100 protein-coding genes, 2 tRNA genes and 1 pseudogene (2 of these 103 running past the window's edge) are annotated in these 115,343 nt (G+C 49.6%); 63 read left to right on the top strand and 40 right to left on the bottom strand.

The annotated features are described in order from the left end of the window. The 3 genes from P6574_RS16915 to P6574_RS16905 all read left to right on the top strand — a co-directional run. On the top strand, positions 1–284 hold the final stretch of the coding sequence (locus P6574_RS16915) for an efflux RND transporter permease subunit (protein WP_310621429.1). It extends 2,785 nt beyond the left edge of the window; only the last 284 of its 3,069 coding nucleotides appear in the window; the start codon falls outside the window, past its left edge; the stop codon is at positions 282–284. 214 nt (positions 285–498) lie between these two features. Then, positions 499–573, top strand: a tRNA-Gln gene (locus P6574_RS16910). Positions 574–962: 389 nt separating this feature from the next. Next, positions 963–4,847 (top strand): autotransporter domain-containing protein, encoded by a 3,885-nt coding sequence (locus P6574_RS16905; RefSeq protein ID WP_310621428.1) that lies wholly within the window; start codon positions 963–965, stop codon positions 4,845–4,847. Positions 4,848–4,929: 82 nt separating this feature from the next. On the opposite strand, the gene P6574_RS16900 is transcribed toward P6574_RS16905, so the two are convergent. Beyond that, positions 4,930–5,667 carry a hypothetical protein gene (locus P6574_RS16900; RefSeq protein ID WP_310621427.1) on the bottom strand — a complete coding sequence of 246 codons (738 nt, stop codon included), beginning with the start codon at positions 5,665–5,667 and terminating at the stop codon, positions 4,930–4,932. 405 nt (positions 5,668–6,072) lie between these two features. On the opposite strand from P6574_RS16900, the gene P6574_RS16895 reads away from it, so the two are divergent. The 3 genes from P6574_RS16895 (at position 6,073) to P6574_RS16885 (ending at position 7,489) form a co-directional block, all read left to right on the top strand. Beyond that, positions 6,073–6,360 carry a putative quinol monooxygenase gene (locus P6574_RS16895; RefSeq protein WP_310621426.1) on the top strand — a complete coding sequence of 96 codons (288 nt, stop codon included), beginning with the start codon at positions 6,073–6,075 and terminating at the stop codon, positions 6,358–6,360. Positions 6,361–6,577: 217 nt separating this feature from the next. Continuing rightward, on the top strand, positions 6,578–6,976 hold the full coding sequence (locus tag P6574_RS16890; protein WP_310621425.1) for a DUF805 domain-containing protein: 399 nt from the start codon (positions 6,578–6,580) through the stop codon (positions 6,974–6,976). Between the two features lie 90 nt (positions 6,977–7,066). Continuing rightward, positions 7,067–7,489 carry a GNAT family N-acetyltransferase gene (locus P6574_RS16885; protein WP_310621424.1) on the top strand — a complete coding sequence of 141 codons (423 nt, stop codon included), beginning with the start codon at positions 7,067–7,069 and terminating at the stop codon, positions 7,487–7,489. Positions 7,490–7,503: 14 nt separating this feature from the next. On the opposite strand, the gene P6574_RS16880 is transcribed toward P6574_RS16885, so the two are convergent. Beyond that, on the bottom strand, positions 7,504–7,896 hold the full coding sequence (locus tag P6574_RS16880; protein ID WP_310621423.1) for a hypothetical protein: 393 nt from the start codon (positions 7,894–7,896) through the stop codon (positions 7,504–7,506). A gap of 85 nt (positions 7,897–7,981) precedes the next feature. Next, complete coding sequence (locus tag P6574_RS16875) at positions 7,982–8,749, bottom strand: response regulator (protein ID WP_310621422.1); 768 nt, start codon at positions 8,747–8,749, stop codon at positions 7,982–7,984. Positions 8,750–8,982: 233 nt separating this feature from the next. Between P6574_RS16875 and P6574_RS16870 the strand changes: the two genes are divergently transcribed. Further along, complete coding sequence (locus P6574_RS16870; RefSeq protein WP_310621421.1) at positions 8,983–11,184, top strand: hybrid sensor histidine kinase/response regulator; 2,202 nt, start codon at positions 8,983–8,985, stop codon at positions 11,182–11,184. Between the two features lie 51 nt (positions 11,185–11,235). On the opposite strand, the gene P6574_RS16865 is transcribed toward P6574_RS16870, so the two are convergent. After that, positions 11,236–11,838: an NAD(P)H-dependent oxidoreductase gene (locus tag P6574_RS16865; protein ID WP_310621420.1), complete on the bottom strand. Its 603-nt coding sequence runs from the start codon at positions 11,836–11,838 to the stop codon at positions 11,236–11,238. 105 nt (positions 11,839–11,943) lie between these two features. Here P6574_RS16865 and P6574_RS16860 point away from each other — a divergent pair, with 105 nt between their 5' ends. Further along, on the top strand, positions 11,944–12,537 hold the full coding sequence (locus P6574_RS16860; protein ID WP_310621419.1) for a TetR/AcrR family transcriptional regulator: 594 nt from the start codon (positions 11,944–11,946) through the stop codon (positions 12,535–12,537). Between the two features lie 82 nt (positions 12,538–12,619). On the opposite strand, the gene P6574_RS16855 is transcribed toward P6574_RS16860, so the two are convergent. The 3 genes from P6574_RS16855 to P6574_RS16845 all read right to left on the bottom strand — a co-directional run bounded on the left by P6574_RS16855 (position 12,620) and on the right by P6574_RS16845 (position 14,525). After that, positions 12,620–12,979 carry a hypothetical protein gene (locus P6574_RS16855; protein ID WP_310621418.1) on the bottom strand — a complete coding sequence of 120 codons (360 nt, stop codon included), beginning with the start codon at positions 12,977–12,979 and terminating at the stop codon, positions 12,620–12,622. 212 nt (positions 12,980–13,191) lie between these two features. Then, complete coding sequence (locus tag P6574_RS16850) at positions 13,192–13,731, bottom strand: cytochrome b (protein ID WP_310621417.1); 540 nt, start codon at positions 13,729–13,731, stop codon at positions 13,192–13,194. A 257-nt stretch (positions 13,732–13,988) separates the two neighbouring features. Further along, positions 13,989–14,525: a hypothetical protein gene (locus P6574_RS16845; RefSeq protein ID WP_310621416.1), complete on the bottom strand. Its 537-nt coding sequence runs from the start codon at positions 14,523–14,525 to the stop codon at positions 13,989–13,991. A gap of 439 nt (positions 14,526–14,964) precedes the next feature. Between P6574_RS16845 and P6574_RS16840 the strand changes: the two genes are divergently transcribed. The 10 genes from P6574_RS16840 to P6574_RS16795 all read left to right on the top strand — a co-directional run bounded on the left by P6574_RS16840 (position 14,965) and on the right by P6574_RS16795 (position 27,069). Continuing rightward, positions 14,965–15,339 carry a P-loop NTPase fold protein gene (locus P6574_RS16840; RefSeq protein ID WP_310621415.1) on the top strand — a complete coding sequence of 125 codons (375 nt, stop codon included), beginning with the start codon at positions 14,965–14,967 and terminating at the stop codon, positions 15,337–15,339. Continuing rightward, the gene (locus P6574_RS16835; protein WP_310619544.1) at positions 15,336–16,364 is read left to right on the top strand and encodes an IS110 family RNA-guided transposase; all 1,029 of its coding nucleotides are present in this window, start codon (positions 15,336–15,338) and stop codon (positions 16,362–16,364) included. The genes P6574_RS16840 and P6574_RS16835 overlap by 4 nt, the downstream gene beginning before the upstream one ends. 262 nt (positions 16,365–16,626) lie before the next feature. After that, complete coding sequence (locus P6574_RS16830; RefSeq protein ID WP_310621414.1) at positions 16,627–17,853, top strand: KAP family P-loop NTPase fold protein; 1,227 nt, start codon at positions 16,627–16,629, stop codon at positions 17,851–17,853. Positions 17,854–18,002: 149 nt separating this feature from the next. Continuing rightward, positions 18,003–19,118 (top strand): cytochrome-c peroxidase, encoded by a 1,116-nt coding sequence (locus tag P6574_RS16825; protein ID WP_310621413.1) that lies wholly within the window; start codon positions 18,003–18,005, stop codon positions 19,116–19,118. An 11-nt stretch (positions 19,119–19,129) separates the two neighbouring features. Next, positions 19,130–20,341 carry a cytochrome-c peroxidase gene (locus tag P6574_RS16820; RefSeq protein WP_310621412.1) on the top strand — a complete coding sequence of 404 codons (1,212 nt, stop codon included), beginning with the start codon at positions 19,130–19,132 and terminating at the stop codon, positions 20,339–20,341. A 9-nt stretch (positions 20,342–20,350) separates the two neighbouring features. Further along, positions 20,351–20,920, top strand: coding sequence for an arsenate reductase (azurin) small subunit (locus P6574_RS16815; protein ID WP_310621411.1), 570 nt, complete (start codon positions 20,351–20,353; stop codon positions 20,918–20,920). Positions 20,921–20,934: 14 nt separating this feature from the next. Next, positions 20,935–23,616: an arsenate reductase (azurin) large subunit gene (locus P6574_RS16810; protein ID WP_310621410.1), complete on the top strand. Its 2,682-nt coding sequence runs from the start codon at positions 20,935–20,937 to the stop codon at positions 23,614–23,616. A 141-nt stretch (positions 23,617–23,757) separates the two neighbouring features. Continuing rightward, on the top strand, positions 23,758–26,004 hold the full coding sequence (locus tag P6574_RS16805; RefSeq protein WP_310621409.1) for a HEAT repeat domain-containing protein: 2,247 nt from the start codon (positions 23,758–23,760) through the stop codon (positions 26,002–26,004). Beyond that, positions 25,997–26,596, top strand: coding sequence for a nitroreductase family protein (locus tag P6574_RS16800; protein ID WP_310621408.1), 600 nt, complete (start codon positions 25,997–25,999; stop codon positions 26,594–26,596). The genes P6574_RS16805 and P6574_RS16800 overlap by 8 nt, the downstream gene beginning before the upstream one ends. Continuing rightward, positions 26,593–27,069: a plastocyanin/azurin family copper-binding protein gene (locus tag P6574_RS16795; RefSeq protein WP_310621407.1), complete on the top strand. Its 477-nt coding sequence runs from the start codon at positions 26,593–26,595 to the stop codon at positions 27,067–27,069. Before P6574_RS16800 ends, P6574_RS16795 begins: the two co-directional genes overlap by 4 nt. A 231-nt stretch (positions 27,070–27,300) precedes the next feature. On the opposite strand, the gene putA is transcribed toward P6574_RS16795, so the two are convergent. Continuing rightward, positions 27,301–30,960, bottom strand: coding sequence for a bifunctional proline dehydrogenase/L-glutamate gamma-semialdehyde dehydrogenase PutA (putA, locus tag P6574_RS16790; protein WP_310621406.1), 3,660 nt, complete (start codon positions 30,958–30,960; stop codon positions 27,301–27,303). A gap of 128 nt (positions 30,961–31,088) precedes the next feature. Here putA and P6574_RS16785 point away from each other — a divergent pair, with 128 nt between their 5' ends. Next, positions 31,089–31,559 carry an Lrp/AsnC family transcriptional regulator gene (locus P6574_RS16785; protein WP_310621405.1) on the top strand — a complete coding sequence of 157 codons (471 nt, stop codon included), beginning with the start codon at positions 31,089–31,091 and terminating at the stop codon, positions 31,557–31,559. Positions 31,560–31,644: 85 nt separating this feature from the next. On the opposite strand, the gene arcC is transcribed toward P6574_RS16785, so the two are convergent. The 5 genes from arcC to P6574_RS16760 all read right to left on the bottom strand — a co-directional run bounded on the left by arcC (position 31,645) and on the right by P6574_RS16760 (position 37,690). Beyond that, positions 31,645–32,592, bottom strand: a complete 948-nt coding sequence (gene arcC, locus P6574_RS16780) for a carbamate kinase (protein WP_310621404.1) — start codon at positions 32,590–32,592, stop codon at positions 31,645–31,647. A gap of 3 nt (positions 32,593–32,595) precedes the next feature. Next, positions 32,596–33,597, bottom strand: coding sequence for an ornithine carbamoyltransferase (gene argF / locus P6574_RS16775; RefSeq protein WP_310621403.1), 1,002 nt, complete (start codon positions 33,595–33,597; stop codon positions 32,596–32,598). 35 nt (positions 33,598–33,632) lie between these two features. Beyond that, the gene (locus P6574_RS16770; protein ID WP_310621402.1) at positions 33,633–34,859 is read right to left on the bottom strand and encodes an arginine deiminase; all 1,227 of its coding nucleotides are present in this window, start codon (positions 34,857–34,859) and stop codon (positions 33,633–33,635) included. An 82-nt stretch (positions 34,860–34,941) separates the two neighbouring features. After that, on the bottom strand, positions 34,942–36,342 hold the full coding sequence (locus tag P6574_RS16765) for a YfcC family protein (RefSeq protein ID WP_310621401.1): 1,401 nt from the start codon (positions 36,340–36,342) through the stop codon (positions 34,942–34,944). A 163-nt stretch (positions 36,343–36,505) separates the two neighbouring features. Then, positions 36,506–37,690 (bottom strand): GAK system CofD-like protein, encoded by a 1,185-nt coding sequence (locus P6574_RS16760; protein WP_310621400.1) that lies wholly within the window; start codon positions 37,688–37,690, stop codon positions 36,506–36,508. Between the two features lie 559 nt (positions 37,691–38,249). Here P6574_RS16760 and P6574_RS16755 point away from each other — a divergent pair. The 4 genes from P6574_RS16755 (at position 38,250) to P6574_RS16740 (ending at position 42,212) form a co-directional block, all read left to right on the top strand. Then, positions 38,250–40,073, top strand: coding sequence for an AMP-dependent synthetase/ligase (locus P6574_RS16755; protein WP_310621399.1), 1,824 nt, complete (start codon positions 38,250–38,252; stop codon positions 40,071–40,073). A gap of 151 nt (positions 40,074–40,224) precedes the next feature. Continuing rightward, complete coding sequence (locus P6574_RS16750) at positions 40,225–40,995, top strand: metal ABC transporter ATP-binding protein (RefSeq protein WP_310621398.1); 771 nt, start codon at positions 40,225–40,227, stop codon at positions 40,993–40,995. A gap of 1 nt (position 40,996) precedes the next feature. Beyond that, on the top strand, positions 40,997–41,797 hold the full coding sequence (locus P6574_RS16745; RefSeq protein WP_310621397.1) for a metal ABC transporter permease: 801 nt from the start codon (positions 40,997–40,999) through the stop codon (positions 41,795–41,797). Between the two features lie 13 nt (positions 41,798–41,810). Next, positions 41,811–42,212: a Fur family transcriptional regulator gene (locus tag P6574_RS16740; RefSeq protein ID WP_310621396.1), complete on the top strand. Its 402-nt coding sequence runs from the start codon at positions 41,811–41,813 to the stop codon at positions 42,210–42,212. Between the two features lie 216 nt (positions 42,213–42,428). On the opposite strand, the gene P6574_RS16735 is transcribed toward P6574_RS16740, so the two are convergent. Continuing rightward, complete coding sequence (locus P6574_RS16735) at positions 42,429–43,085, bottom strand: hypothetical protein (RefSeq protein WP_310621395.1); 657 nt, start codon at positions 43,083–43,085, stop codon at positions 42,429–42,431. 219 nt (positions 43,086–43,304) lie between these two features. Next, a complete protein-coding gene (locus P6574_RS16730; RefSeq protein WP_310621394.1) occupies positions 43,305–44,090 on the bottom strand; it encodes a response regulator transcription factor in 786 nt (261 codons plus the stop codon). Between the two features lie 102 nt (positions 44,091–44,192). Here P6574_RS16730 and P6574_RS16725 point away from each other — a divergent pair, with 102 nt between their 5' ends. Next, a complete protein-coding gene (locus tag P6574_RS16725; RefSeq protein WP_310621393.1) occupies positions 44,193–44,840 on the top strand; it encodes a TetR/AcrR family transcriptional regulator in 648 nt (215 codons plus the stop codon). A 91-nt stretch (positions 44,841–44,931) separates the two neighbouring features. Here the strand turns inward: P6574_RS16725 and P6574_RS16720 are convergent, their stop codons facing one another. Beyond that, positions 44,932–45,213 carry an SCP2 sterol-binding domain-containing protein gene (locus P6574_RS16720; RefSeq protein ID WP_310621392.1) on the bottom strand — a complete coding sequence of 94 codons (282 nt, stop codon included), beginning with the start codon at positions 45,211–45,213 and terminating at the stop codon, positions 44,932–44,934. Positions 45,214–45,489: 276 nt separating this feature from the next. Between P6574_RS16720 and P6574_RS16715 the strand changes: the two genes are divergently transcribed. Both P6574_RS16715 and adhE read left to right on the top strand, forming a co-directional pair. Next, entirely contained in the window at positions 45,490–46,158 is a 669-nt protein-coding gene (locus P6574_RS16715) for a pseudouridine synthase (RefSeq protein ID WP_310621391.1), read from the top strand. Between the two features lie 313 nt (positions 46,159–46,471). Next, on the top strand, positions 46,472–49,147 hold the full coding sequence (adhE, locus tag P6574_RS16710) for a bifunctional acetaldehyde-CoA/alcohol dehydrogenase (RefSeq protein ID WP_310621390.1): 2,676 nt from the start codon (positions 46,472–46,474) through the stop codon (positions 49,145–49,147). A gap of 129 nt (positions 49,148–49,276) precedes the next feature. Here adhE and P6574_RS16705 read toward each other — a convergent pair whose 3' ends face one another. The 6 genes from P6574_RS16705 to P6574_RS16680 all read right to left on the bottom strand — a co-directional run bounded on the left by P6574_RS16705 (position 49,277) and on the right by P6574_RS16680 (position 55,336). After that, on the bottom strand, positions 49,277–50,290 hold the full coding sequence (locus P6574_RS16705) for a glycosyltransferase family 4 protein (protein WP_310621389.1): 1,014 nt from the start codon (positions 50,288–50,290) through the stop codon (positions 49,277–49,279). A gap of 60 nt (positions 50,291–50,350) precedes the next feature. Next, positions 50,351–51,496, bottom strand: a complete 1,146-nt coding sequence (locus P6574_RS16700; RefSeq protein ID WP_310621388.1) for an NAD-dependent epimerase/dehydratase family protein — start codon at positions 51,494–51,496, stop codon at positions 50,351–50,353. Between the two features lie 402 nt (positions 51,497–51,898). Beyond that, on the bottom strand, positions 51,899–52,189 hold the full coding sequence (locus P6574_RS16695) for a YciI family protein (RefSeq protein WP_310621387.1): 291 nt from the start codon (positions 52,187–52,189) through the stop codon (positions 51,899–51,901). A 12-nt stretch (positions 52,190–52,201) separates the two neighbouring features. Further along, the gene (locus P6574_RS16690) at positions 52,202–52,789 is read right to left on the bottom strand and encodes a TetR/AcrR family transcriptional regulator (protein WP_310621386.1); all 588 of its coding nucleotides are present in this window, start codon (positions 52,787–52,789) and stop codon (positions 52,202–52,204) included. A gap of 41 nt (positions 52,790–52,830) precedes the next feature. Continuing rightward, complete coding sequence (locus P6574_RS16685; RefSeq protein ID WP_310621385.1) at positions 52,831–53,913, bottom strand: alkene reductase; 1,083 nt, start codon at positions 53,911–53,913, stop codon at positions 52,831–52,833. 313 nt (positions 53,914–54,226) lie between these two features. After that, complete coding sequence (locus P6574_RS16680) at positions 54,227–55,336, bottom strand: NADH:flavin oxidoreductase (protein ID WP_310621384.1); 1,110 nt, start codon at positions 55,334–55,336, stop codon at positions 54,227–54,229. A 99-nt stretch (positions 55,337–55,435) separates the two neighbouring features. Between P6574_RS16680 and P6574_RS16675 the strand changes: the two genes are divergently transcribed. Continuing rightward, complete coding sequence (locus tag P6574_RS16675; RefSeq protein ID WP_310621383.1) at positions 55,436–56,350, top strand: LysR family transcriptional regulator; 915 nt, start codon at positions 55,436–55,438, stop codon at positions 56,348–56,350. Positions 56,351–56,896: 546 nt separating this feature from the next. Here P6574_RS16675 and sugE read toward each other — a convergent pair. Beyond that, complete coding sequence (gene sugE / locus P6574_RS16670) at positions 56,897–57,217, bottom strand: quaternary ammonium compound efflux SMR transporter SugE (protein ID WP_310621382.1); 321 nt, start codon at positions 57,215–57,217, stop codon at positions 56,897–56,899. Positions 57,218–57,429: 212 nt separating this feature from the next. Here sugE and P6574_RS16665 point away from each other — a divergent pair, with 212 nt between their 5' ends. Then, a complete protein-coding gene (locus P6574_RS16665) occupies positions 57,430–58,488 on the top strand; it encodes an extracellular solute-binding protein (RefSeq protein WP_310621381.1) in 1,059 nt (352 codons plus the stop codon). Between the two features lie 55 nt (positions 58,489–58,543). On the opposite strand, the gene P6574_RS16660 is transcribed toward P6574_RS16665, so the two are convergent. After that, positions 58,544–58,939, bottom strand: coding sequence for a DUF427 domain-containing protein (locus tag P6574_RS16660; protein ID WP_310621380.1), 396 nt, complete (start codon positions 58,937–58,939; stop codon positions 58,544–58,546). A gap of 372 nt (positions 58,940–59,311) precedes the next feature. Between P6574_RS16660 and P6574_RS16655 the strand changes: the two genes are divergently transcribed. Next, positions 59,312–60,217, top strand: coding sequence for a LysR family transcriptional regulator (locus P6574_RS16655; protein ID WP_310621379.1), 906 nt, complete (start codon positions 59,312–59,314; stop codon positions 60,215–60,217). A gap of 48 nt (positions 60,218–60,265) precedes the next feature. On the opposite strand, the gene panB is transcribed toward P6574_RS16655, so the two are convergent. Then, positions 60,266–61,084: a 3-methyl-2-oxobutanoate hydroxymethyltransferase gene (panB, locus tag P6574_RS16650; protein WP_310621378.1), complete on the bottom strand. Its 819-nt coding sequence runs from the start codon at positions 61,082–61,084 to the stop codon at positions 60,266–60,268. A gap of 528 nt (positions 61,085–61,612) precedes the next feature. Here panB and egtB point away from each other — a divergent pair. Together egtB and egtD are read left to right on the top strand one after the other, a co-directional pair. After that, positions 61,613–62,902 carry an ergothioneine biosynthesis protein EgtB gene (egtB, locus tag P6574_RS16645; protein ID WP_310621377.1) on the top strand — a complete coding sequence of 430 codons (1,290 nt, stop codon included), beginning with the start codon at positions 61,613–61,615 and terminating at the stop codon, positions 62,900–62,902. Continuing rightward, complete coding sequence (gene egtD, locus P6574_RS16640) at positions 62,902–63,897, top strand: L-histidine N(alpha)-methyltransferase (RefSeq protein ID WP_310621376.1); 996 nt, start codon at positions 62,902–62,904, stop codon at positions 63,895–63,897. Before egtB ends, egtD begins: the two co-directional genes overlap by 1 nt. Positions 63,898–63,929: 32 nt before the next feature. Here egtD and P6574_RS16635 read toward each other — a convergent pair whose 3' ends face one another. After that, on the bottom strand, positions 63,930–64,643 hold the full coding sequence (locus P6574_RS16635) for a Rossmann-fold NAD(P)-binding domain-containing protein (RefSeq protein ID WP_310621375.1): 714 nt from the start codon (positions 64,641–64,643) through the stop codon (positions 63,930–63,932). Positions 64,644–64,983: 340 nt separating this feature from the next. Here P6574_RS16635 and P6574_RS16630 point away from each other — a divergent pair, with 340 nt between their 5' ends. From P6574_RS16630 to P6574_RS16600, 7 genes are all read left to right on the top strand, one after another. Then, positions 64,984–66,252, top strand: a complete 1,269-nt coding sequence (locus P6574_RS16630) for an imelysin family protein (RefSeq protein WP_405048109.1) — start codon at positions 64,984–64,986, stop codon at positions 66,250–66,252. 84 nt (positions 66,253–66,336) lie between these two features. Further along, positions 66,337–67,881, top strand: a complete 1,545-nt coding sequence (locus tag P6574_RS16625; RefSeq protein ID WP_310621374.1) for a di-heme oxidoreductase family protein — start codon at positions 66,337–66,339, stop codon at positions 67,879–67,881. After that, positions 67,882–68,979, top strand: coding sequence for an imelysin family protein (locus P6574_RS16620; RefSeq protein WP_310621373.1), 1,098 nt, complete (start codon positions 67,882–67,884; stop codon positions 68,977–68,979). Positions 68,980–68,981: 2 nt separating this feature from the next. Beyond that, complete coding sequence (locus tag P6574_RS16615) at positions 68,982–70,148, top strand: DUF1513 domain-containing protein (RefSeq protein ID WP_310621372.1); 1,167 nt, start codon at positions 68,982–68,984, stop codon at positions 70,146–70,148. Between the two features lie 218 nt (positions 70,149–70,366). Next, the gene (locus P6574_RS16610) at positions 70,367–71,101 is read left to right on the top strand and encodes a TSUP family transporter (protein WP_310621371.1); all 735 of its coding nucleotides are present in this window, start codon (positions 70,367–70,369) and stop codon (positions 71,099–71,101) included. A gap of 284 nt (positions 71,102–71,385) precedes the next feature. After that, positions 71,386–71,820, top strand: a complete 435-nt coding sequence (locus P6574_RS16605) for a glyoxalase superfamily protein (protein WP_310621370.1) — start codon at positions 71,386–71,388, stop codon at positions 71,818–71,820. Between the two features lie 96 nt (positions 71,821–71,916). Continuing rightward, the gene (locus tag P6574_RS16600) at positions 71,917–73,299 is read left to right on the top strand and encodes an MATE family efflux transporter (RefSeq protein WP_310621369.1); all 1,383 of its coding nucleotides are present in this window, start codon (positions 71,917–71,919) and stop codon (positions 73,297–73,299) included. A 46-nt stretch (positions 73,300–73,345) separates the two neighbouring features. Here P6574_RS16600 and P6574_RS16595 read toward each other — a convergent pair whose 3' ends face one another. Continuing rightward, a complete protein-coding gene (locus tag P6574_RS16595; RefSeq protein ID WP_310621368.1) occupies positions 73,346–74,671 on the bottom strand; it encodes an amidase in 1,326 nt (441 codons plus the stop codon). A gap of 413 nt (positions 74,672–75,084) precedes the next feature. On the opposite strand from P6574_RS16595, the gene speA reads away from it, so the two are divergent. From speA to speB, 4 genes are all read left to right on the top strand, one after another. Next, a complete protein-coding gene (gene speA / locus P6574_RS16590; RefSeq protein WP_310621367.1) occupies positions 75,085–76,974 on the top strand; it encodes a biosynthetic arginine decarboxylase in 1,890 nt (629 codons plus the stop codon). Between the two features lie 21 nt (positions 76,975–76,995). Beyond that, on the top strand, positions 76,996–78,207 hold the full coding sequence (locus tag P6574_RS16585; protein ID WP_310621366.1) for a saccharopine dehydrogenase family protein: 1,212 nt from the start codon (positions 76,996–76,998) through the stop codon (positions 78,205–78,207). 4 nt (positions 78,208–78,211) lie between these two features. Beyond that, positions 78,212–79,387 (top strand): carboxynorspermidine decarboxylase, encoded by a 1,176-nt coding sequence (gene nspC / locus P6574_RS16580; protein WP_310621365.1) that lies wholly within the window; start codon positions 78,212–78,214, stop codon positions 79,385–79,387. Between the two features lie 197 nt (positions 79,388–79,584). Then, complete coding sequence (gene speB / locus P6574_RS16575) at positions 79,585–80,439, top strand: agmatinase (RefSeq protein WP_310621364.1); 855 nt, start codon at positions 79,585–79,587, stop codon at positions 80,437–80,439. 55 nt (positions 80,440–80,494) lie between these two features. Here speB and P6574_RS16570 read toward each other — a convergent pair whose 3' ends face one another. The 3 genes from P6574_RS16570 to soxR all read right to left on the bottom strand — a co-directional run bounded on the left by P6574_RS16570 (position 80,495) and on the right by soxR (position 82,835). After that, entirely contained in the window at positions 80,495–81,373 is an 879-nt protein-coding gene (locus P6574_RS16570; RefSeq protein WP_310621363.1) for a hypothetical protein, read from the bottom strand. A gap of 327 nt (positions 81,374–81,700) precedes the next feature. Then, a complete protein-coding gene (locus P6574_RS16565) occupies positions 81,701–81,991 on the bottom strand; it encodes a hypothetical protein (protein WP_310621362.1) in 291 nt (96 codons plus the stop codon). Positions 81,992–82,358: 367 nt separating this feature from the next. Further along, complete coding sequence (gene soxR, locus P6574_RS16560) at positions 82,359–82,835, bottom strand: redox-sensitive transcriptional activator SoxR (protein ID WP_310621361.1); 477 nt, start codon at positions 82,833–82,835, stop codon at positions 82,359–82,361. A 93-nt stretch (positions 82,836–82,928) separates the two neighbouring features. Here soxR and P6574_RS16555 point away from each other — a divergent pair, with 93 nt between their 5' ends. Continuing rightward, positions 82,929–83,309 (top strand): VOC family protein, encoded by a 381-nt coding sequence (locus P6574_RS16555; RefSeq protein WP_310621360.1) that lies wholly within the window; start codon positions 82,929–82,931, stop codon positions 83,307–83,309. 63 nt (positions 83,310–83,372) lie between these two features. Here P6574_RS16555 and P6574_RS16550 read toward each other — a convergent pair whose 3' ends face one another. Beyond that, on the bottom strand, positions 83,373–84,605 hold the full coding sequence (locus tag P6574_RS16550; protein ID WP_310621359.1) for a DUF1501 domain-containing protein: 1,233 nt from the start codon (positions 84,603–84,605) through the stop codon (positions 83,373–83,375). A 7-nt stretch (positions 84,606–84,612) separates the two neighbouring features. After that, positions 84,613–85,992: a DUF1800 domain-containing protein gene (locus P6574_RS16545; RefSeq protein WP_310621358.1), complete on the bottom strand. Its 1,380-nt coding sequence runs from the start codon at positions 85,990–85,992 to the stop codon at positions 84,613–84,615. Between the two features lie 342 nt (positions 85,993–86,334). Here P6574_RS16545 and P6574_RS16540 point away from each other — a divergent pair, with 342 nt between their 5' ends. The 5 genes from P6574_RS16540 (at position 86,335) to P6574_RS16520 (ending at position 93,698) form a co-directional block, all read left to right on the top strand. Further along, complete coding sequence (locus tag P6574_RS16540; protein ID WP_310621357.1) at positions 86,335–87,585, top strand: carbohydrate porin; 1,251 nt, start codon at positions 86,335–86,337, stop codon at positions 87,583–87,585. 137 nt (positions 87,586–87,722) lie between these two features. Continuing rightward, a complete protein-coding gene (locus tag P6574_RS16535) occupies positions 87,723–89,738 on the top strand; it encodes a carbamoyltransferase C-terminal domain-containing protein (protein ID WP_310621356.1) in 2,016 nt (671 codons plus the stop codon). Then, complete coding sequence (locus tag P6574_RS16530; protein WP_310621355.1) at positions 89,731–91,230, top strand: LpxL/LpxP family acyltransferase; 1,500 nt, start codon at positions 89,731–89,733, stop codon at positions 91,228–91,230. Before P6574_RS16535 ends, P6574_RS16530 begins: the two co-directional genes overlap by 8 nt. Before the next feature lie 18 nt (positions 91,231–91,248). After that, the gene (locus tag P6574_RS16525) at positions 91,249–92,427 is read left to right on the top strand and encodes a hypothetical protein (protein WP_310621354.1); all 1,179 of its coding nucleotides are present in this window, start codon (positions 91,249–91,251) and stop codon (positions 92,425–92,427) included. A 5-nt stretch (positions 92,428–92,432) separates the two neighbouring features. Beyond that, positions 92,433–93,698, top strand: a complete 1,266-nt coding sequence (locus P6574_RS16520; protein WP_310622182.1) for a cytochrome P450 — start codon at positions 92,433–92,435, stop codon at positions 93,696–93,698. A gap of 104 nt (positions 93,699–93,802) precedes the next feature. Here P6574_RS16520 and P6574_RS16515 read toward each other — a convergent pair. Then, a pseudogene (locus P6574_RS16515) lies at positions 93,803–94,539 on the bottom strand (IS5 family transposase). 406 nt (positions 94,540–94,945) lie between these two features. Here P6574_RS16515 and P6574_RS16510 point away from each other — a divergent pair. The 5 genes from P6574_RS16510 (at position 94,946) to P6574_RS16490 (ending at position 97,710) form a co-directional block, all read left to right on the top strand. Then, positions 94,946–95,494 (top strand): phage tail protein, encoded by a 549-nt coding sequence (locus P6574_RS16510; protein WP_310621353.1) that lies wholly within the window; start codon positions 94,946–94,948, stop codon positions 95,492–95,494. A gap of 47 nt (positions 95,495–95,541) precedes the next feature. After that, positions 95,542–96,102 (top strand): phage tail protein, encoded by a 561-nt coding sequence (locus tag P6574_RS16505; protein WP_310621352.1) that lies wholly within the window; start codon positions 95,542–95,544, stop codon positions 96,100–96,102. Between the two features lie 74 nt (positions 96,103–96,176). Then, positions 96,177–96,719 (top strand): phage tail protein, encoded by a 543-nt coding sequence (locus P6574_RS16500; RefSeq protein ID WP_310621351.1) that lies wholly within the window; start codon positions 96,177–96,179, stop codon positions 96,717–96,719. Positions 96,720–96,754: 35 nt separating this feature from the next. Further along, positions 96,755–97,324: a GNAT family N-acetyltransferase gene (locus P6574_RS16495; protein ID WP_310621350.1), complete on the top strand. Its 570-nt coding sequence runs from the start codon at positions 96,755–96,757 to the stop codon at positions 97,322–97,324. A 101-nt stretch (positions 97,325–97,425) separates the two neighbouring features. Continuing rightward, positions 97,426–97,710 carry a DUF6916 family protein gene (locus tag P6574_RS16490; protein ID WP_310621349.1) on the top strand — a complete coding sequence of 95 codons (285 nt, stop codon included), beginning with the start codon at positions 97,426–97,428 and terminating at the stop codon, positions 97,708–97,710. 372 nt (positions 97,711–98,082) lie between these two features. Here P6574_RS16490 and P6574_RS16485 read toward each other — a convergent pair. Together P6574_RS16485 and mnmA are read right to left on the bottom strand one after the other, a co-directional pair. Next, positions 98,083–98,159: transfer RNA gene (locus P6574_RS16485), tRNA-Met, on the bottom strand. Positions 98,160–98,408: 249 nt separating this feature from the next. Then, complete coding sequence (gene mnmA / locus P6574_RS16480; protein ID WP_310621348.1) at positions 98,409–99,602, bottom strand: tRNA 2-thiouridine(34) synthase MnmA; 1,194 nt, start codon at positions 99,600–99,602, stop codon at positions 98,409–98,411. A gap of 809 nt (positions 99,603–100,411) precedes the next feature. Here mnmA and sciP point away from each other — a divergent pair. Both sciP and P6574_RS16470 read left to right on the top strand, forming a co-directional pair. Beyond that, positions 100,412–100,687 (top strand): CtrA inhibitor SciP, encoded by a 276-nt coding sequence (gene sciP, locus P6574_RS16475; RefSeq protein WP_310621347.1) that lies wholly within the window; start codon positions 100,412–100,414, stop codon positions 100,685–100,687. A 393-nt stretch (positions 100,688–101,080) separates the two neighbouring features. Continuing rightward, positions 101,081–101,698 carry a hypothetical protein gene (locus P6574_RS16470; RefSeq protein ID WP_310621346.1) on the top strand — a complete coding sequence of 206 codons (618 nt, stop codon included), beginning with the start codon at positions 101,081–101,083 and terminating at the stop codon, positions 101,696–101,698. Between the two features lie 182 nt (positions 101,699–101,880). Here the strand turns inward: P6574_RS16470 and P6574_RS16465 are convergent, their stop codons facing one another. Then, positions 101,881–102,810 carry a metallophosphoesterase family protein gene (locus P6574_RS16465; protein ID WP_310621345.1) on the bottom strand — a complete coding sequence of 310 codons (930 nt, stop codon included), beginning with the start codon at positions 102,808–102,810 and terminating at the stop codon, positions 101,881–101,883. A gap of 489 nt (positions 102,811–103,299) precedes the next feature. Between P6574_RS16465 and P6574_RS16460 the strand changes: the two genes are divergently transcribed. Beyond that, complete coding sequence (locus P6574_RS16460; RefSeq protein ID WP_310621344.1) at positions 103,300–103,704, top strand: NUDIX domain-containing protein; 405 nt, start codon at positions 103,300–103,302, stop codon at positions 103,702–103,704. A 325-nt stretch (positions 103,705–104,029) separates the two neighbouring features. Further along, the gene (locus P6574_RS16455; RefSeq protein WP_310621343.1) at positions 104,030–104,518 is read left to right on the top strand and encodes a GNAT family N-acetyltransferase; all 489 of its coding nucleotides are present in this window, start codon (positions 104,030–104,032) and stop codon (positions 104,516–104,518) included. Between the two features lie 18 nt (positions 104,519–104,536). Here P6574_RS16455 and P6574_RS16450 read toward each other — a convergent pair whose 3' ends face one another. Genes P6574_RS16450 through P6574_RS16435 form a run of 4 tightly spaced genes read right to left on the bottom strand, consistent with a single transcriptional unit; the run spans position 104,537 to position 111,419 of the window. Continuing rightward, the gene (locus P6574_RS16450; RefSeq protein WP_310621342.1) at positions 104,537–106,618 is read right to left on the bottom strand and encodes a hypothetical protein; all 2,082 of its coding nucleotides are present in this window, start codon (positions 106,616–106,618) and stop codon (positions 104,537–104,539) included. A 13-nt stretch (positions 106,619–106,631) separates the two neighbouring features. After that, entirely contained in the window at positions 106,632–109,451 is a 2,820-nt protein-coding gene (locus P6574_RS16445; protein WP_310621341.1) for a DUF4159 domain-containing protein, read from the bottom strand. Next, complete coding sequence (locus tag P6574_RS16440; RefSeq protein WP_310621340.1) at positions 109,448–110,377, bottom strand: DUF58 domain-containing protein; 930 nt, start codon at positions 110,375–110,377, stop codon at positions 109,448–109,450. Before P6574_RS16440 ends, P6574_RS16445 begins: the two co-directional genes overlap by 4 nt. A 28-nt stretch (positions 110,378–110,405) precedes the next feature. Then, positions 110,406–111,419 carry an AAA family ATPase gene (locus P6574_RS16435; protein WP_310621339.1) on the bottom strand — a complete coding sequence of 338 codons (1,014 nt, stop codon included), beginning with the start codon at positions 111,417–111,419 and terminating at the stop codon, positions 110,406–110,408. A 346-nt stretch (positions 111,420–111,765) separates the two neighbouring features. On the opposite strand from P6574_RS16435, the gene P6574_RS16430 reads away from it, so the two are divergent. The 6 genes from P6574_RS16430 to P6574_RS16405 all read left to right on the top strand — a co-directional run. Further along, a complete protein-coding gene (locus tag P6574_RS16430) occupies positions 111,766–112,332 on the top strand; it encodes a DUF1285 domain-containing protein (RefSeq protein ID WP_405048157.1) in 567 nt (188 codons plus the stop codon). A gap of 5 nt (positions 112,333–112,337) precedes the next feature. Next, positions 112,338–113,003 carry a CoA pyrophosphatase gene (locus tag P6574_RS16425; protein ID WP_310621337.1) on the top strand — a complete coding sequence of 222 codons (666 nt, stop codon included), beginning with the start codon at positions 112,338–112,340 and terminating at the stop codon, positions 113,001–113,003. Continuing rightward, positions 113,000–113,263 (top strand): DUF6111 family protein, encoded by a 264-nt coding sequence (locus P6574_RS16420; protein ID WP_310621336.1) that lies wholly within the window; start codon positions 113,000–113,002, stop codon positions 113,261–113,263. Before P6574_RS16425 ends, P6574_RS16420 begins: the two co-directional genes overlap by 4 nt. Before the next feature lie 6 nt (positions 113,264–113,269). Beyond that, positions 113,270–114,505, top strand: a complete 1,236-nt coding sequence (locus tag P6574_RS16415; protein ID WP_310621335.1) for a CCA tRNA nucleotidyltransferase — start codon at positions 113,270–113,272, stop codon at positions 114,503–114,505. Next, complete coding sequence (locus P6574_RS16410) at positions 114,502–114,933, top strand: DUF1284 domain-containing protein (RefSeq protein WP_310621334.1); 432 nt, start codon at positions 114,502–114,504, stop codon at positions 114,931–114,933. Before P6574_RS16415 ends, P6574_RS16410 begins: the two co-directional genes overlap by 4 nt. 113 nt (positions 114,934–115,046) lie before the next feature. Beyond that, a protein-coding gene (locus tag P6574_RS16405; protein ID WP_310621333.1) for a Tim44 domain-containing protein crosses the window boundary here: on the top strand, positions 115,047–115,343 show its 5' end (the start). It continues 747 nt past the right edge of the window; only the first 297 of its 1,044 coding nucleotides appear in the window; it begins with the start codon at positions 115,047–115,049; the stop codon falls past the right edge of the window.

The raw sequence follows: 115,343 nt of genomic DNA, 5'->3' as shown, positions 1-115,343 counted from the left end.
AGCTGCAAGAGCAGGGGCATGACAAACGGTCCGCAGTGATTGGATCACTGAAAATCCGCGTCCGCCCCATCTTGATGACAACAGCTGCGATGGTACTGGGTGTTGTTCCATTGGTAACAGCTTCCGGGGCAGGTGCAGCGTCGCGCTATAATATGGGGTTGGTTATTTCGACAGGCCTGTCTATCGGCACACTTTTCACCATGTTTGTTGTTCCTTGCGTCTATATGCTTCTGGCAACAGAGCGGACGGAGAAGGAGGCAGAAGGAAAAACAGAAGCCGTTTAGATACTTTTTTGCGGTAAGTACTCGCCTGCATTAGGGAAAATCATAGAGATTAGGGGATGCGTCAGTGCCGAACGCTCGTAGAACGCGTGCTTATTTGGCGGAAAAAGCGAATTTTTCAGGGATCTGTGGAACAATACCACTTTTCTCACAGGGAAATGAAAAGAGGCGCTTGCCATCCCAAATCTAGATAGCTATATAAGCGCCACCAAGACGTTGGGGTGTGGCCAAGTGGTAAGGCATCGGTTTTTGGTATCGTGTATCGTAGGTTCGAATCCTACCACCCCAGCCATTTTTCCAGTAAAATTTAATTTTTGATTATAAGATGAGCACCTTGGGTGAGTTGCAGCTCGCCTCTAAAGAGATTGTGTCGAACTTATTGCTAAGTATTGTCCTCACTCTCTCCCCGTAGACAATAAATCTGACTGATTACTATCTCTTGAAACGTAGTTTGTCTGGGTGATGTACCTAATGCCACTCGTGTTTTTATAAAAGTACCTCGCTACTTTAACTTATTGTTGCTGCATATCAATATCGGAAGAAATGGCATCTGCTTTTCGTTGAAGCGCTCTAATACTAATTGACTGTGATTTTTTTATTAAAAAAATAACTAATGGTTGAAACTGCAAAGTGGTCTGGTAACCATTACGTAAACTGATTTACAGGATATGTGGTAATTTGATGCGTAATAATTTCCAAGCAAAATTATATTCCAAGCCTTTCAACAGTTCTCGGCTTTTATCTGTGACTGCCTTAGCAGGAAGTCTGGTTACTTTTTCAGTGATATCCGTCCCCTATGCAAAAGCAGATGACGGATATCAAGTGATTGAAGTGAGCGAAGATGCTTCTGTTAATGGAGCAACAGGTGGAACACTTGGAGCGTCGTTAAATGTAGATGAAATCTACATCTGGTCGGAAAACGGAGCGACTCTAAGTCTTGAAGAGGAAGGACACGTAGAGACCTACTGGGCGCAAATTGGTGCGACTGCAGATACGGTTGGTGTACTCTCTGTCTCAGGGATGTGGTCCCATTTCCATACTGAAAATCTAGTCGTCGGTGGTGAAGGGGATGGAGAAGTCTCGATTGAAGATCGTGGCTATGTGCGGACCGGCGCTCTTACGGTAGGTGAATCCCTAGGTTCAGCAGGGTCTATCTCGGTTTCTGGTGAATCTGCAATGTTTGTAGACAGTATGGCAAAAGTCGGACTTGCCGGCAGTGCCTCTCTTAAAGTTGAAGCAGGCGGTCTTGCCGTTTTTGAGCATCTATCGCTAGGGAGTTCTGAAGAGAATGGCGGGCGTGTCGAAGTACTTGTGCAAGGGGAAGAAACATCTCTTGATGCAAATACACTTGAGGTAAATGGGCCAGAAACTACGATCATTGTTAGTGATAGAGCGCATCTTTATACTTCAAATGCCCATCTTTTCAGTGGATCTATTAGTCTAGAGGGTGCTGGAACGGAACTTCAAGCGGGTCAAATGCTTGTTGGGGAGCAGCAGGGGGCAGCAGGAGTTGTAAGAATATCTGAAGGGACTGCTCTCATTGGTAAACTGGCCATTGGTGGAGAGGTTGATACTGGTTCTGGTTTGACTGGTGGTACGGGTACGGTTTCGATCGAAAATGGAGGGGAAGTATACTCAGTTGCTGCAGTTATTGGTGAAGGAAATGGTGCAATTGGTACGGCCACGATCACTGGAGAGAACAGCAGCTGGGAGTTAGCAGATGTTTCGAAAATCGAAGACAGCGTTGACTACCTTGTAGAGGATCTTTCAGAACTGGATCTGGATCGCTCTTTAGAAGGGGGGCTTTATGTGGGACTCTCTGAAGGTGCTACGGGAACTGTCAACGTAGTAGGAGGATCACTTTCTACGCATTTTGGTTATATAGGAGGTCAGACCGACTGGAACCAGTATGATGTTGGCGGTACTGGCACAGTTAACATTACCGGTGAGACTGGTAGCTGGAAAAATTCACAGGATCTTATCGTCGGATCAACGGGGTCTGGTACCCTCAATATTGTGGATGGTGGCACCGTTGAAACCAACACCTTAAATATTGGCTTTGGCGAATATGCTACAGGTAATGTTCTCGTAGATGGTGCTGGGTCATCTTTAAGCAGCTTAGAGGGCATCACTTTAGGGGCCTACGGCGATGCGCAGCTAGATATCAGAAATGGTGGTGCAGTTGCCACTTCGCGCCTCACATTATGGGCTGGTGACAGCAATACAAGCACTATTCATATTAAAGGTGCAGGAAGCACCCTAAATGTAATAAGCAATAATGGGTATTTGAGTTACTTTGGGGTAGGTAGTGCCGGCAATGCGTCAGTTGTTCTAAGCGAAGGTGCTTCTGTTAGTGCGGAATATCTTCAGCTTATTTCAAAAAGGGGCGGGAGTCCGCTTGTTTCCATCAACAGTGGCAGTCAATTTTCTACCAAGTATACTGTTATTGGAGATGAGGTATGGCGTGAAAATGATCTGAAAGGCACTGGTAAAGTTGAAGTTACAGGTGCAGGCTCTATTTTGTCAGCCAACTTGAAAATGGGCATTGGCGTCCAGGGAAAGGGGGCTTTAACAATCACGGACGGCGGATCTGTTACCGCAGGTAGTGTTCATATCGGGGTTGAGTCTAATGCATATGGCGATGTCGTTGTATCAGGTGTAGAATCTACTCTTACAGTCGGGAGCAACGATAAGGGAGAAACCAGCTCTTCCAATAGTTCGGGCACTCTAACAATTGGAAGAAGTGGCGAAGGGACCCTGATAATTAGCGATGGTGCTACGGTGTCAGTTGCAGAAGGTCAAGGTAGTGTCATCCTTGCGGAAGAGGAGGGCTCCAAAGGCACAATCAATATTGGTGCAGCCAAGGGGGAAGAGGCTGTTGCCGCTGGTAACTTGAATGCTGGCGAGGTGGTGTTTGGAGCAGGTGAGGGCTTGCTTGTATTCAACCACACCAACACCGATTACCAGTTTAATGCTGATTTGGTTGGGGAAAATGTTGCGGTTGAATTTCTCTCAGGTGAGACCGCTTTGAGTGGTGATAACAGCGATGTAAGCGCCACTATTGAATCTGGGTCGACTTTGTCTGTAAATGGAAAACTGGGCGAGATCGAAGTTCTTGCTGAGGGCGTGCTTGGTGGTTCTGGACTTGTAGAGTCTCTTACAGTGCAAAGCGGTGGCCGGGTTGCCCCGGGTAACTCCATTGGCACACTTCGGGTTACCGGGAATACTTCATTTGGTGATGGTACTTACTTTGATGTCGAGATCGATGAAGCGGGTAACAGCGATCTTCTCGATGCGACAGGGGCCGTCACAATCGGCAGCAATGTTACAGTGAGTGTGACGCCTGAAGATGGAAATACAGCGGGTATTGGTTATACTGATGGACAGCGATATACGCTTATCGAAGCAGATGGTGGTATAACAGGTACTTTTGATAGTCTTATAAGTGACTTGTACTTCTTTGATGCGTCTTTGGCATATGATACCAATAAGGTTTATATGGATCTTGCGCGTAACGGCTTGATCTTCGCAAGTTCGGCTCAAACGGTAAACCAGCGTGCGGTTGCTGTGAACCTTGATGAAATTGGGTTAGGAACACTCCATACAACTATTTTGGGCCTTTCCGAAGAAGCGACTAGAGATGCTTATGATGCTCTTTCCGGGGATATCTACGCCTCAGTCAACAACGTTCTTTTGGAAGACAGCCGCTTCCTGCGCTCTGCTATTCTTGAAAATAGTAATTCTGGTGCAAGACAGGTGTGGGCTGAGGCTTATGGTGCTTGGGGAGATTGGGACAGTGACGGGAATGCAGGCGGTGTAAGCCGCAACACTGGTGGCTTTATCGCAGGTATTGATGCGCCGTTTGCAGAAAATTTCAGTGCTGGTTTGGCAGCTGGTTATGGCCATGCCTCCATTGATGGGGATGACGCGTCTTCTGCTTCCGTTGATGCTTACCATATTGGTGCATATGGCGGAGCACGTTTTGGTGCTACGAACCTGAAAGCGGGTCTGGCTTATACTCATAACGAGATCGACAGTGATCGGGATGTGCGCTTTGGAACATTTTCTGATGATCTTTCTGCGGACTATGATGCGGGTGTATTCCAGATCTTCTCCGAAGCCGGTTATGAGTTTGAAACTGGCTTTGTAACGCTAACACCGTTTGCTGGTCTGGCTTATGTGAATGTGCACAGCGATGGCTTTACCGAGCGCGGCGGTGAAGCTGCTTTGAGAGTGAAGTCAGAATCCGAGGGTTCTGCTGTTACGAATATTGGTCTTCGTATCAACAAAGCTTTTGAGATGTCTTTTGCAAAAGTTGCGGTTAATGGTTCTGTCGCTTGGCAGCACGTTTACGAAGATGATGGCTTCTCATCACACAACGCTTTCGCTGGTGGCAGTAGCTTCACGGTGAGCGGCGTTCCTGCTGGTCAAGACAGCGCTGTTTTGGATGCGGGCATCTCCGTAATGTTCTCCGAAAACGTGAGCCTTGGCTTGTCCTATGATGGACTGCTTTCCAACGATGTTCAGGACCACAGCCTGCAAGCCTCTTTGAAAGCGAAGTTCTGATAGGCTGGTATAAGGTTTAGTGACTATTGAAAATATAGCCGCCGGTGTAAGTTTGCACCGGCGGTTTTTATGATTTAAAGAGTTAAAGTGCCCACTTAATGACGCTTTGGGCGCATTGGTCGGCGAGGTTGTTGAGCATTCTGTTCGCGTATTTTACGCCGCCTTCTTCAAAACGTTTAATGTTTGAATCTGGTCTCTTGGTGCCCTGTATGCATGTTTTTGAGGCAAGGATATCACCGGTCTTTGCGTCAATTAGGCTAACTCTTGCTTCATACGATTGTTTGATTTGAAGACCGCCGATGGCTAGGTTGCTACCTACCATTAAGCCTTGGTTGTCGACTGTTAAAACATCGAGAATGAGGCCATTATAGCCAGCGGTTTTGGCGTTGTTGGTGAGTGCCTTAGCTCGTTTTTTTGTGTCGATGTTGTTTAAGGAAGCGCCTTTGATCGGCCTTGCGCGCCGCATCTTGTAGTTGGAGACAAGGTGCCCGCTGACGTACTTAGCGGTTGTCTTACTTGGGTCAATGGTGGGCTCTGGAGCGTTCAGGACCCGATCATAAGCGCCTGATGCTTTTTTAACACCGTGATCAATGGCCGCAACCACGAGTGTTGCCGCAAGGCCAGCAATTGGGTTCGGCGAGGTGACGACTGTTGGTGTACTATTTTTAACCAGCCGATAATTTTTTTGCGTGTTGGACGCTATCGCCAGCTGGCGGCCATAAAGAAGGCTTTCTGTTTCAGGTTGGAGCTTAATCGTTCTGGCGCAGCCTGCCAGCAACAGCATCGCGGTGACCGCGATAATCGCTTTTTTAAAATTCAACTGTGTGTCCCCCAAGGAATAAACTGCCTCCAAGTTTCATTGGCCAGACAGGTACTCCTTTTGAATTTTCAAAAAGGCTCAGTGTGGCTGATGAAACGCAAAATCCAGTGGTATGGCTGGGAGGCGTAATCGAAGGGGGTTCTATAAAGATTATTAATAAAATTTAACATAGCGAAATGACGTAGGAGAGATGTATTCCACCTTTAATGAATCTTAGGTTGAAGTGGTTCTATAAGACATTTTTTAATAAGTATTTTGTTGGAAATATTTACGCTTTATCTGTTGAATGCTGCGTTTTGTTGATAAAATGAGCGCGCGGAACTGGTTTGGTAGGCTTCAAAGATGGGTCCCTGCCTCTAATCTAAAACGCGTCCTGTTTTTCCTAGCAAAATTTCAGAGTTTATCATGGATCATAGTTTCGTTCTCTTTGTAACTCTTCCGGTTAAACCGGAATGCTTCGAGGAGGCCAAAGCGGCAATATTGGGTGTTTTGGAGCAAACGCGGGCGGAGGTGGGATGCCTGCGTTTTATGGTCCATGAGGAAGATGGAAAGCTATTTTGCTACGAACATTGGAAGGACAAAGCTGCCCATGAGCGGCACCGGTGCCAACCCTATATGGCTCCGGTTCTAGATGGATTCCAGAAGTGGTTGGAAAGACGTTTGGATGTAACTGTCATGAGGTTTGTGGCTTGAAGCAGTGTGCGGTTTATAGAAAGACTTCACTGCTTTAACTCTTTGTCTACGAGTATCTTTATCTAAAACTCGGTATCTACTTTTCGAAGGTACGCTGTAAAGCTGTAACGTGATTTTCAACACCGAGATATTTAAATATTTTAAAATTTGATTGAAACCTTGGAAATAGCTGTTAGTCAGTCACGCTGAATTTATGAATAGCAATTTCAGGGGAATTATGGGCAAACCAATTTTTGAAGATATGTTTTCGTTTTCTGGCCGCAGAAACAGGATGAGTTATTTCCTGTACTCTCTTGCTATTCTGATTGTGCCCCTTTTTGTCGTGTTTGTAGGGGGAATGTTGTTGGGCGGCTTGGGGGTGATGTTTGAAAGTCTGGTTGATACTGGAGGCATCTTTTTTGTTGTAGTATTTCTTCCCCTATTTGTGATTTTATTTGCTATAGCTGTGTCTAGCATTGCCGTTCAAACTCAAAGGGTTCGTGATTTTGGCTGGAGCGGCTGGACTGTTTTAATAACGCTTATTCCTTATGTCGGATGGCTTTTTAGCCTTGCAATTCTGCTCGTTCCTGGAACTGAGGGAGAAAACAGATACGGTCCGAGCCCGAAAGAGCTGTAGATCTATCCTTTTTCTTTTGAGCATGATAGCTCATGAGCCGCTTTTCATTCTGTGGAAGGCGGCTTTTTTATCTGAAAACGGATTACCATTATGCTGCAGGAAATAGATGAATATCGCCTTCTAGCTCAAGTGCCAAATGTTGAAGATTATTTGCGTATTCGCCAAAACGCTGGCTTGAGTGCGTTTGGGGAAAAAGCTGCTGAACTTGGATTGAAGGGAACGCTGTTTGCTGTATCGGTTTTCCATCGTGATCAGGTCATTGGCATGGGGCGTATTGTGGGAGATGGTGGCTGCTTTTTTCAGGTGGTTGATATCGCTGTGGAACCTGAACATCAGGGAAAGGGTCTCGGCAAGCAAATCATGGATGCTTTGATGGAATATTTGAGTGAAATCCCTCATCGGCCTGCCTATGTGAGCTTGATGGCCGATGTGCCCGCCAACACGTTTTATGAGCGTTACGGGTTTAAGGAAACGGCGCCCAAGAGCGTTGGAATGGCTCAGTTTCTCCGCTGAAGCAATACTAGCGGTTATACGTCCTCGTCGGGGTAGGGTAGGTTCTCCAGATTTACATTGATATAGTCTGGCTCTGGTGTGTGAGGGAACCGGATGGCAAGGATGGTGCTTCTTTGTTGTGTGAGAGCCTTCACAGCCCTGTGCATGCCATCCATCAGCCGTCCGTTCTGACATAGGATGATCGGGTGCTTGAGATCCGTCTGCGCAACAAGAGCTATGTGAGCAGCAATAGCGCGCGGTGTTGGCAAAGACTTTCCATCGTCATACCACCAGTTTTCATCAAGTTCGGTGATTTCGCTCAAGGGCAGATGGAAAGCCCTGAGATTTTTTGATTTGCGGACCAGTTGATGAACATCCCATACGTAGAGGTCCGCTCCAATTTTTCGGGAGTGATACTGTTTTCTCATAGCTCTTTGTACCCGAAACCGTGCAGAATGAATGGGCGGAAAGATAGTTTTTGCCTCGCGTACTCTGGCAATTTTTACTGTTCACTCAAGCTGCGTTGATCGCAGCCTGTTCGCCCGTCGGGGTTTGTAAGGTTCTCGTTACATTGGCGGTGAAGCAATAGCCGATGCCGTGGATGGTTTTGATGTAGATAGGGTTGGACGGGTCCGGCTCGATTTTTTTGCGCAGGCGCATCACATGCACATCAATGGTCCGATCGCCGGGGTAAGCCTCGCGTCCGCGGGCATTGTCCAGTAACTGGTTGCGGTTGAGAACTGTGTGCGGATGTTTGACCATAGTGTAAAGCAGGTCGAACTCGGTTGTGGTGATGGGCATGTCATGGGAGGTATCTTGCTCGCGCAAGGTCCTGTCCCGCGTATTCAGAAGCCAATTGCCAAATTGAAGTAAGGGAACGGTTTCGGTGGTTTCTTTCTCCACCAGAGGCTCCACCTTGCACCGGCGCAGCACCGATTTGATGCGGGCAAGCAGTTCTCGCGCTTCAAAGGGCTTGGCCATGTAATCATCTGCGCCAAATTCCAGCCCCACAACGCGGTCAAACGGGTCGTCCCGTCCGCTGAGCACTACAATAGGCAGATTGGATTTTGCGCGAATATCCCTTGTGACTTCAAACCCGTCTTTATCCGGCAGGCCGATGTCGAGAATGCACAGGTCCACCTTGTTCTTTTGCAGGATACGATCCATTTCCGAAGCACTGGCAGCGCAGGAAACTATATAGTTCTGCTTGACCAGATAGCGCTCCAGATATGAGGTGATTTGCGGGTCATCATCCACAATTAGAATATGATCCTGCCCCATGCGCCTGCTGCCTTCCAATGAACCAATTTAAACGAGAAAAATGGCGTGCCGCCAAAATGTGGTTGGGTGCGTTTAGCACAAACACCCTAGGGTTAAAATACTATCAAACCTTGATTTGGATCAAATCCACCTGATAGCAGGTGGGTCATGAAGGGCGGATGCTGGTCAAGCTGACTTGCTGCGGATGTAGCCCTGCGCAGAGAGGGTGTTACTTGAAACAGAAAGAACGGGTAATGAACTGGAGCTTGAAGGCTCGCGGGATTGGCATTTCCAGTGCACTTCTTCTTGTGGCCATTGTTGTTGCCGCGCTGTATTTGGGGCATGAAACCACCAAGAAATTCAGCGAGATGAAGGAAAGCTGGCTTGCCTACACGGTGGAGACTGAGCACAAGGGCGTTTTGATCAGCGAGCTTTATGGCCACTTTGGCTATGGCGGCATGATCCATAACTTCAAAAACTACGTGCTGCGGCAGGACGGTGTGTACCGGAAGGGTTTTGAGAGCAGTTACAAAGGTGTCATGCGCACGCTGAATTACTACGGCGCTGACCAGACGAATGCGCTTGAAAAGGAAGCTATTGCCCAGATCAAATTGGTAGCGCAGGCCTATGCGCTGAAAATTCCCGTGATTGAACATAGTATTCGCGAAGGTTTGAGTGCTGAGGAAACTGATCGGCTGGTGCGTGTGGATGACAGTGCGGCCTTTTCTGCTTTAACCGCTCTTGAACATAACTGGCGGGAGAGGCGCAACAGCAATCTACAGGGCATTGTTTCCGCCATTAGTGAAGGGGAGTCTCTGGTTCGCACTGTTTCCTTTATCTTAGTGGTGTTGGTGGTCGCCGCATTTGTGCTGATGGTGCTGATGCATACGCTTGTTTCCAGCGCGCTTGCTGCAACAGAACGGCTCAAGCGTGAGTTGGGAGAACGCAAAAGGGCCCAGGATGCGGAAAAGCGGCTAGCGCGGGCCGTTGAACAAAGCCCGACAACAATTTTCATCACCGATGTAAAAGGCTGCATTGCATATGTGAACCGCAAGTTCGTTGAGCTGACCGGTTATAGTAAGGAAGAGGCCTGTGGGAATACTCCGCGGCTGTTGAAATCCGGCCATACTCCAGACGACACTTATGCCGAAATTTGGCGGAGCCTGCGTGATGGCAAGGACTGGAGTGGCGTTTTCCAAAACAAGAAGAAAAACGGTGATCTTTACTGGGTCGCAACCTCCATTCTTCCGCTTCTGGATGAAGAAGGGCAGGTGATCAACTACATCGGTATTGGTGAGGATGTCACCGAAAAAAAACTGGCCCGTGAACAAATTGCCCGCGCTCAGAAAATGGAAGCGGTTGCTTTATTAGCTGGCGGTGTGGCCCATGATTTCAACAATGTTTTGATGACGATTATGGGAAATATCCAGCTGGCCCGCATGGGATTGGAAGACGGAGACCCTCAAGAGGAAATTGACGAGTCCCTTGGTCATGTGGAGATTGCCTCCAAACGGGCACAGGGGCTTATTCGTCAGTTGCTCACCTTTGCCAGAAAACAACCAACGCGCACGCGCAGCCTGAACCTGAATGATGAAGTGGAAGGCATTTTGGCCTTGTTGCGTGCCTCCATTCCGTCCAATGTTCGCCTCACTATGACCAGCGACTGTAAGGACGGGCTTATTGATGCAGACCCGACTGTGCTGCACCAGATTGTTTTGAATCTGGCTCGCAACGCGGCAGAGGCGTTCAGTGGTGAAGCGGGCAAAATTACCATTCATCTGGCGCGTGTGTCTTCCAATGAGCACAAAGGTAAGTCCGACCTGCGTTTGCAGGTGTGTGACGATGGGCCGGGCATGTCCGAGCATGTTGCGTCCAAGGTTTTTGATCCGTTTTTCTCCACCAAACCGGTGGGCAAAGGAACGGGGCTGGGCCTTGCTGTGGTGCGCAACTCGGTGGAAGACCTGAATGGCACAGTGACGCTGAACACAGCACCGGGAGCTGGAACCGTATTTGAGCTAGAGTTTCCCGAGCTGCAAAATGCCAGTGTGGAACGCCCGGCGGAGAAAGCCATTGCCACCGGACGCGAAAGCATTTTGCTGGTGGATGATGAAGAGGATGTGCTCTCGGTGATCCGGCGGATTTTGCAACGCCTCGGCTATCAGGTGGAGGCCTATAGTGATCCATTGCTGGCAAAGGCCGCTTTCAAAGCCGCACCCGACAAATACGCGGGATTATTTGTAGATTTTATGATGCCGGAAATGAGCGGACCGGAGTTGATTGAAGCCCTGCGCAAAGTTCGCCCCTCTCTACCCGTTGTGCTGTGCAGTGCATATCGGGCAGAGGCAGAAGCGCGCGGGGATCTGGAAAACGTATTCCACCTTGATAAGCCGGTGGAAGTAGCAGAACTATCCCGCGTTCTACGGCTCTCACTGGATGCGCGCAAAACGGCGGCATAAGTGTACAGCCAGCAGGTATTGCAGCCGCTTACAATACCTGCTGGCCGAGCTTCAATCTGCGTGAGCAATTTGTTTCGTATCAAGTACGCCAAGGGTGCTCGCTTTTTCAAGCCACTGGGCTCTTTGGTCATCGCTGGAGCTGACCACTGGGGAGAACAGATTGAAATCGTTTTGCTCAAAACCGATGTAGTCCAAAATCTGATTTTTCATGACCTTATGATGGGCAGAGTCATAAGGGCCTTCAAAGAATTCTTGTGCGGTATCTGCGGTGAGCAGGATACGGGCGGAGCGCCCTTTCAGATGCTGGGTAGGGACTTCCGTGTTTCCATCGAAACTGAAAGCAAAGCCGGGAAGCAGGGATCTATCGAGAAGTGACTTCATCTTCCCCGGCATTCCGCCCCACCATAGTGGGTAGACGCTGGTCCAGTGATCGCACCACTTCAAATTCTCCTGAAACTGCAAGATATCCTCTTCCAGCGGTGCCTTCGAAGAGAAATCGCCTGTTACAAGATTTGGCTCAAACACCATATCTTTCACATGCATCACCCGCACGTCAGCGCCGTGTTTTCTGGCGGCGTCAACATAAGCCTGTGCCAGTGCCTGACCAAACCGGCCTTCACCCATGTGAGCGGATAGAACGAATATTTTTTTCATTATTTCAACCTCAAAATTGACTGCGGTCATTTTGTTAGATTGAAAAATGACCGCAGTCAATTAATTTTTTGACCATAGTCACTTTAGTGAATTAAAAGGAATGCGATGTTACAGGCCACACAAAAACGCGCCCAGAAAACCAGAGAGCGAATTCTGGAGGCGGCCACCTCCATGTTTGAAGCAGACGACTTTGACAATGTGAGTACGGAATCTATTGCGGAGAGTGCAAACGTCTCCAAGGGGACAATCTTCGCGCACTTTTCTGACAAGCTTGGTCTGCTGGCGGAAATTGGCCTTAGAGATCTCAATGAACGCTTGGACGAGCTGGAGGCCAGAGCTTTAGCGGTGGAACCTGACAGTGATGTGCAAGAAGAGATCATCACCGTTATTTCGAAGTTCTTGAATTACTTTGAAAAGCAGCCGCACTTCCTGCGCTTGTTCATTGATGAAGCGGGATGGAAAAGAAGTGATCGGGCAGACCTGTTTGATACAGTTGTTGTGCGCCAGCAAAAGCTTTTGACCGCGTGGGTTGAGCTGGGGCAGCGCAGAGACGTCATCAGATCGGCTGATCCATGTATTTTGGGCAGTGCCCTGCGGGCTTTCCTATTGCACGTTGCTATTGGCCGAGTGTGCGGTGAGAGCACGTGTGAGGCGGACCAGATGGCTCAACTGCGCGAACTGGTGGAAGTGCTGCTTTAGGGCTGAGTAGCTTGGGCCAATATCCGTCTAAGGAAAAGCACCCTAATGACTGCGCCACAGGGTGCTTTGCGTGCGTGATCTTCTAGTTGCAGTTGATGGTTGTTTTCTCGTCCAAGACATAAGGCTCCGCGTGGGCCCATTGGCGCGTGAAGTCATCGGCAGGCAAAAGGGCAGAGCCATCTTCTTTCAGTTCGAAAACGAAAGCGCCATTTGAATTTACGTGTACCAGATTGTCTTTGACAGTGTAGGTTCTGTTGGTCATGAAACCATCTTCACCAACTGCGCCCGTTCCATCTCCACAAAAGCCGAAGCTTTTCACAAAACCTTCAGTGTTTGTGAAAACGCCTTTGACGCTGCCAAGCTCAAGTGCTTGAGCGGATGTGAGAGAGCCGAGAGTGGCAACAGCTGTGATAAGTGCTGCTTTTACAAATGGAATACGCATAAAGTCTCTTTCCAGTTAAAGTCACCGGAGCGTCTATGACGTAAATCTTGCGCGAAAGTGAGGTTGGTTGGAAATATATTATCTTATTCCACAGTATTTTGGAGTTTTCTTTTAAAGTGGTGCAGGTGCACACAGCCTGATGATGGGGTGATTGTGCTCTTTAAAAAAGGTGGAGAGGGGGCTCTCCACCTGAACTCTAGCGCGTTCTATCGTTAGACGCCCATACGTTTTAAGGTGTCATCCTTGTCGATGATATGGTGCTTGAATGCGCCGACGATGTGCAAAGCAAGGGCTGCCACAACAATGTAGGCAACAACGGAATGCATACCACCTAAGAATTGAGCAGCTTCGGAGCTCAGAGCCACTGCATCGCGGCCAGTTCCGTTGCTTGGTACAATGGTGAGACCCAGCAACGACCAGCCACGCCCGCCAGCGATACTTCCCAAAACGCCGGAAAGCGGCATCAGCAGGCTACCGGAGATCAAAACCCATTTCACAACGCGGGAAAGAAGCTTTTCCAAGCTGTTGTGGGTGGGAAGTGAACTGGGCCAACCCTCGGCCACTCGCCACAAAATACGTGCAATAGCAAACATAAGGATAACGGAACCCACTGCCTTGTGCAAAGAGATCAAGGACTTGTCTCCGCTAAAGTCAATGTAATATCCTACGGCGAAAAGGGCCATCATGGTGAGCCCTACAATCCAGTGAAGGCTTCTGGTGATGCCTGAAAGGCGTGGTGAATTTTTGTCCATAACAGTGTCCCGATCCATAACTTTGCCACCGATCCGTGCATGAGGTGACACAAAGCTAACCAAATTTGGGACAGGCTATTTTATGGTCTTATCGAAGTCCAATATAATTGTGTAACGAAATATACCAGTTGTGTTACTTTGAAATAGCGCTGGAACCTTGATAACCTCGGGCGGTAAACACAACCCCGGACAAGCGAAGCGCTGATCCGGGGGTTAGAAAGTGTCAGAGCAGGGGACGCTTGCTTGTGATGTGATGCCTATTTACAGTCGGCGCGAACGTGCAAAGTTGCATTGTGTGCGCCAAATGCGTTTGCCATTCTTATATTATAGGTCCTGTCCAAACTTACCCAATTGCATTTAGAGTTATTGGCCAATATCTTTTGCGCCAGTTTTGCCCGCTCACTCACTGACAGTTTCAGTTTAGGGCCACAGAAGCCTTTTTCGATTGCATCATAGGTGCAACTTGCAAGCCGGCCCGCTCGCGTTTTGTAAACTTGTCCGGTGTGAATGTATTTTTTAACAAAAGCGAGGTCCAATTTGAGGTGTGCTGCCTCCCGTTCCCAATCCTCTTCTGTGATCTTCGCACCGGCATAGGGCTTTGCGTAGTAAAACGAAAACAGCAGTGGGGTGAGTCTGTCCTTCGGAACAGGCTTCATTTCCGGAATGATCATCCAGTTAACTTTATAGGAACCGAGTGTTTCCTCTCCCATTTGCTGAACATTCCCAGAGCCAATGCTGCCGCAAGCGGAAAGGAGAACAAGGGAGAAAAGGGAGAGAACTAGCTTTAAGCGCATAGAGTTTTCCAAGCGAGTGTCGAGGTAAATATTGTTTTTGGGGTTTGAAGCTCACCTGATAGAGGAGCTTGATTGGAAACACCAAGGTATCCCACCTAAAGTCAGAGGCACCTCAGGTAAAGCAACGCCTGATTGATCATCCCAACTTTGTTACGGTCTATTAATCTTTCTGGTGCGCGTAAATCTAGGTAATTTCTTAGAGAACAGATAGGTTTAAGAGACTGGATTCCGGCTCGGAGGCCGGAATGACGCCGGAGTAAGTTGAGTTGGTATCGGCTCAAAACGCGGACCTCCAACTTCTTTGCACCGTCATTCCGGGCAAGCGGAGCGCAGATCCGGAATCCGGAAGGGAAGGGGATATTGCTACCTGTGGTTTGCCTATGCGGTATAAATCGCGTTAGAATTTGGATGTTTTAATCAATCAATTTTAGGTGAATCTATGGATAAGCTCGTTTCGGAAAAGCCAGACACTTTTAGTGATATTTGGGAAGGTGATCTTCTTGAATGCAGGCAGGAAGAAGCGGAGTTTTTGACCAATTTTCTGCTTAGCCAAGCGGAGCGGGTGAACTCTGAAAAGCGTGGGTATGTGCTTAATATCAACGCGGGTTGGGGATTTGGGAAAACCTTTTTTATGGAGCGCTTTCATAGGCACTTGGAAAGCTCAGGCCATCTTGTTGTCTCCATTAATGCTTGGGAGGATGACCACTCGGATGATCCCATGATCGCGGTTATGATGGAATGGATGCCTCTCCCGGCGCATTTCTGCAATACTGAGCAGAGTGTAGCTTTTGGAAAAAGAGGGACGCAACCATGAAGAACCTTGCCGTTGTTGGAGTTGATTTATCAAAGAACGTTTTTCAACTGCATGGAGCCGCTGCAGACGGACATGTCGTGTTTTCAAAGAAGGTTTCTCGTGCGGGTTTTTTGAAGGCTTTGGGTAAGCTGCCAACTTGTCTTGTCGCAATGGAGGCTTGTGCGAGTTCCCATTATTGGGGAAGAGAGGTGGGAAAGCTGGGGCACGAGGTTCGCTTGATTGCGCCGATTTACGTCAAACCCTTTGTTAAGCGCCAGAAAAACGACGCCAACGATGCTTTTGCCATTGCCGAAGCCGCCGCCCGTCCCACCATGCGCTTTGTGGAGGTCAAAAGCGAACTTCAACAGGCCCGTTCGATGGTGTTCCGCACCCGTGAGATTCTGGTGCGCCAGCGAACCCAAATGATTAACGCGCTGCGGGCGCATTTGGCCGAACATGGACTGGTCGTCCCTCATGGCGCGGTCCATGTTGAGAAGCTGAGGCAGCGTCTTGAAGCGGATGGGGGACATCTTCCTGAGATTGTTCATGAAATGGCGAGGTTGTACTTTGAACAGATTGGCGAGCATACGCAAAAGATTAAGGTGCTTGAGAAAAAACTTCAGACATTGGCCAGAAACAGTGGTACGGCAAAAATTCTGCAAACCATTCCCGGGCTCGGCCCAATCACCGCGATAGCGATAGAGGCTTTTGCCCCCGCAATGGCCACGTTCAAGCGCGGGCGGGATTTCGCCGCTTGGCTGGGCCTGGTTCCCAAGCAGCACTCAACGGGGGGCAAAACGCGGCTTGGGAAGACGTCTAAAGCCGGCCAGCGTGATATTCGCAGGCTGCTGATTATTGGCGCGACAACAGTTATTTGGTGGGCCCGCAAAAAAGGCGCGCCCCGGCATCCGTGGCTTGAGGCCTTGCTGGCAAGAAAAGCTCCTCTGGTGGCCGCTGTGGCGCTGGCAAATAAAATGGCGCGAACAGTATGGGCAATGATAACAAAGGGAGAAACCTATCGAGATCCGGCAAGCATGGCTGTGTGAACGTGGCTTGTTTCGTCGGTAAGCCGGGAGGGATTGCAAGGGACATCTGACAGTTAAGGACCCAGGATCACTAAGATCGGATCAGGAAAACCAGTTTGCGACACGGAGCTTTGAGCTCGTGGTTATGATATTGGACCTGATCGGCGCTTATCCATAACGGCCCGCGAGGACAAAATCTTGCAAAAAGGCCTGATACACGTGCGCACTTGATCCCATGGTTTTTACGTCTGAGTAACTCTCGCATTGACTAAGGCATCCATACATGTCGGCAATTCATGGGGTGCTTCAGGAAAATATTTCACTGAATGAAGCGGCTAAGAAGAAGGCGCTAAGTACCTTTAAGGCTGCGGGTGGTGCGTTGCTGTCCATCGCCAAATCAACGGCGAAAACCCAACTTAAAAAATATACAGGCGAAGCCGTTGAAAATATTACCGAGCTGTTTACGGGAGAGGCCGAAGCGGATGAGGGTACACTAGAAAACTCTAAGAGTGAGGCGGGGGCTTCTAAAGATGCGGGAGGCAAGGAGTTTAAGAAAGCTGCTCAAGCTGAGCTTGCAAAGCTGGCCGATAGTCTTTTCAAAGAACATGATGCCAAGAAGCAGACCGTCACAGCCTTCAAGAACAGTGTGGGAAATTTGCTCAACTGCGAACTTAAAGAGGGATCGAAGCCGCCTCTGTTTGTTCTTATTGATGAGCTGGACCGTTGCCGCCCCACTTACGCAATTGAGCTGTTGGAGCGGGTCAAGCACCTGTTCTCTATTCCTGATGTGGTCTTTGTGCTGGCGACAAATACCGAGCAGCTGTGCCACTCCATAAATGCGGTTTACGGCGGGAATTTTGATAGCAAAATCTATCTTCAGCGCTTCTTTGATCAGACTTATACGTTTGAAGAGCCAGAACTGGAAAAGTTCGTAAAAAAAGAGCTGAATCACTATCCGATTAAAGCTATTTCTTGGCCATATGCTGAGAAAAGCCGATTTATCGGTTATGTACTAGATTTACTTGGATCAAATATCAGAGAAGTAAGTCGTATTTTTCCTATATTGCAGGCGATCAGTGATACGTGGCTTGGGCAACAGCCTATAGTTGGCTCATTTATTCTTCCACGTCTTATCGCACATGTAAGGAATATCGAACTTATTGACAACTTATCAATACAACCAAACCCGTTGGCCCCATTGGAAAAAGAAAGAAGCGATGGAGATAGAAAAAGATTAGCAAGGCGATACGGAAGTTTGCTTAAAGACGGAGACTATCGAGATCACTATACTGGGCTTGTAAAATTTTCACCTGACTTAGGAAGCTTACCAGAAAACGATGAAAAAGTTCGTAGTGGTTTCGATCAAGTAGAGCTTCAGGTTATCGACTTGCTATATAACGAGTTATATAGTCGATATTCTGTATTGAATTTTGATAACTCCGTTCCTTCATTTATCTTAGGTTATGACCGCCTCATAAAAACAGCAGGGCGTTTGAACTCGGACCTTTAGCTCCCCCTGTTACAACTCTTTACATTTTAAAACCACTTGTTACGGGACAGGCCGTTCTTCGAAAAATCTGCTTCACATAGGCCGCCTAGATTTCTCTGGTGTTTGATCGGCGCATGATCGCCGGCTCTATAGTCAGAGGAAGAAATTCGATGGCCAGCAAAACCAGATTGCGGCTCGGCATAGTCTCTGCGGTTTCTCTTGCAGCATTAACGGCTGCATCTGTAACCACAGTGGCAACGGCAGGTGAGCCCGGACCTGTTCCTAAAATTGAAGTCGACGCCAAAAAGGCGGCGCTGGGCAAGCGTTTGTTCTTTGATAGCCGACTTTCCGGTGACAATGAGCTGGCCTGCTCAAGCTGTCATATTCCTGAAAAGGGATATACCGACGGTAAGGCCCTCTCCAGTGCTTATGCGGGCTCTGAAGGCTTTCGCAATGTGCCAACATTGATCAACACAGCGCATAAGGCCAGCTGGTTCCATGACGGCCGCCTTGGAACAAACCTCAATGATGTGACCCGCGAATCCATCACCGAGACCTACATCATGAACATGGATATGCGGTTGATGCAGGAGCGCATCAAGCAGGACCCTGTTTATGTAAAGATGTTTAGCGAGGCCGGTTACGGCGAGCCTTCCAACGGCAGCGTGCGCAAGGCTATTCCGGAATATCTAAAGACCCTCACATCCAGAGGTGCACCGTTCGACACAGGCAGCATGAGCAAGTCTGCCAAGGCGGGATATGAGCTGTTTACGGGCAAAGCGGGCTGCGTGAGTTGCCACAGCGGTGATCGCTTCTCAGATGATATGCCGCACAATGTAGGCACCCCAGAAAACCCTGAAATCTTTGCTGACCCTCTGCGCCACATTACTTATGTGACCTTTGCCAAGTTTATGGGCGTTGAGAACTACATGAACATCCGCCGCGATGTGGGCGCTTATGTGCGCGGACACGAAAGTGACAAATCCACCATTGGCACCTTCATCACCCCGACCCTGCGCGAGCTGACCTATACGGCCCCTTACATGCACAACGGCATGTTGAAGACGCTGGAAGATGTGGTGGCCTTTTACAACGCTGGCGGCGGTGAAGACCCCAACAAAGACCCCGCCTTGAAGCCATTGGGCCTTTCTGATGATGAGCAGAAGAACCTTGTGGCCTTCCTGACAAGCCTTTCCGGCGACCCGCTGACCGGCTCTGAATTCGTGGCGGATGAAATTGATACCGATTATCCGGTGATCGAAAACTGGCGTGAAACGAAGAACTGAGGAGGCACATGATGACACATGCACTGTCAAAAATAGGTGGCACAGTTGCCTCTATCGCAGCCCTTGCCGCGGTTCTTGGCTCCGGTGTTTGTCTGCCGGTGATGGCAGCTGGCCAAAGCAAAACCATGCAGCTGGAAAGCCTGATCCAAGGCGGCGACCCTGATGTGGATGCCCCACTGGAAGCACTGGGCCCCCCGCCCATTCCAGCGGATAACCCGCAAACACCAGAAAAAATCGAGCTGGGCAAGAAGCTGTTTTTTGATCCGCGCTTGGCTGGCAACCCGTCCATGCCGTGTTCTGCCTGTCACCTGCCAGATGTTGGCTGGGACGTGGAAGACAAGGTTTCCTTCGGCTATCCGGGCACTGTTCACTGGCGTAACAGCCAGACAATCGTGAACTCCGCTTATTATGGCAAATTGTTCTGGGCTGGCTCCTCCAAATCTTTGGAAGCGCAAGCCAAGTCTGCGGCCAAGGGCGCACCTGCCGGGAACGGTGAGGATGATATGATGGAAGCGCGCCTTGCGTTCATTCCCGAATATCGGGCAAGCTTTCAAAGCGTCTTTGGAGATGAGTGGCCACGGATTTCCAACGCATGGAAAGCCATCGCTGCATTTGAGCGCACAATCGTTCAAACAGACACCCCGTTTGACGACTACATGCGCGGTGACACAAATGCCTTGGATGCAAGCCAGAAGCGTGGGCTGGATTTGTTCCGTGGAAAAGCCGGCTGCGTGGAATGTCACAATGGGCCGCTTCTGTCCGACGAGAAATACTACAACCTCGGCGTTCCTCCGCTGGATGAGTGGGAAACCGATGGCTTGAAGCAGGCCACCTTCCGCTATGAAATTTATCAAAAGGGCGTCACGGAAGAAATGTACCGGCACACTAAGGATGATCCGGGCTTTTATTTCCGTTCCAAAGAAAAAGCAGACAAGGGCAAGTTCCGCACTCCATCCCTGCGTTATACCGCTTACACCGAGCCGTATATGCACAATGGAATGCTAGAAACTCTTGAAGATGTTGTCGAGTTTTACAATCAAGGTGGCAGCACTAACGAGTTTTCAAAAAATAAAACAAAGCTCATAAAGCCGCTTGGTCTTTCTTCTAAGGAGAAAGTTGACCTTGTAAACTTTATCAAATCCCTGTCAGGTGATGAAATACTTATGGAAGAGCCTGATTTGCCTGAATACGCACCGCTGCCAACTGCGGCAAACGTGGAATAGGGGGTTTCTATGACTACTGATAAAACTCACAAGTGTGCCTGCGAGGCGACCGGTAAGAAAAATTGTACCGTCAGCCGCAGGGAATTTCTCTTCGCCTCCGGCGCCACCGCGTTCACTGTCATGGTTACAGTGAACACCGGCAAGGCCAAGGCCGAGCAGGTGCCAGCGCTGGTTTCCACCTATCCGCGCAAGAAAATCGGGCAGGTTTCCAAGCTGCAACAGGATGTTCCCGTTGAGTTTGAATATCCTGATACGGGCGACTATGCCGCCTCTCTGCTGGTGAAAACCGGCGTTGAAAGCGGCGGTGGTATTGGCAAGGGCAAGGATATTGTGGCCTTCAACATGACCTGCACCCATCAGGGCGGCGACATGTATGAAAGCTATAAGCCAGAGCACAAGGTGCTGGGCCCCTGTCCACTGCATCTGTCCACCTACGATTTGACTCGCCACGGCCTTCTGGTCTCCGGTCAGGCCTATCAGTCCCTGCCGCAGGTTCTGCTGGAAGTGGATGGTGACGATATTTATGCGGTCGGTGTGTTCGGTCTGATTTATGGCCGCTGCGACAATCTTGTAGCTTAACGGAGAACCAAACCATGGCAACTCCCTATTACGTTCCAGAAACCAATGTGCCGCTTCCACCAAAGGGCGCCGAGGTTATCTCAACAGCCTGTGATTACTGCATTGTTGCATGCGGCTACAAGGTGTATCGCTGGCCGGTGTCCGCTAAAAACGGTGGCCCGCGGGCAGAAGAAAACGCCTTTGGCGAAGACTTCCCTGTTGCACCGCTCGGCTCTTGGGTTGCGCCCAACCAGCACAACATAGTGATGCACAAGAACAAACCGCACCACGTGGTGATTGTTCCTGACAAGGACACAAAACACGTGAACACCGATGGGGACAGCTCCCTGCGCGGCGGCTGTATTGCCCAGAAGGTCTACAATCCGCAGACCCCGACACGGGACAGGCTGAAAACCCCGCTCATGCGCATTTATGGCACGCTTATGCCTGTGCCGTGGGATCTGGCGTTGGATGTGGCGGCGGAAGTTGGCAAGCATGTGATCCAGAAACACGGCACCAATGCATACGGCGTGAAAACGTTCTCCTATCAGTATATCGAGAACACCTACGCCATTTCCAAATATGCGCTGCGTCACATCAACACGGCCAACTTCACATTCCATGACACACCCTCTGATGTAACCTCCACACCGGGCTTTCGTGATGCGGGTTTCGACAACTTCGGTCCTTCCTACGAAGACTGGAGAGATGCCGAAACGCTCATGGTTTGCGGTACCGACCCTTATGAAACCAAAACCATCCTCTACACCCAATGGTTGATGAAGGGTATGCAGAACGGGCAGAAGGGCATCTACATGATCCCGCGCCGTTCTGCCGGTATCGCACACGCAGAAAAGATGGGCGGCCTGCACATCGACGTGACACCGGGTACAGATTTGCTGGTGGTGAATGCCATCGCCCGTGTGATCGTTGAAAACGGCTGGGAAGATTCCGACTGGATTCAGAAGTGGGTCAACAACAAGTGGGAAAGCTCCTCAGGCTTCGGGCAGGGCTCTCGTAACACCCCTTGGCAGTGGCGCACCACTTGGGGCAAGTTCCAGACCGCCGGTTTTGAAGACTGGAAGAAATGGCTTCTTGCTCAAGACGAGTTCAAGCCGGAAAATGCTGCTGCAGTTGCCGAGATCGATGTGCAGAAGATCTATACGGCAGCCGAATGGATGGCCAAGCCGAAAGCCGATGGCAAGCGGCCCAAAACATCCATCATGATCGAGAAGGGCTTCTACTGGTCCAACAACACGGGCAATACGCAGGCGATTTCCGCTCTTGGTATTATCGTGGGTGCCGGTGGTCGTCCGGGTCAGGTAATTGGCCGTGCTGGTGGTCACCAACGTGGTGGTGTGAAGGGGGGGAGCTACCCTCGCAACAAGTCACCGGAAAAACTTCCCGGTCGTCGTCGCCGCGCCATGGATACGGACCGTTACCTCATTGCAGGGCACACCCGCTTTGCTCATGTGATCGGCACAACATGGATCCAGTCCATGTGTGGCTCTCAGCAGCTGGCTGACAAGTTTGAAGAGCTGACAGTGCGCAACCCGCACCAAATCCGCTCCTTCAACAAGGACGAGATCGTGGCTTCCCTGAATGCCCGTGCGGACAGCGGCGGCATGGTGGTGATCAATCAGGATATCTACCTGCAAGACCCAATCGGCAATCGTTATGCGGATATCATCTTCCCTGCTGCAACATGGGGGGAGGAAGACTTCCTTCGGGCCAACGGGGAACGGCGTCTGCGCCTTTACCAGAAGTTCTATGATGCACCGGGCTCTGCAAAACCGGATTGGTGGATCGTGGCAAACCTTGCCAAGCGCATGGGCTTTGACGGTTTCGACTGGCAAAACTCCAACGAGGTGGCCGAGGAAGCTGTGCGCTTCACACGCGGCAGCCGCAAGGACTTCTTTGCTCTGAAAGGTTTGGCGAAAAAAGAAGGCAAAACGCTGCACCAGAAAGTGCGTGAGTTTGGAACCAATGGTGTCCAGTGCCCGATCATGATCGGCAATGATGGCAAAACCATCATCGAGACCAAACGCCTGCATGACACCACCCGTAAACTGCCAGAGAACGGGGCTGCTGGAACGGATGTTATTGGCAAGAAACTGACGCACTTCAACACTCAAACGGGTAAGTGCAACATCCAGAAGTCTCCTTGGAACCTGTTCTCCGACTACTGGGAATGGCTGAAACCTAATAAGGATGAGGGAGAGCTGTGGTGCACATCCGGCCGTATCAACGAGCGCTGGCAATCCGGCTTCGATGATCGCCGCCGTCCTTACATCGTGCAGCGCTGGCCTGAAAACTGGGTGGAAATCCATCCTGAGGATGCCAAGGAACGGGGCATTGAATCCGGTGACTACGTAATGATCTATTCAGAACGTGTGCCGGGGCAGAAGGCCACAATTCTGGGTGTGGAAGGCGATGACTTCCAGTTCTCCAAATTGATGGAAAACGGCCAGATCGAGCTGACCCAAGCGGCCATTACCGCCGTTGCCATGGTGACACCGGCCATCAAGAAGGGCGTTCTTTACATGGACTTCCTGCATATGCAGCAGCCTGCAAATGCGCTGGAAGGCCGCGTGGTGGACTGGATCAGTGGCAACTACAACTACAAGATGGGCGTTGCAAAAACACGAAAGCTTGGCCCGTCCCCCTACAAGAAGTCCTTCCGCACAATGTCTTTCGCACCGCGTGACATTGCTTAAGGACTTACAAGAATAAGGCTGGCCAATGCCATGTTTGCCAGCCTTTTGACCGGGCAACCGGTCAGACTGCGGGTGCCTCTCAATTGGGGGAGAGGCACCTGTTCCCCTCTTAGAACACCCCAAACATGGCAGGAATTTTAAATGGCAAATGCCGGCAATCTGGAAAGCGGTTTAAGCAAAGCTTCCGTAGAGACCCTACTGTGCGAACTTGCGGGAAGCGATTACGATGTCTTGCGGTTGAAGGCCATTCAGGGGCTGCGAGATATGAAATCGAGCGTTGGTGCCAAGGTGTTCGTGGAGGCCTTGAAGGATGATGACGAGGATGTGCGGGTGGATGCCGCCAGCGCCCTTGCCAGCTACAACAGCCCGCCAGTTATTGCCGCGGTGCTTGAAAACCTTGAATTTGACCCGTGCGCTGATGTGAAACTGGCCTGTGTCACTACGCTTGCAGCCTTGAAGGCGGATGCGGCACTCCCCGTTTTACGTCAGCTCGTTGTGGGCCGCGGTGAAAATATCGTTTGGGATGAAGACCAGTTCTATCAGGATGAATGGGATGCATGGCTGGATATTCAAATTGCCGCCATTCGTGCTCTTGGAACTTTGAAAGACAGTGACGGCATTGCCGCTATAGTCAGTGCCGTGAATGACGAGGAAGCGCAGGACCTTGATGATGTGGCAACCCGTGCCTTTGCGCAAATGGGTGTGGCTGCCCTGCCAGTTCTGGAAAGCTTCTTGAAATCTGGTGAGCGACGCCGCCGGTTTTATACTGTGAAAGCCCTTGGCCATATCGAAGGGGAGGAAGCGCTTGGCCTTCTTAAATCCGCGATTAAGGATGAAGCCCCCTCCATCCGCTTGGCAGCTTTTGAAGGGCTATTTGAAAAAGTTACCGAGATCGAACTCTATGAGAAAGCGCTGAAGGACAAGCACGAAGACATTCGGGTTTGTGTGCTTTCCCGCTTGAAGCTGGATGACTGGCAGTTGATGGATAGGGTGATGAAGGACCCGAGTCAGAAAGTACAATTGGCTTTGGCCGGGCGTTTCGACCATCAGGTGATCTGCACCTCCCGCGAGGATGTGAGCTTCAAGATTTTAGATATTCTACTGCGCAGTGATTATTCAGAGGTTGGCGCCGTAGCGCTGGGCGTTTTGGCAGCCCGCTGTCCTGACTTGGTGCAAGGCGAATTGAAAGATGCCTTTGCCACGACCAGTGAAGACAAAGACGGGCAGGAACGTTTGCAATGGGCCGTTGTAGATGGCCTTTCCCGCTCTCGCCACGCCCTTGCAATGGACTGGCTGCAACAAGCGATCAGTTCGCCTTTCCGCTCTGTGCGTTTGAAGGCCTTGGCAGTGCTTGGCGGTACGCTGGGTGATGTGGATGTACCATCAAAGCAGCGCGAAACAGCTCTTGAAATGATTGTGAACTTTGCCGCTCCCGCCAGTAAGCCGGAGGCTATGGAAGAAGACGCCAATGAGGAGCGCGGTGAAATTCACCCACAAGACCAGCGTGAAGAACTGAAAGCCGCTGGTCTTGATATAGGCGATGAGCCGAACGAGGAAGATGCAGGCCCCACATCCAGCCTTGGTGCGATCTTGGGCCATGAAGAAATCGCCGCTGAAATGGTGAGCGAAGCGGAAGAGGAAAAGGTAGAGCTTTCTGCCCGCGAGCAGGCCCTTCTTGCCCGAGCCACCCGCAACTTGTCGCGCCGCAAAGTCTCGCTGGATGGAGATCAGGGCGCTCTTGATCGGGAAGTGCAGCTGACGGCCCTGCGTTTGCTGGGCGAGCAAAAAGGGTATCAGAGCTTCCTTGCCGAGCTTGGCGGGGTGGATGACGGGGAAGCTGCTGCAGCGGCGCTGACAGCCCTTCATCACAACATGGAGGTTCACGGCTGCGAGCTGGAAAGCACGGTGCTTTCTGATTTGTTGGTCCGCTCGCTTGGCTCCACAAGCGCCAACATCCGCTTGCAGGCTTTACGTCTCTTGACCCTTTCCGGCTTAAAGGAAGATCGTTTCATTCGCAGTGTGCGCCAATGCCTTTCAGATGAGGTTTCTGCCATTCGCGCGCAAAGCCTGAGCGCATGGATGGCGCTGGGCCAATCTTCGCAGAAGGCGGAAACGCTGATCAATGATAGCTCTCCTTTGGTACGCCAGCACTCCATGCGCATGCTTTGCAAAACGCAGCCAGAGCTAGCTGCACAGCACCTATGCGATTTCATCAGCCAGAACCCCGAGCAATCTCTTGCGACTTACTTGGGAGAGGAAGAGGCGATCAATCAGCGCATTGGCCTGTCGCTTGCTGAAAGACTGAAAGACGAAAGCTATAAGAGAAACTGGCCGGTGCTTGTTCCAGCTCTTGCCCAGATTTACAGTAAAGAGGTGCCCCATGCCTAACGAGAGTCAAAACACACCCATTCTTGAGGCCATCGTCTCCCGCTATTCCGTTTCACCACGCCGCCTGAACGAGCCGGGGCCGAACCAAGACCAGCTGGATGATTTGATGCGCGCCGCCGCAGCTGCACCCGACCATGGCCGCTTGCATCCGTGGCGTTTTATTCACTTCCCAAAGGAATGCAGGGCACGACTTGCGGGTGTGTTTGAGGCAGCTGCCTTGGAACTCAAACCTGATGCCAGCCGGGAAGAGCTGGCACGTGCACGGGAAAAAGCTGCCAGCGGCCCGTGTCTGCTTGGTGTTGTTTCCAAAGTTCAAGAGCCCCATGCCATCGTCACTCGCGATGAACAGCTGATCTCCTGCGGGGCGGCACTGCAGAACATTATTTTGGCCGCGCAAGAGCAGGGCTTTGGTATGCGGGCGGTGAGTGGGCACCGGTTGCACACCGATATCTTCAGGAAGGCTATTGGCCTTGCGGAAAACGAAATATTCCAGTGCTTTCTGGTGATTGGAACAGCCGAGGGTGCGCCCAAAAAACGCGAGCGACCCGGGCCAGAAGACCTTTTGAAAACTTGGGAGCGTTCCCCCCTATGAATAAATTGATATTAATTGCCTCCCAGCTGGTGGTTTTGTGTGTGATCAGCGCGGCAAGTGTTGCTGAGGCGAAGGTTAAAGTGGTGCGTCAGATTATCGATGTGAACGCCTCAACACCAGCAGACGCTTTTCGCTTTGACCCCAAGCTTCTATTTCTGGAAAAAGGCGAAACAGTTCAGATTGTTGGCTCCACCGGTCGTCATACGGTTTCCTCCATTAAGGGCATGTTGCCGGAAGGTGCAAGGGCCTTTGAAATACGCGGTAAGGCTAAAGTGGAAAGAAGCTTTGACGTGGAAGGCGTCTATGGTATCCGCTGCCGCGTTCACGGCAAACACGGCATGGTGATGCTGGTTGTGGTCGGCGATCCCGCCGTTAACTGGCAGGACGCATGGGACAGACTGCCGAAGTTAAAGCCTTCAGAGCGGGTGCAGTTTGCTCCGCTCATGCAACAGGTAAAACCAAAGGGTTTATAGGAACCACTGGCTGGAGCTTTATCGAAGTTTCGCTTTAGCCAATGGAAAAAGGCGAAGGGAGAGGCCCCCTTCGCCTTTTTTGTTTTTATACCAATCGGCAAAATTTCAAAATCTGTTGTCATGTATGAAGGCCGGGATGACGGCGGAGCAAGTGACGAAGTCCTGCAACCTTTTTGGGTCATACCGGACAGGCGTAGCGCCGATCCGGTATCCAGACCACAAACTATCGATTTAGGAATCCTCCGATGCGGCCAAAAGGGAGGTGTTGCCTCCAGCAGCTGTTGTGTCCACGCACAGGTGCCGTTCCAACTGGTAGCGTTCGGGCTGGTTCTGTTCGCAGATGAGCGGCAGAATGGGCCCCTCCCGCTGGGCCAGTGCAATGCGCTGGGCTTTCAGCTCGTCGGTAGAGAACGAGGCAACAGCGTCAAACCCTTTGAGGCGAGACAGGCACGAGGCGGAAATGGCCCCCTCAAGACCCGAGGCCGGTGCGCCAAGGTGTTGCAGTGTTTGGGAGACTGACTGCGCGCCCTCGCCCACTAAAAGCGCTGCATTTCCCCCCGCCAGCGCCAGAACCGCCTGCTGCTCCAAGGAGGTTTTATCGGGCCCAAGACACAGGACCTTGCCGCGCGGGACGTTGGTGAGACGGTTGGATTCTCCTGTTGGTCCGGGCATTTGCTGCGCGCACTGGTCTTTCAAAATCTCGATCTGCCCCTTGTATTTTGGGAAGACGCGGGCAAGGCCCTTGAAGCGGCGGTGGCTGCTTTGCCACTGGGAGCTGTCCAGCTCTGCCAAAGCAAACTGCAGGGATGCCGTGCCAAGATGTTTTTCCTCTCCGTTGCCGGTGATAGGCGCATTGGGAGAGGGGGCAAGAAGGCGGGAGACATAGTGCGGGCCGCCTGCCTTGGGGCCCGTGCCGGACATACCTTCGCCTCCAAACGGCTGGGAGCCCACAATGGCACCGATCTGGTTGCGGTTTACATAGATGTTGCCCGCCTGAATGCGGTCCACAATATGCTGGACACGCTTGTCCACCCGTGTGTGCAGACCGAAGGTAAGGCCGAACCCCTTGGCATTGATGGCATCAAGGACTTTATCCAGATCCTTTGCCTTATAAGGGGCAATGTGGAGCACGGGGCCGAAGATTTCCTCTTCCAGCTCTTCAATGCCGCGCAGTTCTATCAATGTGGGGGGAACGAAGGTTCCGTACTCTGGCTTGGGGAGCTGTTTGAGCAAGTGGCCCTTGTCCTGCCAATGCTTGCAGTGGGCCATAATTTTCTGCTGCGAGGCGGCATCAATCACAGGGCCCACATCCACGCTCAAATTCTGCGGGGAACCCTGTTCCAGTTCATCCATTGCGCCAAACAGCATTTGTTTGAATGCCGGATAAATATCCTCCTGAACATAAAGCATACGCAGGGCCGAGCAGCGCTGGCCCGCGCTTTGGAAGCTGGAGGCAATGATGTCCTGAACGGCCTGTTCCGGCAGGGCGGTGGAATCCACAATCATGGCGTTGAGCCCGCCCGTTTCGGCTATCAGCGGGGCGCAGGGGCTGAGGTGCGTTGCCATGGTGCGGTTGATGCGGTGCGCCGTTGGGGTGGAGCCGGTGAAGGTGACAGCCTTCACCCGCGGATCGGAGGTTAGTGCAGCGCCGATGACGGAACCGGGGCCGATGAGAAGCTGCACCGCATCCCTTGCAATGCCCGCCTTGTGCATTAAGGAAACAGCAAGGTGGGCAATAAGAGGGGTTTGCTCCGCCGGTTTTGCCAGAACAGGGTTACCCGCAGCAAGACCCGCGAGAATCTGGCCGCAGAAGATGGCCAGAGGGAAGTTCCATGGGGAGATGCAAGCGCTGACGCCGCGTGGTGTTATTTGCTGCCCGCTTTGTTCCAACTGGAGAATGTTTTGCGCATAAAATCTTGCAAAATCAACTGCCTCGCGCAGCTCGCCAATGGCGTCCATGTAGGTTTTGCCAGCTTCGCGGGTGAGCAGCACGAAAATTTCGTCGCTGTTTTCCTCCAGAAGGTTAGCAAAACGGTTGAGAGCGGCGGCACGCTCCGTTGTAGCTGTTATCTGCCATGAAGAGGTGGCGGCGGCGCTTAGTGCAGTCTCCAGATCGTTTGCACTGGCGTTTTGTACTTGACCAGTGCAGTCTTGCGGGACGGCTGGGTTGTGGGTCTGGTGAGTGGCAGCGCCTTCCACTCTACCGGCAATGAGCGGGGCTGCCTGCCAGCGCTTTGTTTTAAATCTCTCCTGCGCCGCAAGGTAGGCTGTGCGCTGGTCGTAATCGCTCAGGTCCCAGCCCTTGGCGTTGGCGCGCTTAGTGCCATAGAGGTTTTTGGGAAGGGGAATATTTTCGTTATAGACCGGCTTGCCCGCTTCTATGAGCCCCTCAAGGGCTTCAAGCGGGTCTCCTGCCACCTGTTCGGGCTCAACTCCGGCGTTTCTGATCTGGTTGACAAAAGAACTGTTTGCCCCGTTTTCCAGCAGACGCCGCACCAGATAGGCCAGCAGATCCTTGTGGGCACCAACGGGGGCATAGATACGGCAGCGGGTATTGAAACGGTGGGCAACGGTTTCGTGCAGGGCTTCGCCCATGCCGTGCAAGCGCTGGAACTCGTAGGAGGAGGTGGGAAGTGCTGTCGCCATTTTTAAAATAGATGCCATGCTCTGGGCATTGTGGGTAGCAAACTGGGGGTAAATACGGTCGACCATTCCCAGAAGTTTCTGGGCGCATGCCATATAGGCAATGTCGGAATTGAGTTTGCGGGTGAAAACCGGATAGCCATCCAATCCCAGAACCTGCGCGCGTTTGATCTCCGTATCCCAATAGGCCCCTTTCACCAGCCGTATCATGATCTTGCGGTCGTACTTTTGGGCAAGGGCATACAGCCAATCGATCACATGGAAGGCGCGGGGGCCGAATGCCTGCACCACAATGCCAAAGCCCTCCCAGCCTTCAAGGGACGGGTCAGCCATGAGTGCCTCAATCACATCCAGCGACAGGTCAAGGCGCTCGGCTTCTTCCGCGTCGATGTTAAAGCCCATATGGGCCTCTTTGGCCTGCTGCATGAGTGAGAGAGTGGCGGGCACCAGCTCGTTTAGCACTCGCTCTTTCTTGGCGTACTCATAGCGCGGGTGCAAAGCGCTGAGCTTGACGGAAATTCCGGCGTTGTCACGCGGGTCCGCGCTCTTGATAGTGCTGGCAATGGCGGCAATGGCGTCAGAGTAGGACTTGTGATAGCGGCGGGCGTCCTCCCCGGTGAGCGCGGCTTCCCCAAGCATGTCATAGGAATGGGTGAAGCCTTGGCTTTCGTTGTCTGCCCCGTTTTGCTGCGCCTCTTCAATGGTGCGGCCCAAAACGAACTGGCGACCTAGCTCCTTCATGGCCTGCGCCACTGCAGTGCGCACCACCGGTTCGCCAAGACGTTTGACCATGGAGCGCACGGTGCCTGCCACGCCTTTGTGCTCCTGTGCCAGCACTTTACCGGTGAGCAGTAATGCCCACGTGGACGCATTCACCAAAGAAGAGGAGGAGCCGCCAAGATGCAGGCTCCACTGGTTGGCGGTAATCTTGTCAGCAATCAAAGCATCTATGGTTTCAGAATCCGGCACACGCAGCAAAGCTTCTGCAAGGCACATCAAGGCAACACCTTCGGGGTTGGAAAGGCCGTACTGCGCTAAAAAATTCTCCATTAAACTGGGCTTGGTGTTGGCCCTCAGGTCCCTCACCAGATCCGCCGCAAGCTCGCTCATGGCCTCACGCTGCTCTTTGGAAAGTGCAATGGACGATACCAGCGCGTTAACAGAGGTGGTTTCATCAGCGGTGTAGGCGTTTCTCACCGTCTGGCGGATGGCGTCAAGGGATGTATCTGGCTGCATGCTCTGGCTCATTCTAGGTGTTCATACCAATATCCTAGCGAAGTGTTTATAGCCATGTTTCCCGAATTAAATCAGTTTGTAGATACTTGGTTTTCAAATATGATTGTTTTTGGGGTAAATCTTTAGGAGTAGGCTCTTTTATGGACGAATTGGATAGTTTCGATAAAAAGATACTGGCACTTTTACAAAATAATGGCCGCATGACCATTACCGAGCTTGCCGGAAACGTGGGACTTTCCAAGACACCTTGCCAACTGAGAGTAAAACGGTTGGAGAGTAACGGTTATATTCTGGGTTACCGCGCCGATATTGATCCGGTGAAAGTCGGGGCGGGTCACATTGCGTTTGTGCAAGTCACTCTCAGTGACACCCGCTCAAAATCCCTAGAGGCATTTAACAGTGCTGCTCGGGCCATTCCCGAAATAGAGCAGTGCCATATGATTGCGAGTGATTTTGACTACTTGCTGAAGGTACGCACCAAGGATATCGCCAGCTACCGACGAGTACTGGGGGAAAAGATATCAGCCATGCCTTTTGTAGCGCAAACCTCCACATTTGTCTGCATGGAGCCGGTTAAGGAAACCAACCGCATCAGCTCCCCAACGCCCTGAATCTAAGAGGAGTACCCCATTCGCCAGCGGCACTGTGATGCTTATAGGGGTGCGCGGCTATAATGGCCTTGTCTTTGCTGTTCTTTTATGGGGCTTTATGGGCGCTATAGAATTTTGCGGTGTCAACATGAACGGAAACGGTCGTCCCCTTTTGCCCTTCCAAAGCCAAGGGAATATCGTGCAAGCTACAAATTACCGAGTTTCCGTCTATATGGCGGGCAAAGTTAATTGCGGCTTTGACCTTTGGGCCCATAGACCCCACTGCAAAATGATGGAGTTCCAAAGCATCGGGGTGGATGGCCTGAATGGCTTTCTGGCTCGGACTCCCCCATTCCAGAAAGACAGCGTTTGCATCAGTGGCCATAATGAGAACGTCCGCCTCAATCTCCTGAGCCAGTAAACACGAGCACAGGTCTTTATCGATGACACAGTCTGCACCCTTCAACTTTCCCTTTTTGTTGTAGAGAGTGGGAATGCCGCCGCCACCTGCTGCAATCACAACAGCACCGCGCTCAATCATCCATTTTATAGGGCGTAACTCGAAAATATGCTGGGGATCGGGAGAGGGGACAACACGTCTCCATAAATCTCCGTCGGGACGTATATGCCAGTCTTTTTTCTTGGCAAGTTTCTCGGCTTCGACTTTTGTGTAAACAGGTCCGATAAATTTTGTCGGGTTGTCAAAAGCCGGATCATCGGGGTCTACCTCCACTTGCGTGAGAATGGTGGCCACAGGCTTATCTTTTGGCAATAAATTTACCAGTTCCTGCTCAATCATATAGCCAATCATCCCCACGGTCTCTGCCCCTAAAATATCAAGGGGGTAGGGCTCAATGTCAGTGAAGGATGCCCCCTGAAGGGCCAACATGCCAACTTGTGGGCCGTTGCCGTGTGTAATTACCAGTTCATTCTCAAGGCTTAGGGGGGCGAGGGCCTTTGCGGCAATGCGGGCATTTTTACGTTGGTTTTCCGCCGTGAGTGCCTCGCCTCTGCGCAGCAGGGCATTGCCACCAAGAGCAACAACAATACGCATTTTTTATGCTCCAATGGTTGCAACCATAATAGCTTTGATTGTGTGAAGACGGTTCTCTGCTTGCTCGAAAGCGATATTCCTATCGGATTCAAAAACCTCGTCGGTGACTTCCAATTCATTCAATCCGAACTTTTGGAAAATCTGCTCACCAACTTTGGTTTCGCGGTTATGGAAAGCTGGCAGGCAGTGCATGAAGTAGGTGTTGGGGTTGCCAGTGCCCTCCAGCAGTTCTCTGTTTACCTGATAGGGAAGCAAAGCCTTGATCCGCTCCTCCCAGACGCTATCTGGCTCGCCCATGGAAACCCATACGTCGGTGTGTATGAAATCGACGCCCTTTGTTCCTTCCTTCGCGTCTTCAGTCAGGGTAATGCGGGCACCATAACGGGCAGCGACCTCCTGCGCAAAACCTACAATCTCTTGTGAGGGCTGCAGATTATTGGGAGACACGATGCGCACATCACAGCCCATAATTGCCCCCAGAAGCAAGAGGGAGTGGCCCATATTATGGCTGGCATCTCCCAGATAGGCATAGGATATTTGCGAGTGATGCTTGCTGCAATTCTCGTTCATTGTGAGCATATCCGCCAGCATTTGCGTCGGATGCCAGTCATCTGTCAGTCCGTTGTAGACAGGAACTCCGGCATATAACGCAAGCGTATCAACATCGGCTTGCTCGGCTCCTCTGAATTCAATTGCATCGAACATGCGGCCAAGAACGCGGGCAGTATCTTTCATGGATTCCTTGTGGCCGATTTGTGAGCCCGCCGGATCAAGATAGGTGATATTGGCCCCTTGGTCATAGGCGGCAACTTCGAAAGCGCAGCGGGTACGGGTGGACGTTTTTTCAAAAATGAGACAGATGTTCTTGCGTAGGAGCCGCGGGGTTTCCGATCCTGAATATTTCGCATGTTTGAGGTCTTTAGCAAGATCGAGCAGGAAGAGCAGTTCCTTTTGGGAAAAGTCATCTATTTTCAGGTAACTGCGTCCTTTCAGGTTGAAAGCCATTTTGATGTCTCCACTGTGTTCGAATGGGTCATTTGCTAGAGATCTATGGGATCACGGATAATCGGGCAGGTCATGCAGTGGCTGCCGCCACGACCGCGGCCAAGCTCCGAGCCATCAATTTGAATAACCTCGATTCCGGCCTGCTGTAGTTTGGAGTTTGTGTAGGTGTTGCGTCGGTAGCCGATGACAACACCGGGATCGATGCAAACAAGATTGTTGCCATCATCCCACTGCTCCCGCTGCCGGTCATAGGCATCGCCGCCAGTGGTAAAAACATGGAGTTTGTCTATGGAAAGGCAGTCTGCAACAACGTCGAACAAATGCCAGCGCTCTTTGCGGTAATCGACTTTCCCGTGTATATCGGAGGGACGTACCGAGTAACAAATGATCTGGTCGCAAACGCTTTTATAGGCAGTAGCTTTGTCGTAATCGAGCAATGTGAACACCGTATCCAGATGCATTGCAGAGCGGGAACGAGGCATCTGACAGGCGATGACACGCGAGGCTGCACGACTTCGGAATAAAGCCCGCGACAGCTGCCCAATCGCTTGGGGCGTTGTGCGCTCTCCCATGCCAACGAGAACAGCTCCGCCGCCAATGGGCATTACATCCCCGCCTTCCAGCGTGCTCTCGTGAAAATCAACATCCGGATTACCCCACCAGATGTGAACTTTGTGCCGGAAGCGGGGGTGGAACTTATAGATCGCCGTGACAAGAAGCGTTTCGTTTTTCCGTGCAGGCCAGTACATTGGATTGACAACAACGCCGCTATAAATCCAGCAGGATGTATCACGTGTAAATAGGGTGTTGGGGAGGGGGTTCAGGACAAAATCATCCGGTTCAAGATAACTTCCGAAGACGCCTTGGGGCTCGAACTCCAACTCACCGCGGGCAAGGCCGCCAATTAAGTGATCCGCGAGAAAACGGGGAGATTGTTCGTTGAGCCAGCTACGCAGGTCTTTTGCCATGCCCGAGCCAACCCGGGTTTCTGTAATGCGCCGGTCAAGAATCCACTTGCGGGCCATTCTATCTTCCAGAGTTTCACGAAGAAGATCATGCATTTCAAATACTTTGACACCGCGCTCCTCAAGGCGCAGGCGAAAATCATAGTGGTGCTTTTGCGCTTCACGGACCCAAAGGACGTCGTCGAAGAGAAAGTCCTGACAATTGCCAGGGGTGAGGCGGGTGTGTGCCAGACCGGGGCGACAGACCATGACTTCTCGCAGCCTTCCGATTTCTGAATGAACACCATATTCCGCCATTGGGTATCTCCGGTTCTTCTTCTTTGATTTAGGAGCTTAAAGGCTTTTGTGTTTTACTTTGTTAAGTATTGAAATCACTTGGCTAAACGCTGATGCTAAGGGCGATCGTGATCAGAATAAACAAAATGACCAGCAGGGGAGCGACAAAGCGAACCCATCTGTCGTAGGGAACACGGCCAAAAGCCAAACCACCCATAACGACGGCTGAAGTGGGCGTGACAAGGTTCACCAAGCCGCTGGCCGACTGGTAAGCTGTAACCACTAAGTCTGCAGTGATGCCGGTAAATGAAGCAAGTGGGGCCATAATCGGCATTGAAAGGACTGCAAGTCCTGATGTGGAGGGTACCAGAAAAGACAGCAAAATCTCAAGCCAGAACAGCACATTGATGAAGGCTATATCTCCAAGCCCTTTAAGCGCCGATTCAGACCAGTGCAGGATTGTATCTGTAATGGCCCCATTGTCCATAACCACCGTAATACCGCGGGCGACTGCAATAATCAGGGCGACCGAGAGAAGGTCTTGAGCACCCTTTATGAAGCTGTCTATGAATTGGGCTTCACCCATTCTCGTAACCAGACCCACAAGAATGGCAGAGGCGAGAAACAGGGCCGACATATGCGCCATCCACCATCCAAGAATTGAAACACCATAAACGAGAATGGCAAATGAGCTGACAAAAATAAACAGCACCAGGGCATGCAGGCGAGTGAACGGAATATCTGTTTGCTCTCTGTTTTCTTGCAGCAGACCCTTATCTTCTGTGTCCTTGATGTTCGCAGTCAGGGGAGAGGATAGGTCCTTCCTGACCTGTGCGGCGTAACGCATAACCCACAAGGTACAAATCAGCCATCCGGCAGCCAGTATAATCAGACGGAGTATCAAACCATCGGTAAATGGAATGCCTGCGGCGTTGGAGGCAATAACTGTTGCAAAGGGATTAACTGTGGAGCCGAGGCAACCTATGCCAGCTCCCAACATGATGACGGCAACACCCGTTAGGCTGTCATACCCTGCGCGGCGCACCACGGGAATTATGATGGCGTAGAAAGCAAGTGTTTCCTCCGCCATTCCGTAGATGGTTCCCCCTGCCGCAAAAAACAACATCAGGATGGGCACCATAAGGAACTCGCGGCCCCTTAGTGCTTTCATTATGCGTGAGATACCGGCGTCTAACGCTCCGGTCTGTGTAACCACCATAAGGAAGCCACCGATAATCAGTACAAATACAGAGACATCTACCGCATTTGCATCACGGGAGACCGGGTCATAAAAGCCGGAGATGGGAGCGAGGAAGATCTGCACGACCCCTTGCGGCTCCGGTTCAATCAGATGGTAACTGCCAGGAATAGGAAGAGCGCGCCCGAGTGTCTCATCCATCACCCGCTCGTATTTCCCTGCGGGAATGATCCAAGTCGCGATCACCGCAGCGATGATGAGAGAAAATAGAATAGTAAAGGCACTAGGGAACTGTGGCTTCTTCATGATCTGCTATTTTAATGGTGGTTGCAGTCATTTACAAAAATGTTAGTGCCTATATTCCTCTACGTCAAGTTGAAGGCCCCGCCTTGCGTGTTTCCAATTATTCAATATTACTTGAAAGCTAGCACGCACAATGTAAATGCGTGCCAAATGGGAGATAGGACATTTAGGTAAGGGACAAGAGAAGTTCTACAAGTTTCTTGGGATCATAATAGGGCAGGCACCTTCTGCCCAGTAGGTCCGAGGATATGAGCTCAATTGAATGCTCTTTGAGAAAACCCTTATCGAAGTCACCTGCATTACCGGCATCCGTAATAATGTAGTTCAGGAGATTGCTTGTCTCGCATGGTTGGTCCAAGTCTCTGTTGAGCCGTTCCAATAGGGCCATGACAGACTGTGTAGGCGTCATGCCGAACTGTTCCGGATCATTTCCGAGGTTTGGAATGTAAACTTTGGGGTTGGGGTTTTGCGTAATAGCCCGGCCAACGCCAGATGGCAGCAGATTGGCCATCAAGCTGCTATGGAAGGAACCAGGTGGATAGCAGATCAGGTCAGCATCATGAATGAACAGTGACATTTTGTGAGCGATGTTGATGGGAACTGGTGTGTCATCATCGAGTGAGCGGACTGCGAAGGTCTCCGTGATTCTGCTTTGCAGCGCCGGAACTTCCTTACCCGTCATGCGGTGTTGACCGATGATCTGGGTCCCATCTTCCAGCATTGCGGCGAGGTGGCAGTTACTATCTGTTATAGCGGTCACAACTCCCAGAGTGTTTATGAGTTTTGAAAACAGAAAGATAATCGGGTCGAGGTTTTGGGAGTTGTTCAGGTAACCACCGGCCAGAATGAGATTGCCAATACTTGCACCGCGCAAGTCAAAGTCGAGCGGCATGGCCTTTAGGAAAACTTCAAGCTGGGTCCGGATCAGGCCGCGCATGGGCTCGTGAACGGCCTCCAAAAGCCTGCCTTGTCCGGAAACCAGCTTTTCCAATGTACATTTCAACTGTTCATGGGTTTTGTCTTTTGCAAGCCGGTGGGAAAACAGACGGGCAATTTCAGGGTGGCCTGTTGCGGTCTCATCCGCAAGGGCTATGAGCCTGCTGCGCAAGTCGCCAATAGCAGGCATATTGAAAGCTTTTCGCAAAGCAGCAGAGCTGCCTCCACTGTCAAACGGCGTGATAAGGTGACAGGTGTTATGGCTGTAGTTTTTCAGGCACCTAGAAATATCATTGAGTGCTGTTCCGCCACTGAAAAATAGAATCTTTGGCCCCAGTTCAGGCAAACGTCTGGCCCGTTCAACTCTTATAGGATCGGGAATCGTGAGACGGCGAGAAATAATGCGGGGAGCCATAGATAACTTTTCTTAATTCAAATGGGTAGTATGGATTAGTCGGGTACACCAGAGTGTTGGTGTGCAAGGCTACCAAAGAAAAAGAGGTTTTGCTACTCCCCGTGCCGCATGCATGAATAATAGGCAGGCCTAAATTAATCAGATTAGTCAAATAGATATAGCCCGTTAAAACCTTATGGGCACAGAATGTGATTGTGTCGCAGTGGCTCGAATCCGTTTTTTAAGGCCAGTTTTTCGTCGAAGTACAGGGAATGCGATTAGTGCTATTAATTTTAAGCTTAAAGTTAATTTCCCGCAGTTTGAAGAATTTAAAAGCATGTCTATGTTGCGGTGCAATGTGAAAACTTGAAAAAGTACTGGTCAATGTATGTAATATTATCTAGTTTCATAGACGAAACTTGAGCCGTAGCAGTTAGATAACTTAAATTTGCTTATCTTTTCGGTCAGTGCTTAAATTGGTGATTAAGGAATTTATATCAAAGCCTTGAAAATATCTGGAAACCAATAGGAACTCGAAGATGGATTCAGGATTTTATGCTTGGGAGGGCGTAAAGCTAAAATGAACGAGTTAGCGATGCAACAAGATATGGGTATTTTTCAAAGTCAGAAGGAAACCATCATCCAACGGTTCTTAAAAACAGCTAAGGATCGCGCGGATAAGCCTGCCTATTATGAAGAGGCGCCGGGGAAATGGATTCCTACTAATTGGGAAACCTATCTGCAGCAAGTGGAGAATGTTGCACGGTCCCTCATTGAACTGGGAGTCAAGAAAGGGGATACGGTTAGTATATTGAGCTATAATAGGCCTGAGTGGGCTATTATGGACTTCGCCATTATGATGATTGGCGCTGCAACCACCGGAATATACTGGACGTCTTCCCCCGAGGAAATTGAATTCGTCCTAGCCGATTCTAAAAGTCGTGTTTTACTCATTGAAAAGCGGGATCAGCTTGCGGAACTCTCCGAGAGTCTGGATCGTTTTGAAGAGCTGCAGAACGTTGTTGTTCTGGATGAGGAGTGTCAGGGAGACACCTATCTTGCATGGAGCAAATTTCTGGAACTGGGGACTGGGAAACCCGAACTGGAAATCGAGCGCCAAAAGCGTGTGAAAGCTCTAGATGGCGAAGATATTGCCACCAAAATTTACACATCGGGCACGACAGGAGCGCCAAAGGTTGTGCTTTTATCCCATCGGTCGCTTCAGGCAGAAGCCGACGGGCTAACGGAGCGGCGGGAACTGTCGCCGGATGAACGATACATTTCTTATCTGCCCCTTGCGCATATCGTTGAAAAACTCGGCACAATTATTCTGCCGGCCAACAGGGGATACCCAGTCTACTACGTTCACGATTTTGAGACGCTGGCAAACCATATCCAAAGCGTACGGCCAACGTTTTTCGGGGGTGTTCCGCGCGTTTATGAGAAAATGAAGGAAAAGCTGGAAGCCAAGCTAAGGGAGACTACCGGAATTAAGGCAACGCTTGCTCATTGGTCCATGGCAACAGCACGCACCTATAATGAAAAGCTTCTGGCAAAACAGCCTATTTCGCCGCTTCTCAGATTTAAAAAGCGCATTGCGAACAAGCTTGTGCTGAGCAAGATCAAAGAGGCGATGGGTTTCGACCAAACTACAGACTTTTTGAGTGGAGCAGCTGCGATGCCGCTTGAAGCTCTCAGGTTCTTCAGTGGTCTGGATATCATCATTCTGGAAGGCTATGGGCTTTCCGAGACCTGCGGCAGTGCGAGCTTTAATTCCCCTAGCGAGACAAAGCTTGGTTCGGTTGGCAAGCCCATACCCGGCTTTGAGATCAAGATTGCGCCTGATGGAGAGGTTCTCATTCGTGGTGGTGGTCTGTTTTCTGGTTATGGTAATAACCAAAAAGCGACCAACGAATGCATGATTGGGGGTTGGTTCTATACGGGTGATCTTGGCCGTATAGATGATGATGGCTATTTGTTCATCACTGGCCGCAAGAAGGATATTATCGTGACATCGGGCGGAAAGAACATTTCTCCCGCTATGATTGAAGGAGACTTGATCTCTGCGCCGATGATCGAACACGCAATCATTGTGGGGGATGATCGCAAGTATCTAAGTGCGCTTATCTCCCTTGATCCAGAATCCTTGGAAGTTTTTGCCGAGAAAGAGGGCTTGAGTGTTCAAGGAGCCCTACAATCCATTGTTCTGAATAATTACCTGCAGTCGGTCATTGATGAAGTGAATAAGCGTCATGCCAGAGTGGAGCATATTCGCCGCTTCAAAGTGCTTCCGGAAGGCCTGTCAATTGAAGGGGGTGAACTCACCGCCACAATGAAGGTGAAACGTAAAACCGTCATTTCCAATCATAAGGCTCTCGTGGATAGCATTTATGAGGAAGGGTAGGTCTCCAAAGTCCGACCGGGAATACAGCCGTCTTCACTAACCATAAAGAAAACGGTAAAGTCAGTTGGTATTTGAGGGAGTGTTATATTATAACATTCCCTCAAACTGTATTTTCGCGAGAACGAGGTCGTAGGCATTGAGCCTCATTGAAATGAATTCTGTCGGCGTGTTCCGGCAGGGACGATGGCTTATCCGCAACGTTGATCTGACGGTTAGTCGGGGAGAGATCCTCACGCTGATTGGCCCCAATGGCGCGGGTAAGAGCACAACAGCAAAAACTGCTTTGGGTGTTTTGAAGCCTGATGAAGGCTCTGTGCGGCGTAACTCCTCATTACGAGTAGGATACGTTCCACAAAAGCTGACCATCGACTGGACCATGCCACTTTCGGTTAATCGGCTTATGTCACTCACCACACGTCCCTCAAAAGCAGAAATATCGTCTGCCCTTGAGGCCGTTGGCATTCCCCATCTTCAAAACGCAAGGGTTCAGGGGCTCTCGGGAGGAGAGTTCCAGCGGGCATTGATTGCAAGAGCACTTCTAAGGCGCCCCGACTTGCTGGTTATGGACGAGCCAATTCAGGGCGTAGACTATTCGGGCGAAGTTGAGCTTTATAATCTCATTCTCAAAATCCGCGATGATTTGAATTGTGGCGTTCTGCTTATTTCGCATGATTTACATATGGTCATGGCCCAAACAGATACGGTGATCTGTTTGAACGGTCATGTGTGTTGCACAGGAACACCGCAGCTGGTCGCAGCATCTTCACAGTATCAGGAGCTTTTCGGGCGTGTTACACCGCCCGTTGCTTACTATCAACATCATCATGATCATACGCATCTACCTGACGGTGAGATCAAAACGGCAGATGGCCCTGCATGTGAGTGTACGACGCCACCTGAAAAGCGCGTGGGTACGAACTGATATGCTTGATGATTTCTTTGTTAGAGCGCTGGTTGCAGGTTTGGGACTGGCAGTGGTGAGCGGACCGCTGGGCTGTTTTGTTGTTTGGCGGCGCATGTCTTATCTGGGTGATACCATGGCGCATTCAGCTCTCTTGGGTGTGGCCCTTTCCTATATGTTCAAATTAAATCTGACACTGGGTGTTTTGGGGGTATCGCTTATGGTAAGCTTTGCCCTGCTTGCGCTTCAAAAACGCCATACCATTTCAACAGATGCCCTTCTTGGGATACTATCTCACTCCAGTCTTGCTCTAGGGGTGGTCCTGATTGGCCTGATGAGCGGGCTCAGAATAGACTTGATGGGGTTCATGTTCGGAGACATTCTATCGGTCTCAAGGGTGGACATAGCAGTTATTTATGGTGGAGGGGCGGTGGTTCTCGGTATCCTTTTATGGATTTGGAGAGCGCTTCTGGCAAGCACCGTGAGCGAGGAACTTGCAGCCTCCGAAGGGCTGGATCCAGCTCGCAGCCAAGTTATCATGACACTTCTCATGGCTTGTACTATTGCAATTGCTATGAATTTGATTGGCATCCTGCTCATCACAGCTTTGCTGATCATACCGGCTACGACTGCAAGGTGCTTCGCATCAACGCCCGAACGTATGGCCGTTTATGCAAGTATTGTAGGAGCCCTGAGTGTACTTGGGGGGCTATGGGGGTCAATGAAGTTTGACAGTCCATCAGGTCCATCGGTCGTTGTGGCTGCTCTGGTTTTGTTTTTAGTTGCCTTCACGGTTACTTCTAGAAAGAAGATCGAAAGGTAAAGTAGGTGTCACAATGGTAACAGATCTTTCAAAGCTCACTCGAAATCAGAAGATGGTTTTTGACAGCTTGTCCCATGCCGGTACCCCCATGAGTGCCTACGACATTCTCGATGGACTTCGCTCCGAAGGACTGCGTGCACCGCTTCAAGTCTATCGTGCCTTGGGTAAGTTGGTCGAGTTGGGGGCGGTGCATAAGATTGAGAGTATCAATGCCTTTGTGGCCTGCGCCCAGCAGGGGGGCTGCGACCGGTCCATTACGAGTTTTGCTATCTGTGAGAGCTGCGGGGCCGTTCAGGAATTCTCTGAAGAGGAACTGGGGAACTCATTGAAACGATGGGAGGAGAAAAAAGGTTTCAAGTCCAGACAGGTCGTGATTGAAGTTCAGGGTATCTGCGAACTCTGTCAGAAAAATTGACTGCCTTGCCTTTAATACCAGTAATCATAAAGTGTCATCGATAGTTTGTGGTCTGGATACCGGAACGGTGCTTCGCTTGTCCGGTATCCAGACTACAGCGTTTACCAGACATAGCCACACATTCCGGCCAATGAGACGGGATCCAAACATAACAATAGGCTAGCAAGGATGCCGGTTGGTATAAGTCAACGGGTGGCCCCCAAAGAAGAGAGCTTCCTATCCGACCTTTGGGGCGGCGGTAACGGTAATTTCCTCATCATCAATGAGCGTTCGATTTAAAAATACCAGCGGCTGTATTCTCTGGCGCTTGTCTTGCGGTTGGTAGCCTGTTTGAAAGGCTGCCGGATACATGTGCCCACGGATGATTTTCTGGGCCTCGTTTTTAATGAGCTCCAAATCCCCCTCGCTTGTGGGTTCGATAATAACACCGCTCATTCGGTTCAAAAAAGGCACCTGATCACGTAGAAAATTAAGCTGGTCCACGCCACTTGCAAGGCGCAAAAGGATGGGTGAGGGCAGTGTGGGAATCATATCAAACAGACACACAGAAGGGCCAAGTGCCTGGAGGTTGATCTGGACGGCGTGCGTTCCATCAAAGAAGGACTTGTTCTCACTGAGAAACTTCCCTCGACTTAAATTATTGGAGAGCGTGTTTTGTAAAGACTGCGCCCCGTCATATTGCAAGGATAGAACAAAGGCACCGGACTTTTCTTGAAAGTCGGTTTCAAAGCCCAGCTCGGGAACGTTGCCTGCCGTTATCAAGGTATTTGTTGCAACAAGCAGTCTTGCGGGTATCAAGGTGGATCCCTGAGGTCTTTTTCCGATGAAAATCGGGTCATTCAAACCTATGAGAGTCTCTACTGGGTAAATCATAGAATACCTCAAACGCAAAAGGTTCTTGGGGCTCTCAAGAAAATAGTTGAATATTATGTGTAGAAACAATCCAGAGTTATACTAGGTGGGAGAATTCTCTCCTAAAATTTTGGAATGTTATTGGGGGGATATTACTTAAAAAAATATTAGAGGTTACCCCGCCGAAACTATAGGAATAGTAAGTCGGCGGGGTTAATGAGGCTTGGGAGAAGCCACTGTTTAAACGGCTGCTAGACTGCTCATATGGTCAGAGCCTACAGATGAGGAGTGCATCTGAACGTTGGACTTTGCACGCCGTTGATTAATTTTTGAGCGGGATCCCGGTCTATAGTCCACGTCGATACCCAAGGCGTTGATCATCGCCACAAGTTGACTGCGGGAGTAAAAGCCCAGAGTGCTCAAAAGCGCAGAAACGTGATGTTTCACAGTTGCCTCGGAGATGCCAAGGTCATGGGCGATCTGCTTGTTGAGCTTTCCTTGCTTAAGATAGGAAAGGATAGTTGCTTGCCGTCTGGTAAGGCTTGCAAGCCCCTCGTAAAACTCAAGTGAGAATGGCGTTTCTTCGCCTTCTTTCTTACGCGGATGCACAATACCGGGCTGGTGAAGACGCAAAATCTCTGTAAAGACGCCGAAGTCGGCAGTCTTGGAAATTGCGGCTGTCGCGCCGTGAGCCACGAAGTATTCCCCAAGTCCGGCATTATCCTGATCCGACAAGATAATGAGCTTGTAAATTTGGGCAATTTCCCTTAGGGCAATGGCTGTTGTGAGGCCCGGAGCCCCTTCCACTGCGGGATTTACAAGAATAATGGAGTTTGGGTATGTGACTACGTAGGATTCCAGATCCTGAAAACTGTTGGTCGTGAAAACTTGTTTCGCCAAACCTTCATTAAGATAGGTTGAAGCAAGAGCCTGTGCGAAAGCAGGATGCTGGTCCGCAATGATGATTGTCTTACCCATTGGCAGCTCCCCAACTGCCATAGTTAAGCTGCGTCTCTCCCGGTACATGCCTATTTCTCCTCCGTATGCTGCTACGCACAAAGCCGTAGCACTTGAAAAAAATACATACATATGGTTTTTTTACAAGCCATAATGTGAAGGAAAATGGTTTTGACTGGATTTGAGCCGGAAAAAGAGGGGCGATCACACCAACAACAAAAGAGTGATCGCATGCGTCGGGACATCGTACTCTCGGCTATCTCTTGCTTGTATGAGTATGGCTATCACCGTACATCCATTAAGAAAATTGCTCAGGCGAGTGCTTTTTCTCAAGGTGCAATGCAGCATCATTTTCCCAGCAAAGAAGATCTTATGGTCTTTGTTATGCAAAAGATTCTCACAAAATCTGTTCGCCTGACTTTGGAGTGGGCAGAGGAGGTGGGGCAGGAAAATGTCCGAATCTCTGACCTGACAAAAGAATGGTGGACGAATCAGATGCGCTCTCCGGAGTTCCTCGCCATGCTGGAAATCATGGTTGGGGCACGCACTGATGACAGTTTGAGAAGCAGACTGCAGCCGGTTGTGACTGAGTATATTGAAAAAGCCGAGGACTATATTCTGGCTCTTTTCCCCGAAAGTCGCTACGGCCCTTCGGTTGCCCGAATGATGGTAATTGCCTCACGCAGCATGTTGTGTGGTTTGGTTACACATGATGCCATGTTTAGAAGTGAGCAGGAACTGGACCAGTTTGTGAATGAATGGGCCGAAGTGCTGGACACACTGCTGGAGCCTCGCATCAATACTTCCAGTATAAACTGATGAATATGCAATCCGTTTAAAAAAATAAATCGCGCATCCTGATTTAGAATGCGCGATTGAAATTTCAGTGCTTTTTTAAGCAGAAGGGGTCTTAAAGAACCTGACCCAGCTTCATGGCAAGGCTCATGTCGCCATCGATTTCGAACTTGCCCTGCATGAATGCAGCTGTTGGGTCCAGATCACCAGCAGCGATTGCTTCCAGATCTTCCAGAGAAACGCCGATTGTGCAGTCTGCGTCCTGATCTTCTGTGGTAAGAGTGTTGTTGTTGATAACGATTACGCCATCATCACCACAGTCGAACTTGATTTTGCCTTCAAAATCACTGGATTCAACTTTTGCTTTCATGCCTTCAGCGAGTTTTGCAACGCTCATGGTCAATCCCTTCTTTGCTTGTCAGCTGTGCTGACGGGAGTCTCTACTACGTATTCCCTAGCATTCTCGTGCTCGCGCGATGCGGGTGAGAAGGCTTTACTTTCCATTTGGAATCTAATGTGCGCCTTCTAGGCTGTAAAGAAATAGCTTGAAGATAATAAAGAGCTTTTGCTTATCCAATGGTCGCGGTTTTTCATGTTGCGCTGCACCGTAAAAGAACGGTGCAAGGATGGGGTTATCGTTGACTGGCAATAATTCTACCCTATAAGACCTCCCATGAGCAGCACGACTTCACCTTTTATATACGCCCCGCCTACCGAGCCGCACCTTGAGATACTCCATCAAGATGATGACATTTTGTTGCTCTCCAAACCTTCTGGCCTGTTAAGCGTTCCGGGCAAGGCCTTGGAGCACCGCGATTGTCTGGAAACGCGAGCACAGGGGGTGTTTCCAAGTGCAACTACTGTGCACCGGCTGGACATGGATACTTCCGGTGTGATGGTGATGGCCATGAACCGGAGTGCCCATCGTCACCTTGGTCTGCAATTCGAGCGGCGGAAAACCAAAAAAACGTATTTGGCCCGTGTCTGGGGGCAGATCTGTGAAGACGAAGGGCAGGTGGATTTGCCACTTCGGTGCGATTGGCCCAACCGGCCCAAACAGATGGTTGATCATGAGCTGGGGCGCTCGGCACAAACCAATTGGCAGATCATCCAGAGGGAAGAGCACACGACACTGGTGAAGCTGATGCCGGTGACCGGTAGATCCCATCAGTTGAGAGTTCATATGCTGGAGCTCGGGCACCCTATCGTTGGGGATAGATTTTATGCGGATGGTGAGGCCTTGAACTTTTCGCAGCGCCTGCAGCTACACGCCCATACGCTTGAGTTCTACCACCCCGACGGCGGCGCTTGGCAAAGTTTTTCCAGTTCCTGCCCGTTCTAGGGCAGAAGCAGGCACAAAGCACCACCCTTCAAATTTCCCGGTGTATCGAAGTGTTGCTATACGTTCATAATTCAGTCACTTCGGGTTTTTATATAGATCCTTCAAGGAGTGTAACCCGCCGCAGGAAATTGCCAGTTTTAAACTCATATATTAGACGCTTTTTGATCTTTATCATAAGATAAGCGCATTACATTTCGTAGGCTTAGTTCATTGGAGAGCTTTGTATCCTCCCTTTTTTAGAGAGGGGGTCAGTTGTGCACCCTCTCTTTAAAAACAGACCTCTCCAATTCAGCAAATCCGTATGGAGATAGGTATGCCTGTAACAAATAATAAGGAATTGGATGCCCTTGTCGCGCGGGTACGCGCCGCACAAAAGGTTTTCGCAAACTACACTCAGGAACAGGTAGACAAGATCTTTCGTGCCGCAGCGCTCGCTGCCGCCGATGCCCGCATTCCCCTTGCACGTATGGCCGCTGAGGAAAGCGGCATGGGCATCATGGAAGACAAGGTGATCAAGAACCAATTCGCCTCAGAGTACATCTATAACAAATACAAGGACGAAAAGACCTGCGGTATTCTCTCTGAAGATAATACTTTCGGCACCATTACCATAGCCGAGCCGACAGGCCTGATTTGTGGAATTATTCCCACAACCAACCCCACCTCAACAGCCATTTTCAAGTCTTTGATCTCGCTGAAGACCCGTAACGGTATTATCTTCAGCCCGCACCCAAGAGCCAAGCACTCCACCAATGAGGCAGCCCGCATAGTTCTGGAAGCGGCCATCAAGGCGGGTGCTCCCAAAGATATCATCGGCTGGATTGATGTGCCGACGGTGGAATTGTCCCATGCCTTGATGACCCACGATGACATTAACCTGATACTGGCCACCGGTGGTCCGGGTATGGTGAAAGCGGCTTATTCCTCCGGTAAACCTGCGATCGGTGTGGGGGCTGGCAACACACCTGTTGTGGTTGATGAACATGCCGATATCAAGCGCATGGTGGCTTCTGTTCTCATGTCCAAGACATTTGACAATGGCGTTATTTGTGCCTCCGAGCAATCTGTTGTCGTTGTTGATGAGGTCTATGAAGCGGTGAAGGCTCGCTTTGCCACGCACAAAGCCCATATTCTCAAGGGCAAGGAAGTTAAGGCGGTTAAAGACATCCTGCTCAAGAACGGGGGTGTTAATGCGGCGATTGTTGGCCAGCCCGCTGCGAAAATTGCCGAAATGGCCGGTGTTGTCGTTCCCGCAGATACTAAGGTTCTTATTTGCGAAGTGAGTGAGGTGAACGAGAAAGAGCCGTTTGCCCATGAAAAACTCTCTCCAACCTTGGCCATGTATCGGGAAAAAGATTACCGGGCCGCGTTTGCCAAAGCCGAAGAGCTGGTCACATTTGGCGGTATTGGCCACACTTCCGTGTACTACACCGATCAGGACCGCTGTCAGGACCGTATCCGTGAATTCGGTCAGGTCATGAAAACGGCGCGTATCTTGATAAACTCTCCGGCATCTCATGGCGGAATGGGCGATTTCTATAACTTCTCTCTTGCGCCTTCTTTGACACTGGGCTGTGGCTCATGGGGCGGGAATTCTATTTCCGAGAATGTGGGACCTCAGCACTTAATCAATAAGAAAACAGTGGCCAAGAGGGCCGAGAACATGCTGTGGCATAAACTACCCGAATCCATCTACTTCCGCCGCGGTTGCCTGCCTATGGCCCTTGAAGACTTGAAGGGCAAAAAGCGGGCTTTGATTGTGACAGATAACTTCCTGTTCAAGAATGGCTATACGGATGAGACCGTCTCTCTTTTGAACGATCTTGGCATGGAAACCGAGGTTTTCTTTGAAGTTGAAGCGGATCCGACCTTGTCTATTGTCCGCAAAGGCGTTGAACTGTGTAATGCCTTTAATCCCGATGTAATCGTGGCATTGGGCGGCGGCTCTCCAATGGATGCGGCGAAGATCATGTGGGTGATGTATGAACACCCTGAAGTGGACTTTGCCGACCTTGCCCTGCGCTTTCTTGATATCCGCAAGAGGATCTATACCTTCCCGAAACTGGGTATCAAGGCAAAGATGGTTGCCATTCCAACCACCTCAGGAACCGGATCGGAAGTGACACCGTTTGCAGTGGTGACCGATGACAAGACCGGCATGAAGTATCCTATTGCCGATTACGAACTCACACCCAATATGGCGATTGTGGATGCCAATCTGGTTATGGATCTTCCAAAATCCCTGACTGCCTATGGCGGATTGGATGCGGTTGTACACTCTCTGGAAAGTTACGTCTCTGTCATTGCCAACGAGTATTCCGAGGGGCAATCCCTTCAGGCGCTTAAGATTTTGAAGGAAAATCTTGTCGAAGCCTATGAAAAAGGCAGGGATGCGCCGCATGCTCGGGAAAAGGTTCACAACGCGGCAACTGTTGCCGGTATTGCCTTTGCCAATGCTTTCCTAGGGGTTTGTCACTCAATTGCCCATAAGATCGGTGCGGCCTATCACATCCCGCATGGTCTTGCCAACGCAATGCTGATTGCCAATGTTATTCGCTATAACGCTAATAACAACCCAACCAAGCAGACTGCTTTTTCCCAGTATGACCGCCCGCATTCCAGATTCCGTTATGCTGAAATTGCGGATCATTTAAAGCTCACAAACGCCTCTGACAGTGAAGGTGCTCGGGTCGAAAAACTGATTGCCTGGATTGAAGAGGTTAAGCGTGCGCTGGACATTCCTTCCTCTCTCAAGGAGCTGGGTATTCCTGAGGCCGAGTTTATGGCTAGATTGGATGAAGTGGCAGAAGAAGCCTTTGATGATCAGTGCACAGGCGCCAACCCGCGCTTCCCTCTGATCAGCGAGATTAAGCAACTTCTGGTAGACGCGTACTATGGCAACGTGTTTGTTGAAGACACTAACGTCCACACTCTTGCAACTCAGGAGAAAGAGGCTAGCTCGAAAGCAGGTATCAAGGCTGCCGAGTAGTGTTTATTTGGTAAAGTGAATGAGAGGAAGGCCAGCCTTTTTCAAAGGCTGGCCTTTCTTGCAATAACTTTTTTGCGTTCGACTTTCGGCCAGTAGTGTGCAGAGTAGTACTGATTTTAAAATTCCGGCTTACGAGTGTTTGGCAGTAACAGGTACCAAGTTGGAGATGAAATCTTCTGCTGCCGCTTGCCAGGAGTATTGACTGGCATGCTTGATACAGTCCTCCGGCTTCATGCGTAAAGCCTCTGTAATTGCTTTTCCCAGATCCTTGTCCAGTGCTCCTACAGGGGCATTTCCTATTATATCTTTGGGGCCTGTTACTGGAAAGGCTGCCACAGGAAGCCCGCAGGCCAAGGCCTCCAGATTGACCAGACCAAAGGTATCTGTGAGAGAGGGGAAAACAAAAACATCAGCGCTGTTATAACACTGAACCAGATTCTCCCCTTCGCGCACACCGCAAAACACAGCATCAGGAAACTTTTGCTCTAAGTACTTACGACGGGGGCCGTCCCCGACAATAACTTTTGTTCCTGAAGCTTGTAGGGAAAGAAACGCCTCAATATTTTTTTCAAAGGAAAGACGGCCTACATAAAGCATTATTGGCCCTTGATGGTCTGAAAATAGATTTGCTTCCACTGATCTGAATTGAGAAAAGTCTACGCCACGGCGCCATAGGCGAACGTGCTCAATACCGAACTCGTACGCCTCTTGCCTCATTCCCTCGGTTGTAACCATTGTATGTGCAGCGGCCCTATGAAAACGCTTAAATAATAAGTGTAGCCAACTATGAGGAACTTTGTAATTTAAGGAGAGGTACTCAGCGAACTTTGAAAGAAATGAGCTGGTAAAAGCGATATTATTGCGCATGCAGTAAGCCCGTGCCGACCAACCGAGTGTGCCCTCTGTTAGAATATGAATGGAGTCTGGTTGAAAAGCCTCAACTCTACGCTTCACTTGGCCTCTGGGAAATACTGCGACTTTGATCTCCGGGTAAGGTGGGAAAGGAACTGTCACGCAATCCTTAACGTCCAGAATATCTAATGTATGCCCCTGTTTTATTAGCTCTTTCTCGGTTTGCGACAGAACCCTTGCTACCCCGTTGATTTGGGTGGAATAGGTGTCTGTCACAATCAAAATTCGCATGATGCAGCTGCCTTTTAACGGAGGTAGATCTGGCAATATTAGGCGATTATCATGAAGGCTTTACCACTTAGAAGCGCAGGGTATTTTTGAGCGGTCACACCTGTCTGTATATTTCATTGCCACTTCAGTCACTTCATTCAGCAGGAAGTTGCTAAGTGTTTTTGGCTCGAGCCCCATTTTCAATAGCCGGTCATTGGCAACCAAAAGGTCATTTTCGGCTGCTTCCTTTCTAGGGTTCTCTAGATAAGAAATCTCTGCTCCGGTTTTTGCAGAGATCATCTTGGCCAAATCACGAATACGGTGTGTTTCCGTCATCTGGTTCAAGATATTTACCCGCTCTCCCTTTTGCGGGGCGTTTTCAAGGGCCAGTTGAATGCACCTGCATGTATCTTGAATATGAATAAAGGCGCGCGTCTGACCACCTGTTCCGTACACCGTCAACGGGTACTCAATGGCGGCCTGCATCAGGAAACGGTTCAGAACGGTGCCATAGTCCCCGTCATAGTCAAATCTGTTTATGAGGCGTTCATCCAACTGTGTTTGCGGCGTTTGTGTCCCCCAAACGATGCCTTGGTGCAGGTCGGTTATACGAACGAGATCATTCTTATTATAAAAAAGAAATAGGAGCTGATCCTGAGTTTTCGTCATATGATAGATTGACCCAGGACTGCATGGGTAGAGGATTTCCTTGTGTTCTCCTCCCACTTGAATATCCAGATACCCTTCCGGAATTTTGATGCCAGTTGTATTGTAGCCATAGACCCCCATAGTACCCAAATGCAGAAGATGTGGGTCCGTTTTACTTTCCACAATCGCCGCAAGAAGATCGTGCGTTGCATTTAGGTTATTATTAACGGTGTATCTGCGATGCCGCGCGGACTTCATGGAATAGGGAGCCGCTCTTTGTTCGGCAAAGTGAATAATAGCTTCTGGCTGCTCATCGGATAACAAAGAAACGAGCCGGTTAAACTCTTTGCCCAGCGTCATGGGGATATGCCGAATAGTCGCCCCTGTAAGCTCCTTCCAGACACAAAGTCTTTCGCCTACATTTGTTATGGGTGTTAATGAAGAAACCTCTAGATCAATATCTATTTTTCTTCGGGAGAGATTATCAAGAATTATAATCTCATACCCCAAGCTAGATAAATAAAGGGAGGTTGGCCAACCACAAAATCCGTCTCCCCCTAAAACCAGAACTTTCTGCATTGGTTGCTCCAAATACTTTGTAGGTGAGAGTGCTGTAAGAAATACCTTTCATTCTCTAAGAAGAAGTATTTCTTAAGGTTACAATAATATTAGTACTAACTCAATGGAATTGAATATTATTATTGTTATATTAAACAAAGTTTATGATTAACGTAGATTTGGTCCGGTTTATCTATTTTTGATTGTTGTATTATTTAATATTCAACTTTTAGATGATGGTGCGCTGAAAAGTGGGGGCCGGTTTTCTATTAAAGATATGCGCCTAAATACGAAGTTAAAGCAGTGAGCTGTTTCAATAAAACGCCTCACTACTTTAGGGCTGTGATAAGGACGGAGAGGCGCAATGCAGTAGGGTCCCACGTCTCGCCTTGCCTTTTGCATCGCTATAAATGTCTCTTACCTTTAAGAGGCAAGCAGGAAATTCAGGCGCTCTTCTGCGCGTGCTGGGTCAATTTCCAGAATTTCTGCTGTAACAATGTGTTCAATAACGAATGGGTCAGCATCTACCCTTTTTTGGAGATCATCCAAAGTGGTGCCATGGGCAATAATAGCCCCCCCTGCATTGGGCTTTAAGGATCCAACCATAACAAAGACCTGATCATCAAAGCCTTGCTTTATCCAGTCTTTATGGGCCTGCATAAACTGGGGTGCTTGGGATTTATTCTCGGAAAATTTCAAGAGTACAATAAACATAGGGGCTTGGTCCTAGTCTGATAGGGTTAATGGATCGCGGGAATATGTTTGCAGCCAGAGGGTTATCTGGGCCACTTCATCTTCTATAAATTTCTCGTCCTTGAAGGTGTTTGCCATTGTGGCCACACCTTGGGAATGAGAGAGGATGTGCATTGCCAGTCTGTCGGCATCGGCTTCATGTCCAAGGTCGAAAAACTGCTTCTTCAGCCAGTCTCGAAACAGGGTAAAAATCTCCCGATACTCATCCTGAGAGGCGTGGTCTAGCTTCGCCAGCTCCGCGCTCAGTGTGCCCAGTGGACACCCGAAGGCCATGATGTTCACACGGTTGCGCAGAAGGATTTTGACAAAGCACAGGATTCGCTCTGCCGGATCTTCAACCTGATCTTCCCACTGTTTCAGCCAGTTTTGCCGATCGGACAAACGCTGCTGTATAACTGCCGAAAGAATGTCGTCCTTGGTTTTGAAGTGGTAATAGAAGTTCCCGCGGGAAATCTTCACCGTGTCGGCAATGTCAGCAAAGGAAGTCTTTTCAAAGCCCTGCTCATAGAACAGCTTGTCAGCCGCTTCGATGATGCGGTTTCGTGTTGTCTTTGCACTCATGAGAAGACGCCCTTTGCCATGTTATTTATACTTTTATCAAACTAGACTTCTTCACTATGATAGAAAGGATAGTCGGTAAAGCCCCGCTCGTTGCCTCCATAAAATGTGGAATGGTCCACTTCATTAAGAGGCAGTTTGTCTTTGTAGCGGCGAACCAGATCCGGGTTTGCAAGAAACGGCAGACCAAAGGCGATCAGGTCAGCATTTTGATCTTGCAAGGACTTCTGCGCTTTTTCCAGATCATAACCGTTGTTGGCGATATAGGGACCGGAAAACTTTCCCCTCAACGCCCCATAATCGACACTGCTGGTTTTTGTCATCATGTCGCCTTCCAAAACGTGCAGGTAACACAGTCCAAATGAGCTGACCTGCTCAATGAAATACTCAAAGTGCGTTTGAGGGTCGCTATCGCGCATGTCGTTGTAACTGTTTTCAGGTGTTAAACGAAGGCCGACACTTTTTGCGGGCCAAACGGTACACACCGCATCAAGGATTTCGCTCAGCAAACGCAGGCGGTTTTGTACATTGCCACCATAAGCATCATCACGCTGATTGGAGCCATCACGCAAGAACTGGTCAATGATATATCCATTGGCGCCGTGCACTTCGACACCATCAAACCCGGCCTGTTTTGCCAGAATTGCACCTTGCTTGAATTGAGCAACAATCTGGGAAATTTCAGAGGTTTCCAGTGCGCGCGGCTCCACAAAATCCTGCATTCCTTGATATGTCACAGCCTGTCCGCTGGGCTTTATTGCCGAGGGGGCAACGGGCAGGGCGCCGCCAGCTTGCATGGATGGGTGAGAAATACGTCCGCAATGCTGCAGCTGTATGAAAATGCGCCCGCCTTCCGCGTGCACCGCATCCGTTAGTTTCTTCCAGCTTTTAGCCTGAGGTTCACTAAAGATATTCGGGGTCATCGGGTAGCCAATGCCCTGTGCGGAGACGGGTGAAGATTCGGCAATAATCAGTCCAGCACTTGCCCGTTGCTGATAATAAGTCACCATCATCTCAGTGACTTCACCATTTTCATTGGCACGATTGCGCGTCATGGGCGCCATAACCATCCGGTTGGATAACTCAATATTACCTAGGTTAAATTTCTCAAATAAGTCTGCAGCCATTGTCATTCCTCGGGATAAATTCTCTAGGACCATTGTCCTAAAAATAGAATTAGGACGATTGACCTAAAAGAGTCAAGCCACATGGGGCGAGAAAAATATCGCCTACAGCGTATAGGGGGGGACATGCATACGGGATTTCGGATAAAGGTATGCGCAAAAACAACAGCTTAAGGTGGAGAAAATTTCTCCACCTTAAGTGAAATAAAGAGGGAGTTCCAAGCGCGGACTGGCAGGCGGCTTCCTTGGGGTCATACCGGACAAGCGAAGCGCCGATCCGGTATCTTGACCACAAACTACCGATTATACGCTGGCGTTATTGGGCGGTTTCTTTCTCTTTCCACTTGCTTTCACTTTCCAGATCAGCCCGTGGCGAGAACATTTCAAAGTTGAACTCTTTCAAAGGCCCGTTTGCACGAACCTGATTTGGCCACGCATTGGAAGCCAGCGCGGGTTTGCCCAGTGCTATGAGATCTGCTTGAGAACTCTCCAGCATGGCCGCAGCGCGGTCGGGTTTCCCAAGTCCGCCGTTTGCAATCACTGGCAGGTTGGAAAACTGCCGCGCCAGCTGTGCAAGGGAGGCGCCTGTGCCAAACGCGGGTTTGTCCGCTTCAAATTCGGTTGTATGGATATAGCTGGCACCTGCCTCTTTCAAACTCGTAAAGACAACACGTGCATCTTCCTCTCCACCCGCCCATTTATGCTCAAAGTCATTCACCTTGCTCTGGGAGATCCGCACGCCCACGACAAATTCAGGCGAGACCTTTTCACGAACGCGGCCAAGTATCTCGCAGGTGAGGCGAATTCGGTTGCCTACGCTTCCGCCATACTGGTCTTCTCTGTGATTTGCATAATCGGTAAGAAACTGATCCAGAAGATATCCGTTGGCTCCATGAATTTCCACGCCGGAAACTCCGGTCTCCTCCGCACGCTGTGCCGCTTCCACAAAGCCGGAAATTGCAGTTTCGATGTCTGCACTGCTCATCTGGCTTGGCAGTTCATAAAGGCCGTGGCCACGATAAAATTCCATCTGTGTGCCCTTTGGACGGATGGAAGAGGGGCCACCTGTTAAGGTACTGAAGCGGTTATATTGAGAAAGTGCTCCCGCATGCATGAGCTGCATAATAACAGCGGCTCCGGCATCTTGTACCTGTTCAATCAGGGGTTTCCAACTTGCAGCTTGAAGTCCATCGGTCAGTCCGGGCTGATAGCGATAGCACTGGCTGTAGGCTCTATCAGTGTAGACACCTTCGGTGATCAGCGCGGCAAACCCGCCTTGTGCGAAAGACTTATAATAGGGTAGCATCTGCGCGCTAACACTTCCCTCCTCATTTGCACTTACGCGGGTCATGGGGGCCAGAACACAGCGGTTTTTAAGGGTTAAAGATCCGAGTTCGAACGGTTGGAAAAGGGACGAGTGTTGCATTTTATCTTCCTGTAACTGTTTGCCAAACATCGTTACAGCATCATGAAAACTATGATAATGTTGCAATTTGCATGGTGACCTTTTACTAATCGTTACATAATGAGCACTGAGAACCTTACCGAATATCTTCGCATCTTCCGCACTGTGGTTGATAAGCAGAGCTTTTCTGCTGCTGCTCGAGACCTCAATATGACGCCTGCGTGGGTTGCCCGGCAGGTCACGCGCCTTGAAACCCACTTGAATGCCTCTCTCTTGATCCGCTCAACCAGACAGCTCCACCTCACTGCGGCGGGGCAGGAGTGTTATAATTCTGCCGGTCGGGTAATGGAGGAACTGGGTTCTCTGCGCGATGTTGTTGCTCTGGACAGCCGACAACTTCGTGGAAAAATTACTATAAATATTCCAAGGATTTTGGCTTCGGATAAACCGGCGGAGCTCATTTGCGGTATACAAGAGTGTTTTCCGGATCTGAGCTTAGACTTTACAGTCTCCGACCATTTTGTTGATCCACTCTCCGGTGACTATGATATCATTTTACGCATAGCTCATAGACTGCCCGATAGTAACGCCCTGCAACGGAAGATTGGAGAAGTTCCACGGGTGCTCTGTGCGTCGCCAAAGTATTTGCAGCTCATGCCGGTGCCCCAAAAACTATCCGATATTCAACAGCATAGAGCCTTAATGTTTAAGGGCCTCCAGTCCACTGGACAATGGAAGCTGAAAACCGAAGAGGAAACGGGGTGGGTGGCGCCGAAAATGGTTATTGAAGCCAACAGCAGTCCTTTGCTCAAAGCCGCAACTATTGCAGGGCGCGGGTTGGCCTTCCTGCCTCAAATGATCATCGACAAAGAGCTGGCCTCTGGTGAACTTGTTGAAATAGCGGGGTTTGCAGCGTGTGATCCCATGCATTTGTATATCCTGCGCCCACCAACAACTTACCTGCCAACACGTACCAAAGTTGTCTGGGATTATTTGACAGAGAATCTTGCTGGGATTTTGAAGAGGCCTCGTTGAGTTTACGCGCACGCTCCAAACTCTTCTTTCAAAGAAACGTCTCACTGCTGTAAAAGAGGGGCTACAAAATTTATCCCCCTCTGTCCCAATGCCTCTATTATTCCTCTCGTGCCCATAAAAACGAGCAGCGGCGGACCGTCCGTCGTGAAGTTATGGGTCGGGATGGGGTTCGTTGGAGAGGTAACGCATCTTCAAGGGGCCCGGTGAGATATTGTTCGGGCTTTGCTGTAAAGGTCCGGCGGATACAAGGAGCCCCTCCAGAGTCGCGAGCAGCTGCGGGAAACCGCATTTTTCGACTGCTGTTGGTTACCCCAGTATTTTGCATAAAATAATCCCGGGCAAGGTGGAATGCCATAGCCGAAGAAACATTTTATTAGTCACTGCGCAGGCTCTGGCCTGTCCGCCTTGCCACTCTCGTTAAGAGCGAGACCAGATCGAACACTGCAGGGATCCCGTGTGGTGTTAAAGGTCGTGAGCTATTGGTTTGAGGCCTATCTTAAGCTAGCGAATGCGAACTGAGGAGGCCGGTCGTGCTGGAGAGTAACCTTAATGCGGGCTCAGGAATTTCAGTCCCACTATACCGCAGAGGATCAGGAGGATACAAACTATGCGAAGAACATCCGTAGACTCCCCAAACAGCGCCATCCCAACAATAACTGTTCCCACGGTTCCGATACCCGTCCATATGGCGTAGGCGGTTCCTAGAGGGAGAGTCTTTAGGGCGTAACCCAGCAAGACGATGCTGATAACCATGGAAATAAGCGTGACAGCGGAAGGCCCGAGCTTTGTGAACCCCTCCGTATACTTCAGCCCCACCGCCCATGCGATTTCAAAAAGACCTGCAATGAAAAGAACCAACCAAGCCAACTCTTGTTGTGCCTTTTTTTGTTACCAAGTGCCCGCAGGTTTAATGAAACTCAAATTCATATGCAAAGGCATTTACGTGAATTCGGTATGTGAGTGTGCTTTTGGTTTCCAAACTCTCATTACTGAGGGGAGAAATCCTTTCCTGCCAGCCCCTGATTTTTAATTTACCGCATCTATAGTTTTTTTGTTGGTTGATCTGGGAAACAGGGTTTATGGTTCCGCTAGTAAGAACATTTCATAACAGTCTGCAGTTTCTGGCACTATTTTGTCTTTGCTTGGCATCGCCCCCTAGTGCAGCTGAACAGCAGGAGGCAGTGATGCTGGAAGGAGCCGGAGCTGGCTTCCCAGCCTTTATGCACACGCAGAGCCTAGATCTTTTCTCGAAAGCGAATCCGAATATATCTATCAGTTATTCTCAGGTTGGGAGCGCACGTGGTGCCTATGAGTTCGTAAACGGAAACACTGATTTTGCAATTACAAGCGCCCCTTTTCATTTCGTTGGAAGTGGCAAAACGGATAACCGGTTTCTTGAAGTGCCGGTGGCGGCCACCAGTATTGCAGTTGTCTATAACCTGAAAGATGTCGGCAACTTGAAACTGAGCAGGGATGCTTTGGCTGGAATATTTGACGGTTCGATTGTCAATTGGTCCGATCCCGTGATCTTGCGGGATAATCAGGGAGCAGCCCTACCAGACCTTCCCATAGAAATTATAGCGCGTGGCATTGGAAGTGGTTCCACCTTTGCATTCACAAACCACATAAAAGAGTACAGCGCGGTATGGCGCAAGATTGGGGCCTCTATGGATATTGCAGCTTTACTGCCTGCAAATGCTCGGTATGTATCTAGTAATTACGAGCTGGTTAAATCCATTGGGGAAGATATTGGGTCAATCGGGTTTGTGCCTGTTGCCTATTCGATTACCAATGGCACGCAAGTTGCCCTGCTGCAAAACAAGTCAGGTGAGTATGTGGCTCCAACAGTTCGTGCCACACAGAAGGCACTCAGCCATCTCAAAGTTGTCCCACCCCCGGAGCTCAATTTGCTATTGATAGATCCGGAAGGGCCGGAGGCCTATCCGATTGTAACATTCTATTGGCTGTTCATTGACAAGCACTACAAGAATACGAAGAAGGCTGCTGCTGTTCGTGCTCTTGCTACATTCATGCTGGAGGGCTTACCTAAGAAAACCGCTCTGGCGCTTGGCTATGTCTCACTGCCAAAGGCTGTCCGTCTTGACGCCGTCAACCTTTTGAAAAGTGATGAAAAGTAACCGCTCACCCTAATGGTCGGGTGAGCGGGGAACTTGGCTTTGAAGGTGGTGATACCTAAGTACTGTTTCCTATAAGAACCGTGACTTCCTGATCGTAGAAACTGCAAAATCCCTTAATTTCCTTAGCAAAATCAAGAGGATCATTATACGCCCAAGCGACCTCGATTCCCTCATGCAGATAGTAACTTGCATTGCCTTTTATTGGGCAGAAGGTCGTCTTTTCCTCTTTGGTTAAAGGAGCCTTGATGTCCTCAGAAGGAATATACAACCGAGGAGGCGCTGCAGCACTCTTGAATTCCTGCAAGTATATAGCCTTTGCCGTGTCTGCAAGCAGGTCCTCACCTTTGTAGACACGAACCCTGTTTGAAATTGGGGTCAGAAACATAAAGTGCTCTGGGTCTTTGGGGTTAACAATCGCCGACTTAGAGGCTTTCTCGGAGAGTTTGGCCATTGGGTTTTCCTTTAACAGGCTTGTTGTGCTGCGTTGGAGAAGGTGGCAAAGCAGCATTTTGCGCCACGGTAAGAGGCTAGGTTATCGTGTTCCCACATAGGTTCGGGGAAAGCGCAATACAACACTGATACCAAGCTAAGGTGATAGATTCAAAAATTCCAGAAATATGAAATTCTAAATTGAACTCCACAGCATAAAACCTATATGAGTGTATGTTACATATTAGGGTGGTTATAATTTCGTCACTTTTGACGCATAGGGAAGCCATCCATTTTTTGTTTTCCTGCATCAGACGGGCTGAGAACTGCAAGCGCTACTTTCTCCTGTAGCGAAAAGAAAGCTGGCAATAAAGTGATTGAAAATTTGCGTTCTATGGCAGTTTTTGCCGCAGTGGTCGAGCAGGGGTCATTTCGTGGCGCAGGAAAAAAACTGGGACTTTCCCCTTCTGTAATATCCCATCATATCTCCAAGCTTGAAGTCAGACTGGATTGCTCTTTGATCAGCAGAAGCTCCCGCCGTCTGGATCTGACTGAAGATGGTAAAGTACTGGCTGAAACTGCTAGGCTGATGATGGAGACAGTCAGTGCTGGCGTGGATGCTGTGACCCAGACACAGACAGCTCCCACAGGGCGGTTAAGGATCTCGCTTCCTACCTTTATGGCCAATACGGAACTGGTTGATCACATTTCCAGCTTTATGACCCTCTATGAGAGTGTGGCCATTGAACTCGTGTTCACCAACGAGCCGGTTCATCCGGTGAATGATTGCTTTGATATGGTCATCACATTTGACCGGATTGTAGACCGCAACCTCATACAAAAAAGGCTGTTTTCATCTCCTTTGTCTTTTTACGCCTCAAACGATCTGGCCGAGAAAATATCGGGCTGGGACATAGAGGAGGTCGTTCAAAAGGTATCCTTGATAAAATCCCCCGGGTTTTCCGAGGAGAGCTGGAATAGGGTCTTTGAAAATCTGGCGGGCCCTTTGCAGGACCCTCTCGACTTTCGCATTACAGTTAAAGATCTGTTTGCAGCAGTGAAGTTTTGCATAAGCGGCCTCGGAATTGCGACCTTGCCTATTGTGGTGGAGATGAATGGTGAAGCGGAAGGGCTTCAGCGTGTATTACAGCATGCGGCGCTCCCAGCGTTCTCCAATTATATCTATTGGGCAAGTAATACGCGCAAGTCTTCCATAACCCGGTTGTTTGTGGACCACATCATTGCGTCCTTGGAAAAGGAAACAAGTCTCAAAAACTTTGGTGTCATTGGCCCCGCGTAATCGTAGATACCCCTGTGAAATAGTTGGTCATCTCACAGGGGGAATATCCTATCGGCTGACGCCGTACATCTCATTTTCCGAAGGGAAACTCTGGTCTTTCACATCATCGGCATACTGTTTGACAGCGCTGTCGATTGTCTCCATGAGATTGGCATAGCGGCGTACAAACTTTGGTGTCCGCGGGAACATACCCAGCATGTCATCGGTTACTAGAATTTGTCCGTCACACTCGGTGGAGGCACCGATACCAATAGTGGGAACTGGAACCGCGTGTGTTACCTCACCGGCAATATGGCTGACCACGCCTTCAAGGACGATTGCAAAACAACCCGCAGCCGCCATTTGCTTGGCGTTTTGAACGAGTTCCCTTTTGCTTTCATCGGTTTTTCCGGCAACGCGATAGCCGCCATCAACATTCAGATACTGGGGGCGCAGGCCAATATGCCCGACAACAGGAATACCGCGCTCCACGAGGAACTCAACTGTTTGCGCAGCAAACTTGTTATACTCAATTTTAACCGCCTGACAGCCGGTCTCCTGCATCAGACGCAGGGCGGAGCGATAGGCCACTTGGGGACTTTCCTCGCAGCTGCCAAAGGGGAGATCAACAACAACCAGTGCTTTTTGAGAGCCACGCATAACCGCTTTGCCATGCATGATCATCATGTCCAGAGTGACAGCAGTGGTATCTTTCATTCCATGCAGAACCATACCTACAGAATCTCCCACAAGCAGCAGGTCACAGTGGCGATCCAGAATTTCCGCAACAGGTGTCGTGTAGGCGGTCAAGGTGACAAGCTTCCTTTGCCCCTTTGCTGCAATTATGTCTCTTATGGTGTTTCTTTTTATTTCTGCCATTTTGGACATGCTAAAACCCTTTAGTGAAGGTATCTCTATTGAAATAGTCTTGGCCTTCCGGTGAAAATAACCTTTTGCCCGAAGGAAAGCCGTAACTGCAATTTGAGAACATTAATCAAGTGCAGGTATCTCCAGTAAAGTATAATTAGTCCAAATTAAACTAATAGGTAGGAATTTCGGGTTTTTCAGAGATTAGTTTAAGATATAATTTTAATTCATCTGGAAAAACGGGATAAATATACACTTATAGATAGGCTTCTTAGGGCATATAATTGCGCAAATTGTCGTTAATAGTGGTTGACCTAAGTGTGATGATCTTCCTTTGGTCTGTCATAAAATTGACGGACTTGTCTATTCCTTTAAGCTGGCAAACGAAATTGTGAATGCTGGATGAGGAAGGGCGCATACGTCGCGTTGGCAAAGCTTAATCTGCTTTTGAATAGCATTCATGGATTTAACTGGCTTTGTCGTCAAATCCCCTCGAAACTTAACAGAACTCTCCACTTGTGATCGATTAATCAAAGGAGAATAGGACCGATGGAAAAGAACGGGGCGGCACCGCTTAAGGTCCTTAAGCGGCAGGAAAATAATATCCATAAATTGCGAGAGCAGCTTTTTCATGTGCGGACGAATACGAAACAGCTCGCGGAAAACCTGAGTGATGGGGATGCGACGGTTCAGTCAATGGAGGATACCAGCCCTTCAAAGTGGCACCTTGCCCATACAACATGGTTTTTTGAAACGGTGGTCCTGAGGCGGTTCTTGAAAGGCTACACGCTTTTCAATGATCGCTTTCCGTACCTTTTCAATTCCTACTATGAAAGTTTGGGTGCTCGGAACCCTCGCCCTCGGCGTGGCATGATTACGCGGCCGCATTTGAAGGAAATTCTCGATTATCGCACTCATGTGGATGAGGGCTTGGAACGGCTTATGCGATCTCCTCTGAATGAACATGCGAAGGCTTTAATTGAGCTGGGGATCAATCACGAGCAGCAACATCAGGAGCTTTTTCTAACCGACATTTTGCATCTTTTGGCGCAAAACCCATTAGGTCCACTGTATGCTGCCTCTATTCCTTTGGAAGTGAACTCAGGCGCCCTCAATGAGGTCCAATGGCAGGCATTTGACGGAGGCATGGAGACTTTTGGACATGAGGGAAAAATGTTTGCATTTGATTGTGAAGGAGCGCGGCATCAGCGGTTTCTTGAACCCTTTCGTCTGGCAACACGGGCTGTCACCAATAGGGAATGGACTGAGTTCATGGAGGGAGGAGGCTATACAACGCCAACTCTGTGGCTGTCTGATGGATGGGCTACTGTAAAGGAAGAGGACTGGTCAGCTCCGCTTTACTGGGAAAATCGTGATGGTGAATGGTGGTCCATGACCTTAATGGGCATGCAGCCGGTGGACCTGGATGCGCCCGTTTGCCATGTGAGCTATTTTGAAGCTGATGCCTTTGCAAGCTTTGCAGGTAAGAGGTTGCCAAGTGAGTTTGAGCTGGAACTGGCGGGAAAAGATCGCCCCATCAATGGAAACTTCAAGGATAGCGGGCGCTTACGGCCAGCTCCTGTACAAGGGGAGGGGCTCAGTCAGCTTTTTGGCGATGTGTGGGAATGGACGCGCAGTCCATTTACCGCATACCCTAACTTCAAACTATCTGAAGGCGCGGTTGGCGAATACAACGGCAAATTCATGAATGGTCAGTATGTTTTGAAGGGCGGGTCCTGTGTCACGCCAGAGGGGCATATTCGAAATACTTACCGCAACTTCTTTCAGCCCGAAAAAAGGTGGCAATTTACCGGAGTACGATTGGCGGAGAATGCTTGATGTCTTTTTCATTTCAACTCGAAAGACCACTTTATTACAACGAGCCCTTCCTCTTTGATATTTGGGAGGGATGCGCTAGGGATCAAAAGAAAACGTCTCCGCGTTGGCTCTATGATGCAAAAGGCTCTGAACTTTTTGACCGCATTACGGAGCTTCCTGAATACTATCCAACCCGTACCGAATTTTCCATATTACACAAACTGGCCGCGAAAATTGGTCAAATTCTGGGGCCTCGTGTATCACTAGTGGAGTATGGTGCGGGATCAGGGGAGAAGGCTCAAATTCTACTGGAGGCTACTCAAGACCCTTTTGAATATGTACCTCTTGATATCTCCTTCGATCATATGGAAGAGGGGTTGGTTCCACTGAAACGAGAGTTTCCTTCTTTGCGTGTACGTCCAATGGAGGGGGATTTCCTGTCTTTGGAAGAGAATGTGGGCTTGGGAGCAGAGGGAGCTCATGTTGGGTTCTTCCCCGGTTCTACCATTGGAAACTTGAATGACACAGAAATAGCAGCCTTCATGAAGGGCGCGCGGCAGCAGTTAGGGGAGGATTCCTATTTCATTTTGGGGGCTGATCTTTGCAAAAGTCTCGACGTGCTCATTCCGGCCTATGATGATGCACAGGGGGTTACAAGGGAGTTCAATCTGAATCTGCTCACACGTATAAACCGGGAATTGCATGGAACTTTTGAGTCCCGCCAGTTCTCTCATGTGGCGCGCTGGAACGCAGAAGACAGCGCTATCGAAATGCATATTCAAAGTCTGAGTGCTCAATCTTTTTCGATCGCAGGACGAACCTTCTCCATGACAAAGGGCGAGAGTATTCATACGGAAAGCTCAAGGAAATTTACTCCTGAGAGTTTGGAGCATCTGGTGCAATCGAATGGTTGGGAAATTGAATTCCTAGAGACTGATAACAGACAATATTTTGCTGTTTTGCTTCTAAAAGCGCTGCCTTACAAATCTCGTGGAACAAACACCAAGCTGATATGAAATATGATTATTTCCGGTCGGGACGTTTTTCTTTAGGCGGGAACTTCCTTGCCGTCCCAAGCAAAGCATTTCCCTGTCTCCTTTGGTGTTAGACCATCTAAAACCCGCCAGAGGCAGGCAGCAGAAAACTCAGGCGTGAACAGCTTGCCTTTTGGTACAAACCGTTGAAATGGGTGAGAGAGTGGACTTGCGACTGTACCTGGGTGTAGACCAACGATAACAGATCTTGGGTTTAACCGTGTAGCCTCAATGCTGGCCGTTTTTATAACCATATTCAGTGCCGCTTTTGATGCCCGGTAGCTATACCAGCCGCCAAGGTGATTGTCTGAAATGCTACCTACCCGAGCAGAAAGAGCTGCAAAGCTATAAGGCTGTTTGCGGGGCATGACACGTAATAAGTGAGATAGTATAGCGGCAGGAAAAAAGGTATTTGCTGAAAAAATTTCCTGCATAGAAGAAATATTGATATCGCCAGCACTTTTTTCGGGCGATGCCGTTGGTGTTTGCAATACACCACTGGTCACAATGACAAGGGAAAGAGGTCCGCTTTCGGTTATGCGATCACAACAGGCTTTCAAATTGTCTGCTTTGAGGTGGTGAAATTGCATAGTTTGAAAGTGGAGAGTAGGCGGTAACAGGCTGCGGGAGACCGCATGAATACGATCAAACCTATTTTGAGCGTTCAGGTGAGAGAGAAGGGCTGAACCAATTGCACCAGAGGCACCGAAAATTGCTGCCTGTTTCACCTCTGATTTCTCCCTTAAGTGATTCCTTTATCGGTAGAAAATAAGGGTTTTTCCTTAAGAAACCTTAGGTGAGGCGAATGTTCGGAATGCGTTGCAAAAGCAAAAGTCCCCATAAAAACACAGCGGCCATTTTTGTAAAATATGACTGTAAAAGTAATATTTTCAATATGTTGATTGTGTGAGTCTAGTTTTGAACGTTTCTAAATTATTGAAATTTAACGCTTATATGTTGACTATTTGTAATGTAGCGGAAGATATAGACATCAATAAACGAGATTGGACAATGCCGCATTCCAAAAGCGGTGGGGATACGACGATATTTTTAGAAAGAGGTTTTTGAATGCGTAAAATGGCTGCAACACTGCTTTCTGCAGTTGCTATGAGTACAATGGTTAGCGCCGGTCATGCGGCAAGCTCCAATGAAGTTCTCGATAACTATGGTGACATCGCTCAGGCGATCTTTGAGGATTCTCTGGCAACCGCAAAAGGTTTGCAATCCGCAGTTAACGCTCTGATTGAAAACCCTTCGGACGAAACACTGGGCGCGGCTCGTGCTGCTTGGGTTGAAGCTCGTCACCCTTACCAGCAGAGTGAAGTTTACCGCTTCGGCAATGCAATCGTTGATGACTGGGAAGGTAAAGTGAATGCATGGCCTTTGGATGAGGGCCTCATTGACTACACCGACGCTTCCTATGGCGCGGAATCTGAAGAAAACCCGTTCTACGCGGCCAACGTCATTGCCAACACCAAGCTGATGATTGCTGGTGAGGAAGTGGATGCCACTGAAATCACAGCTTCTCTTCTTTCTGATACTTTGCAGGAAGCTGGTGAAGTGGAAGCAAACGTTGCAACCGGTTATCACGCAATTGAATTCCTGCTGTGGGGTCAGGACCTGAATGGAACAGGCCCTGGCGCTGGCAACCGTCCGGCAACAGATTTTGATACTGAAAACTGCACAAACGGAAACTGTGAACGCCGCGCGCAGTACTTGCAAGCTGCCACAAGCCTTCTGATTTCTGATCTGGAAGAAATGGTTGCTGCATGGTCTGCAAACGGTGAAGGCCGTAAAGAGCTTTCAGACAAAGGTGAAGCTGGCGGACTGGCAACCATTCTGACTGGAATGGGTTCCCTTTCCTATGGTGAGCTGGCTGGCGAGCGCATCAAGCTTGGTCTGATGTTGCATGATCCTGAAGAAGAGCATGACTGCTTCTCTGACAACACACACTTTTCCCACTACAACGATGTGGTTGGTATTCGTAACGTGTTCCTCGGCGGTTATTCCCGCGTTGACGGCAGCACCCTTTCCGGTCCTTCCTTGAAAGAGCTTATTGCTGCAAAAGACGCGAAACTTTCTGAAGAGCTGGAAGCTGATTTGAACGCTACCGTTGCAGCCTTCCAGAAAATCGTGGATCGTGCTGAAGGCGGTGAAGCCTACGACCAGATGATTGGTGAAGACAACGCAGAGGGCAACGCCCTTATTCAAGCCGGTGTTGATGCTCTGGTTGCGCAAACAGCGTCCATTCAGCGCGCAGTGCAGATATTGGATCTGGAAGACATTGCCTTTGAGGGTTCCGACAGTCTCGACAACCCGTCCGCTGTCTTCGAGTAATAAACTCCTCAAAACACCCCGCAAATTTGTGGGGTGTTTTCTTTAGTACAAATTGAAAATGCTCTAGGTATCAGGCGTAAAATCATGCCAGCTTTCGGTCTAGCCGCGCACCTTCTTGTGAGGGCGTCAGCCATCACCGTCTCTTGTGGTGCTCTTCTCCTTTCCACTGCCAGTGCTCAGTCTCCTTTGGAATATCGCGATGACCTTTCCCTCAAGGATCGCCAGCGCGCTGCACAAGTCACCGCCCCACTGGCCAGCTTCGAAAAAGGTGAAGCCTTTGAAGAGATGCAGGCAGGTAAGGCGACCTCTCGAAAGCGTGTGAACCGGGACGCATTTTCTCACCCAAGCCAGAACCTGAGCTTTGAAGAACAACAAAAGTTCAGAGTCGGTAACGGCCTTTTTCGAAAACTCTGGACCTCTTCTCCTGCATCCACCAAAGCCTCCGATGGCCTTGGTCCCCTGTTCAATGCACGCTCCTGTCAGGGGTGTCACCTGAAAGACGGACGCGGCCGTCCTCCCTATGAAGGGGAACGGGCTGTTTCCTTGTTCTTGCGTTTGTCTGTTGAACCTTCAACGGATGCAGAAAGGGCGCTTTTGGAAAGTGGGAAGGTGGCCAGCCTGCCGCACCCTGTTTATGGGGGGCAGCTCCAATCTTTTGCCGTGACCGGTTTGGCTGGTGAGGGTGAACCAAAAATCACTTATACAGAGATTCCAGTGGAACTCTCTGACGGTGAGACGGCCTCACTACGCAAACCAACCTACTCAATCGAAAATCTAGGGTATGGCCCTCTTGGGGACAATACGCTTGTCTCACCTCGTGTTGCGCCGCCAATGATTGGTCTTGGACTTCTGGAAGCCATCCATGAGGGCGATATTCTGGCTAAGCAAGATCCCGAGGATGCTGATAATGATGGCATTTCGGGGCGGGTTAGCTGGGTTTACAATGAGGCGTCCGGCGAAAACGAACTGGGCCGGTTTGGCTGGAAGGGTGGAAATGTCACTGTGCGCTCGCAAACAGCTGGGGCATTTTCCGGAGATATCGGCCTTTCCACACCTGATAAGCCGAACTCTTATGGCGATTGTATGCCAGCACAGACCCGGTGTTTTGAATTTGCAACGGGAGAGCAGGAAAACCTTGGGCCAACCGAAGGGCCGGACCCTGTGATGGAGCTGGTGACATTCTACTCTCAAAATCTTGCTGTTCCACGGCGCCGCGACACAACAGACCCACAGGTTCTTGCGGGCAAGCAAGTGTTCTACGAAAGTGGTTGTGCAAGTTGCCATACGCCCAAATATGTTACCCGCCGCGATGCGCCAACAAAAGCGCATCAGTTCCAGTTGATCTGGCCTTACACCGACTTGCTGCTGCATGACATGGGTGAAGGTCTTGCTGATGGCCGTCCTGTGGGCTATGCCAATGGCAGAGAATGGAAAACGCCACCACTTTGGGGCATTGGGCTTACCAAGACCGTGAACAAGCATACCTTCTTCTTGCATGACGGGCGTGCCCGAAATCTATTGGAAGCTGTATTGTGGCACGGCGGAGAGGCGGAAGCTGCAAAGCAAGCGGTTGTTTCCATGCCTAGCCAAGATCGGGCAGACCTGATCCGTTTTCTGGAGTCCTTGTAAATGGTTGCCGCGCGTGTTTCTCGTCTCCTTGGTCTTGCTGTTGTAACCACCGGTCTTTTGTTTAGCCCACAAGTAATGGCTGAGGATTACAGAACCTACAACAAGCGGCTGGTGGAGAATTATATCCGGCCCCAGTTTACCCGAATGGTGAGCGTGTTTGAGGGACTGGAAGGCGCAACCGAAGTGGTGTGCAGTACTCCCTCTGAGAGTGCACAAAAAGCGTTTTCGGGAGCCTTTACCGCCAGTGTGAAAGCGCTGGCACAGGTGGACTTTCTGCGCTTTGGGCCACTTGCTGCGGAAAACCGCTCCCAGCGTCTGGCGTTCCTGCCAGATAGCCGGAGTGTGACCAGACGGCAAATCAACAAGCTGTTGGCCAACCCGGATGAAAAAGCGACCAAGGCAGCGACCTTGAAAACCAAAAGTGTGGCCCTGCAAGGTTTGACAGCACTGGAGCGCATTGCCTTTGGTAGTGACGGGCAAGTGATATTGGGAACGGGTACTGATAACGAGGCGTTTGTCTGTTCTTATGCAAATGCGATTGGCCAGCGTCTCGTTCTGACAGCAAAGGAATTGGTTGCGGAGTGGAATGATCCAGATGGATATTCCAAGGAGCTTCTTGATCCCGATCCGTCTCATCAGCTTATCAAGACGGATCGGGAAGCGGCAGAGCTGACCTATAACTCCCTCGTGACAGCTCTGGTGATTGTGAAAGATCAGATCCTGTTGCCAGTGGTTGGAAAAACTGCGGAAAAAGCCAAGCCCTACCGTGCGCCCTTTGCCAGAAGCCATAATGCGCTGGCCTACCTTTCTGCAAACCTGCATGGCATAGACAGTTCTATTCAAGCTGCAGATTATGCGGAAGGGCTGACTGAGGATCAGAAATGGGCAACCGATAGCCTCACGTTTGAATTCATGAACGCGCAGCGTACGCTGGAGACTATCAGGGGGCCGTTGAATGAAACTGCCCGCGAGCCGGATGTGCGTGATCAGCTTTCCTATCTCATTGTGATTGTTGACGGTGTGAAAGAGGTTCTGGCGACGGATATCTCGGGCTACCTTGGCCTTTCCGGCGGCTTTAATGCGCTGGATGGGGACTGATCATGTCCTCCAAATTCCATGCGATAACGCGCCGTGGTTTGCTGAGCGGCTTGGCAGGTGTTGCTGTGGCCTCGCTGGTTGGCGGCACTGCAAAAAGCCAAGACCTGCATGCAGCCAACTTTTCCAAGTTGTTTGGTGTGGGCGAAAATGAACCCCTGTTTGCTAATGCGCGGCGCAACAATGATGGCAGCTTTGGCCTTTCTGTTTTCGACGGGGCAGGGCAGATTGTGTTTACAGCTCCCTTGCCTGATCGTGGTCACTCCATCAGCTTTGATCGGAATTCCGGCAAGTTGATTGCTTTTGCGCGCCGACCGGGAAATTTCGCCGTTTTGATGGACGGGAACGGGACGCAAAACACCAAGGTTTTCACCAGTCCTGATGACCGGCATTTTTATGGGCATGGAGTTTTCTCATCCGATGGAAAGCTTCTCTATGCACCGGAAAATGACTGGCAATCGAAACGCGGCGTGATTGGAATTTATGATCTGAGCGGTACAAGCCCAAAACGCTTGGGTGAGATTGAGAGTCACGGGGTCGGTCCCCATGATGTACTGGTCTGTCAGAAAACAGGTGCTCTGGTCGTCGCCAATGGGGGGATCTATACTCGGCCCGACAAGGCGAGGGAAAAGCTGAATATCGACAGCATGAAACCTAACGTGAGCTGGGTTGATCCCAAGACGGGAGAGTTACTCGTACGGAACGAGCTGCCAACATCCTTGCACCAACTTTCCCTCCGCCACATGTCTCAGGACGGTGAGGGAAAGGTATGGATTGGTGGGCAATATCAAGGTCCAACGAGCCATAATCCTCCTCTTGTTGCTGCCATAACGCGGGACGGCGAACCAAAGCTGTTGGAGATGCCCGGCACCTTGCAAGATGGCCTTCAAAACTACATCGGCAGTGTGACTGCCAATCGGGATGGCTCAGTTGTGGCGACAAGTTGCCCTCGTGGCGGTAAGGTTCTCTTCTGGAAGAGTGAGGATCTCACATTGATTGGCGCACAAGACATTCCTGATGGCTGCGGAGTTGCCCCTATAGACCAGCAAGCCTTCCTGATCAGCGATGGAAATGGCGGAGTACGCTACCTCGAAGATGCTAAGGACTATGCCGAGGTGCTGGCTTACCACACAGGCATCAGCTGGGATAATCATCTGATCCCTATTGGGTAGAGGCTTTATTCTGCCAATGGCGAAGCTAGTTTTAGCCATAGTGGATATTTAGCTAAAGTACTATTTCGCATGGCTTTAAGTGGCCTTAATGTTGTGATTTCGCATTCAATATAAAGATGCATATTTTGTAGATACTCCTCAAAATATTAAACGCCACAAATTGCAGGCAAAGATCGTTAGGTTGCAGCTATTTGCCTTGATAATAATGTTAAGTACGAATGTCTCAAACACTTCTACCTGAATTTGTTCCTTGGATTATTTGTGCGGCTACAGTCGTAATAGGTACACTTGTGCAACGCCTTTCGGGAGCTGGCTACGGAATGTTTGCTGCGCCCGTTATGGCTCTGGTCGCGCCTGAATGGTTGCCAGGTTCTGTAATATTGGTTGGGTCCGTGGTGGGAGCTGGTGCTCTTTTGAACGCAAATAATGCTGTTATCTGGAGAGATTTACCACCAGGCTTTGCTGGGAGAATTTTCGGCGCTGCTATAGCTGCTTACATAGCAGCGGCTGTTATTGGTACGGAAATACTACCAATAATAGTTGGAAGTATTGTACTGCTTGCAGTTGGATTAAGCCTAATCGGGATGACGATTTCTATTACAAAGACGTCGCTTTTCGCAGCTGGGGGCATTAGCGGTATTATGAGCACTCTCATGGGAGTTGGAGCACCGCCGATGGCGATCCTCTATTCAACCGTGGAGACACGACGTGCGGCCGCAACACAAAACGCTTTCTATGGATTTGGAACTTTAATCTCAATCGCCGCTCTTTCAGTAGCGGGTGTTCTTACCATATCACAACTTGTGTTCGCAGCGACTTTGGTTCCTTTTGTTCTATTGGGTTTAATTGTGTCACGACCTTTGGCAAATAATTTTGAACGACAAGAAATCCGTCCTTGGGCTCTGGGTTTGGCGGCGTTATCTGCGCTGCTTTTGCTCACTCGTAGCTTCTGAGGTGAAACCGAAGGAGTGCGATATCAATAAGATCCGAGCGACTTTACCGAGGTTATCACTTGCACTCTGATGTCGCTCGGTTAGACGGTATAATTGGCCATCCTTGACAGCAAGATCAGTTGAGTGCTACCCACGGGGAAGGTTGAAGACACCTGCCGCCCACCGTGTTTCATGATGGTGAAGTTCTTCGTTTAAGGTCAGATCATTTCCATGCACAGCATGCGGGGTAGATTGGCAATGTGGGCACCATTCATCAAAAAGCATGCGCTAACGGAGCATCGGTGATGGATCAGCCATACACTTTTCCAAGCGTTCAAGAGCTGAAGGAACAGGCAAAACGGCTGCGTGCCGAATTGCAAGATCGGGGCGTTCGGTTGGGGCACAGCCAGTCCTTGGAAATACTCTCCAAACAGCTTGGCTTTAAAAACTGGAACACATTGCACGCGAAAGCTGGCAATGGGAGCCGTCCCATTGCTGTGGGTGCTCGGGTAAGGGGAACTTATCTTAAACAGCCGTTTGAAGCGGAAGTCATTGGCCTGCACGGAGCGCAGGATAGCCAGATGCGCCGGATCACCCTGCAGCTTATCGAGCCTGTTGATGTCTCGGCGTTTGAAAGCATGAAAATCTTGCGCTCTCGAATATCGGTTCTCATTAACTCGAGAGGCCAAACGGGAGAGAAAACGTCTGATGGAGAGCCTCACTTGCGGCTCGATCTCTAGTTGTCTTTATAAAATACATTGACTAGGGTCACTGAATATTGAACTCATTTTGTCCGCTGCTGCTGGGTTTTGTTTGCGGGCTCTCAAGGAAAATACATGTCACAAAAGGCAGTGGGAACAGACAATATCTTCTTGTCTGGTTCCCTTCCAAAACTCTTTGCGAAAACGGCGTCCCCCATCATCTTGATGATGTTGGTCAATGGCCTGTTTAATTTAATTGATGCCTATTTTCTGGGTGTATTTGTCGGTCCGCGGGAACTGACGGCTGTCACGCTCATGTTTCCGCTCTTCATGTTGTTGATTGCCTTTTCCACTTGGGTCTCCAGCGGCTTTGCAAGTGTGTTTTCGCGCCTTCTGGGCGCAGGAGATACAAAAGCGGCGGGAGCTTCCTACTTTGAAGCTCTGGCGCTTTCCGCCATTGTTTGCCTGTTCCTGATGCTGGTGTTTAGCTGGGGCGGAAGCATGGTGACCACTTGGGCGGCCAAGGGGGATCTTGAGTTGGCAGGCTTTGGCTATGCCTATATGTCCATCCTTATCTACGGAAGTGCGGTTGGATTCTTTCTCGCTGTCAGTTCCGATGTTATGCGCTGTTCCGGCCGAGCGGGGGTGGTTGCTCTTTTTTCCATAACTGGCGTCGCGCTCAATGTGGTGTTCAATTATGTGTTTATCGTGCAGCTGAACTGGGGCGTTGCCGGCTCGGCCTATGGCACGCTCGCAGCCCAAACCTGCAGCGCGTTAGCATTCCTTATATATCTTGCCTTTATCGGGAATTCAGTTGTGAAACTGGAGCACATCAAAGAGGTGACCACGAAAAACTGGCGTGCGTTTATTGCACTGGGTGCGCCGTTTAGCCTAGGGTATATCGGTGTTTCTCTCATGTCTGTTGCGACGATCTTTTCACTGCAGCTTTGGGGCGGAGACAACTATGAGGTTCAGGCTGGGGCTTACGGCATCATCACCCGCTTCTTGACGTTTACGTTCCTGCCCATGCTTGGGGTCTCGCTGGCCCTGCAAAGCATCGTGGGCAATAACTACGGCGCAGGGGATATGCAGCGTACTGGGCAGGCTTTTAAAGTCGTGCTTGGTATCGCCATTGTTTACTGTGTTGGAGTTCAGATCTTCTACTATCTCACTGCAGATATGCTGGGCTACCTGTTTGTTGAAGATGTTGCAATCGCGGCAGAGGCTTCCAAAATTCTGCGTATCTGCACCATGGGCTTGTTCCTGTTTGGCCCAACCATGATGGTTGGGACTTATTTTCAAGCTATTGGCGATGCAAAACGTTCAAGTATTTTGAACCTCTCTCGTAACTACCTGTTTTCAATCCCTCTCATGCTGGTGGTTCCGGCGATCGTGGGGGGAGACAGCATCTGGTACGTGATGCCGGTGACAGAGGTGCTCGTGGCACTGTTGACGCTGGTCGTTGTGGCAACCGGGCCAAAAGGTAAGGGCAACCTTTGGCAGGTGGCACGAGCCTAAGCCTGAGCCAAATAGTTGGAGGGAGCCAAGGCCCCCTTCAATGTCTTTAAGAAGCACGTAATTCGTCTTCTAACCAAGCGGCAGAGGCAAGTAATTCACTGTCTCGTTCTCTGGCTCCAATCATCTGTAAGCCAACCGGCATTCCATTTTCCGAAATGAAAATAGGAAGGTTTAGTGCCGGAAGGCCAGCAAAGGTCCAAAGAGAGCAGAAGACCGGGTTTCCAATTCCCTCCTCAAACTTTGGCGCTATTCCGGTTGAGCTGGGCGTTAGGACTGCATCGAAACTCTCAAAAAATGTACTGAAATAGGCATCGCATTGGTTCTTCAGTTTTAAAGCGTTGTCATAGTGTGTTTGGGTCAAACCTTCGCAAGTCTTTACAAAAGACTGCATTTCTTCACTGAGCTGATTCCAGTTCTTTGAATATATGTGGTTTTGGTATCTGGAAATCTCATAGGAATAGGTGCTGACGAGGGCAGAAACATAATCATCAAAGCTGGAGGGCGCTTTAATGCGGGTGACCTTTCCATTCAGTCGGCTTAGCAGATCTTCAAAGAGTTGCCTTGATTGTTCATCCAGCTGGTCCGCATAGGGTAGGTCGAACCATACAAAACGAGGTGGTTTTGACAAGGGAGACGTGAGAGCCGTGGACAGTTGAGGGCGCGGTCGAGGGTAGCTCAAAGGGTCGCGCGGATCATATGCACTCAGGCAGTCTCCAAGTAAAATCAGGTCTTCTATTGAATTGGCGAAGATCCCGGGCTGGTCGAAATGCTGACTTATTGGTTCAAGACCACGACGGGAAAGGACGCCGATGGTGGGCTTGAATGCGTAAGTGCCGCAATATGATGCGGGACAAATAAGTGAACTGTCGGTTTGTGTTCCAAGCGCTAGGGGGATTTGTTTTGCGGCGGTAGCCGCCGCCGAACCAGAAGACGACCCTCCCGGTGTGTAGTCTGGATTGTGTGGGTTGTGTGTTTTGGAAGGAGAAAAAAGTGCAAACTCTGTGCAGGTTGTTTTCCCTAGTAAAACGGCCCCAGCCTCCTTTAATCTGGCCACAAGGAAGGCATCATGTTTGGGTTGTCTTCCTTTGAAAACCGGTGTGCCCCATTCTGTCGGAAAATCTTTGGTATCAATAATATCTTTGATGCCGATGGGGAGACCATGCAAGGTGCCAAGTGGCAGCCCTTTGGCATATATTTCGTCCCATTTTTCAGCCTGATCCAGGGCAAAGTCAGGATCAAGACTAGCCCACGCTTGAATGGATCTATCCGTCTCGTTAATGCGCTCCAAATAGGACTTTACAAGCTGGACAGAAGTAATTTCTCCTGACTTGAGTTTCCCTAGGTTTTTTGTGGCTGAGTTTTCATAGAGCATTGCGCTTCTCCCCTAAACGACGGAGTAAGCCTACAGGAGATTGAGATTTTCAAAAATCTACGGATCAGTATATAGGAATTAAGGGGTTAATGGGGCAGGATACCCTTTATACGAGAAACTCTCAATATATCCTCTCTTCAACATTTTACCTTTCCATTTCGCTGGATATTTTGCGCATAAATGATAGTTTTTATTGACATATGAGAGCTAATCGAGAATTTACGCAAATACCGTGTTTTTACCAAAAACGCTTCGGAAAGAGTAGAGCGGAAAGGCTTCGTGCAAGAGGGGCCAAGATAACCGTTTGTTACAACGTGTGAAGCTTAAAAAAGGAATGGATGCGCGGTTTTCACTCATGATCAGCAGTACGCGGCGTTTATAGCTTCGTACGTGGACTAGAAAGGGATAAACGGTTGCGCAACCACGAAGGTGCTCCTCACTCCGTTTATGGACTAGACCGTTGGGGCAAAGGGCTTATTTCCGTACTGCCCAATGGTGATATCGGGCTCAGCAATCCGCTCAAGCCAGATGCTCCAAAAATCAGTCTTCCAGAAATCGTTTCAGATCTTGAACAGCGTGGAATTTCTTCGCCGCTGTTGCTGCGGGTCAGTTCGTTTTTGCAAAATGAAATCCACCGGATCAACAACAGCTTTGCCGCATCCATCAAGCGGGTGGGGTATAAAGGCGTTTATCGCGGTGTGTTCCCTATCAAGGTGAACCAGCAGGCGCAGGTTGTAGACCGTATTGTTGAATACGGACGCGAGTATTCTTATGGGCTTGAAGCTGGCTCAAAGCCTGAACTGGTGATCGCGCTGGCGCACCGTTTGCCTGATGATGCTTTGATCGTGTGTAACGGGGTGAAAGACGAAGAGTTCATCCGCCTTGCCATTTTATCCCGCAAGATCGGTTTTAACACCATCATCGTTCTGGAAAGCCCGAAAGAGCTGGACACGGTTATTTCTGTTGTCGAGGAATTGGGCGAAGAGCCGCTTCTTGGTGTGCGCGTAAAGCTGACCAACCAGATTGGCGGAAACTGGGCGGAAAGCTCTGGCGACCGTTCCACCTTCGGCATGAATACCGATCAGCTGGTTTCGGTTCTTGATAAACTGCGTGACCATAACCTGCTTCACTGCCTGAAGCTGCAGCACTCTCACCTTGGCTCGCAAGTGCCTGATGTGAACGATGTGCGCCGCGCGGTGAATGAAGCTTGCCGGTATTTTTCCGAGTTGAAGAGTGAAGGGGTGCCGCTGACCCATTTGGACCTTGGCGGCGGCCTTGGTATTGACTACACAGGTGAGAAAAAAGCCAGCGAAAACTCCATCAACTATTCCGTTGAAGAGTACTGCGATGCGGTGGTCGAAACGGTTTGCTATGCCATGGATGAAGCTGAGCTGGATCATCCTGTATTGGTGACAGAGAGCGGACGCGCTGTAGTTGCCACATCGTCGATGCTGCTGTTTAACGTTTTGGAAACAACCCTGTTTGATGCCGCAACAGCGCCGGACGTGGAAGAGGATGATCACCATCTGGTTTCCGACCTCGCTGCTATTCGCGGGTATTTGACCGCCGAGCGCATGCAGGAGTGTGTGAATGATGCAGACTTCTATCGCAATGAGCTGCGGGCACTTTTCCGCCGTGGCTATATCGGTTTACGCCAGATGGGGCGGGCGGAGCGTATCTACCTCAATTTAATGGCGCATATTAAAGCTCTGGCCCGCACTGTTGAGAGCCGACCGGAGATTGAAACCCATTTGGCTAAACAGGTTGATATCTATCACTGTAACTTCTCCCTGTTCCAGTCCCTGCCAGATGTGTGGGCCATTGATCAAATCCACCCAATTGTGCCACTGCAGCAGCTCAATGAAGAGCCGGACAGGCGCGCGGTACTTTCTGATATCACCTGCGATTCTGATGGCAAGGTGGACCAGTTCATTCTGGCGGACGGCATGTCTCCCTCGCTTCCGGTGCACAGCCTGACAGAGGATAAGCCCTACTACATGGGCGTGTTCTTTGTGGGGGCCTATCAAGAAACGCTGGGCGATCTGCATAACCTGTTTGGCGATACCAATGTGGCGACTATTGAACTGCGCGAAGATGGCGGTTTTGACCTTCTGCAAGAAGTGGAAGGGGATACCATCTCTCAGGTTCTGTCCTACGTGGAATATGACCCACGCGACTGTGTCGATACTTTCCGCAAAATGATTGATCGCGCAATTTCACTGGGTAAAATCAAGAATTCTGATCGTCGCACTTTGATGGCTGCCTATCGGGACAGCATCAACGGTTACACTTACTACGAATAATCTCTAACTGGAGGCTCAAGAATGGGTAAGACTCTGGTCATCGGTGCAGGCGGGGTATCTTCCGCAGCCGTGCATAAAATGGCAATGAATTCGGATATCTTCTCCGAGATTACGCTGGCATCCCGCCGTATTTTCAAGTGCGATGATATTGCCAAAAGCGTACAGGAAAGAACTGGCGTAACCATCAAAACCGCTGAAGTGGATGCGATGGATGTGAGTGCTGTTGTTGCGCTTATCAAGGAAAGCGGCGCTGAGCTGCTGGTGAACCTTGCTCTGCCCTACCAAGACTTGAAGCTTATGGACGCCTGCCTTGAGGCTGGCATCAACTATCTGGACACTGCCAACTACGAGCCAGAAGATGAAGCAAAGTTTGAGTATCACTGGCAGTGGGCCTACCAGGAGCGCTTCAAAAAAGCTGGCCTGACAGCGATCCTTGGCTCCGGTTTTGACCCCGGTGTGACTTCCGTTTTTGCTACATGGCTCAAGAAGCACAAGCTGGAAACCATTCGCCAGATCGATATTCTGGATTGTAACGGCGGCGACAATGGCAAAGCCTTTGCGACCAACTTCAATCCTGAAATCAACATCCGCGAAGTGACAGCCGATGCGCGCCACTGGGAAAAGGGTGATTGGGTTACATCTCCTGCTATGACGCAGAAAGTGGAATTCGGCTTCCCAGAGGTTGGCAACAAGAATATGTACCTCATGTACCATGAGGAACTGGAAAGCTTGAAAACCCACTTCCCAGAAATCGAACGTGCTCGCTTCTGGATGACTTTTGGCGATGCTTACATCAATCATGTGCGCGTGTTGGAAGGCATTGGTATGACCTCCATCGAGCCGGTGATGCATGAAGGGAAGGAAATTATTCCTTTGCAATTCCTGAAGTCTGTTTTGCCTGATCCGAGCGATCTGGGTGAATTGACAAAAGGAAAAACCTGTATTGGTGACATTGTAACCGGTCAGGCAAAAGACGGTTCGGGCGAGAAAACCTACTACATCTATAATGTATGTGACCATGAAGAGTGCTACAAGGAAGTTGGCTCTCAAGCCGTGAGCTATACAACTGGTGTACCTGCCATGATCGGCGCGGCTATGGTGCTGAAAGGCATTTGGAAACAGCCGGGTGTATGGAACATGGAGCAGCTTGACCCTGATGCCTTCATGGAGATGCTGTTAGAGCATGGCCTGCCTTGGCAGTACAAAGAACTCAAAGGCCCGGTGAAGTTCTAGGAATATGACACAGATGATGCAGACACAGGCAGGCGGTGCGGGAGCGTTCTGCTCGTTTGACCTGAACCGCGTTCCATCCCCTTGCTTTGTAGTGGATGAAGCGTCGATTGAACGCAATCTGCAGATTTTGAAAGATGTGGGCGACCGTTCAGGCGCTCACATTCTCTCTGCATTGAAGGCGTTCTCCATGTTCTCGCTGGCCCCGTTGGTAAGCCGCTATCTGGAGGGAACCTGCGCCTCTGGCTTTTTCGAGGCAAAGCTTGGGCGGGAGTACTATGACGGTGAGGTTGCCACATTCTGCGCTGGCTACAAGGCGAGTGATATGGATAGGATTATTTCTCTGTCCGATCACTTGATTTTCAACTCACCTGCTCAAAAAGATCGTTTCCTGCCAAGTGTTAAGGCAAGCGGGCGAGCTGTGAGCGTTGGCCTGCGCATCAATCCAGAGCATTCTGAGGGGGAAGTTCCCAAGTACGACCCTTGTGCACCGTGTTCCCGTTTGGGCTTTCCTGTGTCTCAGCTCAGCAATGAGGTGATGGATGGTGTTGAAGGTTTTCACATGCACACCCTTTGCGAGCAGGGCTTTGAGCCTCTGGCCCGCACATGGGCAGCGGTTGAGGAAAAGCTGGCTCCGTACGTTGGGCAGTTGAAGTGGCTCAATTTTGGTGGTGGACACCATATCACCCGCGCTGACTACGACAGGGAAGCCTTGATCTCGTTCATCAAGGATCTGCGCGAGCGTACCGGCTTGGAAATCTACCTGGAGCCGGGAGAAGCGGTGGCACTGGATGCTGGAATTTTGGTTGGTGAAGTTCTGGACCTACCCAAAAATAGTGTAGATCTGGCCATCACCGATATCTCCGCTACCTGCCATATGCCAGATGTAATTGAGGCTCCTTACCGCCCGGCCATGCTGCATGAAGTGAAACAAGGGCACTACTACCGCTTTGGTGGTCCGTCCTGTCTGGCGGGTGACGTGATTGGCGATTATAGCCGTGCAAAGCCTTTGCAGATTGGTGATCGCATCGCGTTTTTGGATCAAGCTCACTATTCAATGGTAAAAACCAACACGTTTAATGGTGTGCCATTACCGTCCATAGCCATATGGAACAGCAAGACAGATGAGCTTCGCATGATCCGCGAGTTTTCCTATGAGGACTTTTTAGGACGACTTTCGTAACTGGGCTATTGATTAAACTGGTGCGCAGATCAGGGGATGATTGCTGAGTTTTGTTACTCTTTCCGGCGTCATCCTAGATTTAATCAAGGATCCATTCAAGGCGATGTGTGGTTAAACAATAGGTTATTAGAGAGCTGTTTCAATAAAACGTCTCACAGCTTGAAGCTTTGGCGAAAATTAATAAGGATAGCAATTAGATGACTATCTTCCTTGATAGTGAACTGACAGAAGTTGAGCGCACTGAGGAAAATGCCCGCTTTTGTATCATTCCCATGCCTCTTGAGAGGACAGTTTCTTATGGCTCTGGAACACAGAATGGTCCAGCGGCGATTATCGAGGCAAGCAGCGAGCTAGAGCGCTTGTGTAAGGGCAGTGAGCCATGTGCATTAGGTATTCATACAGAAGAGGCCGTGAATTGCAGTGGCCCGCTGCCCGAAGTGATGGAGCGCCTCGCACAGCGCACGCAAGCCGCTGTTCTGGCAGGCAAAGTTCCTGTGACACTGGGCGGTGAACATTCCCTTTCATACGGAGCAATCACCGGTGTATCCCGTGCTCTTGGTCAAAAGGTCGGTATCGTACAAATCGATGCCCATGCGGATCTGCGCATTGCCTATCAAGGAGAGAAACACTCCCACGCCTCTGTCATGAACCTGTTGGTGGAAAATGGGCACTCTTTAGCTCAGTTCGGCGTGCGTGCTTTGTGCCAACAGGAAGTGGATAGCCGCAAAGAATATGATGTCTTCTTCATGGATGCGGAAGAACTGGTCTGCGGCAATATTCTGGATATCGAACTACCCGAGGACTTTCCGGAGCTGGTTTATGTGTCCTTTGATGTGGACGGTCTCGATCCCGCTTTCATGCCAGCAACAGGTACGCCGGTTCCAGGTGGTCTTGCCTACTATCAATCATTACGCTTGGTTGAAAGCGCTTTGAAAGGCCGCCGCTGTGTTGGGATCGATGTGGTGGAACTCGCCCCAGATGGCAATGCCGCATGGGACTTTACCGCAGCGCAGGTGACTTATCGCCTGATGGCTGCTGCGGCAGAGAAATAAAAAAGAATAGCAGAGGCTCCGGTTGGAGCCTCTGAGAATTTTCAGTGAGAGATCATTAAGCTGCACGTAGCAGCTTTTTTTGCTCGGGTGCAGGTTTCACTCTGTTTAGTCTTTCTTGAAGGGTTGTCTTTTTCTTCTCGATAGATTTTGTTCTAAAATTCTCTATGAAGTCGTTGCACTGTTCTCTGAACAGTGTGTCATTCATGTACGACTTTATAGCAAATGTCATAATCATCTGGTTGAGAACCAGGTCCATTTTTACTTCATGGCTCTCTGAGCACACGCCAAGGTGCTTTGATTCCTTTAATGAAAAGTGAGTGTGGGCGAAGGATATTTGCGGGAGATAGAAAATAACCCCACTTGAGTTCTCAAACAGATTGTGCTGGCAGAAATTGTAGAGCATTGTCTGCGACTGTTCTGTTTCTTTTGCCTCATCAGAAAGTACATCCGCTACTCCCTGCAAGTAGGTTTGAAAGTCTCCTATCTCGGCCGCTATGACATTGCAGGCGAAATCCAGAGTTTTTCTGGCAACTCTTGTCCCTGCTGTTTCCAGTTTCAGATTGCGGTTGCCATTGGTGTTAATCGTGAAAAAATCAGTAAAGAAACCGAATGCGTCGCGCCACCCTTCTTCTTTTTGAACATAGGAAGGGTCGCCGCGAAAATCAGCTTCATTCTGGACAATGGCGCCAGCAAGGCTAAGGAACTTTTCCGTCAATTCCTTGCCGATTTCGACTTCTTCCTTCAGTTCCTCAGGCGCATCGTTCATTTGAAAGATGCTGTAGGTAACACCAGGAAGTTTGTTCTCCGGATCTATAACCGCAGGTGGGATTGGTAGAGGGTCCTCATCGTTTCGTGGGGTGCGGGTAAGTAGTTTTGTTAGTCGGGTCTTTTGAGCAAAAATGCTCTCCATGTTGGTTTTTTTCACGACCGTCATAACCCATCTCCTTCTATGGATATAAGCGGCGCATTAAGGAGCAACATAAATTTAGAGGCAATACAATGTTCGTTTCCTAGTATCTCGAAAATAAAAAACAACGGAATAAATTGTTTTCAAATTATCCATTTTATGAACCTGTTCTTTCTCAAACTCTACTGGACCTTTTGTTGGGAAGCCCTTTTAACGGATGAGCAAGTGCCATAGTTATTGGGCGATAAAAAAACCGGGGGCGTTGACCTCCGGTTTTTTCTGGTTATTAGCTCAAAACAACCAGTATTTCGGCATTGGTACCCCTATATGCCATAGGGCAGGACAAGACCTGCCTTATTTAATTGCTGCGATCAGCTGGTCGATCTGTTCAACAGACAACTCGTCTTTCAGCATGTCTTTCAGTGCAGCTTCGTCTTTTACTTCTTCAGATTTCAGAATTTCGTTAACGCGGGCAGCTTTTTCTTCGGAAAGGTGCAATTTTTCAACTGCTTGCTCAGCTGATGTAGCAACTTTTTCGACTTTTGTCGGTTGCGTTGGCATAACGGGAACACCCATCGCCATTGCAGGCATGGAAACGGCGCCAAGAGAGGCTGCAAGTGTGATTGTGCATAGTACTTTTTTCATTTTTATATTTCCTTAGTTTTTAGTGATGCTCGTTGCAATACTTTAGGTGTTCCGCAATTAAGTGCATGGATAAACCTGTAATTGAGGTGCAATCTTGAGAGCTAAAACCACAAACTGATTAGGAATTGAAATGGGTCTTCCTATGGCAGAATAATGAATATCCACTACTGCCGTAAACGGGAGGGTAAATGGGGGAATTCTAAAGAATATTCATGGTAATCTATGGCTTCTGAAAAATGAAATGTGGCAATAGTCACAATAAAGACATAATGATCCCATGTGACTATGGTTTTTAACTTACAAATTTAATTTAATTATTTCAATAATATAGCGACAACTTGACCTAGGTAGTATATCTTATCATTGTCTACTTCGCCTTATTTGTCGCAGGTTCTGGTGGGGTGTCTCCCAAAATATAGCGGGGGCCGCGTCCGTAGTGGGAAGCGGCATCACCAGCGTTGTAGAGCTGACATGTGCGCATGGACAAGCAGCCGCAGCCTATGCAACTATCGAGTTTCTTTCTCAGCTCCATCATTTTTGCAATGCGTTCGTCCAGATGTGTTTTGAACTGGTTACTGAGCTTGGTCCAGTCTGCCTTGTTGGGGGCGCGCCCTTCTGGTAAGCGGGCAAGTTGTTCGCTGATTTGTGCAATTGTGAACCCGAATTCCTGCGCAACAAGAATAAACGACAGGCGCCGGATGTCGGCTCGCATAAAACGACGCTGACCTCCAGAATTGCGCAGCGCAGTGACAAGCCCCTTCTCTTCATAAAACCGGATGGCTGAGGTTGAAAGACCCGTGCGCTCCGCCATTTGCCCAATGGTTAAAAGGTCTGTTCCACGCATTTTGGAAAACTTTCAAAAAAGATCTTGACTTCAAGTTAACTTGAACAATTAAACAGGGTGTCATTGGTTGTCAAACAAGAAGGTGCAACTCCAATGGCTAGTTTTTTAGAGCATGTAAATATCACCGTTTCAGATCCCGATGCCACTGCAAACCGTCTGGTGGACTGGTTTGGATGGAAGGTCCGCTGGAAAGGCCTTGCCAGAGCAGGAGGAACCACCATTCATGTGGGCAATGACGAGAGCTATCTGGCTGTTTACTCCCTTGGAAACTCACAGGATTCCACCAGTGATACCTATGAGACCAAAGGGGGCTTAAATCATGTAGGTGTTGTGGTGAATGATCTGGATGCAGTTGAGAAGAAGGTTTTAGACGCAGGGTACAATACCCGTAATCACGCTGATTATGAGCCGGGCAAACGCTTTTACTTTGATGATGATGACGGTATTGAGTTTGAAATTGTCAGTTACGCATAGGGCTTGAACGCTTGGTTTTTATAGCCATTGAGGAAGTTCAGGCACACCGAAAAACTACCTTCATCATGAGATTGTATCCCGCATTGGAGCGATATTTCTGCTTTGCGGGAATACGGTTTGGGCAAGAAGCTTCTCAGGAATGCCCAGATGATCTGCAAGTACACCTTTAAAGACACTGCGAATATCAGTTGTAGGCAGTAAGTCTCTTCCCTCAAAAAGCTGTTCTTTACGAAGGCCGGGCCAGTCCGTTTGCACACGCCCCCCTTTCACAGCGCCGCCAATGAGAATAGACAGCGTTCCCACCCCGTGATCAGTCCCTTTTGTTCCATTGAATTCGGCAGTTCTGCCAAACTCCGTCATGATACATAGCACTGTCTGGTCCCATACGGGGGCAAGACCTCGTTGGAGAACACCAATAACCTGATCCAGTCGTTGAAGCAGTGCGATAAAACGCGGGGAGTAGTGATGTCCGCCCACATGTGTATCCCAACCTTCCAGTTCCATAGCACCAATGCGCGGCCCCATGGGGTCAAGTAGTAATTTTGTTGCCGCTTGCGCGGTGAGAAAAAGGGTGCGGCTTTGCCCCTTTGCGCGTTCATGCATGGCTTTCATCTCTCGCAGCATAGCCCGTTCACCGCCCGTAACCTCCTCCAGCATGATACTTGCTTCCATCGCAGCATGCATCGCTTCATCTGTCCGGTCATAAAGGTTCAAAAGGCGTTGTTTGGTGTCTTGCCGTGCGGGGGCAAATCCTGGCGGCATCCAAGACAGAATGCGCGCATCTCCTCGTAGAAGTAGTGGCAGGGATGAACTGAGCGCAAGCCCTTGTTTTGGAGGTAATCCCTCTCCTTTTGGAAGGGTGGAGATTGCGCGGTTAAGCCATCCACTCTTTGAGGCCCCCAAGTTAGGCAGGCCGGACTCCAGTAAATCTTGAGCGTCAAAATGGGAGCGGCTTTTATAGGGCGTTGATACTGCGTGAATAAACAGAACATCGCCTTTGTTATAAAGCTTGCCAAGGGTGGGCATTGCAGGATGAAGCGAGAAGAAATTGTCCAGAGGTATAACGGCGCCCAGCTGGTGGTCTACATCCATAGACTTGGCTCTTACTATAGAAAACTGGGGGTCGCCAATTGGCTGCACCACACCAAGGCCGTCCATGCCACCACGCAGATTAAGCACAAGCAGACGTGGGTCATGATTGGAAAGAGCTGAAGCAATGCGTGGCTGAAATGCCCAGGCTGCCAAAGAGGCTGAACCCAGAAGGAACTGTCTGCGAGAGGAAACACAAAGGGACATCTTGAGTTTATCTCCTTTGGAATTCTGGACTTAAGAGAAGTAGGGCATGGGCCTGTTGTCGGGACTCTGCCCGGCTAATGGTTCTTCGGGTTTGGGAACTCAACGCGGGTTCAAGAATTTTGTTGCTATGGGCAAGAATGTTTTTTGGAATGCGTATACTGCGGCTTATACGGGTTGCCCAGTCAATCCGTTCCAAAAGGGCATCAGGTGCGAGCCAAACATTCGGGCCTACGGGCCAGCCCGCAGGGGAAGGGGGAGACCAAGTTTCTTCCCCCAAAATTCTGAGCATTCTCACGCTTTCCTTGATATTGGGGACATGCCCTGTGGCCCTGTTGGTTGCGATCAAAAACTCATAGGGGGAAATAAAGGCGTGCGGCAGCCCCGCCCACATTTTCGCAGATGTAATCATCGCTTGTGTTAAAGCCATGAGATTGCCGTTGCTAGATAAATAAACCGAGCTCAGGTGAGAAACGAGGTCTTCATCTGGATCCTCACCTAGAAAGTAAGTAACCAGCTTTTTAGATAGAAAACGGGCCGTTGAGGGATGCTTGGCGAGATCTTTCAATATCGCAATTGCCTGTTTTTTTCCCGAAGGAGGGTAGGTCTTGTTTAATACTATTTTTGGGCCGGGTTCATGGCGGGTTTTAAGAAATCTGAATTGCCCTGATTTCTTATCCTTGGCTGAATAATAGGTCCAGCCACTTAAAGTCTTTGCAAAGGCGATGATATCGGCCTGCGTGTAGCCGCCGTTTACCCCAAGGGTATGAAGTTCAAGGATCTCGCGTGCGAGATTTTCGTTGAGCCCTCTTTGGGATTTCCGTCCATAATTGGAGTTGGGGCCGATGGAACGATTATTGTCCAGATAATTCAGCATGGCTGGATGTTGAATTGAGGCCAATAGCATATCTTCGAAGCGGCCTAAAATATTAGGGCGAATTACATCCCGCTCATAAGGGCCCGCTAGGGTGGTTACGGTTTGGCCTTTACCTACGGAAATACAAAGATGGTTTGACCAGAACATAACCAGCCGCTCCAAAAACGGGCTGCGGGTTTGCGAGGCATGGAAGATGCGGGCTTCCACTTCTCTTTTATAGGTAAACTCCCGCGGTGGTTGTCCAAGACGTTCCCGCAGGGCTTTTGACCTTTCTTTACCTGTTAAAATTATTGTTTTGTCAAAGGTATCGCGTTTCCTGCGATATGCGTAGAAGGCTTTGAGCGCTTCTGCGTTGTTTAACAGCTGGTGAGGAGAGATGAGAGCGTCTTTTGGGCGTGCCAGTTGTTGCAAAAGGCTTCCTTGTGGATCCCGCGCATAACTGGAAATCTCATAGGGGGTGGCCCCTAATCCAAAGCGTTTGGCAGCAAGAAAAGCATTAAAGTCTGTTGCCATGGAAACGCTCTATAAGCTTGACGATTAAGCAGGTCCATTCGCCGGGGGCTGGCTCGCAATGGAGTGCATTGACTTAGTTCTTGGTCAGTTTAAACGGATAACCACTTATTGCGAACTCCTGAATATTGAAGGTTCTTCGCTTGGGGGATGAGCACTTATGAATAACTTAAAGGAAAGGACGCCGGTTCTTGCCCGCAAGATTTTGCGCTTCCAAACCAGCAATTTCTGTCAGTTTCTCAAGCAGTTTCTACATGCTAAAAGGCTGGGATAGTTTCATCTTCGATCTGTGATCGGAATGAAACATGAGCCTTTTGGGTCCTTGCTCCATGGCTGGTTTGCTGGATGAAAATGCATGTATACCTTTCAAACTCCAGACGTAATTTAACTCTTCTCTCCATTGCAGTTGCTTGTCTGTTTGGGGCTTCAATTGGGTGGGCAGATACATATCCTTTTTCTGACAAGGCGACAGGGGACTGGAATGGAGTGAGAGCCCGGATGGTCGAAGCGGGAATAACGCCTCTGTTATTTTATGACGCTGACTTACTGTCCAACCCCGTTGGCGGTCAGAACCAGAGCGCCGCATATGCTGCATCACTTCTTGGAGAGCTTACTTTTGATCTTGAAAAAATTATTGGAAGCAATGGTTTGAGTTTTCATATCTCCGTATCTTGGGATCAGGGAAGAGACCTTTCTCAGGATGATATTGGAAACTATTTTATAGCCGCAGAAACCTATGTAGATAATGTACTTCGCCTTGCAAAAGTCTATTTTGAACAGGACCTGTGGCATGATAACCTACAGATAAAGCTAGGAAAAATTCCTGTTGGAGATGGTTTTGCTTCCGATAATTTTTACGCAAACTATGTCAATGCGGCAGTGAATCCCAACCCTTTGAGCCTGCAAAATGATGTACCCTCATTCACGTCGGATCCACTTGCGAATTTGGGAATACAAGCGAGCGTCTCGTCAGATACCAACCTCTATTTAAGCGCGGGTGTTTTTAATGCCGACCCGAGTGTGCAAGCACCCCATAAACACGGTTTGGACTTCAGTATGGATTTGAACAGAGGTGTTTTGATGATCGGAGAGTTTGGGTATGACGTCGATTATCTTGAGGGACAGGGGAGACTTCCTGGCCATTTTGCAGTGGGAGCCTTTATGGATACGGGGAAATATGAGAATTTGAACAACCCTGAAAATAGCTCCTATAAAAACTTTGGCTACTACGTCATGGGCAGACAGATGGTCTATCAAGAGCATGGTGAACAAGGGCTTAGCCTTTGGGCGGTGGCAACGCTTTTTCCCAAACAAGGCATTAACGCAGTACCATTTGCGGCATATGGGGGGCTTTCCTATAAAGGGCTTTTCCCCACTCGGGACGAGGACATAACAGCCGCTGCTGCATACCTTGCTCAATTCAGTGAAGAGTTAGAAGGGCAGAATTTCGAACTGGTCTGGGAAGTAAATCACCGTGTGCAGTTCACGAAGTGGTCCTATTTAACAGCTGACCTACAGTATATCTCCAACCCGTCTGGTCGAGGGGATATTGATGATGCTGTCGTGGTGGGTCTGGAGTTCCTAATAGATTTTTAGGAGCCCAGACTTTGATAAATATTTGGGGGAGTTACCCTTACTTTTTCAGGATTTCGTAGGTCTCACTCATATCGTACTCAGGTATCGCAGTCATCTAAATACATGGTATCAGACTGAGGCATGAGGAGTAGATCTTCGTGGAGAACGGCTACTATATTTCGGTTTATAGTCATGTTGGAAATCTGGAGTATCTTTATGATATTGCTCTACGTCATGACCATAGTATCAGCTTGTGGCATAAAAAGGGTAAAGCCATTGATCTGGTTCAGGTCTGGGAGCTGGAGCGGTTTTCGGGCCAGAAACATCACATGCAGCCCTTCTATGACCGGCGTCATTTTGAGTGCTTTTTGCAAGAGCGTCTTCAACCGCTCGGCATAAATCTTTCACAGATTAAAGACATTTGGGGCACCCCGGGCCTTAATACCAGCCCAGTGGATTATTGGAGCGGTTACGGAGAATTTCCGCAGCATAATCTCGCTCACCTGTTTAGTGCGCTCATGGTCAACAAACGAATTTTTGACACCGAGTGTATTGTGGCTCTTGCTGTTGATGGTGGGCCGGACAATCTTGAAGATACCGAATGCCGCCAAAAGAACTATTATACAGGGGCTGTGACCAAACAGGGTGAAATCTCACTTTTCTCTGTTCCGTCTGCAGCACCCCTTTGGGCATTTCTACGCATGCATTTTGGCTTGAAAGAAGGGAGTTTGATGGCACTTGCAGGAGCGTGCAACGGGAAAGTTATACCTGCAAATACTCCCCCTCCGCCCATTTATACAATTTCAGATTCTATTCAGGCCGACAGTTGGTTCAAATCGACACTAGTGGACCTAGATCGTCTTTGCTCTGCAAAGAACGAAGTCCACTTTGACACACGCTTTACGCCAGCTGAAAGCAGGGCAGCGATGATGACAAAACTGGTCCAGACTTATACCGAAATGGAGTTGAAACAGACTATCGAAAATGCTCTTGTCGCCCATAATGTGAATGCTCGTGAATGTTATCTGGCAATGGCAGGCGGAGCGGCCCTGAACTGTCCTGCCAATACTTACTTGATGAATGAATTCGGTTTTAAGGGGTTTCTCGCACCGCCTTGCGTTAACGATTCCGGGCTTTCTATGGGGTTGGGCCTGCTACGGTTTTATAAGGATAACAAAGACTTTCAATTCAAGTTGTCATCTCCATATTTGGGCTCAATGCAGGGAGCAACTGTAGAGGAGTTATTAAAGGGCGGAGAATACGACCAGTTTATTGAAAGCACGTCTCAATTTACAACAAGTCAATTCGCCGAGGATCTTCTTGCTGAGCCGCTGGTGTGGTTTCAAGGGCAAGGTGAAGTCGGCCCGCGCGCCCTTGGGCATCGCTCGCTTTTGGCGGATCCGCGATTTGAAAAAAGTAGGGAGATTTTAAACCGGATCAAACAACGGCAGTGGTGGCGTCCAGTTGCTCCAATCATTTTGGAGAGCTGTATGAACGACTGGTTTGAAAACTCATTCCCATCCCCATACATGCTCCAAGCATTTACTGTGAAGCCAGAGAAAAGGCACAGAGTTCCGGCAATCTGTCACTTAAATGGGACTGCTCGGGCGCAAACACTCACGGGCGATCAGAATTTGGAACTCTATCAGGCGATTGAGGCTTTTTATACGCGTACTGGTGTACCCATGCTTTGCAATACCTCACTCAATGATCGTGCTGAGCCGATCCTGAACAGCGTTGAGGCAGCCATTGTTTTTGCTTTAAAGAAAAGGTTGCGTGTTGTTTATGCCGACGGGGTTCGATTGGAGCTGACTAACTACAGTGCCTATCTTAAAGGACGTGAAAGGACGTCAAGTACAAGAAGTTTTCAGCCCTCTCCGAAACTTGATTTGGAGCAAGAGAGGAAACGCGTTAATCCGCTTGGCTTTAGCCGGGAAGAGCTGGTCCTAAAGCAGCAAAATCCACGCTTGCGGACTTTTGACCATCAAGACCCTCAGGAGCAACCGAAACTTCGCAAACTTCTTAGAAGGATCAGGGCGCAGTTTTCAAAACGAGTGGATTTTCAGTTTATAGATCTATTCCATGACTTAGGCGGCACAAATATTAGCTCCTTACCGGAGGATTCAAACAGATCGGATAGTTTTCTGAACCACTTGGAGGAGGCGGATGGATAATCTAGAAACTGGAGGGAAAATAGATAAACGCCCAAGCTTTGCCAAACTTAAAGAACTCCGGCAAAAGGCTCGGGACGCTCAAAAAACTGGCAACTATTCAAGAGCTGCACGCCTTTTTTCCGAGCTGAGGGAGGTAAATCCCAATAACTTGGCAGCGACACTAGGGCTTGTTAGAGCACAACAAGCCCTAGGTGAGTATGTGGAGGCTCTTGCCCTTGCAAAGAGAGCGCTTAAAAGCTGGCCAGAGAAAGAAAAATTGCTCCGCCAACTCGCTCTGCTTTATAATGCGCTTGGAGATTATAGGAAGGCTGCTGAGTTTTCCAGGCAGCTTTTAACAAAAGATCCCGAGAACTTACTAGGCCTCCGGACAGAGTTAAGCAGCTTGCTATTGTTGGGAGAATATGATGATGTGGAACTCAAAATTGAGAGGGCGTTGGAAAGTCACCCCTCTGACGTTATCCTGCGACGTATCTATATACGCTTAAATAGAGTGCTCCCCTTAACGCAAAAGTCGCTTACTAGAAGTGCCGAATGGTTCAAAGAATCTCCCGCAGACAGGATCTATATTTCCTTTTATCTAGAGTGCCTTCGCCATTTCAACTTGGAAAAAGAAGAACAACAGGCAATATCCAAATATAAGCAAGCACGGCAGCAGGAGGGGGAGTGTAGAACTGCAGTGGAATTTCGGACCCGTCTCAATGAGGTTCCGGCCATACCCGAAACAACCAAAGTTCTTTGCCGTAGTATTCAAGCGCTATTGTGCTCAAAAGAGACGAGTGCCCGCACCTATGAACAGGAGATGGCTTGGGGTATAGCGGCTGGAAGACTTGCAGCGCATACATTTTTTAATTTGCCAGATGATGCGGAAGACATGCAAGAACTATTTTGTCAGCCGGATCTGAGTGTGATTGAGACAGCATTGGCAAAAGGCAAGGGATGCATGTTGGTAACATCCCACCATGGACCGAACATGGCAGCTTGTTGGTTTCTGGAACGGCATTTCCCTAAATTCAAGCGAGTGGGGGACGAGCGAATCCTTTCAGTTTCGCATCGGCCGCAATCATCCATACGGCCCGCTTCGGCGACATCTATTATATTGGGCGGGAAGTCTAAGATGCAGTTGCGTTCGCTCCTGGACGCACTGCAACAGAACTGTGTTTTGGGTATAGCTTGTGATGGCTTTTCATCAAGCTCAAGTGTCGAAGTCGATTTTTTACGAGGTTCTTTAAAAGTATGGGACCTACCAGCCCGTTTGTCAGTTACCTACGGGATTCCAACAATCTGGTGCCAAGCCTATTGGCATGGAGAAAAAATTAACATTGAAATCGAAGAGATAGCTATCTCCGGCCAATTAAGAGACTCTGCTTCAGCAACAACCGAATGGGCACGTTGCTTTGTTTCAAAGCTTGAGAGGCACCTATGTCGAGGACCAAAGAACTTCATTTATTCTCGTAAATTCTGGGCAAGGGCATTAGGTGCCTACCCAAACTAATTAAACCGAAGGGGTTTTATGAATACTGTCTCTCCAACGGATAATTTTGCGAGTTTTCGTAGCCCTGCCTATAAAAAATGGGTCGCAAAGCGCATTGGTCACCTTCTTAAAGTAACTCCACAGCTAAACACTCGGTATAGGACTGCGAAAAAAGTCGTTCGTGCTTTCCGCCGCCCGGCCTTTTACGAAACCTCGACGCGGTGCAACCTCAAATGTGAAGGCTGCTACTATTTTGAAGGGGGGGGAGAGGCGGTTCAAGATGCGCGAAGAGATGATACGGAGTGGGGCCGTTTTTTCAAAAGTGAACAGCGGCGCGGTGTTTCCATGGCCTACTTTGTGGGTGCGGAACCCGCATTGGAGCCCAAGCGTCTTCTTTCAGCAGCGAAGTGTTTTCCCTATGGAAATATTGGAAGTAATGGAACTGTAAAGATCCCTTCGGAAGTGCCTTATCGGATCGGGGTGTCTGTCTGGGCAGCAGATGAAAAAACGGATAGGCTGCTGCGAGGATCAGGGGCTTTTCCCAAAGCACTCCGAAACTATGCTGGTGATCCTCGGGCGATTATTCTTCTAACGGTATCACGTTGGACAATAGATCAAATTCCACATGTTGCCCATTTATGTCGTGAACATGGTCTGCCGCTCACATTCAATATTTATTCGCCAACCCAAAGCTACTTGCGCAAGCTGGGCTCAATGCAAGTCAATGATCAGGCATTTTTCAGGGTTAGTACACTTCAGGACAACCCGCAACTTGGTCTTAGCGACCTGTGCCGCATGAAAGAGACTATTGGAGAGGCCATCGAGAAGTTTCCTGATGTGGTTGTATATGACCGCGGCTATAACAAGATGATGAGTGCTGCGCGTGCCCCACATGTCGTTAATCCGCAAACGGGAGTAGCAGAGGGCTGTGGTTCTCGAATCGTGGAGCCTATGCGCTACTTTGGGACGGACCATCAGCCCATGAAGGTAAAGTGCTGCACACCTGACGTGGATTGTCGCTATTGTCGGCTCTATTCCGGTGGATGGTCCTCACGCTTTGTTCCAAAACCTGAAGATCTGGAGAGTATTTCTGCGTTTAAGGGCTGGTTGGATACCATGGATACGTTGGGTCGTATCTTCCTTTATGAAAATCCTTTGGTAAAGAAAGGCCAACCTGAAGAAAAAGATAATCCAATTTTGGAGGAGGCCACCAGTTGAGTGCTGTGACCCCAGTTCCTAGAATGTCTTTCCTGTCAGCTGATCGCATAAACTGGGGAAGCCTTTCCCAGATTATGCGTTTTCGTGCACACACACGACCATCGGAACTGCTAGAAACGCCGGTCATTACCAGGAAAATTAAAGGTCGGAAAATTGCATTGATCGCAGATGCAGCTGCTGCGGAACTTACTTTATTTCGAAGCCCCTACGCCTTTCCTAAAGCGGAAGTCCAGCGCAAGGTAGCTTTCGCAGCTTTGGGGCAAGGACTAAGTGGAACGCCAGGAGCACAGAACTCCAAGCAAAGGCGTGCCATCCGCCCTTTGTTTAGCTCAGTTCTGAAACACTCCATTCACTCGGTCGCTGCAGAGGCAACAAAAGATGCAATCACGCGCTGGCTGCGACAAGGCGTGATAAACCTGAGCATGGAAATGTCAGAGCTCACACTACAAGTCGCTTGGGCAACGCTCTTTGGAACGGGAAAATATCAGGGGCGAGAATCACTTATAACAGACGTTACTCAGCAACTTTCTAAGGCTCATAAAGCGAACTTTATTGGAAATGCCAAAATTATTCGACAACTTACCAAGTATTTGATTTCAAGTGGTCGCTGGAAAAGCTTGCCGCCAGATAATCCATTTTCGACTATTATGGGTTCTTCCGAAGCCCATAGCGGTGGGCTTAGCAAAGAAGAAGTTGAAGCAAATGCAACGGTTTTAGCAGCTTCGGGGCATGTAACAACCGGTATTACACTGGCATGGTGTTTGTGGCTGATGACACGCTTTCCAGCGTATCAGGAAAAGCTTTTTAATAATATTGTTACCAGCGAGAAGCCCGCAAAAGACCCTTTACTCATTGCGGTAATTAATGAAACTATGCGTTTGTTCCCGCCTGGTACTGAAACAATGCGTGATGCTACAGTGCCGTTGAGCATAGGAGACGATGAAATCGAGGCAGGAGCTTTGCTGATTATCTCCATCTACGCGTTGCATCGCAGTCTCAGATATTGGCAGGATCCAGACAGTTTCCAACCTGAGCGATTTCTTGGAAGTATGAATGTTCCTCGAGGTGCATTTATTCCATTTTCAGGTGGCCCCTATGGCTGTCTTGGTGCGGCGATCGCACAAGAAGAGATGGTACAGGTCATGTCCGTTATCTTGAAGCATATCCAACTAACGCCAATTTCAATAGACGGTGCTACTGCTATGGGGCTGGAGGCAGGCGTTTGCCTTTACCCCGATCGCCCTCTTCTCGTACATGTAGCGAAACGCTGAGGGCGAAATCTTGAGGCGTAATCACTCATAAATGCGGATTGGCAATAAGAGGAAAAATCCGCTTGACCAAAATGGACAGGCTAGAGACATGACTTAGGACCTGTTTACATACTTCGGAACCATAGCCTGACAGCAGCAATGTGTAAGAAACCCAAGTAGCTACAAGCTGTTTTGTCGTAGCGAGTAGCCACCCGCCTTGCTGTTTTAAGCTTGTTGAAGCATCGTTCGACTTGATTTCTAAAAGCGTAGATGAAGCTATCAATTTCTATAGAGGCCTTACGGTTCCGGCGTCCGGGGATTACCGTTGCTCCACCATTTGCTTGGCAATCTTCGCGAATACGATCAGCGATCAGGACCTTGGCGGTAGGTCCATCCCCGTCATATAGGAGATCATATCCTTTGTAATCGGAGACTTCACCGCCAGAAACCTCAAGACGTACCGGCAGTCCCATAATATTGGAGATCAGGTGGACTTTCGTCGTAAAGCCACCTTTTGAACGGCCAAAACCCTGTTTTTGAGTCCCCCTTTTGCGCCCGCAGCCTGCTGATGAGCACGGATGATAGTGCTATCAATCATATGGACACTCGTGGGAGCAGAACTGCTATCATTAAGAACTGACAGGATTAATTCCCAAAGACCTGCTTGGTTCCAACGGCGAAATTGCTGATAAACACTGATCCACTTGCCAAACTCTTGGGGTAAGTCGCGCCATTGTGCGCCCGTACGGGCAATCCAGAATATCCCGTCAAGAACACGGCGGTGATCCTTAGGTTTTCGGCCACCCCGTCCCCGTATTGCAGTTAAAAACGGCTCAAAGAACGCCCATTCATCATCACTCATCAATTGCCGTGCCAAGATAGTTTCCTTAAAAACTACCCTGAATCACAAATCACTGGGTTTGTGAAACCTATTTGTAAACAAGTTCTAGGAATTGTAGTTGCTGTAATATCTCACATTGTTTTCAATTAGAAAATTGCAAGGATAGCGCAACATTATCATCAACTATAAGTTGTTAATTGTAATCGTAACAATCTAAAGGTGGGGGTCGATATCCGGGTGCCTACAAGTACCCTACAGGCGCGGCCTACAAACATCCCGTGTCCATTCTCTTTAGAGTGCGTTCCGTTTGATTGGGTTCAATCAAACGACAAGAATTTGCTTAAAATAAAACAGTTAGATCATGAGGCGTGAAAGGAAGTGAACGCAACATGCTCTAAAGCATTTCTAGTGACATTAAGAGGTCGCAATGGGACAACCGTTTATTTCGCAAATTTCATTATGGGGCTTGAGTTTCGCTGTGGAAGGTTGGGCTTTTTGTGATGGTCAGGTCATTGCAATATCTCAAAATACGGCACTTTTCTCTCTACTTGCAGACAGGTATGGTGGAGATGGCCGTTCGACGTTTGGCTTTCCCAACTTGAAAGGGCGTATGGCGTTTGGACCGGGGTATTCAGGAGAGAAATGCGGAGCCGTTGGCGGCGTCGAAACAGTAACTTTGAATGATGCAACTATGCCGCAACACAGTCATCCTGGTACTATTTTGACGGTCGCAAATGCATCTGGTACAGGCGGGCCTAGTTCAAATGTTGTTATGGCAAAGCCTGCTGTTACGACTTCAGGTGGCACCGCAACTGGCAGCTCATTCTCGGACAGTTCGGGAGTAAATGCGCTTATAAGTACTGGGGTGGATAATACCGAGAGTATAGGGGGCAATCTTCCTTTTTCAGTACGCAGTCCATATCTGTCTGTGACCTACGAAATCGCTCTTGAGGGATATTACCCGGCACGGGATTAAGGTTACCGGCTTTCCCGCGCATTCCCATATTTTTCATGGAGCATATTATGGCAGAACCCTTTATTTCTCAAGTTTCCGCATTTGGCCTTGAGTTTACAATCAGAAACTGGGCCCGGTGCCAAGGGCAGATTATGGCGATTAGCCAAAATGAGATGCTATTTTCACTTATATCCAATGTTTATGGTGGGGATGGAAGAGTGTCCTTTGGGGTCCCAAACTTGATAGGGCGTACAGTGTTACACTCTGGGCAAGGACCAGGCTTGGGTGTGTACCCAATAGGGAGCTTTAATAGCCAGCGTGATCAAGTGCTTACGATACGCGAGTTGCCGTCTCATGCCCATATCATTCGGCAAAAGGCGCAACCATATTCGGGAACGGATCTTGTTCCAACTGCTGATACCATCACGGCTATTCCAGAAGGTACTTTTTCTGGTTTACCTATAACTGCAGATTGGTATGCCGCCGCGTCAAACCTCACTGATCTGTCTTCGCAAGGCTCTCCAAGTACTTCGGTCAAAGGAAGCAGTTTTCCAATACCAACAATCTCACCCTATCAGGTTATCACTTACGAAATAGCTTTGATTGGAATATATCCTTCGCGTAGCTAGCGGTTCCCCCCTTATCAGCATGTTCAGTCACGTTGACACCGGGAAAGAGTGTTTTACCCCACTGGAGACAGGAAATGTCCGAACCCTATATTTCTCAAATTTCCATTTTTCCTTTGTTTTTTGCAGTCCGAGATTGGGCATATTGTGATGGTCAACTGATCGCAGTCTCCCAAAATGTAGCCCTATTTTCGCTGGTGGGGACCACGTTTGGTGGAAATGGCATTTCGAGCTTTGGTCTGCCAGAAATGCGGGGCCGTGTCGCGGTTCAGCGCAATACCAATGGAACATACTTTCTGGGGCAAAAAGCCGGAATAGAGACTCAAACTCTGGTTGTTGGAAACTTGCCAGCCCATACCCACAGCAACTTGTTTTTCGGCGCTACCCAAAATGATGGATCTGAAGACCCTGGGCCTTCCATGACACTTGCTAGTCCTAAAGTTGGAGACATTGTTGGTGATGGTTATGTGCGACCGGACAGCAATGCGGTTACTTTAGCAAACAGCGGAAGTCGAACAGTTAGCGCTGGGTATGGTCGCAACTTCTCAGTCATGGACCCTTTTATGTGCATGAGCTATGAAATTGCGCTTAAAGGCGACTACCCTTCACGATCTGGATGAAGGCCTTTTCAAAAATATGAGTGGGAAGGTATGGGATGACAGAAGTTAACTCCTTGGACGTAAAGATCAGACCGGCCCGAGCCGGGGATGAAGCATTTTTGAAACGAGTTCATGAAACTGAGAGGTTTTGGGAGTTCGCCCCCCTTCTCTATGCTGGAGATGACGAGAATTATCATAGGGTGGTTGCTCAGCAGTATGATGCCCATCATGACGTGTATTTTAATTGTTATACCGTTGCGAAGTATGGAATAATTTTACTTTGTGGGAAGCCGGTCGGTCGCCTTTACCTGGATGAAAGAGACCAAGAATTCAGGGTTTTGGATATTGCTCTTTTACCGCATTTTCGCGGAGAGGGAATTGGCTCCATAGTGATGCACGGCGTTTGCGCAACTGCAGCGCGCAAACAAGTGCCCGTGTCCTTGCATGTGCATTCACTGAATGCTGCCGCCTATCGTTTTTACTACAGGTTAGGGTTTGAAATCGAGAGCAATAACCATCGTCATATTTTAATGCGCTGGTTTCACCCAAGCTATGAGCAGTTTGTAAACGGGCACGTTATTCCACCTGAAGTAACAATCCGGCGAATGCAGCAATACGGCGCTTAATGAAGACGGATTTTGAGACGAAAGTCATTTGAAAGAGCCTGATGAAGTCGCAGTTCCGGTTTCTGGGCATCGTTTAAAAGAGCAATCTTATGGAGGCTGTTATGAAGACAATGAAAGAACTGGAACATAAGGACTTTGAAGGTCTGGTTGGTGAGGTTTTCACTATTGGGCATCATCAGGCCAAACTTTCCGAGGTGAATGTGGGGCCAGAGACCCCAGCTGAGTTCAGGGAGCAATTTTCGCTGTTGTTTGAATGCCCGGATGACTTCGTGGGCGAACATGACACCCTAGCTCTCTGCCATGACAAAACTGGAAATCACTCGGTTTTTATCTCAAAAGTCATGGGTTGTAAAAATAAGGCAAATCTACAAATCGTGTTTGGGTAGCACCCAAATACTGCGAAATACTACAGGGCTGGTTGTGTGAAAATACCGCCAGTCCTTAATTGCACTTAAAGTGCGTTCAGTTTGGTTGAGTTCAAACAAATGACAAGAATTCTCTTGAACTAAAGCAGCTAGGTCATGAGGCATGCATGCAATGCGCTCAAAAGCGGATCTCCGAAAAGTGGGCGCCGGTTTTCGGAGATCCGCTAAAATTACGTTTATTGCTCGCCTGCTTGAAGCCTGCTTTCGACATACTGCCCGTGCAATCCAAAATGCACACCGCTGCAAACTTTTGTCGCGCTACAATATCAAGTGCTGAAAACAAAAAAGACACCTCGCGGTGCCTTGTCATTTCAATCTTCATTTGAAGAGAGATGGTAGCGAGGGAGGGACTTGAACCCCCGACACGCGGATTATGATTCCGCTGCTCTAACCAACTGAGCTACCCCGCCATCCGGTGCGCTGTGTTTCGGCTTGTTGCCGCTGCGCTGTGAGGGGGTGTATAAGGATGTTAAGCTGGTCCGTCAAGAAGACTTTTCCGATCTTTATGGGGAAAAAATGAACCTGTGAAAAAATGGGTTCGCAATGGTTTGCTCGGTAAATTGGAGGAGGGGCTGGAACCTGGCAAAATGGCTCCAAAATATAATCTTGGAGCCATGAGTGGGGGATTGGATTGACGCCCATCCGATGGAAGCCACTGATTAGAGGCTGGCAGCTTCCCAAGCTTTTCCGGTGAGGGCTTTAAGAGCTTCTTCGGCTTCGGCTTCGCGCTCGGCCCGTTGAATCCAGCCACCACCAAGAACGCGGGCCTCTTCGTCGTCCCGATCAAAGAACACACAGGCCTGACCTGGAGCAACGCCCATCTCTCCGGCGTGGAGGTCTACGGTGACCACGCCGTCCTTGTAGAACAAGCGTCCAGGTGATGGTGGGCGGGTAGAGCGAACTTTGGCGTGAACCTCTAGTCCGTCTTCTGGGATATCCTCAAGCTCGCCAGAACCAATCCAGTTCACTTGACGCAATAACAGCTTGTGGGTTGCCAAGGCTTCCGCAGGGCCAACAATCACGCGGCGTTCCTCTGCATCCAGCTGCACCACATACAGCGGCTCGCCAGTTGAAACACCAAGGCCACGGCGCTGTCCAATGGTGTAGTGGATGATGCCCTTATGTTGCCCCAGAACGCGACCATCCATATGTACAATGTCGCCCGGGTCAGCTGCGTGTGGACGCAATTTGGAGATAACGTCCGTATAGCGGCCCTGCGGCACAAAGCATATGTCCTGACTGTCGTGCTTATCAGCAATTGCCAATCCGAATTCGCGGGCCAGTTCTCTTACTTCCGGCTTGGTCATGCCGCCAAGTGGGAAGCGGAGAAAGTCCAGCTGCTCTTGGGTAGTGGCAAACAGGAAGTAGCTCTGGTCCCGGTCAAGGTCCACAGGGCGGAACATGGCGCGGCGGTTGCCAGAAATGCTCTCGCGCACATAGTGCCCGGTGACAAGAACATCCGCGCCCAGATCCTTGGCTGTTTCCAGAAGGTCTTTAAACTTTACCGTCTGGTTACAGGTTACGCATGGGATGGGCGTTTCCCCGTTGATATAGCTATCTGCAAACTTTTCAATCACCTGCTCTTTGAAGCGGGATTCATAGTCCAGAACGTAATGGGGAATGCCAAGCTTTTCGGCAACACGGCGGGCATCATGAATGTCCTGTCCGGCGCAGCACGCACCTTTTCGTTGTACGGCTTCGCCATGGTCGTAAAGTTGAAGGGTAACGCCGACCACATCATAGCCTTCGCGTTTCATCAAACCAGCGACAACTGAAGAGTCGACACCGCCGGACATGGCGACCACGACTCGTGTGTCTTGCGGACGGCCTGGCAAACCAAGGCTGTTCAGCATCTTCAAAACCTCATTAGTTCAGGCGCGAAACTTATCTTTATTCTGTCGATAGGGGCTGGGACTTAAAGTCAATCGGGAGGCTTTTGTCTTGTACCCCCGCGCCATTTGTTTTTATGTTGGCGGGACCATACACAAAAACTGGAGGAAAACCAATTGAAGAAGATACTTTCTTATATCCGCAGGTAACGCCTTACCATTTCATGTCGAAAAGGGAATCGATTGCGGCGAAGCGGAAGGGCGTACCCGTGATTTATTTGGGGGAGGGGGCCTGTTTTTCCCGCAATGCACAGTCTCGGGATTTCCGGTGATATCCAAGTGAATTCTCTTGTCATTCAATAAGTTTGAGAGTCCGGTGATGGAATCAAGAGAAGTCCAAGTGTCAATAGTGCTTGGGATGTTTGGTTAAAATTTTAATTATTACAGGCGTTTATTTTGAAAAGTGCTGGAATGCGCACTACCACTTCCAAACTTGAGGCAGGAAAGTTTCGGAAACTTTTCTCATAATCAGACAACATTATAAGTTGGGAGACTTACGGTGTTTTCGTTTTTTCCATTCTTCATTGACTGCAATTTAGCTGCTTTCTAAGCTGGGTGGCATGTTGAAGCCGTGGCGCAGCCCAGAGCTTCTCCTTATTTTTAAATTTGAGTGGCCTAGATTTCTTGATCCATCATTGGCCGAAATCGCATTAAATACTTAATAAGTAATTCAGTAATAAAACTTACTGAAACCTTGATGCTGGCTTAGGTAAATTTTAAAGGCCTTGGTCTAGTCTGGTAGCCACCTTGGTCATGATGTGTGTGAGAGTAAAATGGCCGAACATATGCGTTCGAGAGTTAAATATGTCATTGGTCCCGACGGAAGTCCGCTAACGATTGCGGACCTTCCACCTACGACAACGAAACGTTGGGTCATTCGCCGCAAGGCGGAAGTCGTGGCTGCTGTTCGTGGTGGTTTGTTATCGCTTGATGAAGCGTGCAGCCGTTATACACTGACAGTAGAAGAGTTTTTGTCTTGGCAGCAATCCATAGACCAGCATGGTTTGGCAGGGCTTCGTGCCACACGTGTTCAGGACTACCGAAACTAACTAAGTCTTTTCCGTTCAAGGTTGGAAGGGCCGATAAGTTTGGCCTTTTCTAGGGCATCACGTTTCGTGGTGCTTTTTCTTTCCCATGTTTATGTTTTGTCGTCTCTTTGTCGGCGCTTCCTTTTATGATTCCCTAGAAGCTATCTGGGTTAATATTTAAAAGTACATCTGTTCTTTTCAGATATGATTAACCTGAGGATTGAGCTTGCAGAATGAAGCGGGTTACAATCTGAAAAAGGGCGAATAATCTGGCTGGCGGCAAGGATAGTTGCTTCTTGTAGGGGGCTTTTTTACCTGCTGATCGCTTTACCGGGGAATGCTCTGGGAACAATGGGTTAGGGCCGTAACCGCCAATACTTTGGCCGCAACGTGCTTTCCTAGGCTGGGGGAATGATGTCCGAAGTAAAAGACAATGTGGCACCCCGTGCAAAAATACGGTCACTACGTGAAACGATTCACAAGGTACGTCTTGCGGATGTTGAACGAGGGGATGTCGTGGTCGGTCTGCACGAGCGGGAGCGGGCCCAGCTGGAACTCCTCAATGAGGAGCTCGCGGAGGTTTTTAAAGAAATTCCTGAGGATGATGACTACTTTTCATTCCAGCTTGTGTCCGGAACAAGGCCGCGCCTTTGGATTGATATTACGTCTCATGTGGTTATGGGGAGGGATCTGCAAACCTATCGGTTTTTGAAGGATACCCGTTTGGGACGGAGTGTCCTTCTGGAAAGCAGCAGTTTGGATGAAATGGCGGATTGTGTAACGCTTTATATTGCGGAGCGAATTCTTGAAAGAGATAAGGCGATAGAGGCCGACTGGATGGTGGGCAGCCACCGTTTGGATATACTTACCAAAGGGCGTCATTCGAAAAAACGTGCAATAAGAAAACTCGGAGAACAAACGACGATATCGTCTCGCTACAATTCTCAGGGACTATTTTCGTTTGCACTTGGACTTTTAATTGGAGCCGCGGCTCTTATAGGGTTTGCATGGTTTGCAAACCCTATGAATTGATGGCTGACGACTGACCAGCCTTCAAAGCAGTAAGACGATTTATTGAAACAGCTCATTGCTTTAGCCTATTGTTTAGACGCGTATCTTGAACCGAAAATTGGTATCCACTTTTCAAAGATACGCTTTAATGGCGCTGCCAGCAATAAACGGTAGGCTATTCAGGTTAGAGAACTCTGCTTTTCCTACTGTGGGGAGTACGGAATACTCAATGTTGTTTCTCGAACCGTGTGCACAAAAAGCTTATCCTCTGTGTACCCACGTTCTGTCATCTTGCAATGCCAACCACTAGGCTTTCTTTTGATTTCAAAAAGGTTGTAGCAAGCCGGCGGCTTCTTATGTCCGGGACCATTGGAGGCGGAAGGGACGCATATAACAGGTACGTCTCCGTCTGGGCCTGCTATAGATAGCTTCGTGGCATAGTGAGTATGTCCGTGCAGGATCAATTCCGCTCCGCACTCAGCAATCACATTACGGAATCTGCTCGCTCCCACAAACCTCTTGTGCCACGATGTGGAATTGTGAACAGGAGGATGATGCAGCATAACCACGCGAAACAAACCTTCACTCTTCATTTTCAGAAGGTTGGTTTTTAAATCACGAAGCTGGAGGTTGCTCATATACCCCGTTGCCATGAAGGGACCCGTAGCTCTGGCCGTGGAAAGGCCTATAATTCCGAGTTCTTTTCGCCGCCTGATAAATGGGAATACCAGGTCTTTACTATGAGGAATAATATGCCCCTGCTCCTCATCACTGGTCATATAGGGACGCCATGATGTAAAGGCAGACTTTACAGCACCAGGTACATATGCATCATGATTTCCCGGCACAACGGAGACAAGTTCCGGTGATCCAACAATCTTGAGCCATTCCCGGGCTGTTGCAATTTCCGCTGGCAGAGCAATGTTTACCAAGTCACCACACAGGGCAATGTGGTCAGGGTTCATGTCGCCAATATCATCCAAGAGACCATCCAAATATTTGGATGTCAGTGAATGCGCCCTGTTGCGCTGCCAGTTAATGTAACCAAGAATACGTTTGGACGCCAATTGCCGTTTTTGGATTGCAGGCAAAGGCCCCAAATGCGGGTCGGATAAATGAATAAGCTTGAACATGCCGGAATTGTCATGGCTGTTCTGTAATGGTCAAGTAGGCAATCTAATTTATTTAGGCCCTACACCAAGAAAACAGCAGGTTCGGCAGTTTTAGCAGTAGTTACATGTGCGTAAAGTGGAAGCAATGCGCGTGTTGGAAAGGTCAGTTGCTGGCTTCCAGTGAAAGCGTGCTTTTTTGTGGCGTGGTGCGAAAAGTTTTGTAAGCATGGTGGTGTTTCCGTGGAACATGCAGGGATAAGGAAATGTTGAAGAATCTGCGCTTAAGATTTGTGTAAGCGCTTAATTCATAGCCACTTTCTATGCTTTAACTGTCGGAAGACAATACACAGTTTTGCGCAGGTGATATGCATTTAGTGCATGGTTAACAAAAGACTAATAAAGACCAGAATTCGGATAGGCAGGAAAACCAGGTTGCCCTCTCTTACAGGTGCTTTTCAAACAAAACTCGTCAGTCGGTTAGTACAGTATTCTGCCTTGTTTTGCAGAGCTATGACTTTGGGCGTTAGAGTGGTTGTTCTTGACGGTGAGAGTAGGGTTTTATTGGTAAAACATACCTATTTGAAAGGGTGGTATCTTCCCGGAGGTGGCGTTGAAAAAGGGGAGACCCTTGAAGACGCGGCGCGCCGCGAATTGAAGGAAGAAGCCGGAATTAATACCACTCATGAACTGGAGCTAAAAGGCATCTATTATAATCGCGGGGGAAATAACCGAGATCATGTGGCCCTTTATTTGGTAAAAACGTGGAAGAGGGACCAGAGCTGGAAACGCCCTTCTCTGGAAATTGTCGATGCGCAGTTTTATCCGCTTAGCGCGCTGCCGGAAGGGACTAGCTCTGCTACAAAACGGCGCCTTGAAGAAATTCAAGGTACTGTACCCCAAGATAAATACTGGTAGAAAAACGAGAGTTGATCTCTATAGTTTAAGTTTATCTTCCATGTGTTTCACTGGGATCAAGGAGATAACCAACCAAATATCTGCTATTTCTCACTTTACCTAAAAAAAAAAGCATGCTAACCGCATTTATCTGATTTGTGATAGATCATAGACCGGTTTTGAGGAACTGCTTTGCTAAAGTGTTGGGATCAGCGACGACGAATGATCACACGGGAGTCATCTTCCCGTGTTGTTCGGTGCTGCCTGTCCCCTTGGCTTACATAGTTTCTAAGCAACATGAGGGGCGGCGCTGTCGTTTGCTCTGATATGTGATCTTGAAAATATGATGTTACCCTCTTGGTTGATCCGGATTGAATTGCCGGAAGATAATGAAATTATCGATGCACTGCAGGATGAAGCGTTCGGGGCAGAACGCTTCGAAAAAACTTCCCATAAAATCAGAGAGGGAACCTCTCCGCATCCTCGTCTTTCCTTTGTAGGTTTGATTAATGGTGAAATTGCAGGGTCAGTGCGGTTGACACAGATTGCGATTGGAAACTGTGCGGGAATGCTGCTTGGGCCACTGACCGTGTCGCCAAGATTTAAAAACAAGGGACTGGGCAAGGCCTTGATGCGCACCGCCCATAGTGCTGCCGGTGAACTTGGGGTTGAGACCATTTTACTGGTTGGAGATGCTCCCTATTATGAGCCGCTTGGCTATCAAAAAGTGCCTGTAGGCCAAATACGGTTGCCGGGCCCGGTAGACCCGACGCGCCTTCTGGCCCTAAATCTGAATGGATCCCCTCTGCCATACGGCATGGTAAAAGCGCTTTAAAACTGGGGTATACAGTTTCTATCGGCTTTCGCGGAACCAGGTAAAACACAAAGCCCCCAGCAACAGTGCAAGGCCCAAAAACCCGTTAAGTACAGGGTACCGCGTAACGCCGGTCAGATTACTGGCCTCGGATCGTTTGAAGCCAATCCAGTTTCCACCATGATAACGGGCGGCACTGCCCATCATGGTGATCTGGGGCAAGTCAATATTTCCATCGGCACTGACCAGTCGTTTGATTGTCCCTCCCGTCTCCTTGCTGAGACCTGCAAGCAGCTGCCCTGTTGAAATGACTTGTTTGTACTCCTTTGGATTGGCAGGACCCACATTTGTGATAGCTGTCAGCTGCCCGTCGCTTGCTGAGTAAAGCCCTAGCGCTTTTGCAACAATTGTGCCCCGCCACATGCCGTCCTCTTCTTCTTTCACGGAAAGTGTCTGGGTATCGCCGGATGGTTCTGTAATGACGATGGGGTCTACACTGGATGCGAGGGTTTGCCTTTCAACCTGAATAGAAGTGCCTTGCACATGCAGGCGAATGGCTTCCTCCTCAAGGTCCGGCTCCTGCATTAACCAGTGGGAGAGCCTGCGCAAGAGGGAAACGTGGGGCCCACCCCCTTCATATCCTCTTGCCCATAACCAAACATGGTCGGAAAGCAGGGTGGCAACACGCCCCTTTCCCTCTCTGCTGAGAACGAGAACGGGCCGCGAATCTACGCCGGTAAGCAGAATATCTCCCGTTTTTACAGTGGTATCGGCAAGGCGGAACCAACGGCTCCAGTTAGGTGGTGATTGTTTGCCTCCGGCAAGGTTTCTGGTAACCGGATGCTTTTGGCCAGCCTTGGAGATTCTAGCATGGTAGGGTTTTTCCAGCACGCGGCCTGTAGGGGCTGCAGGTAAAACCCTGCTGAGTGGAGTTCTGAATAAGCTGCGGTTTTCAGCATAGTCTGGCCCACCCGCCATTAAAACAGCTCCGCCATTATCGACAAATTTGGCAATATTTTCAAAGTATAAGAGTGGTAGTACCCCGCGGCGCTCGTAGCGATCAAAGATTATCAGATCAAACTCGTCAATCTTTTGAGAGAATAATTCTCGTGTTGGAAAAGCGATGAGAGAGAGCTGGTTTATGGGGGTTCCATCTTGCTTTTCCGGAGGTCGCAAAATGGTAAAGTGGACAAGATCCACGGACGCATCGGACTTGAGAAGGTTTCTCCATGTCCTCTCGCCCGCATGCGGCGAGCCCGATACAAGTAAAACCCGCAGGTTTTCTCGGATGCCTTCTATGATCAAGACGGCTCGGTTGTTAACTGGGGTTACCTCCTCGTTTATAGGGGATACCAGAAACTCATAGATATTGTCACCCGCGTGATTTACAGACAGCTCCAAGTCTATTGTTTTGCCTACTTGTATGTGCCGCCTGTCCGCTAACTTCCCGTCATGGCGGATTGTCAATTCAACTTCACTTGCAAGGACAGGTAGATGCCCGTCCTCCAGTACTTTTAACTCCACGTGCTGTTTGGACCCGACCAAGCCAAAACGGGGACGTGATATGATTTCCAACCTGCGGTCCATCTCTTTTTTTGAGCCGGTCAGCAAGGTGTGTACTGGCGCGTTAAATCCCAGCTCTGTAAGTCTCTGCGGAATGTCATGTATCTGGCCATCTGTCACAAGAATAGCGCCTGCAATACGCTCGGCGGGAACATCAGCCAATCCAGCTTTTAACGAGGAAAACAGGTTGGTACCATCTTCTGTTGCCACTCGGTTGCGGGAGGTGTGAAGTTCACGCAGTTCCACTTGGGCCAGCTTCTGAAGGCGGGTTTTTAGAGGTGCAAGCGCGGCATGCACTTCTGCCTCACGATTGGCCAGCTTTTGGCTCTGGCTGTCATCGATAACCAATGCAAGGATACTATCCAGATGTTCCCGCTCTTCCTGCAATATTGAGGGGTTGGAAAGGGTAAGTAAGAGAAGGCCAAAGCTGAGGGCTCGCACACCTACCCCTCGTGGGTGTGCAATGAAGAAGGCGGTAAGAAGCAAGAGAGCGGCGATGCCAAGTGTAATAAGAAGACTGAGAGGAATGAGAGGGGCGAAAGACAGGGACCATGACATGTTGCAATTCCCTTTATTGTCCCAAACGCTCGAGTAGAGCAGGAATATGAACTTGGTCGGCTTTGTAGTTGCCAGTCATCGTGTACATGAGAATGTTAATACCAACCCTATAGGAAAACTCCCTTTGCATGGGGTCCGCAGGAATTGTGGGATAGATATAGCTTCCATCTGGATGAATGGCCCAAGCTGCTGCAAGGTCATTGCTGGTAATCAACAGGGGGCTTACACCATCGCCGGACCGCACTGGCCGACTGCCGTTGCTCTGGGAACCCGTGTTTGCCTGAACCCAGAGTGGGCCATCGGCATAACGACCGGGAAAGGTGTTGAGGATATAAAATGTCTTCGTCAGAACATGGTCTTCCGGCACTGGCTCCAGAGGGGGCAGGTTTAGTGAGCTTAAAATGTCCTGGAGTTTACGCTTTTCCTCAGTGGAAGCCGCTCCGCTGATGGGAGATTTATATTGATCCCGTGTATCGAAAAGGACCGTTCCGCCGTTACTCATATAGGCATCAAGGCGTGAAATGGTCTCTTGTGAAGGAGTTGGCATATGCGGGGCAACTGGCCAGTAGATCAGAGGATAAAAGGCCAACTCATCCTTGGATAAGTCAATAGAAACCGGAGCTTTGGGCTCCAGAGCAGTACGGCTGGAAAGCATGCGGGACAGGCCGAACAGGCCGGCGCGGCTCGTGTCATCTATACTTTTGATACCAGTTTTAATGTAGGCAAGGCGCGTGTCCAATGTGGCATCGAGTGCTCGCAGGTCTCCTTGTGCCCATGCATCTTCAAGTCCTGCACTGAGGATACATAAGGCTATCAACAGAACCGTCTTTTGTTTCATGCCTCGCAAAAAGCGGGGGCGAGTGGGCCTCCCTATGATGAAAAGGACCAGAATGCTATCCAAAATGGCCAGAAGGAAAGCAACAACCAGAAGGGGCCCCTTCAAGTCAAAAGGTGTGCCGGACGGGTAGGGCCGTACCACTTGCCCCTCCAGATTTAGAAAACCCAGCGGTATGAGGCCTTGCCCGTCAGACAGAAGGTTCAAAGCACGGAAAGCTGTCTGTGTTCCGTACAGTCCTGCGGGAGTTTTCCGTGTAGCTCGAGTTTTTGAGAATTCCGCTTCTAAGATTGCGCGGGCAGAAATGGGAGGTGGGGTGAGGTGGCCAAACCCGTTGAGGCTCTTGAAAGGCGCCAGCTGCCGTGAGCCTGCGTCTTCATTTTCTAGGACCTTCTGGGATGTGGGGCGTGGGTTATGACTGCTGGTTACAATTGCATTCAGCATCTCCACAAAAGTACCGGAAAGTGGAAGGTTCGACCAGGTGGTATCTGCTGTGACATGGAATAATATGAGCTGGCCACGCCCCATCCGGCGAGCTGTTACCAATGGAGTTCCGTCCTCCAAGGAAGCCAAGGTTTGACGCTGAAGGTCTGCAGTGGGTTCCGCCAGTACTTGTCGGGAGACGCTGATATCCGGAGGAATAGATAAGGAATTGAAGAGGCCCTCTGGCGAAAAGCTATGTAATAATTGAGGCTTTTCCCAGGATAAACTACCCCCGAGGCTCCTATCTCCTTGCCTGAGGCGAACAGGGATGAGGTCATCTGAACCTGCCGCCAACCTCGGTCCCGCAAATCGCACAAGTGTACCGCCAGCTTCTATCCACTCCTCAAGCCGCGCTTTTGTTGGGGTGGGAAGACGGCCCACATCAGCGAGAATGAGGGTAGACACTCCCTTGTTAAGGTAATCCGGGATGACTTGAGCAATGTCCTTATTGCGGGACTGTGGCAAATCGGAGGTTGGCTCTAGAGCATGTTTCAAAAAATGGGTAGGGGAGAGAAGAGGCTGGCCTCTTGTTGAGGATGAACTTGATACAATGCCCACCTTTTGTCGTTGCCAACGATCATCTATCAAAAAAGCAGCACCCGCTGTTTGCACGCCTGAGATATTGAGTTGTACAATGTCATTACGCAATTCTGTGGGTAGGTTAAAAGAGGCCCAGCCTAATTTTTCTCCGTTTTTGAAGTTTGCGGAGGCTTGGGCAATTACTCTTCCTTTCGAATCTTGAGCCAGAATATTCAAGTTGTCTTCGGTGTCAGGAAACAGCCTTTCAATAGAGACTTCCATGGCCTTGGAACTGTTCACAATGCCATTTAAGGCCTGCAAATTATAAGGATCATTGAAAATCGTAATTTTGCTTTGGGGAGCTATGTCCTGTAGGGCCTCTTGAAACGCGTTGGGGTTAACGTCTTCGCCAATGAGAGAACTGAGCCAGAAAATTTCACTGGGAGGAACTGTGCTGGAGACGTCTGCCAGACCAGAAAGGAGCTGTACCCGATCAGCTGCCCAACTTCGTGGCTCCAGAGCCCGTAATTTCTCTAGGGTTTTTGTTGCGCTGTCAGTGCTCATTGATTGGGTTGGGCCATCTGCAGTCGATACCAGTAGAACCGGTTGCCCTGCTTCACCGGCCTCATTGATTAAGGTGATTGCAAGGCGTATCTGCTTTTCCCATGCAGGAGCTGCGTCCCATCCATTATCCAGAACAATCCAGCGGACCCCTTCGGTGCTCCCAAACGGGGAAAGTGGCTTCCAGATTGGGCCGGACAAAGAAAAAATGATAAGCGATGCAATCAGTAAACGTATTAAAATCAGCCACCAGGGGCTGTGATGTGGTGTTTCTTCTTTATGCTGGATGGCCGCTAGAAGTTTGATGGGGGCAAAGAGAACTGTTTGAGGCGGCGGCGGGGTCAGGCGCAAAAGCCACCAGATGGCAGGCAGGGAAAGAAGAGCCCAAAGAACCCAGATATTTGTGAAGGCAATGGATGAAAGTAATCCTGTCAAAAGGGGGTGCCTCCAACATTGGTCATTGGGGAGTTGGATAATCGGGAATAGAGCGTCAGCAAGGCCTCCTGCGCCGGGCGGTCACTGTGATGAATGGAAAAGCTCCACCCAGAGCGGGTCGTGATGGTCTCCAGAAAATCCCTGTGGCTTGCCAGTACTTGTAGATACTGTTGTTTCCACTCTTCCGCTCGTCCGGCTGTAATGGTGAAGTCCTTCTCCGGGTCTGAGAATTCGGCGCGCCCTGTGAATGGAAATGTTTCTTCAATGGGGTCGATAATTTGCACCAAATGTCCCTTGGCTCCGCTTGCTGCAGCCGAAATCACCCATTGCTCAATAAGGGACTTCTCGTCGAACAAGTCAGAGAACAATATGACTTCAGAGAAACGTTTTAACTGTGCCCATGGGGGAAAGCTTGTGGTTGATTGAGATCCAGCAAGGGTTTCTGCCAGCTTTTGGGCTGCCGCCCTACCTGCTTTGGCGGATGTCATACCCAGAAGTCCCACCCGTTCGCCGCCCTCTGCCAGCAGGTTGGCCAATGCAAGAAGCAGAAGAAGAGCCCTATCCCGTTTTGTTGTGGAAGCGAGCGTACTTTGATAGGTCATGGAACGGGATAGGTCTGCCCATAGCCACAGAGTATGAGAGGCCTCCCACTCCCTCTCTCGCACATAAAGATGATTATCGCGGGCAGAGCGGCGCCAATCGATGCGTTTTGCTGGCTCTCCTTTGTAAAAAGGGCGAAACTGCCAGAAGGTTTCCCCCAAGCCAGCCTTTTTTCGGCCATGCCAGCCTGCGGCAACTGTATTGGCAAGATTCTGGGCCTCAACAAGCAGCTCCGGCAGGGCTTCTGCCAGCGTGCGGGCCTGAACCGATAGCTGGTTTACATCGCTATTGCTGGTTTGCTCTTGTTTGGCACTGGAAAAAAACAATGGGTACTCCCGCCTAGCTCTTGTTCAATCAGGCAATGTGATCTTTAATCTGCCCCAAAAGTTGCGGGAGCCTCTTTCCTTCAGCGCGTGCAGAAAAGCTTAACGCCATGCGATGCTGAAGAACGGGCTCGGCCAATGCCAGAATGTCATCAATGCTCGGGGATAATCGGCCATCCACAAGTGCACGGGCGCGGGCTGTCATCATAAGCGCCTGACTGGCCCGGGGGCCCGGACCCCACGCTATACACTTTCCAATGTGTTCAGGCGTTTCTCTCTCGCCTGGTCTGGCAGAGCGGACAAGGGACAGGATTTTCTCCATGACCATGTCTCCAACAGGAATGTGGCGCACAAGGTTTTGAATTCCTAAGAGTTCTTCGGGCGAGAGAATTTGCTGAACGCTTGTTTGCTGTGCGCCGGTTGTTTCTGCCAAAATGAGCCGTTCTGCCTCGATATCAGGATACTGGACATCAATCTGCATCAAAAACCGGTCAAGCTGAGCTTCGGGCAGAGGGTAGGTTCCTTCTTGTTCCAATGGATTTTGAGTTGCCAGAACATGGAAGGGGGCAGGCAAATTATGCCGGTGGCCTGCAATGGTTACATGATATTCCTGCATAGCTTGCAGCAAGGCGGATTGGGTTCGCGGACTGGCGCGGTTGATCTCATCTGCCATTAGAAGCTGGGTAAACACCGGGCCAGGGAGAAAACGGAAGGAACGGCTGCCGTCTGCGGCTTCCTCCAGAACTTCGGAGCCTAGAATATCGGAGGGCATGAGGTCTGGTGTAAACTGGATGCGGCGCTTTTCCAGTCCAATCACGGTGCCCAAGGTTTCTACCAGTTTTGTTTTCGCAAGCCCGGGAACACCCACAAGCAGCCCGTGACCGCCAGCAAGAATGGTTGTTAGAACGTGCTCAATAACGGTTTTTTGTCCGAAAATGACACGGGATATTTCTTCGCTGGCCTTTGCCAGCTTGTCGATTGCCGCTTCAGCCTCTCGCAAAACGTCCTCGGGGTTTTCCGTGGGGCTGGGGCTCGTGGTGTTCATGGTCTGCCAGTCCTTTTATGCGTGAACGCCTTGCGAAAACACCTTAAACTTCAGGCTCTGTGATAGCCCTTTGGCCCTCAAGGGACTTGGTAAGGAGTCGTGTGGTTCCTATGTTATGGAAGAGGCGAGCGTTTTTATTCCCTCTGTTTTCGGGGGCATAACGGAAAACTATTAGAATAAAGGGATCACTTGGAACTGCTGTGTTCTTCTGTAAAATCGGTTTAGCTTGAAAAGCCGATAGTTTGAAAGACCCTGAAGAAAACCGAATGCGCGTGGTCCCCGCGCCAAGAAAAGAGATGGAACAGTATTCGTGACAAAGCAAAAGGAACAATCTCCCACTGCAACCATGCCAGCAGGTCTTAAAGCGTTGATGGAACGAGCCGGAGACCAGCGAGGCTTGCCGCCTATCGACAAATGGGATCCGCCTTTTTGCGGGGATCTGGATATGCAGATCAAGCGAAATGGAAACTGGTTTTACATGGGCACACCAATTTCGCGCGAGGCGCTGGTTAAGCTCTTCGCCAGTGTTTTAAAACGGGAGGAGGATGGCAAATACTACCTTGTAACTCCTGTTGAGAAAATTGGTCTGCAGGTTGAAGATGCACCGTTTCTGGCAGTGGAGATGGACTGGAGTGAGAAACTGGGTAGCTCTGTCTTGACGCTGCGCACAAATACAGGTGATGTTGTAGAAGTAGGTCCAGATAATCCACTTCGTTTCGAACGGGAAGAGACAACACACGGGTTCAAGCCATATGTGCGTGTGCGCGGACGGTTGGATGCCTTACTGTCTCGTCCCGTAATTTTCGAGCTGAGTGATCATCTGGTAGAACAGGATGTGGACGGAGAGCCGTACTTGGGCGTGTGCAGTCATGGCCAATTCTTTCCAGCAGAGCCGCTAAGCAGTTTAGGGTAGAGCCTTTGAATAGAACCGGGACGGCAATAGCAGCTTCTTCGCAGACTGGTGAAATCACGAGAGATACGTTCGTGGGCAGGGTCAGAACAGTCCTGCAAACTCGGCGGGCTATACAGCCAAGCGGAGATTACCTCCTTAATCCGACTTATAAGGATATGTTTGCCGATCCGTCCCGCTTGAAAAACGCCGCTGTTTTGATGCTGGTTATCGAGCGCGAGGAGGGAGCCAGTGTTTTGTTTACCCTGCGCACCGCCCATCTTCGCGCCCATGCAGGCCAGATTTCGCTCCCCGGAGGTAAGGTGGACGAGGAAGACGACGGGCCGGTCGATGCAGCACTGCGTGAAGCCAATGAGGAAGTGGGACTGGATTTATCCCGCGTTACAACAGTTGGTGCGCTGGGTCCCTATATGACAGCAACGGGCTACAGCGTGACACCTGTAATTGCCACTGTGCCTTCTCCTGTTGATTTGACTTTAAACCCTCAAGAGGTGGAGGAAAGCTTTGAGGTTCCACTATCTTTTTTGATGAATCCCTATAATCACAGGGAAGAATCGAAGGTCTATGGCGGTAAACGCGTACATTTTTATGCCATGCCCTACGAAGGCCATTATATTTTTGGTGTGACCGCCGGCATTTTGCGGAGCATCTACAATAAAGTGTATACTCCATGATACGAATGTTACTCACCCACGCGCTGCTGTTCCTTATTCCGTTTATCGGGTATGCTATATGGCTCTATATTGGAAAAAAAGCCGAGGAGAACGCCCATTTTCGTGATGGTCCAATAGCGTGGCTTGCAATTTGCGGCCTGTTTTTAGTGGTCGTTAGTTTCTCCAGTCTGGCTATTTGGGGTAAGGCCCCGCAAGGCTCTCAATATCGGCCTGCCCAGATTGTTGATGGAGAACTGGTCCGAGGTGGCTACAACAAGTAAATATAGATGACACTTTTAAAAAATGCCGACTGGTTGCACTGTGCTGGGCTGCAGGGTCTTTTTGATGTTCTGGAGCAGGACGGCGACCGCGCCCGCGTTGTGGGGGGGCCTGTTCGCAATGCCCTGCTTGGCGAACCTGTCGATGATATCGATATTGCCTGCACCGCCCTGCCTCTCACCACATTAGAGCGGGCGAAAGCTGCTGGTTTAAAGGTCATCCCCACGGGGATTGACCACGGAACCCTGACGATTATCAGTGATGGACACCCCTATGAAGTGACAAGCCTGCGCGAGGATGTGGAAACACATGGTCGCCACGCCACTGTGTACTTTGGCAAAGATTGGGTCCGCGATGCCCAGCGGCGGGACTTTACCATGAACGCCCTTTATGTGGATCGCGAAGGCGAGCTGTTCGACCCGCTGGGCGGGCTTGAAGACTGCCTTGGACGAAGGCTGCGCTTTATCGGTGACGCGCGGACTCGCATTAAAGAAGATTATCTACGGATCCTGCGGTTCTTCAGGTTTTTTGGAACTTATGGGGAAGGGGTGTTTGATCCGCAGTCTTTAGCTGCCTGTATTGCGGAAAAGGAAGGTCTTGCGTCCCTTTCTGCCGAACGGGTGACAAAAGAGATCTGGCGGCTGCTGCCATCGCCCCGCGCTAAAGATTGTCTGATAGAAATGCACAAAAGCGGTATTCTTTCCTGTGCACTGGGCGGGGATGTGGAGCTTGCGCTTTTCTTGTCCTTGGAGCGTATGGGCCGCAAGATGCCCGCGACAAAAGGCGCCCAAGTGCGCCTGACCAGTCTGATAAAGGGAAAACCTTTTCCAAGGCTCAGGCTATCCAATGCGCAAGTGAAAGCCTCCCGGTTTGCATTAAGTCTTCTAGATGAGTTTCTTCAAAATGGCCTTGATGAAGCAGCCTTAAAAGCTGCGTTGGTTAATAAACCGCGCTCAGTGGTGCAAGATGCTGTGTTCCTTTATTGGGCTACAATACTACAAGATGAGTTTCCTTTGAATTGGGAAAGTACACTCGCTTTTGTTGAAAACTGGCAGATACCGGATTTCCCCGTATCGGGTGGAGATTTAATTGCGCTGGGGTTTGCGCCGGGTCCTTTAATTGGGGAAGCTTTGGCCAAAGTAAAACAGGAGTGGGCTGCCAACGATTACCAGTCACGCCATCAGGAGCTTTTGAATTATGCCCGCACTCTGGTGAGCCAAAGGAACGGGCGGGAGGGGATGTGAGCGTCCAACTTCGTGCCCACCATCTTCTGTGCATTTTGACCTTTATTGGCAAAGGTTACACTCGGGACTTTACAGAGAACCATCGAGCGTTGGTGCTGCGGATTAACGCTGGAGAGGAAGTTGAGATTGTGCACGGGCCCGATGATATCTGTGCCCCGCTAGAAGGTCTACCAGAGGGAGAGCATTGCCTTAATTCCAGTGTGTGCACGCGTGATGAAAAGGCACTTGCCAGTGTTGGCTTGGTTCTGGGGCGCGCGTTGGAAGTAGGACATAAATTTTTACTTAGCGCTAGCGATGTGACACAGCTACGCAAAAACTTTGCAGCTGACACGCGCCATGCAGCCTGTGCAGGGTGTAATTGGGCTCCTTTGTGTAACTCGATCGCCGCTGACGGGTTTAACAAAACCCATCTTGTTGATGATCTATAGATCATCTCTTTAATTTTGCCGTGATATACCCATATAAGCAGGCAAATTATGTTTTGCGCGCTCGTTTTGAGGAACAATTGTTCCCATGATGAAGCGCTTAGGGGAAAACAAAAATGAAGAAACTATCGGCCCTGCGCCGTATCGTACCCATGTTTATCGTGGCCATTGCGCTTGTTTTCGTGACAGCGGAGCTTGCCGAGGCGAAACGGGGAATGAGCTTTGGCAGCAGGGGCTCTAAAACGTTTTCTGCACCAAAGGCTACAAACACCGCACCCAATACCTCAGCACCTGTTCAGCGTTCAATGACACCGAACACCCAAACGAACAAGGCAAATCCTGCTGGCGCAGCTGCGGCCGCTCCGCAGAAAAAAGGCCTGTTTGGTGGTGGGTTCTTAGGTTCCATGCTAGGC

It is taken from the genome of Pseudovibrio sp. M1P-2-3, from assembly GCF_031501865.1.
Lineage (GTDB): Bacteria > Pseudomonadota > Alphaproteobacteria > Rhizobiales > Stappiaceae > Pseudovibrio > Pseudovibrio corallicola.
Note: the sequence above shows the minus strand (reverse complement) of the source record. Positions and strands in the feature narration are given on the sequence as shown.

Bases quoted from the DNA above. Each gene is read 5' to 3' on its own strand.
- P6574_RS16430 (WP_405048157.1), top strand. From the start codon at position 111,766: ATGCCAGCAGGTCTTAAAGCGTTGATGGAACGAGCCGGAGACCAGCGA.
- P6574_RS16700 (WP_310621388.1), bottom strand. From the start codon at position 51,496: ATGCAGAAAGTTCTGGTTTTAGGGGGAGACGGATTTTGTGGTTGGCCA.
- P6574_RS16755 (WP_310621399.1), top strand. From the start codon at position 38,250: ATGAACGAGTTAGCGATGCAACAAGATATGGGTATTTTTCAAAGTCAG.
- P6574_RS16455 (WP_310621343.1), top strand. From the start codon at position 104,030: ATGTTACCCTCTTGGTTGATCCGGATTGAATTGCCGGAAGATAATGAA.
- P6574_RS16655 (WP_310621379.1), top strand. From the start codon at position 59,312: ATGGCAGTTTTTGCCGCAGTGGTCGAGCAGGGGTCATTTCGTGGCGCA.
- P6574_RS16545 (WP_310621358.1), bottom strand. From the start codon at position 85,992: ATGGCAACAGACTTTAATGCTTTTCTTGCTGCCAAACGCTTTGGATTA.
- P6574_RS16715 (WP_310621391.1), top strand. From the start codon at position 45,490: ATGAGCAGCACGACTTCACCTTTTATATACGCCCCGCCTACCGAGCCG.
- P6574_RS16860 (WP_310621419.1), top strand. From the start codon at position 11,944: ATGTTACAGGCCACACAAAAACGCGCCCAGAAAACCAGAGAGCGAATT.
- P6574_RS16470 (WP_310621346.1), top strand. From the start codon at position 101,081: ATGTCCGAAGTAAAAGACAATGTGGCACCCCGTGCAAAAATACGGTCA.
- P6574_RS16570 (WP_310621363.1), bottom strand. From the start codon at position 81,373: ATGACGGTCGTGAAAAAAACCAACATGGAGAGCATTTTTGCTCAAAAG.
- P6574_RS16420 (WP_310621336.1), top strand. From the start codon at position 113,000: ATGATACGAATGTTACTCACCCACGCGCTGCTGTTCCTTATTCCGTTT.
- soxR (WP_310621361.1), bottom strand. From the start codon at position 82,835: ATGCGTGGAACAGACCTTTTAACCATTGGGCAAATGGCGGAGCGCACG.
- P6574_RS16565 (WP_310621362.1), bottom strand. From the start codon at position 81,991: ATGAAAAAAGTACTATGCACAATCACACTTGCAGCCTCTCTTGGCGCC.
- P6574_RS16750 (WP_310621398.1), top strand. From the start codon at position 40,225: ATGAATTCTGTCGGCGTGTTCCGGCAGGGACGATGGCTTATCCGCAAC.
- P6574_RS16880 (WP_310621423.1), bottom strand. From the start codon at position 7,896: ATGAGAAAACAGTATCACTCCCGAAAAATTGGAGCGGACCTCTACGTA.
- P6574_RS16595 (WP_310621368.1), bottom strand. From the start codon at position 74,671: ATGCTCTATGAAAACTCAGCCACAAAAAACCTAGGGAAACTCAAGTCA.
- egtB (WP_310621377.1), top strand. From the start codon at position 61,613: ATGGAAAAGAACGGGGCGGCACCGCTTAAGGTCCTTAAGCGGCAGGAA.
- P6574_RS16465 (WP_310621345.1), bottom strand. From the start codon at position 102,810: ATGTTCAAGCTTATTCATTTATCCGACCCGCATTTGGGGCCTTTGCCT.
- P6574_RS16840 (WP_310621415.1), top strand. From the start codon at position 14,965: ATGGATAAGCTCGTTTCGGAAAAGCCAGACACTTTTAGTGATATTTGG.
- adhE (WP_310621390.1), top strand. From the start codon at position 46,472: ATGCCTGTAACAAATAATAAGGAATTGGATGCCCTTGTCGCGCGGGTA.
- P6574_RS16675 (WP_310621383.1), top strand. From the start codon at position 55,436: ATGAGCACTGAGAACCTTACCGAATATCTTCGCATCTTCCGCACTGTG.
- P6574_RS16705 (WP_310621389.1), bottom strand. From the start codon at position 50,290: ATGCGAATTTTGATTGTGACAGACACCTATTCCACCCAAATCAACGGG.
- P6574_RS16890 (WP_310621425.1), top strand. From the start codon at position 6,578: ATGGGCAAACCAATTTTTGAAGATATGTTTTCGTTTTCTGGCCGCAGA.
- P6574_RS16685 (WP_310621385.1), bottom strand. From the start codon at position 53,913: ATGGCTGCAGACTTATTTGAGAAATTTAACCTAGGTAATATTGAGTTA.
- P6574_RS16505 (WP_310621352.1), top strand. From the start codon at position 95,542: ATGGCAGAACCCTTTATTTCTCAAGTTTCCGCATTTGGCCTTGAGTTT.
- nspC (WP_310621365.1), top strand. From the start codon at position 78,212: ATGACACAGATGATGCAGACACAGGCAGGCGGTGCGGGAGCGTTCTGC.
- P6574_RS16720 (WP_310621392.1), bottom strand. From the start codon at position 45,213: ATGAGCGTTGCAAAACTCGCTGAAGGCATGAAAGCAAAAGTTGAATCC.
- P6574_RS16615 (WP_310621372.1), top strand. From the start codon at position 68,982: ATGTCCTCCAAATTCCATGCGATAACGCGCCGTGGTTTGCTGAGCGGC.
- P6574_RS16550 (WP_310621359.1), bottom strand. From the start codon at position 84,605: ATGTCCCTTTGTGTTTCCTCTCGCAGACAGTTCCTTCTGGGTTCAGCC.
- P6574_RS16870 (WP_310621421.1), top strand. From the start codon at position 8,983: ATGAACTGGAGCTTGAAGGCTCGCGGGATTGGCATTTCCAGTGCACTT.
- P6574_RS16665 (WP_310621381.1), top strand. From the start codon at position 57,430: ATGGTTCCGCTAGTAAGAACATTTCATAACAGTCTGCAGTTTCTGGCA.
- P6574_RS16730 (WP_310621394.1), bottom strand. From the start codon at position 44,090: ATGTACCGGGAGAGACGCAGCTTAACTATGGCAGTTGGGGAGCTGCCA.
- P6574_RS16845 (WP_310621416.1), bottom strand. From the start codon at position 14,525: ATGCGCTTAAAGCTAGTTCTCTCCCTTTTCTCCCTTGTTCTCCTTTCC.
- P6574_RS16450 (WP_310621342.1), bottom strand. From the start codon at position 106,618: ATGTCATGGTCCCTGTCTTTCGCCCCTCTCATTCCTCTCAGTCTTCTT.
- P6574_RS16895 (WP_310621426.1), top strand. From the start codon at position 6,073: ATGGATCATAGTTTCGTTCTCTTTGTAACTCTTCCGGTTAAACCGGAA.
- P6574_RS16620 (WP_310621373.1), top strand. From the start codon at position 67,882: ATGGTTGCCGCGCGTGTTTCTCGTCTCCTTGGTCTTGCTGTTGTAACC.
- P6574_RS16760 (WP_310621400.1), bottom strand. From the start codon at position 37,690: ATGGCTCCCCGCATTATTTCTCGCCGTCTCACGATTCCCGATCCTATA.
- P6574_RS16630 (WP_405048109.1), top strand. From the start codon at position 64,984: ATGCGTAAAATGGCTGCAACACTGCTTTCTGCAGTTGCTATGAGTACA.
- P6574_RS16605 (WP_310621370.1), top strand. From the start codon at position 71,386: ATGGATCAGCCATACACTTTTCCAAGCGTTCAAGAGCTGAAGGAACAG.
- P6574_RS16735 (WP_310621395.1), bottom strand. From the start codon at position 43,085: ATGATTTACCCAGTAGAGACTCTCATAGGTTTGAATGACCCGATTTTC.
- P6574_RS16875 (WP_310621422.1), bottom strand. From the start codon at position 8,749: ATGGGGCAGGATCATATTCTAATTGTGGATGATGACCCGCAAATCACC.
- P6574_RS16490 (WP_310621349.1), top strand. From the start codon at position 97,426: ATGAAGACAATGAAAGAACTGGAACATAAGGACTTTGAAGGTCTGGTT.
- P6574_RS16765 (WP_310621401.1), bottom strand. From the start codon at position 36,342: ATGAAGAAGCCACAGTTCCCTAGTGCCTTTACTATTCTATTTTCTCTC.
- argF (WP_310621403.1), bottom strand. From the start codon at position 33,597: ATGGCTTTCAACCTGAAAGGACGCAGTTACCTGAAAATAGATGACTTT.
- P6574_RS16905 (WP_310621428.1), top strand. From the start codon at position 963: ATGCGTAATAATTTCCAAGCAAAATTATATTCCAAGCCTTTCAACAGT.
- P6574_RS16530 (WP_310621355.1), top strand. From the start codon at position 89,731: ATGGATAATCTAGAAACTGGAGGGAAAATAGATAAACGCCCAAGCTTT.
- panB (WP_310621378.1), bottom strand. From the start codon at position 61,084: ATGTCCAAAATGGCAGAAATAAAAAGAAACACCATAAGAGACATAATT.
- P6574_RS16660 (WP_310621380.1), bottom strand. From the start codon at position 58,939: ATGGCCAAACTCTCCGAGAAAGCCTCTAAGTCGGCGATTGTTAACCCC.
- P6574_RS16820 (WP_310621412.1), top strand. From the start codon at position 19,130: ATGACACATGCACTGTCAAAAATAGGTGGCACAGTTGCCTCTATCGCA.
- P6574_RS16835 (WP_310619544.1), top strand. From the start codon at position 15,336: ATGAAGAACCTTGCCGTTGTTGGAGTTGATTTATCAAAGAACGTTTTT.
- sciP (WP_310621347.1), top strand. From the start codon at position 100,412: ATGGCCGAACATATGCGTTCGAGAGTTAAATATGTCATTGGTCCCGAC.
- P6574_RS16625 (WP_310621374.1), top strand. From the start codon at position 66,337: ATGCCAGCTTTCGGTCTAGCCGCGCACCTTCTTGTGAGGGCGTCAGCC.
- P6574_RS16850 (WP_310621417.1), bottom strand. From the start codon at position 13,731: ATGGACAAAAATTCACCACGCCTTTCAGGCATCACCAGAAGCCTTCAC.
- P6574_RS16495 (WP_310621350.1), top strand. From the start codon at position 96,755: ATGACAGAAGTTAACTCCTTGGACGTAAAGATCAGACCGGCCCGAGCC.
- P6574_RS16810 (WP_310621410.1), top strand. From the start codon at position 20,935: ATGGCAACTCCCTATTACGTTCCAGAAACCAATGTGCCGCTTCCACCA.
- P6574_RS16805 (WP_310621409.1), top strand. From the start codon at position 23,758: ATGGCAAATGCCGGCAATCTGGAAAGCGGTTTAAGCAAAGCTTCCGTA.
- P6574_RS16800 (WP_310621408.1), top strand. From the start codon at position 25,997: ATGCCTAACGAGAGTCAAAACACACCCATTCTTGAGGCCATCGTCTCC.
- P6574_RS16680 (WP_310621384.1), bottom strand. From the start codon at position 55,336: ATGCAACACTCGTCCCTTTTCCAACCGTTCGAACTCGGATCTTTAACC.
- P6574_RS16690 (WP_310621386.1), bottom strand. From the start codon at position 52,789: ATGAGTGCAAAGACAACACGAAACCGCATCATCGAAGCGGCTGACAAG.
- P6574_RS16435 (WP_310621339.1), bottom strand. From the start codon at position 111,419: ATGAACACCACGAGCCCCAGCCCCACGGAAAACCCCGAGGACGTTTTG.
- P6574_RS16770 (WP_310621402.1), bottom strand. From the start codon at position 34,859: ATGGCGGAATATGGTGTTCATTCAGAAATCGGAAGGCTGCGAGAAGTC.
- P6574_RS16510 (WP_310621353.1), top strand. From the start codon at position 94,946: ATGGGACAACCGTTTATTTCGCAAATTTCATTATGGGGCTTGAGTTTC.
- P6574_RS16555 (WP_310621360.1), top strand. From the start codon at position 82,929: ATGGCTAGTTTTTTAGAGCATGTAAATATCACCGTTTCAGATCCCGAT.
- mnmA (WP_310621348.1), bottom strand. From the start codon at position 99,602: ATGCTGAACAGCCTTGGTTTGCCAGGCCGTCCGCAAGACACACGAGTC.
- P6574_RS16825 (WP_310621413.1), top strand. From the start codon at position 18,003: ATGGCCAGCAAAACCAGATTGCGGCTCGGCATAGTCTCTGCGGTTTCT.
- P6574_RS16460 (WP_310621344.1), top strand. From the start codon at position 103,300: ATGACTTTGGGCGTTAGAGTGGTTGTTCTTGACGGTGAGAGTAGGGTT.
- P6574_RS16500 (WP_310621351.1), top strand. From the start codon at position 96,177: ATGTCCGAACCCTATATTTCTCAAATTTCCATTTTTCCTTTGTTTTTT.
- speB (WP_310621364.1), top strand. From the start codon at position 79,585: ATGACTATCTTCCTTGATAGTGAACTGACAGAAGTTGAGCGCACTGAG.
- P6574_RS16600 (WP_310621369.1), top strand. From the start codon at position 71,917: ATGTCACAAAAGGCAGTGGGAACAGACAATATCTTCTTGTCTGGTTCC.
- P6574_RS16885 (WP_310621424.1), top strand. From the start codon at position 7,067: ATGCTGCAGGAAATAGATGAATATCGCCTTCTAGCTCAAGTGCCAAAT.
- P6574_RS16745 (WP_310621397.1), top strand. From the start codon at position 40,997: ATGCTTGATGATTTCTTTGTTAGAGCGCTGGTTGCAGGTTTGGGACTG.
- P6574_RS16830 (WP_310621414.1), top strand. From the start codon at position 16,627: ATGTCGGCAATTCATGGGGTGCTTCAGGAAAATATTTCACTGAATGAA.
- P6574_RS16540 (WP_310621357.1), top strand. From the start codon at position 86,335: ATGAAAATGCATGTATACCTTTCAAACTCCAGACGTAATTTAACTCTT.
- P6574_RS16610 (WP_310621371.1), top strand. From the start codon at position 70,367: ATGTCTCAAACACTTCTACCTGAATTTGTTCCTTGGATTATTTGTGCG.
- P6574_RS16695 (WP_310621387.1), bottom strand. From the start codon at position 52,189: ATGTTTATTGTACTCTTGAAATTTTCCGAGAATAAATCCCAAGCACCC.
- arcC (WP_310621404.1), bottom strand. From the start codon at position 32,592: ATGCGTATTGTTGTTGCTCTTGGTGGCAATGCCCTGCTGCGCAGAGGC.
- P6574_RS16815 (WP_310621411.1), top strand. From the start codon at position 20,351: ATGACTACTGATAAAACTCACAAGTGTGCCTGCGAGGCGACCGGTAAG.
- P6574_RS16525 (WP_310621354.1), top strand. From the start codon at position 91,249: ATGAATACTGTCTCTCCAACGGATAATTTTGCGAGTTTTCGTAGCCCT.
- P6574_RS16855 (WP_310621418.1), bottom strand. From the start codon at position 12,979: ATGCGTATTCCATTTGTAAAAGCAGCACTTATCACAGCTGTTGCCACT.
- P6574_RS16865 (WP_310621420.1), bottom strand. From the start codon at position 11,838: ATGAAAAAAATATTCGTTCTATCCGCTCACATGGGTGAAGGCCGGTTT.
- P6574_RS16795 (WP_310621407.1), top strand. From the start codon at position 26,593: ATGAATAAATTGATATTAATTGCCTCCCAGCTGGTGGTTTTGTGTGTG.
- putA (WP_310621406.1), bottom strand. From the start codon at position 30,960: ATGAGCCAGAGCATGCAGCCAGATACATCCCTTGACGCCATCCGCCAG.
- P6574_RS16785 (WP_310621405.1), top strand. From the start codon at position 31,089: ATGGACGAATTGGATAGTTTCGATAAAAAGATACTGGCACTTTTACAA.
- P6574_RS16740 (WP_310621396.1), top strand. From the start codon at position 41,811: ATGGTAACAGATCTTTCAAAGCTCACTCGAAATCAGAAGATGGTTTTT.
- P6574_RS16585 (WP_310621366.1), top strand. From the start codon at position 76,996: ATGGGTAAGACTCTGGTCATCGGTGCAGGCGGGGTATCTTCCGCAGCC.
- egtD (WP_310621376.1), top strand. From the start codon at position 62,902: ATGTCTTTTTCATTTCAACTCGAAAGACCACTTTATTACAACGAGCCC.
- P6574_RS16415 (WP_310621335.1), top strand. From the start codon at position 113,270: ATGACACTTTTAAAAAATGCCGACTGGTTGCACTGTGCTGGGCTGCAG.